This window comes from Bradyrhizobium sp. R2.2-H (assembly GCF_004346455.1).
Classification (GTDB): Bacteria; Pseudomonadota; Alphaproteobacteria; order Rhizobiales; family Xanthobacteraceae; genus Bradyrhizobium; species Bradyrhizobium diversitatis.
Genome location: NZ_SMBR01000009.1, coordinates 220156 through 330783, shown reverse-complemented (window position 1 = coordinate 330783; position 110628 = coordinate 220156). Strand labels below are relative to the sequence as shown.

At 63.0% G+C, this 110628-nt stretch carries 114 protein-coding genes and 3 tRNA genes (1 of these 117 only partly in view); 67 read left to right on the top strand and 50 right to left on the bottom strand.

The features are described 5' to 3' along the window. The 11 genes in view from EDE08_RS24430 to EDE08_RS39150 are tightly spaced (at most 14 nt apart) and all read left to right on the top strand, a layout consistent with a single transcriptional unit that may run on beyond the window. Positions 1-233 carry the 3' portion of a hypothetical protein gene (locus EDE08_RS24430; protein ID WP_131871086.1) on the top strand. Its footprint begins 184 nt before the window's first position, so the window shows 233 of its 417 coding nt (coding positions 185-417); its start codon lies off the left edge, out of view; its stop codon occupies positions 231-233. Continuing rightward, entirely contained in the window at positions 230-1630 is a 1401-nt protein-coding gene (locus EDE08_RS24425; protein ID WP_131871087.1) for a terminase large subunit domain-containing protein, read from the top strand. The genes EDE08_RS24430 and EDE08_RS24425 overlap by 4 nt, the downstream gene beginning before the upstream one ends. Positions 1631-1634: 4 nt before the next feature. Further along, a complete protein-coding gene (locus EDE08_RS24420; protein ID WP_131871088.1) occupies positions 1635-2192 on the top strand; it encodes a hypothetical protein in 558 nt (185 codons plus the stop codon). Beyond that, complete coding sequence (locus tag EDE08_RS24415; protein WP_131871089.1) at positions 2126-3553, top strand: DUF4055 domain-containing protein; 1428 nt, start codon at positions 2126-2128, stop codon at positions 3551-3553. The genes EDE08_RS24420 and EDE08_RS24415 overlap by 67 nt, the downstream gene beginning before the upstream one ends. A 14-nt stretch (positions 3554-3567) precedes the next feature. Continuing rightward, positions 3568-4245: a hypothetical protein gene (locus tag EDE08_RS24410; RefSeq protein ID WP_131871090.1), complete on the top strand. Its 678-nt coding sequence runs from the start codon at positions 3568-3570 to the stop codon at positions 4243-4245. Positions 4246-4250: 5 nt separating this feature from the next. After that, on the top strand, positions 4251-4766 hold the full coding sequence (locus EDE08_RS24405; protein ID WP_131874992.1) for a hypothetical protein: 516 nt from the start codon (positions 4251-4253) through the stop codon (positions 4764-4766). After that, positions 4766-4993, top strand: coding sequence for a hypothetical protein (locus EDE08_RS24400; RefSeq protein WP_131871092.1), 228 nt, complete (start codon positions 4766-4768; stop codon positions 4991-4993). The genes EDE08_RS24405 and EDE08_RS24400 overlap by 1 nt, the downstream gene beginning before the upstream one ends. Then, positions 4990-7326, top strand: a complete 2337-nt coding sequence (locus tag EDE08_RS24395; protein WP_131871093.1) for a phage tail length tape measure family protein — start codon at positions 4990-4992, stop codon at positions 7324-7326. Before EDE08_RS24400 ends, EDE08_RS24395 begins: the two co-directional genes overlap by 4 nt. 1 nt (position 7327) lies before the next feature. Next, positions 7328-7486, top strand: coding sequence for a hypothetical protein (locus tag EDE08_RS38595; RefSeq protein ID WP_165936144.1), 159 nt, complete (start codon positions 7328-7330; stop codon positions 7484-7486). Then, complete coding sequence (locus EDE08_RS38590; RefSeq protein ID WP_165936143.1) at positions 7476-7643, top strand: hypothetical protein; 168 nt, start codon at positions 7476-7478, stop codon at positions 7641-7643. Before EDE08_RS38595 ends, EDE08_RS38590 begins: the two co-directional genes overlap by 11 nt. After that, on the top strand, positions 7643-9445 hold the full coding sequence (locus EDE08_RS39150; RefSeq protein WP_245524875.1) for a hypothetical protein: 1803 nt from the start codon (positions 7643-7645) through the stop codon (positions 9443-9445). Before EDE08_RS38590 ends, EDE08_RS39150 begins: the two co-directional genes overlap by 1 nt. Before the next feature lie 59 nt (positions 9446-9504). Here EDE08_RS39150 and EDE08_RS24385 read toward each other — a convergent pair whose 3' ends face one another. The 3 genes from EDE08_RS24385 to EDE08_RS24375 all read right to left on the bottom strand — a co-directional run bounded on the left by EDE08_RS24385 (position 9505) and on the right by EDE08_RS24375 (position 11194). Continuing rightward, a complete protein-coding gene (locus EDE08_RS24385; protein ID WP_131871094.1) occupies positions 9505-10212 on the bottom strand; it encodes a hypothetical protein in 708 nt (235 codons plus the stop codon). Positions 10213-10371: 159 nt separating this feature from the next. Further along, positions 10372-10445: transfer RNA gene (locus EDE08_RS24380), tRNA-Gly, on the bottom strand. Positions 10446-11008: 563 nt separating this feature from the next. Further along, on the bottom strand, positions 11009-11194 hold the full coding sequence (locus EDE08_RS24375; protein WP_131871095.1) for a hypothetical protein: 186 nt from the start codon (positions 11192-11194) through the stop codon (positions 11009-11011). 193 nt (positions 11195-11387) lie between these two features. Here EDE08_RS24375 and EDE08_RS24370 point away from each other — a divergent pair, with 193 nt between their 5' ends. Next, entirely contained in the window at positions 11388-11768 is a 381-nt protein-coding gene (locus EDE08_RS24370; protein WP_061880604.1) for a YciI family protein, read from the top strand. Between the two features lie 3 nt (positions 11769-11771). Here EDE08_RS24370 and EDE08_RS24365 read toward each other — a convergent pair whose 3' ends face one another. Then, entirely contained in the window at positions 11772-12362 is a 591-nt protein-coding gene (locus EDE08_RS24365) for a TMEM175 family protein (protein WP_131871370.1), read from the bottom strand. A 123-nt stretch (positions 12363-12485) separates the two neighbouring features. Between EDE08_RS24365 and EDE08_RS24360 the strand changes: the two genes are divergently transcribed. From EDE08_RS24360 to EDE08_RS24350, 3 genes are all read left to right on the top strand, one after another. Beyond that, positions 12486-14543, top strand: a complete 2058-nt coding sequence (locus EDE08_RS24360; protein ID WP_131871096.1) for an ATP-dependent helicase — start codon at positions 12486-12488, stop codon at positions 14541-14543. A gap of 56 nt (positions 14544-14599) precedes the next feature. Beyond that, the gene (locus EDE08_RS24355; protein ID WP_131871097.1) at positions 14600-15580 is read left to right on the top strand and encodes an NADPH:quinone oxidoreductase family protein; all 981 of its coding nucleotides are present in this window, start codon (positions 14600-14602) and stop codon (positions 15578-15580) included. A 95-nt stretch (positions 15581-15675) separates the two neighbouring features. After that, positions 15676-16707: an LLM class flavin-dependent oxidoreductase gene (locus EDE08_RS24350; RefSeq protein WP_131871098.1), complete on the top strand. Its 1032-nt coding sequence runs from the start codon at positions 15676-15678 to the stop codon at positions 16705-16707. Between the two features lie 32 nt (positions 16708-16739). Here the strand turns inward: EDE08_RS24350 and EDE08_RS39675 are convergent, their stop codons facing one another. Then, positions 16740-17174: a GIY-YIG nuclease family protein gene (locus EDE08_RS39675; protein WP_502700633.1), complete on the bottom strand. Its 435-nt coding sequence runs from the start codon at positions 17172-17174 to the stop codon at positions 16740-16742. 124 nt (positions 17175-17298) lie between these two features. Here EDE08_RS39675 and EDE08_RS24340 point away from each other — a divergent pair, with 124 nt between their 5' ends. The 7 genes from EDE08_RS24340 to EDE08_RS24315 all read left to right on the top strand — a co-directional run bounded on the left by EDE08_RS24340 (position 17299) and on the right by EDE08_RS24315 (position 23568). Next, positions 17299-18567, top strand: coding sequence for a tyrosine-type recombinase/integrase (locus EDE08_RS24340; RefSeq protein ID WP_131871099.1), 1269 nt, complete (start codon positions 17299-17301; stop codon positions 18565-18567). 1 nt (position 18568) lies between these two features. Continuing rightward, positions 18569-19066, top strand: coding sequence for a hypothetical protein (locus EDE08_RS24335; protein WP_131871100.1), 498 nt, complete (start codon positions 18569-18571; stop codon positions 19064-19066). Positions 19067-19168: 102 nt separating this feature from the next. Then, a complete protein-coding gene (locus EDE08_RS24330) occupies positions 19169-19369 on the top strand; it encodes a helix-turn-helix transcriptional regulator (RefSeq protein ID WP_131871101.1) in 201 nt (66 codons plus the stop codon). Positions 19370-19382: 13 nt separating this feature from the next. Then, positions 19383-19544, top strand: a complete 162-nt coding sequence (locus EDE08_RS38585) for a hypothetical protein (protein WP_165936142.1) — start codon at positions 19383-19385, stop codon at positions 19542-19544. A 77-nt stretch (positions 19545-19621) separates the two neighbouring features. Further along, entirely contained in the window at positions 19622-19903 is a 282-nt protein-coding gene (locus EDE08_RS39670) for a helix-turn-helix transcriptional regulator (protein WP_502700632.1), read from the top strand. 59 nt (positions 19904-19962) lie between these two features. After that, the gene (locus EDE08_RS24320) at positions 19963-20283 is read left to right on the top strand and encodes a hypothetical protein (protein WP_131871103.1); all 321 of its coding nucleotides are present in this window, start codon (positions 19963-19965) and stop codon (positions 20281-20283) included. Positions 20284-20286: 3 nt separating this feature from the next. After that, positions 20287-23568 (top strand): bifunctional DNA primase/polymerase, encoded by a 3282-nt coding sequence (locus EDE08_RS24315; RefSeq protein WP_131871104.1) that lies wholly within the window; start codon positions 20287-20289, stop codon positions 23566-23568. Between the two features lie 11 nt (positions 23569-23579). On the opposite strand, the gene EDE08_RS24310 is transcribed toward EDE08_RS24315, so the two are convergent. Further along, positions 23580-24740: an MFS transporter gene (locus EDE08_RS24310; protein ID WP_131871105.1), complete on the bottom strand. Its 1161-nt coding sequence runs from the start codon at positions 24738-24740 to the stop codon at positions 23580-23582. Positions 24741-24802: 62 nt separating this feature from the next. Continuing rightward, the gene (locus tag EDE08_RS24305) at positions 24803-25324 is read right to left on the bottom strand and encodes a DUF2306 domain-containing protein (RefSeq protein ID WP_131871106.1); all 522 of its coding nucleotides are present in this window, start codon (positions 25322-25324) and stop codon (positions 24803-24805) included. Positions 25325-25382: 58 nt separating this feature from the next. Between EDE08_RS24305 and EDE08_RS24300 the strand changes: the two genes are divergently transcribed. Both EDE08_RS24300 and EDE08_RS39145 read left to right on the top strand, forming a co-directional pair. Continuing rightward, a complete protein-coding gene (locus EDE08_RS24300; protein ID WP_131871107.1) occupies positions 25383-25724 on the top strand; it encodes an ArsR/SmtB family transcription factor in 342 nt (113 codons plus the stop codon). Positions 25725-25939: 215 nt separating this feature from the next. After that, the gene (locus EDE08_RS39145) at positions 25940-26149 is read left to right on the top strand and encodes a GDCCVxC domain-containing (seleno)protein (RefSeq protein ID WP_131871108.1); all 210 of its coding nucleotides are present in this window, start codon (positions 25940-25942) and stop codon (positions 26147-26149) included. 226 nt (positions 26150-26375) lie between these two features. Here the strand turns inward: EDE08_RS39145 and EDE08_RS24290 are convergent, their stop codons facing one another. The 3 genes from EDE08_RS24290 to EDE08_RS24280 are packed head-to-tail and all read right to left on the bottom strand — an operon-like array spanning position 26376 to position 28059. Beyond that, positions 26376-27095: a cytochrome c biogenesis CcdA family protein gene (locus EDE08_RS24290; protein WP_131871109.1), complete on the bottom strand. Its 720-nt coding sequence runs from the start codon at positions 27093-27095 to the stop codon at positions 26376-26378. Between the two features lie 5 nt (positions 27096-27100). Beyond that, positions 27101-27487: a thioredoxin family protein gene (locus tag EDE08_RS24285; RefSeq protein WP_131871110.1), complete on the bottom strand. Its 387-nt coding sequence runs from the start codon at positions 27485-27487 to the stop codon at positions 27101-27103. A gap of 2 nt (positions 27488-27489) precedes the next feature. Next, entirely contained in the window at positions 27490-28059 is a 570-nt protein-coding gene (locus tag EDE08_RS24280; RefSeq protein ID WP_131871111.1) for a hypothetical protein, read from the bottom strand. Positions 28060-28134: 75 nt separating this feature from the next. On the opposite strand from EDE08_RS24280, the gene EDE08_RS24275 reads away from it, so the two are divergent. After that, positions 28135-28614, top strand: coding sequence for a MerR family transcriptional regulator (locus tag EDE08_RS24275; protein ID WP_245524874.1), 480 nt, complete (start codon positions 28135-28137; stop codon positions 28612-28614). Here the strand turns inward: EDE08_RS24275 and EDE08_RS24270 are convergent. Next, positions 28611-28931: a YnfA family protein gene (locus EDE08_RS24270; protein WP_131871112.1), complete on the bottom strand. Its 321-nt coding sequence runs from the start codon at positions 28929-28931 to the stop codon at positions 28611-28613. The two genes, EDE08_RS24275 and EDE08_RS24270, sit on opposite strands and share 4 nt — an antisense overlap. Before the next feature lie 442 nt (positions 28932-29373). Here EDE08_RS24270 and EDE08_RS24265 point away from each other — a divergent pair, with 442 nt between their 5' ends. Continuing rightward, the gene (locus tag EDE08_RS24265) at positions 29374-29898 is read left to right on the top strand and encodes a hypothetical protein (RefSeq protein WP_131871113.1); all 525 of its coding nucleotides are present in this window, start codon (positions 29374-29376) and stop codon (positions 29896-29898) included. Positions 29899-29951: 53 nt separating this feature from the next. On the opposite strand, the gene EDE08_RS24260 is transcribed toward EDE08_RS24265, so the two are convergent. After that, positions 29952-30191 carry a hypothetical protein gene (locus tag EDE08_RS24260; RefSeq protein WP_131871114.1) on the bottom strand — a complete coding sequence of 80 codons (240 nt, stop codon included), beginning with the start codon at positions 30189-30191 and terminating at the stop codon, positions 29952-29954. Between the two features lie 29 nt (positions 30192-30220). Here EDE08_RS24260 and EDE08_RS24255 point away from each other — a divergent pair, with 29 nt between their 5' ends. Together EDE08_RS24255 and EDE08_RS24250 are read left to right on the top strand one after the other, a co-directional pair. Further along, positions 30221-30421 (top strand): hypothetical protein, encoded by a 201-nt coding sequence (locus tag EDE08_RS24255; protein WP_131871115.1) that lies wholly within the window; start codon positions 30221-30223, stop codon positions 30419-30421. 4 nt (positions 30422-30425) lie between these two features. Further along, positions 30426-31268 carry a hypothetical protein gene (locus tag EDE08_RS24250; protein ID WP_131871116.1) on the top strand — a complete coding sequence of 281 codons (843 nt, stop codon included), beginning with the start codon at positions 30426-30428 and terminating at the stop codon, positions 31266-31268. A gap of 148 nt (positions 31269-31416) precedes the next feature. Here the strand turns inward: EDE08_RS24250 and EDE08_RS24245 are convergent, their stop codons facing one another. After that, positions 31417-35244, bottom strand: a complete 3828-nt coding sequence (locus EDE08_RS24245; RefSeq protein WP_131871117.1) for an SIR2 family protein — start codon at positions 35242-35244, stop codon at positions 31417-31419. A gap of 1237 nt (positions 35245-36481) precedes the next feature. Between EDE08_RS24245 and EDE08_RS24235 the strand changes: the two genes are divergently transcribed. The 5 genes from EDE08_RS24235 to EDE08_RS38580 all read left to right on the top strand — a co-directional run bounded on the left by EDE08_RS24235 (position 36482) and on the right by EDE08_RS38580 (position 41141). Continuing rightward, positions 36482-37342, top strand: coding sequence for a hypothetical protein (locus tag EDE08_RS24235; RefSeq protein ID WP_131871118.1), 861 nt, complete (start codon positions 36482-36484; stop codon positions 37340-37342). A gap of 59 nt (positions 37343-37401) precedes the next feature. Further along, entirely contained in the window at positions 37402-38550 is a 1149-nt protein-coding gene (locus EDE08_RS24230; RefSeq protein ID WP_131871119.1) for a hypothetical protein, read from the top strand. Positions 38551-38729: 179 nt separating this feature from the next. After that, positions 38730-40169, top strand: a complete 1440-nt coding sequence (locus EDE08_RS24225) for an IS1182 family transposase (protein WP_131871120.1) — start codon at positions 38730-38732, stop codon at positions 40167-40169. A 242-nt stretch (positions 40170-40411) separates the two neighbouring features. After that, positions 40412-40639: a hypothetical protein gene (locus tag EDE08_RS24220; protein WP_131871121.1), complete on the top strand. Its 228-nt coding sequence runs from the start codon at positions 40412-40414 to the stop codon at positions 40637-40639. A gap of 361 nt (positions 40640-41000) precedes the next feature. After that, positions 41001-41141 (top strand): hypothetical protein, encoded by a 141-nt coding sequence (locus tag EDE08_RS38580; protein ID WP_165936141.1) that lies wholly within the window; start codon positions 41001-41003, stop codon positions 41139-41141. A 205-nt stretch (positions 41142-41346) separates the two neighbouring features. On the opposite strand, the gene EDE08_RS38890 is transcribed toward EDE08_RS38580, so the two are convergent. After that, positions 41347-42552: a hypothetical protein gene (locus EDE08_RS38890; RefSeq protein ID WP_207913082.1), complete on the bottom strand. Its 1206-nt coding sequence runs from the start codon at positions 42550-42552 to the stop codon at positions 41347-41349. A gap of 212 nt (positions 42553-42764) precedes the next feature. Then, a tRNA-Tyr gene (locus EDE08_RS24205) sits at positions 42765-42850 on the bottom strand. Between the two features lie 206 nt (positions 42851-43056). On the opposite strand from EDE08_RS24205, the gene rlmB reads away from it, so the two are divergent. Then, positions 43057-43887, top strand: coding sequence for a 23S rRNA (guanosine(2251)-2'-O)-methyltransferase RlmB (gene rlmB, locus EDE08_RS24200; protein ID WP_165936140.1), 831 nt, complete (start codon positions 43057-43059; stop codon positions 43885-43887). A 266-nt stretch (positions 43888-44153) separates the two neighbouring features. Here rlmB and EDE08_RS24195 read toward each other — a convergent pair whose 3' ends face one another. Together EDE08_RS24195 and EDE08_RS24190 are read right to left on the bottom strand one after the other, a co-directional pair. Further along, positions 44154-44696, bottom strand: a complete 543-nt coding sequence (locus tag EDE08_RS24195; RefSeq protein ID WP_131871124.1) for a hypothetical protein — start codon at positions 44694-44696, stop codon at positions 44154-44156. A 44-nt stretch (positions 44697-44740) separates the two neighbouring features. Beyond that, positions 44741-45226: a hypothetical protein gene (locus EDE08_RS24190; protein WP_131871373.1), complete on the bottom strand. Its 486-nt coding sequence runs from the start codon at positions 45224-45226 to the stop codon at positions 44741-44743. Between the two features lie 284 nt (positions 45227-45510). Here EDE08_RS24190 and EDE08_RS24185 point away from each other — a divergent pair, with 284 nt between their 5' ends. From EDE08_RS24185 to EDE08_RS24170, 4 genes are all read left to right on the top strand, one after another. After that, the gene (locus tag EDE08_RS24185) at positions 45511-45984 is read left to right on the top strand and encodes a hypothetical protein (protein WP_131871125.1); all 474 of its coding nucleotides are present in this window, start codon (positions 45511-45513) and stop codon (positions 45982-45984) included. Between the two features lie 162 nt (positions 45985-46146). Beyond that, positions 46147-46221, top strand: a tRNA-Thr gene (locus tag EDE08_RS24180). Between the two features lie 283 nt (positions 46222-46504). Next, a complete protein-coding gene (locus tag EDE08_RS24175) occupies positions 46505-46888 on the top strand; it encodes a hypothetical protein (protein WP_131871126.1) in 384 nt (127 codons plus the stop codon). Between the two features lie 306 nt (positions 46889-47194). Further along, on the top strand, positions 47195-47335 hold the full coding sequence (locus EDE08_RS24170) for a hypothetical protein (protein ID WP_349627701.1): 141 nt from the start codon (positions 47195-47197) through the stop codon (positions 47333-47335). A gap of 3 nt (positions 47336-47338) precedes the next feature. On the opposite strand, the gene EDE08_RS38575 is transcribed toward EDE08_RS24170, so the two are convergent. Then, on the bottom strand, positions 47339-47506 hold the full coding sequence (locus EDE08_RS38575; protein WP_165936139.1) for a hypothetical protein: 168 nt from the start codon (positions 47504-47506) through the stop codon (positions 47339-47341). A 100-nt stretch (positions 47507-47606) separates the two neighbouring features. Between EDE08_RS38575 and EDE08_RS24165 the strand changes: the two genes are divergently transcribed. Together EDE08_RS24165 and EDE08_RS24160 are read left to right on the top strand one after the other, a co-directional pair. After that, a complete protein-coding gene (locus EDE08_RS24165) occupies positions 47607-47975 on the top strand; it encodes a hypothetical protein (protein ID WP_131871128.1) in 369 nt (122 codons plus the stop codon). A 299-nt stretch (positions 47976-48274) separates the two neighbouring features. Further along, positions 48275-48529, top strand: a complete 255-nt coding sequence (locus EDE08_RS24160; protein WP_131871129.1) for a hypothetical protein — start codon at positions 48275-48277, stop codon at positions 48527-48529. A 26-nt stretch (positions 48530-48555) separates the two neighbouring features. Here EDE08_RS24160 and EDE08_RS24155 read toward each other — a convergent pair whose 3' ends face one another. The 4 genes from EDE08_RS24155 to EDE08_RS24140 all read right to left on the bottom strand — a co-directional run bounded on the left by EDE08_RS24155 (position 48556) and on the right by EDE08_RS24140 (position 51072). Continuing rightward, positions 48556-48798: a DUF6719 family protein gene (locus tag EDE08_RS24155; protein WP_131871130.1), complete on the bottom strand. Its 243-nt coding sequence runs from the start codon at positions 48796-48798 to the stop codon at positions 48556-48558. 244 nt (positions 48799-49042) lie between these two features. Beyond that, positions 49043-49750: an outer membrane protein gene (locus EDE08_RS24150; protein WP_131871131.1), complete on the bottom strand. Its 708-nt coding sequence runs from the start codon at positions 49748-49750 to the stop codon at positions 49043-49045. Positions 49751-50035: 285 nt separating this feature from the next. Continuing rightward, positions 50036-50431, bottom strand: a complete 396-nt coding sequence (locus EDE08_RS24145) for a hypothetical protein (RefSeq protein WP_035676852.1) — start codon at positions 50429-50431, stop codon at positions 50036-50038. Positions 50432-50664: 233 nt separating this feature from the next. Beyond that, entirely contained in the window at positions 50665-51072 is a 408-nt protein-coding gene (locus EDE08_RS24140; RefSeq protein WP_131871132.1) for a His-rich protein BRANT, read from the bottom strand. A 251-nt stretch (positions 51073-51323) separates the two neighbouring features. Between EDE08_RS24140 and EDE08_RS24135 the strand changes: the two genes are divergently transcribed. Further along, positions 51324-51866, top strand: coding sequence for a tetratricopeptide repeat protein (locus EDE08_RS24135; protein WP_131871133.1), 543 nt, complete (start codon positions 51324-51326; stop codon positions 51864-51866). A 107-nt stretch (positions 51867-51973) separates the two neighbouring features. Next, on the top strand, positions 51974-53359 hold the full coding sequence (locus EDE08_RS24130) for a serine hydrolase domain-containing protein (protein ID WP_131871134.1): 1386 nt from the start codon (positions 51974-51976) through the stop codon (positions 53357-53359). Here the strand turns inward: EDE08_RS24130 and EDE08_RS24125 are convergent. Next, positions 53349-54917 carry a S10 family peptidase gene (locus tag EDE08_RS24125; RefSeq protein ID WP_131871135.1) on the bottom strand — a complete coding sequence of 523 codons (1569 nt, stop codon included), beginning with the start codon at positions 54915-54917 and terminating at the stop codon, positions 53349-53351. The genes EDE08_RS24130 and EDE08_RS24125 overlap by 11 nt on opposite strands. Before the next feature lie 237 nt (positions 54918-55154). Here EDE08_RS24125 and EDE08_RS24120 point away from each other — a divergent pair, with 237 nt between their 5' ends. The 3 genes from EDE08_RS24120 (at position 55155) to EDE08_RS24110 (ending at position 57180) form a co-directional block, all read left to right on the top strand. Further along, positions 55155-55934, top strand: a complete 780-nt coding sequence (locus EDE08_RS24120; RefSeq protein ID WP_131871136.1) for an NAD kinase — start codon at positions 55155-55157, stop codon at positions 55932-55934. 93 nt (positions 55935-56027) lie between these two features. Continuing rightward, complete coding sequence (locus EDE08_RS24115; RefSeq protein WP_008549760.1) at positions 56028-56573, top strand: response regulator; 546 nt, start codon at positions 56028-56030, stop codon at positions 56571-56573. A 28-nt stretch (positions 56574-56601) separates the two neighbouring features. Then, positions 56602-57180 carry an Hpt domain-containing protein gene (locus EDE08_RS24110; protein WP_131871137.1) on the top strand — a complete coding sequence of 193 codons (579 nt, stop codon included), beginning with the start codon at positions 56602-56604 and terminating at the stop codon, positions 57178-57180. Positions 57181-57318: 138 nt separating this feature from the next. Here the strand turns inward: EDE08_RS24110 and EDE08_RS24105 are convergent, their stop codons facing one another. From EDE08_RS24105 to folE, 4 genes are all read right to left on the bottom strand, one after another. Beyond that, entirely contained in the window at positions 57319-58494 is a 1176-nt protein-coding gene (locus tag EDE08_RS24105; protein WP_131871138.1) for a DUF2336 domain-containing protein, read from the bottom strand. Between the two features lie 289 nt (positions 58495-58783). Beyond that, a complete protein-coding gene (locus EDE08_RS24100) occupies positions 58784-59845 on the bottom strand; it encodes a lytic transglycosylase domain-containing protein (RefSeq protein WP_131871139.1) in 1062 nt (353 codons plus the stop codon). 183 nt (positions 59846-60028) lie between these two features. Then, a complete protein-coding gene (hisI, locus tag EDE08_RS24095; protein ID WP_131871140.1) occupies positions 60029-60451 on the bottom strand; it encodes a phosphoribosyl-AMP cyclohydrolase in 423 nt (140 codons plus the stop codon). Positions 60452-60478: 27 nt separating this feature from the next. Then, positions 60479-61171, bottom strand: a complete 693-nt coding sequence (folE, locus tag EDE08_RS24090; protein ID WP_124157528.1) for a GTP cyclohydrolase I FolE — start codon at positions 61169-61171, stop codon at positions 60479-60481. A gap of 253 nt (positions 61172-61424) precedes the next feature. Between folE and EDE08_RS24085 the strand changes: the two genes are divergently transcribed. Further along, positions 61425-61880: an iron-sulfur cluster assembly scaffold protein gene (locus EDE08_RS24085; protein WP_024340718.1), complete on the top strand. Its 456-nt coding sequence runs from the start codon at positions 61425-61427 to the stop codon at positions 61878-61880. A 117-nt stretch (positions 61881-61997) separates the two neighbouring features. On the opposite strand, the gene EDE08_RS24080 is transcribed toward EDE08_RS24085, so the two are convergent. Next, positions 61998-62897, bottom strand: a complete 900-nt coding sequence (locus EDE08_RS24080; RefSeq protein WP_165936152.1) for a COG3904 family protein — start codon at positions 62895-62897, stop codon at positions 61998-62000. A 231-nt stretch (positions 62898-63128) separates the two neighbouring features. On the opposite strand from EDE08_RS24080, the gene yidD reads away from it, so the two are divergent. Both yidD and EDE08_RS24070 read left to right on the top strand, forming a co-directional pair. Further along, positions 63129-63467 carry a membrane protein insertion efficiency factor YidD gene (gene yidD / locus EDE08_RS24075; protein WP_131871141.1) on the top strand — a complete coding sequence of 113 codons (339 nt, stop codon included), beginning with the start codon at positions 63129-63131 and terminating at the stop codon, positions 63465-63467. A 91-nt stretch (positions 63468-63558) separates the two neighbouring features. After that, complete coding sequence (locus EDE08_RS24070) at positions 63559-63765, top strand: hypothetical protein (RefSeq protein WP_131871142.1); 207 nt, start codon at positions 63559-63561, stop codon at positions 63763-63765. Between the two features lies 1 nt (position 63766). On the opposite strand, the gene EDE08_RS24065 is transcribed toward EDE08_RS24070, so the two are convergent. From EDE08_RS24065 to EDE08_RS24055, 3 genes are read right to left on the bottom strand one after another with little or no spacing between them, the layout of a single operon-like run. Further along, on the bottom strand, positions 63767-64723 hold the full coding sequence (locus EDE08_RS24065; protein ID WP_131871143.1) for a PDR/VanB family oxidoreductase: 957 nt from the start codon (positions 64721-64723) through the stop codon (positions 63767-63769). After that, positions 64720-65241: an MOSC domain-containing protein gene (locus EDE08_RS24060; RefSeq protein WP_131871144.1), complete on the bottom strand. Its 522-nt coding sequence runs from the start codon at positions 65239-65241 to the stop codon at positions 64720-64722. Before EDE08_RS24060 ends, EDE08_RS24065 begins: the two co-directional genes overlap by 4 nt. 50 nt (positions 65242-65291) lie before the next feature. Beyond that, a complete protein-coding gene (locus EDE08_RS24055) occupies positions 65292-66605 on the bottom strand; it encodes an MFS transporter (RefSeq protein ID WP_131871145.1) in 1314 nt (437 codons plus the stop codon). Between the two features lie 356 nt (positions 66606-66961). On the opposite strand from EDE08_RS24055, the gene EDE08_RS24050 reads away from it, so the two are divergent. Beyond that, positions 66962-67519, top strand: coding sequence for a helix-turn-helix domain-containing protein (locus EDE08_RS24050; protein WP_131871146.1), 558 nt, complete (start codon positions 66962-66964; stop codon positions 67517-67519). 121 nt (positions 67520-67640) lie between these two features. Here the strand turns inward: EDE08_RS24050 and EDE08_RS24045 are convergent, their stop codons facing one another. Both EDE08_RS24045 and EDE08_RS24040 read right to left on the bottom strand, forming a co-directional pair. Next, positions 67641-68855: a hypothetical protein gene (locus EDE08_RS24045; protein ID WP_131871147.1), complete on the bottom strand. Its 1215-nt coding sequence runs from the start codon at positions 68853-68855 to the stop codon at positions 67641-67643. 2 nt (positions 68856-68857) lie between these two features. Further along, positions 68858-70225: an APC family permease gene (locus tag EDE08_RS24040; RefSeq protein ID WP_131871148.1), complete on the bottom strand. Its 1368-nt coding sequence runs from the start codon at positions 70223-70225 to the stop codon at positions 68858-68860. A gap of 327 nt (positions 70226-70552) precedes the next feature. Between EDE08_RS24040 and EDE08_RS24035 the strand changes: the two genes are divergently transcribed. After that, the gene (locus EDE08_RS24035; protein WP_131871149.1) at positions 70553-71893 is read left to right on the top strand and encodes an alpha/beta hydrolase; all 1341 of its coding nucleotides are present in this window, start codon (positions 70553-70555) and stop codon (positions 71891-71893) included. Between the two features lie 60 nt (positions 71894-71953). On the opposite strand, the gene EDE08_RS24030 is transcribed toward EDE08_RS24035, so the two are convergent. Together EDE08_RS24030 and EDE08_RS24025 are read right to left on the bottom strand one after the other, a co-directional pair. Further along, the gene (locus tag EDE08_RS24030) at positions 71954-72328 is read right to left on the bottom strand and encodes a hypothetical protein (protein ID WP_131871150.1); all 375 of its coding nucleotides are present in this window, start codon (positions 72326-72328) and stop codon (positions 71954-71956) included. A 90-nt stretch (positions 72329-72418) separates the two neighbouring features. Continuing rightward, positions 72419-73594, bottom strand: a complete 1176-nt coding sequence (locus tag EDE08_RS24025) for an MFS transporter (RefSeq protein ID WP_131871151.1) — start codon at positions 73592-73594, stop codon at positions 72419-72421. Between the two features lie 185 nt (positions 73595-73779). On the opposite strand from EDE08_RS24025, the gene thrS reads away from it, so the two are divergent. The 3 genes from thrS to EDE08_RS24010 all read left to right on the top strand — a co-directional run bounded on the left by thrS (position 73780) and on the right by EDE08_RS24010 (position 77811). Then, positions 73780-75822: a threonine--tRNA ligase gene (gene thrS, locus EDE08_RS24020; RefSeq protein WP_131871152.1), complete on the top strand. Its 2043-nt coding sequence runs from the start codon at positions 73780-73782 to the stop codon at positions 75820-75822. A 93-nt stretch (positions 75823-75915) separates the two neighbouring features. Then, entirely contained in the window at positions 75916-76479 is a 564-nt protein-coding gene (locus EDE08_RS24015) for a nitroreductase family protein (RefSeq protein ID WP_165936138.1), read from the top strand. A gap of 63 nt (positions 76480-76542) precedes the next feature. Then, positions 76543-77811, top strand: coding sequence for a serine hydrolase domain-containing protein (locus EDE08_RS24010; RefSeq protein ID WP_131871154.1), 1269 nt, complete (start codon positions 76543-76545; stop codon positions 77809-77811). Here EDE08_RS24010 and EDE08_RS24005 read toward each other — a convergent pair. Next, positions 77797-80259: a putative bifunctional diguanylate cyclase/phosphodiesterase gene (locus EDE08_RS24005; RefSeq protein WP_131871155.1), complete on the bottom strand. Its 2463-nt coding sequence runs from the start codon at positions 80257-80259 to the stop codon at positions 77797-77799. The genes EDE08_RS24010 and EDE08_RS24005 overlap by 15 nt on opposite strands. Before the next feature lie 961 nt (positions 80260-81220). Further along, positions 81221-82081 carry a LysR family transcriptional regulator gene (locus EDE08_RS23995; protein ID WP_131871156.1) on the bottom strand — a complete coding sequence of 287 codons (861 nt, stop codon included), beginning with the start codon at positions 82079-82081 and terminating at the stop codon, positions 81221-81223. 102 nt (positions 82082-82183) lie between these two features. Here EDE08_RS23995 and EDE08_RS23990 point away from each other — a divergent pair, with 102 nt between their 5' ends. Then, the gene (locus EDE08_RS23990) at positions 82184-83176 is read left to right on the top strand and encodes a zinc-dependent alcohol dehydrogenase family protein (RefSeq protein ID WP_245524873.1); all 993 of its coding nucleotides are present in this window, start codon (positions 82184-82186) and stop codon (positions 83174-83176) included. A 126-nt stretch (positions 83177-83302) separates the two neighbouring features. Here EDE08_RS23990 and EDE08_RS38570 read toward each other — a convergent pair whose 3' ends face one another. Together EDE08_RS38570 and EDE08_RS23980 are read right to left on the bottom strand one after the other, a co-directional pair. Next, complete coding sequence (locus EDE08_RS38570; RefSeq protein WP_239624609.1) at positions 83303-83542, bottom strand: hypothetical protein; 240 nt, start codon at positions 83540-83542, stop codon at positions 83303-83305. Positions 83543-83920: 378 nt separating this feature from the next. After that, positions 83921-84994, bottom strand: coding sequence for an RgsD C-terminal domain-containing protein (locus EDE08_RS23980; protein WP_131871157.1), 1074 nt, complete (start codon positions 84992-84994; stop codon positions 83921-83923). Between the two features lie 251 nt (positions 84995-85245). Between EDE08_RS23980 and EDE08_RS23975 the strand changes: the two genes are divergently transcribed. Then, positions 85246-86277, top strand: coding sequence for a patatin-like phospholipase family protein (locus tag EDE08_RS23975; RefSeq protein WP_165936137.1), 1032 nt, complete (start codon positions 85246-85248; stop codon positions 86275-86277). A gap of 6 nt (positions 86278-86283) precedes the next feature. Here EDE08_RS23975 and EDE08_RS23970 read toward each other — a convergent pair whose 3' ends face one another. Together EDE08_RS23970 and EDE08_RS23965 are read right to left on the bottom strand one after the other, a co-directional pair. Further along, positions 86284-86712 (bottom strand): CBS domain-containing protein, encoded by a 429-nt coding sequence (locus tag EDE08_RS23970; protein WP_131871159.1) that lies wholly within the window; start codon positions 86710-86712, stop codon positions 86284-86286. 184 nt (positions 86713-86896) lie between these two features. After that, a complete protein-coding gene (locus tag EDE08_RS23965; RefSeq protein WP_131871160.1) occupies positions 86897-87718 on the bottom strand; it encodes a rhomboid family intramembrane serine protease in 822 nt (273 codons plus the stop codon). Between the two features lie 454 nt (positions 87719-88172). On the opposite strand from EDE08_RS23965, the gene EDE08_RS23960 reads away from it, so the two are divergent. Together EDE08_RS23960 and EDE08_RS23955 are read left to right on the top strand one after the other, a co-directional pair. Next, positions 88173-88727 (top strand): PAS domain-containing protein, encoded by a 555-nt coding sequence (locus EDE08_RS23960; protein ID WP_131871161.1) that lies wholly within the window; start codon positions 88173-88175, stop codon positions 88725-88727. Positions 88728-88858: 131 nt separating this feature from the next. Continuing rightward, positions 88859-89992: a DJ-1/PfpI family protein gene (locus EDE08_RS23955; protein ID WP_131871376.1), complete on the top strand. Its 1134-nt coding sequence runs from the start codon at positions 88859-88861 to the stop codon at positions 89990-89992. A 64-nt stretch (positions 89993-90056) separates the two neighbouring features. On the opposite strand, the gene EDE08_RS23950 is transcribed toward EDE08_RS23955, so the two are convergent. Continuing rightward, complete coding sequence (locus EDE08_RS23950) at positions 90057-90443, bottom strand: COG4315 family predicted lipoprotein (RefSeq protein ID WP_207913074.1); 387 nt, start codon at positions 90441-90443, stop codon at positions 90057-90059. 145 nt (positions 90444-90588) lie between these two features. On the opposite strand from EDE08_RS23950, the gene EDE08_RS23945 reads away from it, so the two are divergent. Next, positions 90589-91095: a GNAT family N-acetyltransferase gene (locus EDE08_RS23945; RefSeq protein WP_131871163.1), complete on the top strand. Its 507-nt coding sequence runs from the start codon at positions 90589-90591 to the stop codon at positions 91093-91095. 85 nt (positions 91096-91180) lie between these two features. Here EDE08_RS23945 and EDE08_RS23940 read toward each other — a convergent pair whose 3' ends face one another. Then, positions 91181-93118, bottom strand: a complete 1938-nt coding sequence (locus EDE08_RS23940; RefSeq protein WP_131871164.1) for a DEAD/DEAH box helicase — start codon at positions 93116-93118, stop codon at positions 91181-91183. A gap of 352 nt (positions 93119-93470) precedes the next feature. On the opposite strand from EDE08_RS23940, the gene EDE08_RS23935 reads away from it, so the two are divergent. After that, complete coding sequence (locus tag EDE08_RS23935; RefSeq protein ID WP_131871165.1) at positions 93471-93824, top strand: cupin domain-containing protein; 354 nt, start codon at positions 93471-93473, stop codon at positions 93822-93824. 33 nt (positions 93825-93857) lie between these two features. Here EDE08_RS23935 and EDE08_RS23930 read toward each other — a convergent pair whose 3' ends face one another. Then, positions 93858-94280, bottom strand: coding sequence for a VOC family protein (locus EDE08_RS23930; RefSeq protein WP_131871377.1), 423 nt, complete (start codon positions 94278-94280; stop codon positions 93858-93860). Positions 94281-94388: 108 nt separating this feature from the next. Further along, positions 94389-95540 carry a zinc-binding dehydrogenase gene (locus tag EDE08_RS23925; RefSeq protein WP_131871166.1) on the bottom strand — a complete coding sequence of 384 codons (1152 nt, stop codon included), beginning with the start codon at positions 95538-95540 and terminating at the stop codon, positions 94389-94391. Between the two features lie 85 nt (positions 95541-95625). Between EDE08_RS23925 and EDE08_RS23920 the strand changes: the two genes are divergently transcribed. The 5 genes from EDE08_RS23920 (at position 95626) to EDE08_RS23900 (ending at position 100448) form a co-directional block, all read left to right on the top strand. Continuing rightward, positions 95626-96141 (top strand): nuclear transport factor 2 family protein, encoded by a 516-nt coding sequence (locus EDE08_RS23920; RefSeq protein WP_245524872.1) that lies wholly within the window; start codon positions 95626-95628, stop codon positions 96139-96141. Between the two features lie 207 nt (positions 96142-96348). Further along, positions 96349-97566: an MFS transporter gene (locus EDE08_RS23915; protein WP_131871167.1), complete on the top strand. Its 1218-nt coding sequence runs from the start codon at positions 96349-96351 to the stop codon at positions 97564-97566. 77 nt (positions 97567-97643) lie between these two features. Beyond that, the gene (locus tag EDE08_RS23910; RefSeq protein WP_131871168.1) at positions 97644-98810 is read left to right on the top strand and encodes an MFS transporter; all 1167 of its coding nucleotides are present in this window, start codon (positions 97644-97646) and stop codon (positions 98808-98810) included. 69 nt (positions 98811-98879) lie between these two features. Continuing rightward, on the top strand, positions 98880-99491 hold the full coding sequence (locus tag EDE08_RS23905) for a PilZ domain-containing protein (protein ID WP_061882830.1): 612 nt from the start codon (positions 98880-98882) through the stop codon (positions 99489-99491). Positions 99492-99821: 330 nt separating this feature from the next. Further along, complete coding sequence (locus EDE08_RS23900; protein WP_165936136.1) at positions 99822-100448, top strand: transglutaminase-like cysteine peptidase; 627 nt, start codon at positions 99822-99824, stop codon at positions 100446-100448. A gap of 118 nt (positions 100449-100566) precedes the next feature. On the opposite strand, the gene EDE08_RS23895 is transcribed toward EDE08_RS23900, so the two are convergent. After that, the gene (locus EDE08_RS23895; protein WP_131871170.1) at positions 100567-102336 is read right to left on the bottom strand and encodes a CYTH and CHAD domain-containing protein; all 1770 of its coding nucleotides are present in this window, start codon (positions 102334-102336) and stop codon (positions 100567-100569) included. Between the two features lie 250 nt (positions 102337-102586). Here EDE08_RS23895 and EDE08_RS23890 point away from each other — a divergent pair, with 250 nt between their 5' ends. After that, on the top strand, positions 102587-102787 hold the full coding sequence (locus EDE08_RS23890) for a hypothetical protein (protein ID WP_131871171.1): 201 nt from the start codon (positions 102587-102589) through the stop codon (positions 102785-102787). 69 nt (positions 102788-102856) lie between these two features. Beyond that, positions 102857-103084 (top strand): hypothetical protein, encoded by a 228-nt coding sequence (locus tag EDE08_RS23885; RefSeq protein WP_131871172.1) that lies wholly within the window; start codon positions 102857-102859, stop codon positions 103082-103084. A 76-nt stretch (positions 103085-103160) separates the two neighbouring features. Here the strand turns inward: EDE08_RS23885 and EDE08_RS23880 are convergent, their stop codons facing one another. Genes EDE08_RS23880 through EDE08_RS23870 form a run of 3 tightly spaced genes read right to left on the bottom strand, consistent with a single transcriptional unit; the run spans position 103161 to position 108931 of the window. After that, the gene (locus EDE08_RS23880; protein ID WP_131871173.1) at positions 103161-106223 is read right to left on the bottom strand and encodes an efflux RND transporter permease subunit; all 3063 of its coding nucleotides are present in this window, start codon (positions 106221-106223) and stop codon (positions 103161-103163) included. A gap of 60 nt (positions 106224-106283) precedes the next feature. Continuing rightward, a complete protein-coding gene (locus tag EDE08_RS23875) occupies positions 106284-107399 on the bottom strand; it encodes an efflux RND transporter periplasmic adaptor subunit (protein ID WP_245524871.1) in 1116 nt (371 codons plus the stop codon). Beyond that, entirely contained in the window at positions 107396-108931 is a 1536-nt protein-coding gene (locus tag EDE08_RS23870) for an efflux transporter outer membrane subunit (RefSeq protein ID WP_131871380.1), read from the bottom strand. Before EDE08_RS23870 ends, EDE08_RS23875 begins: the two co-directional genes overlap by 4 nt. A 139-nt stretch (positions 108932-109070) precedes the next feature. Here EDE08_RS23870 and EDE08_RS23865 point away from each other — a divergent pair, with 139 nt between their 5' ends. Then, entirely contained in the window at positions 109071-109790 is a 720-nt protein-coding gene (locus tag EDE08_RS23865; protein ID WP_245524870.1) for a TetR/AcrR family transcriptional regulator, read from the top strand. A 12-nt stretch (positions 109791-109802) separates the two neighbouring features. On the opposite strand, the gene EDE08_RS23860 is transcribed toward EDE08_RS23865, so the two are convergent. Next, entirely contained in the window at positions 109803-110513 is a 711-nt protein-coding gene (locus EDE08_RS23860; protein WP_131871174.1) for a GntR family transcriptional regulator, read from the bottom strand. Between the last annotated feature and the right edge of the window lie 115 nt (positions 110514-110628).

Sequence of the window (110628 nt, the reverse complement as noted above, 5' to 3'; positions counted from 1 at the left end):
ACCGTGCAGCCCTTGCCGGCGCTATGGCGGACGACATGGAGGCAACATGGCTGTCCGGTCGCCCGATAGACGTCGCCGCCTACACCACGCTCGTGAACGCGCAGCGGCGCCTCCTAGCGACCGTCGGCCTGAAGCGCCAGCCTCATGACGTGACGCCGGACCTTGACGACTACGTGGCCCGGAAGACGTCCAGCGCGTTCCCGCCACCGCCGCCCCCGGGCAAAGCGCCATGAATATCCTACAGGCGATGAGCGATCCGGCGTTGTTCGGTCCCTGGTTCCGCAAGCCCGAGACCTGGCGAACTTGGCGCGTGTTCTTGGCGGTGCTGTTCGGACTCCTGCTCAGCCCGGATCAGGTCGAAGTGCATCGCCAATGCACCGGCCGCCCTTACCCGCCGCCACCTGGCCAGCCCGTAACTGAAGCGTGGCTGATCTGCGGCCGCCGCGCCGGCAAGTCGTTCGTGCTCGCGCTCATCGCCGTGTTCCTGGCGTGCTTCAGGGATTACCGCGAATATTTACAGCCGGGCGAGCGTGGAACGGTGGTCGTGATCGCGGCGGACAAGAAGCAGGCCCGCACCATCATGCGCTACATCCGCGGCATGCTCACCCGGATCCCGATGTTGAAACGCCGGATCGAGCGCGAGACTGCGGAATCGTTCGATCTGACCAAATCGGTGAGCATCGAAGTCGGCACAGCCTCATTCCGGGCCGCACGCGGACAAACCCTGATCGCCGCGCTCTGTGACGAACTCGCCTTTTGGCACACCGACGACAGCGCGAACCCGGATTACGAAATTCTGGACGCCATCCGGCCCGGCATGGCGACGATACCGAACGCCATGCTGCTCTGTGCCTCGTCGCCCTACGCGAAACGCGGCGCGCTGCACGACGCCCACCAGCGCTACTTTGGCAAATACGGCGACGTGCTGGTTTGGAAAGCCCCCACCCGCACGATGAACCCCAGCGTTAAGCAGAGCCTGGTCGATCGTGCCATCGAGCGCGACCCGGCCGCCGCGGCGTCGGAGTGGTTGGCCGAATTCCGGAACGACATCGCCGCGTTCGTGCCGTGTGAAGTGGTTCAGGCTTGTGTTATTGCCGGCGAGCGCGAACGGGCTTGGGATCCGAAATACCGCTATGTGGCGTTCGTCGACCCGTCCGGCGGTTCGTCGGACTCCATGACCCTCGGCATTGGTCATCGTGAGGGAAACATGACGGTCGTGGATGTCATTCGCGAAATCCCGGCGCCGTTCGATCCCGAGAGCGCAACTGAAGAATTCGTCGGTGTGCTCAAAAGCTACAATATCGCGAGCGTGACCGGCGACCGGTACGCCGGCCAATGGTGTCAGCAGGCATTTGCAAAGCGCGGCATTAATTACCTACCCTGCGAAACCCCGAAGTCCGGACTCTATGTCGACCTGTTGCCGAAGCTCAACAGCAAGACCATTCGAATTCCGGACAACCCGCGACTCGTGAATCAACTTGCCGCGCTCGAACGCCGGACGGCCCGAGGTGGTAAGGACTCGATTGACCATCCGCCCGGCGGTCACGACGACATTGCCAATTCTGTCGCCGGCGTAGCGCATTGCGCCGTCAACCGCCACACGGTCACGGTAAACCCGTTGGGGGTCTAAGGACATGGATTCAGATCTGGCCGAACTGATCGATTTGATTGATCGCTACTCGGCGAGCCGAGAGGAATGGGAAACGGAAGTCCTGCTCGCGAAGTTGCGCGAACAAGAGCAAGCAATTTGCCGCCGTGCGCCCCACCTGGCGCGCTTCGCTCATGCGGCGATTGAAGGCGCTCTTTACGTCCGCCGACAGGCTGACGCCTCCCGAATGGCTCGAAGCTCCGAAAAGGAGGAATGTCGAGAGCGCAATTATCTGATGGCCGCGGAATGCATCAGCCGACGCGCTGATTCGGCCTATGACGATCTGAGCGATATCCAATTGATGATTCGCGTTGGCGCTTTGCCTCGCTATGGCCTCGCAAAATCGCAGGCGCGAGCAGCGATCCTCGACGGACTGCGCGACCCACGCAATATAGAAAAAATTAAGCAGTTCGGCGACCACGGCGAACCGAACAGACGGCGTTCTATCTTCAATGGCACCAAGAACCTGAGTTGCCAATGTCCGAGAACAGCGTCGATACCCCATCCGTCGAAAACACCTACGCGACAAACGCATCAGCCCTGATCCGCACGCTGATGGGCGGCACCGACGCGATGCGCGCGGCTGGTGCGAAGTATTTGCCGCGCTTTATGGCGGAGACGGGCGCCAATCACATGGCGCGTATCAACCGCTCAGTCCTGTTCAACGCCACCAAAAAGACCGTCATCGACATGACCGGCAGAGTTTTCGCCAAGCCAATCGTGCTCGGCAAGGACGTTCCGGAACAACTCGTCAAGATCGCCGAGAACGTCGATAATGCCGGCCGACATCTCAACGTGTTCGCGCGCGATTGCTTCTTCGACGGTCTGCAAACCGGCATCGGCTTCATTTTCGTCGACATGTTGCCGGCCATCCCGGACGGTCAAGGCACGGGCCGCGACGGCGAAGTGACCAGGGCCGACGAGCAGGCAGCGAACCGCCGCCCATACCTGACCTATGTCAGGGTCGAAGATTTGATCGGCTGGAAAACCGCGGTCGTCGACGGTGCCTTGGTTCTCATTCAAGCGCGACTCCGTGAACGCGTCACAGTTCCCGATGGGCCGTTCGCCACCAAGGTCGTTCCGCAAATTCGCGTGCTCTCTCGCGGCGGTTGGGAGACCTGGCGCGAAGCCGCAGACGGTCGCGACAAGGGCAAATGGGTTCGCTTCGACGAAGGCACCACTTCGATCGACTACATTCCGTTGGTCCCTGTCTATCTCAACCGAACCGGCTTTTTCACCGGAGCGCCGCCGCTGAAGGACTTGGCCGATTTGAATGTCGCTCACTGGCAATCGGCCAGCGACCAGCGCAACATTCTCACCGTCGCGCGTGTGCCGATCCTGTTCGCGACCGGCGTTAGCGCCGAGGATCCGGCCCTCGAAATTGGCGCGTCCAGCATGGTTCGCGCGTCGAATCCCGACGCGACACTGCAATACGTCGAGCACACGGGCGCCGCGATCGGTGCCGGCGAGCGCGACTTGCATTCCCTGACCGTGCAGATGCAAGCCATGGGGCTGCAACTCATCATCGAAGATCAAGCCGGCCAAACCGCTACCGGCGAACTCCGCGACAATTCCAAGGAAAACAGTTCGCTCAGCGCCATGGTTTCCGGGCTGCAGGATGCACTCGAAGCCGCATTCGGCGTCATGGCGGACTATCTCTCGCTTGGTCGGGACGCCGGCGGGTCGTTGGAAGTGAACCACGACTTCGGACTCTCCGGGCGCTTGGGGGATATCCAATATCTCACGCAGGCCGTACTCGCCGAAAAAATCGACAACGAGACCTACATCGACGAACTGAAGCGTCGCGGAGCGCTGAGTGACGCCGTCGACACTGAGGTCGTCTTGCATCGCCTCGACACTGCTCCGCCCGCGCTCGGCGAGAGCGGTCGCATGAACTTCGACTAAGGAAAGATCAGAAGATGTCAGCCGAATTGAAGATGATTCAGAGCACGATCGACAAGCTCACGAAGTCGAACGCCGGGGCAGCCGCCGAGACGGCGCGCCGTGCCGCCGAAATTCATGACGGCCTGTTTGGCGTTCACGAGGCGATCGCCAAGCGCGCAGCGGATGAGCAGCGCAACGGTGCCTGGCTGACGGAAAACGTCAACAAGGCCTTCAGCGCCAAGTTTGCGGACATTGCGCGGCTCCGCCACCAGAACGAGCAGGCGCGCAAGAGGCACGAGAGCACCAAGCCGAAGATGCCGGACTTCGATCGAAGCGACGCTTTCGCTGCGTTGCAAGCAATGGAACTAGCCAAGCGAGTTGCCGCGACGACGGACCTACAGAAGCGGGCAAACCTTTCGGAAGCGGAAAAGCTTGCGGCGCTGCGAATGCCTGAACTTGCCGGCGTCTCGAAGTCTCAGGCCGAGGCGTGGACAAACGAAATTCTCCAGAAGATCGAGCCGGAGAAAATGAAGTCGTACACCGCCGGCGCGGAAGCGCTGGCCGAAGCGTCCGTTGCGATCGATCTGGTGAAGATCGCGTTTAAGCGAGAAGCCGGGTTCATTAATCGAGATACGGGATTTACGTCTCCGAAGTGGGACGATTTCGAGAAGGAGCAAATGAACGCTCTGCGTGCCGAGCTTGCGGCGGAGTGATCGCAATGTCGTCAGTCGCGCAAGGCAATTCCGTCACGATCATCGTTCCGGCCGATCGGACCCTAGAAGTCTCAACGGCCGGCGAAGCGTCGGTCACCGTCGAAGGGGGCCGCACTTGGTGGCTTCGATCTGGCGAGAAGCGGCGTTTGGCGCTGCCCGATCCTGCCAAGCGCGTGACCATCGTCGCGATCTCCGGAACTGCCAACTACACCGTCTATTACACCGATGTCGTGCCGTTCACCGGAGATCGCACGCTGAGCCTCGACGACAACGGCAAGGTGCTGCGCTGCGACGACACGTCGAACGTCACCATCACCGTCCCGGCCGATCTGCCCGAGTGTTTTTCGTGCGGATTCCTGATGTGGAGTACCGGCACCGTTACGCTCGCGGCCGGATCCGGCGCGACGAAGCGTTCCAGCACTTCCGCGATCGGCGCGCAATATTCGAGCGGAGCTATGCTCGTGGCAACGAATGCCGATGACGCGTCGGCCGAATTCGTCTTGAGTGGCGGATTTACCTGATGACTGATCAACTCAAACATATCGTCCGAGCGTTCGAGACCGAGGTGCTGCGTGCCGTCGCGAACGGTGGCAAGCGGCCGTACATCGAACGCGCCATGAGGCGCGCTGACGACAAACTGCGAGCCATGCAAGCCGGCGCCGATGCGGATTTGCTCGAAGCCATCTTCTCGGCCGCAATCGAGATTGAAACCAAATCGAAAATGGCAATGAAGGCGATTGCAGCATGAACACGCTCGCGACACTTGGCCTCAAAATCGATTCTTCGCAGGTCACAACTGCGAACGCCGCGCTCGACAAGTTTCAGGCGTCGGCGAACACGGCGGCGGCCGGCGCCGACAAGCTGCAGGCGGCAACCAAGACGACCGGGACCAATCTGGCCGTGATCAGCAAATCGGCGCAGCAAGCCGACAAGGCGATGCAGAATATCGCTAAATCGACCGGCCTCGCCCGGCATGAACTGATCAACCTGTCCCGGCAGATTCAGGACGTCGGCGTTTCGCTGGCGTCTGGTCAATCGCCGTTCATGGTTCTGGCGCAGCAAGGTACGCAGATCGCCGACATCTTCGGGTCCAGTAAAACCGGCACCGTCGGCGGCGCGCTGCGGCAGATCGGCGGCGGTATTGCAGGCGTACTGACACCGATACGCTTGGTCGCGGGTGGCGTGGCCGGTGTTGCCGCTGGCTTTGCGATCGCGGCGAACAGTGTCATCAAGAGTACGCTTTCGTTCGACGATCTGGCGCGCTCAACTGACCTCGTGTTGCCTAAGCTCCACGCCTTGCAGCAGTCGGCGTCGTTCAAGGGTATCGATAACGAAGGCTTTGCGAAGGGCATCACTGAATTCGCCGACAGCGTTTATCAGGCACAGCGCAATTTCGGATCGCTGAATTCGCTGATGAACGCCAATGGTAAGAGCGCCAAGGATCTGTCCGGCTATCTCGGGACCGTTGCTGATCTAGTCGCGCGTGCCACCAGCGACGTGCAGAAGCAGAAGATTTTGCGCGAGGCTGGTTTGCCGAGCGACGCCGCATGGGTGCGCTACATGGAGCAAGGCTCCAAGGGCATTCAGGCCGCAGTCGACGGTTCGGTCAAATTCAACGAGTCGGCCGAACTGAACCTGATCCGCAAGGCGCGTGAATTCGACGACGCTTGGAACACCGCATCGACTAAAATGGGCCAATACCTCAAGAGTGGTGTTCTTGAGGGCATCACCGCACTCGACACGCTGCAATCGAGGGTTCGCGACTTCGGTAATGCGTCGTTCTGGACGAAATTCACCGAAGCGACCGGGAAGCTTGGGCTCAATTCGGACCCGAAAAGCATGGGGATCGAATTCGGCACTCCGTTCGCCGACCGGTTCGGTTCGTTTCAGTCTCCGCTCAACTCCGGAGCGCTGCAACGCGGGCTTAACCAGCGTGGCGGGATTGCCGAGCCAAAGACCGGTCAATCATCCCTGATCGACATTGCTCGCGCTCAACAAAGCATTGGACTGCTCGGCAACCTGGCAACTGTCGAGGATCAGGTCAAGGCAAAGGCACTCGAACTCGACGCGGCGTTCATTCAGACCGGGGTCGGTGTCGGCAAAATGCGCGACGCGGTTCTGAACGCCGTTCGCGCGCAGGCGGAAATGGCGCGTGTGCAGGATCAGGCCAGCATTGGCATTTTCAATTTCAAGGACGCAAGCAAGGCTGCCGCTGACACGCTGCAGAGCTGGGTCGACCGGGGCCTGATCGATCCGACCAATCTCGAACAGTTTGCAAGCGCCTCAAACCTTGCCGCGAAATCCGTCGAAGCGCTCGCCGAACAGGCCAAAGTGGCCGGGTCGTTGCTGCCGCAATTTCAAGCAGCCATCAACGAAGTGGGCAATGCGCGGAAGCAGCTCGACGGGCTCATGGTTGAGGGGATGAACGTCAACCGCGGGTTCTTTGTCGAGTTTGGTCAGCAACTGCGCAGCGGCGCGGGCGCGTGGGAATCGTTCAAGTCCGCCGGCCTGAACGCCCTTGGCAAGATCAGCGACAAGCTGATGCAGATGGCGGCCGATAGCCTGTTTGCGAATGCGTTTGGCGGATCGTCGTCGGGCGGTATCGCTGGCGCGCTCGGGTCGCTGTTTGGGGTGGGTGGCGGAGGCGGTGGGGCTGCTCAAGCAGCGTCGGCCGCCACGCTCGCGAATAACACTGGCGGCGCTTTCTTTGGCCCCGGCTTCGCCGCGGCGAACGGCGGCACGTTCGGCCCGGGTTGGGGCGTCGTTGGCGAGCGCGGCCCCGAGCTGATCAATGTCCACAAGGGCGGCGTTACCGTCGTTCCTAACCACATCTCCAAGCCGTTCCTGCCCGGCTTCGCCGACGGTGGCACGATGTCACCGAACGGAATGGTGTCGCGCCTGGCTGCCGCTGGTGGCGGAGGTAGCACGGTCAATGCACCCGTGAGCATCAACATCGACGCGACCGGCGCGGACAAGGATGGACTCGCCAGGGTTGAGGGCCAGTTGCGACAGCTCAAGGCTGAATTGCCGGGCCGCGTAGTTTCTGCGGTCACCGACGCCAAGAAAAAGCGGATGCTCTGAGATGACGCCCAAACAGACGCGGCAGCGCGACCGGCGCCCTGATGAGCAATTGCCCGCCGGCGATGTGATCGACCCGGATTTCGATGATCTCACCGAAGCAGACGTCGAGTGGGCAAATTGGAAATGGCCCACACGTGAGAGGAACAGCAATGAAAGTTGAGGATCGCAATCGGCCTCACGACCTGCCGGAGAAACCACCTGTTTCCGTCCGTGAAGCCGTCGCGCGACTGAAAGCAATTGTCGCTGAATCGATGGCCGATGAGAACAAGCGGAAGCTCTATTTCGGATATTTTGAGACGTCAGACGGAGATCTTTGATGACCGCACTCGTAAGCTACTCCACCGGCACCGTCACGGTTTCAGCCGGCGGAACAACCGTCACCGGCACCGGAACGATCTGGTCCGGCGTCAATGTGCGCCCAGGCGACATCCTGCAGATCGGCAATTTTCAGACGATCATTTCCGACGTCGTCGACATCGACGAATTGACCATTCCGCCGTGGGGCGGCGGCGCGCAAACGGGCGCCGCGTACAAGATTTGGCAGTGGTTCCCCCAGCGTGTCGCCGGCGCAGAGGTAGCGCAAACTGTCAACAAGCTGGTCGCGGCGCTGAACAAAGAAGGGTTCTATTGGTTCGTTGACGCCGACGAGACCGAACCGGATCCGTCCCTTGGCAACGATGGGCAATATGCCTCGCAGCCGATCACCGGTAAGTTGTGGATCAAGGCGGCCGGTGTGTGGGATTTCCTCGGCGTCTACAAGGGTTTCAACTTCACCGGTGACTACAGCGGCGCGACTACGTATTCGCTTGGCGACGTGCAAACGACGTCGGGAACGTCCTATGTCTGGATCAATCCAACGCCGGGCTCGGGTCATACGGCGCCGAACGCGACATATTGGCAAGTACTCGCGAGCAAGGGCGATACCGGAAATACCGGGCCGACCGGCGCCGGCTATGGCGGCACCTCGACAACGTCGCTGACCATTGGCACGGGCTCGAAGGTGTTCACCACGCAATCCGGTCTCGCCTATCAGGACGGCGCGCGCGTGCGTGCCACGGCGACTGCGGGCGCAACGGGATGGCTAGAGGGTGTTGCGACCTATGGTGGGACGACGCTGACCATCACAGGCGACAAGACCAGCGGAAGCGGCACGGGTACGGCGTGGAATTTCAACGTAGTCGGCGAGCCTGGTGCGGGCGATCTGTCGAGCGCAAACAATCTGTCGGACCTGGCGAATGCGGCGACGGCCGCGGCAAATCTTGGCGTCGTGCGCTATGGCGGATCTCAATCGCTTACCGCGGCTCAAAAGGCTCAGGTCGCAGCCAATATTCAGCAAGCATCCTTGGCAAAATCGGCGAGCTATACGGTGGTCGCGAACGACTTCGGTGCGCTGATCAAGCTGACTTCCAGCGGGACATTGTCGCTGACGGCCGCGGCGGCATTGGGTGACGGTTTCGAATGCCATCTAACGAACACCGGAGCCGGTGTCTGGACGATCGACCCCAATTCATCCGAACTGGTCGACGGTGCAACAACGATTCGGCTGAGCCCGAAACAAAGCTGCACGCTGCGCTGTGATGGGACCGGTTTCTATACATGCGGCCTGGCGAAGCGCACGCTGCTGCAAAGCGTCGTCGCATCGAACAGCGCAACCGTCGATCTGACCTGCTATTCAGGTTACGATTACCACGAGATTGAGGCGTTTGGCGTCGCTCCAGCGACCGACAACGTCGATCTCCAGATGCGCATTTCGTCCGACAATGGCGCCAGTTACGATGCTGGCACCGATCAGTACGTTTCGGAAGTTATTGCTGCGAATGGGACTGGTCTCTCGGCTCTTACTCATAGCACAACAGGCTGGTACCTAGCAGCGTCGCAGGACGTCACCGGCGTGGTGGCTGGTCAATTCGATTGCATGTTGTTCCCCGGCGATGGAGTAAGGCGACCCTCCGCAAAAGGCGAATTCGGCTTTTTCACCAATACGCCGGGAAACCTGGGAATTCGAAAATTCTTCGGGTTCAGGCAAGACCTTGTCGTGACGACAAATGTCAGGTTCGTCTACAGCAGCGGAAATATTGCAGCCGGCACGTTTGTCATCTACGGCGTGCAGGTTTCATAGCGCCCTGGCTGGCACGGCGGATGAGTTAGGCGCCTGCAACGTCCAGTCTAATCGCTGTTCTATTTTGCCAAAACGTCTAACAGGCGCTCTGCGAGCGCCCTGCGCTCCAGCCACCTCATAGTGTTAGTATTGAGGTCAATCACTTCCCACATTGGTGATCGGCGATCTGACATTCCGATCCGCCCTATGTGAGCGCGTTGGGGATCCGTCTTGTCATATCGAAATCTGCGCGGAGACCCTGGCTGACCGGGTGCGGTCACCATCTCGATCGGTGCGTCCAGCTTCCTGTCAGAGGGAATCTCGTACTTCTCGGTCTGCACACGGACCAATCGCAAGTCTTCAGCCAATGCGTCGAACTCTTGGTCGCCGGGGAATATCTTTCGGCTCGCAAAGGCGTAGCAGACGGCATAGGCGGCGCCCACCCAAAGGTCTGCTAGGAAAGCAAGATAATGAAAACGGAAGTCCATCTCCCCATCTTTTGGTGGCAGCAGGTGCAACTCGTCTTCGATCGCGCAACAGACTGCGTCGAGTTCTCCGACTCTCTGAATAGATTCCGAAATCAATGACTCGGGAATCCTGCTTCCGGCGCGATGCGACGCCGTCACCCACTTCTGAGCGAGGCTCGGCTGCATCTCTCGCGATGCCCTAAAGATCTCCACGATGAGCGATCCGACACGAGGCATGTTGGTCGCCATGGCCAGCTTCCTTTCGTCCTTCAATCCCGAATGCAGATCAAGAACACCAATCGAACGTCCCGACGATTTCATGTGCCAATCGTGTCACACGGACTCATTGGCAATGCTTCGTAACCGCTGACGGAATGGATGGTAACCCTTGTAAACACTACGTTTTCGGCTGACCTCCTTTGTTGCCGCCAGCGGCACACGGAATCAGTCGAAAACTGCTACTAAGTTACTGATTTTATTTGGAGCGGGTGAAGGGAATCGAACCCTCGTATTCAGCTTGGAAGGCTGCTGCTCTACCATTGAGCTACACCCGCGTCGGCCGATCCCCTAACACGGCCGGGCGGCGGTCTCAACTGCCGAGGAGGTTGCTTTCTCGGCTCTCACAGGCTTCGCGGACCGCCCCGGCTTCTCCGGACCCGCCGCCCTTAACAGCGGCGGCAAGACTGCCTATATTGATGTTTCCCGAAACCAACGAAAGGAGGTGATCCAGTGTCTTATCTCAAGCGCTGTCACCTCGCTGGGATCGCCCGCTGAGCTTTGACTAAAGGCTTGGCATCGGGGCGCTCTCAGCCCTGGACCAGCGAGCAAGAAATCGGGCGCGACGGGGCCTCCCCGCCGCGCCTTTTCCTTGCGGTCTCTTTGAAACCGGAAGCCAGTCAGCCGGCGCGAAGCCGTGTGGCGCGACGCGGCGATCAGCATGCCGGGGCACCGGGCCGACGACTTGCGCGCGGTGCGGCTCGCAGCAGCACCGTGAAGAGGCTCGTCAGAAGGCACGGGACGGACCGCCTTGCCCGTCCGGCTCATGGTTGCGAGCAGGAACGGCATCGCCGCGATCGACGATTGCAGGACGTTCATATGAACGACCGGTTTAAAGGCTTCAGAAGCCGCAGATGTTGAGCGCGCGCGGCCGTTTGCCGCGCCGGCTTTCCACGATCCGCTCGCCGCCGTTCTCGACCGAGCTGCCGTAGTAGCGGTGATGACCGGCCTGGTCGTGCAGATCGGCCGGCTCCGACTGTCCCGCCCGCCGCGCGTCGCAGATGATCTTGATGGTATGACCCGACATTGCCGCCTCCAGCAAAAGCCTGTTGTTTATGGTCCATCAGTCGCGACCCACTCCGGCGGCGTTCACATGGCAGGGCCGCAATCGGGTTTCAGAACCGTTTCGCCGCTCGCCGCGTATGCAATATTCATCTCGGGATTGTCGGGACGGGCTGCCATGCTACGTCCTTGGGACCTGTGCAAAAAAAGAGGTGACGATGCTCTACGCGATCCTGGCCTACCACGTGGAAGACGAGATCTTGTCCTGGACGCCGGAGCAGGACGCCGCAGTCGTGGCCAAAGTCATCGAGGTTCAGGCGCCCCTCCGGGCAAGCGGACAGTTTGGACCAGCGGCCCGCCTGGATGAGACCCGAAAGGCCCGCACCTTGCGCGGCCCCGGCGCGGGAATGGTGCTGGACGGGCCGTTTGCCGAGACCAAGGAACAGCTTCTGGGCTTCCACCTGATGCAATGCGCCACCGAGGATGAGGCAATCGCGGCGGCGCGGAAGCTGCGTGCGGTCAATCCGACGGCGGTCTACGAAATCCGGCCGGTCAAGCTTTACGTGCCGGCCGATGGGTTCGGGGCGACAGAGGGGTGAGTCCTACGCGCCCGGCTCGGTTCGCTTGGGAAGGAAGCGCTGGATCACGATGCCGCCGAAAGCGATGAACCACAGGAAGGGCGCGACCCGCGGCGCGAACGCCGCAACGATCGTGCCCGGAATGAACATCAGCAGCGGAAACAGCGAGGCCACCATTTCGCTGCGCCAGCCGCCCAGGATCGTCCACCACAGCCAGGCGTTGAGGCCCGCGATCGCGGTCAGATGCAAGCCGTAGAGCACGGCGACGGCGCTACTCATGCCGTAATTGGTGTAGAGGCCGTTGGTGACCGGCAGCAGCACGATCGAGAGCAGAAAGAACAGGTTGAGGATCACGTCGCCGCGGCTGCCGACCGGCTGGCGCGCCAGCCGCCGGTGATGGCTGATCCAGAACACGCCGGCGATGATGAAGCTGAGCGCAAAGCCTATCAGCTTGCCTGAATAGACCCGGGCAAGATCGTTCCAGTCCGGCGCGCTGGTGAACACGGCGGCCTTGGGCAGATCATAGGCGAGAAGCGTCATGCCGACACCGAAAATGGTGTTGCTGAGCGATTCCAGCCGTCGCATCTCGAACTGGTCGGGCTTGAGCTCGGTCACGTCGGGCATGGGGCGCACTGGAACTGGGGGCCGTCTTCCCCTAAATCCTAAACTAGTCCCCGTCCAGCTGCATTGCGATTCGCGCCGGGATCGCCGACTCTCATCCTTTCACCGGGGCGATTCGTGGCGACATATCTGGACACGCTCAATGCGGAGCAGCGCCGCGCCGTCGAGCATGGCGTGGCCGATGGCGCGACCGTGGGAGCCCCCCTGCTCGTCATCGCCGGCGCCGGTTCCGGCAAGACCAACACGCTGGCCCATCGCGTCGCGCATCTGATCGTCGCCGGCAGCGATCCGCGCCGCATCCTGCTGATGACGTTCTCCCGCCGCGCGGCAGCCGAGATGGCCGGCCGCGTCGAGCGCATCTCCCGCAAGGTGCTCGGCGAGACCAATGCCGCGATCATGCGCGATGCGCTGACGTGGGCCGGCACCTTCCACGGCATCGGCGCACGGCTCCTGCGCGAATATGCCGAGCGGATCGGCGTCGATCCCGCTTTCACCATCCATGATCGCGAGGACTCTGCCGACCTGATGAACCTGGTGCGGCACGAGCGCGGATTGTCGAAGACCGCGAGCCGCTTCCCCGCCAAAGGCACCTGCCTGTCGATCTATTCCCGCTGCGTCAACGCCGAGATGGAGATCGAGAAGGTGCTGGGGGTGCACTATCCCTGGTGCAGCGGCTGGGCGGCCGAGCTGAAGGGCCTGTTCGCCGCTTACGTCGAGGCCAAGCAGGCCCAGCACGTGCTCGATTACGACGATCTCCTGCTGTACTGGTCGCAGATGATGAGCGATGCGCTCATCACTGAAGAGATCGGAGGCCGCTTCGACCACGTGCTGGTCGACGAATACCAGGACACCAACCGCCTGCAATCCTCGATCCTGCTGGCGCTCAAGCCGGACGGGCGCGGTCTTACCGTCGTCGGCGACGACGCGCAGTCGATTTATTCGTTCCGGGCCGCCACCGTGCGCAACATCCTGGACTTTCCGCAGAGCTTCTCGCCGCGCGCGGAGATGATCACGCTCGACCGCAATTACCGCTCGACGCAGGCGGTGCTGGCAGCGGCCAATGGCGTGATCGGCCTCGCCCGCGAGCGCTTCACGAAAAATCTCTGGACCGACCGCACCTCCGGGCAGAAACCGCAGCTCGTCACTGTGCACGACGAAGCCGACCAGGCGCGCTACATCGTCGAGGCGGTGCTGGCGAACCGCGAGCAAGGAGCGCTGCTTAAGCACCAGGCGGTGCTGTTCCGGACGTCCTCGCATTCGGGTCCGCTGGAGATCGAGCTCACGCGTCGCAACATTCCCTTCGTCAAGTTCGGCGGCCTGAAATTCCTCGACGCCGCGCATGTCAAGGACGTGCTGGCGCTGCTGCGCTTTGCCGAGAACCCGCGCGATCGCGTCGCCGGCTTCCGCATCCTGCATCTGTTGCCGGGCGTGGGGCCCGCGACCGCGCAGCGCGTGCTCGACCAGATGGCGGAAAGCACCGATCCGCTGGGCGCGCTCGGCCAGCTTCCGGTGCCGGCGCGGACCGGCTCGGACTGGACCGACTTCGTCCGCACGGTGGCGAACCTGCGCTATTCGGAATGGCCCGTCGACCTCGAGCGCGTGCGGCTCTGGTACGAGCCGCATCTCGATCGCATCCACGAGGATTCCGAGACGCGCCGCGCCGACCTGATTCAGCTCGAGCAGATCGCGAGCGGCTATGCCAGCCGCGAGAAATTCCTGACCGAGCTCACGCTCGATCCGCCGGATGCGACCAGCGACAAATCCGGACCGCCCCTGCGCGACGAAGACTACCTGATCCTCTCCACCATCCACTCCGCCAAGGGCCAGGAGTGGAAATCGGTGTTCGTGCTCAACGTCGTCGACGGCTGCATGCCGTCCGATCTCGGCGCCGGCACCAGCGCCGAGATCGAGGAAGAGCGCCGCCTGCTCTATGTCGCGATGACGCGCGCCAAGGACGACCTGCACCTCGTCGTTCCCCAGCGCTTCTTCACCCACGGCCAGGTCGCCAAGGGCGACCGCCACGTCTACGCCTCGCGCACCCGCTTCATCCCGGAGCAGCTGGTCCATCTGTTCGAGCGCACCGCCTGGCCGAAGTCCGCGGCGGGCACGGCGCGCACCGCGGCACAGGGGCCGAAGATCGACATCGGCGCGAAGATGCGCGGGATGTGGCGGTAGACGCAAGAGGTTCGTGCTGGGACCTGTCAGGATAGCTGGAACAGCAGAGGTCCGACATGAAAGCCGTCGTCGTCGAGCATTACGCCCCCATCGATCAGATCGAGCTGAAGGACGTCCCGGCCCCGTCCATCGAGCCGGGCCAGTTGCGCATCCGCGTGGAAGCTGCCGGGATCGGCTTCGTCGACGGCTTGAAGATCGAAGGGCGCTACCAGACCAAGGATCCCCTGCCCTTCATTCCAGGGACGGAGTTCGCAGGTGTGGTGATGGACGCGCCCGGCGCACCAGGCGGTTATCACCCCGGCATGCGCGTGATGGGGATGACGCGCTCGGGCGCGCTTGCCGAGGAGATCGTCGTCAACCCCGCAGCGCTCCATCCCCTGCCGGACGGCGTCGCGCCCGAAGTCGCCGCCTCGTTTCGCGCCAATTATCTGACCGCGCTCTATGCGCTCAGTGCACGCGCATCGCTCTACGCAGGCGAACAACTTCTCGTGCTTGGCGCGGCTGGCGGCACGGGAATCGCTGCTGTCCAGATCGGCAAGCTGCTCGGCGCCCGTGTGATCGCAGCCGCATCGACGCCGGACAAGCGCGAGTTCGCACTGGCGCACGGCGCCGACGCCGTGATCGACTACACGCAGGCCGGCTGGCGCGACACGCTGAAGGACTTGACCGGAGGACACGGCGCCGACGTGATCTTCGACCCCGTTGGCGGCGAGATCTCGGTGCAGGCCTTTCGCTCCATCGCCTGGCGCGGCCGTCATCTCGTGGTCGGGTTTGCCGCCGGCACCATCCCCGCGCTGCCGTTCAATCTGCCGCTGCTGAAAGGCGGCGCCCTGCTCGGCGTCGACCTCGCGCAGATTCCGACGCGCGAGCCCGACGTGCAGAAGCACCTGATGTCACAATTGACGGGCTGGCTTGCCGACGGCCAACTGAAGCCCGTGGTCGGCCAGGTCTTCGCCTTCGAGGATTTCCGCGAGGCATTCAAGACGATGCAGACGCGTGCTGCGCTCGGCAAGATGGTGGTGCGGATCGCGCGATAGAATTCACAAACGGAAACCGAGCATTTCCGAAAGCCGACTTGTCGCGCGCCTGCGGTCCATTAAGTCTGCCCGATCATCCCACAGAGACCTGATCGATAACCGCACCGCTCGAATTCGGACTGGATACCTTTGGCGACGTCACGAGAGATGCGGCCGGCGCCAAGATCACGCATGCGCAGGTGATCCGCAACGTCGTGGACGAAGCGGTGCTGGCCGACGAGCTCGGGCTCGACTTCATCGGGCTCGGCGAGCACCACCGCGCCGATTTCGCGATCTCCTCGCCGGAGACCGTGCTGGCCGCGGTCGCATCCCGCACCAGACGCATCCATCTCGGCTCCGCCGTGACGGTGCTGTCTTCGGACGATCCGATTCGCGTGTTCCAGCGCTTTGCCACGCTGGATGCGCTCTCGAACGGGCGCGCCGAGGTGATCCTCGGCCGCGGCTCGTTCACGGAGTCCTTTCCGCTGTTCGGCTTCGACCTGCGCAAGTATGAAGAGCTGTTCGAGGAGAAGCTCGATCTGTTCGCCGCGCTCCTGCCGCAGCAGCCGGTGACCTGGGACGGCAAGCTGCGTCCACCGCTGCGGGATCAGCTGGTCTATCCGCCGGTCGAGAACGGCACGCTCAAGACCTGGATCGGCGTCGGCGGCAGCCCACAATCGGTGGTCCGCGCCGCGCATTACGACCTGCCCTTGATGCTCGCGATCATCGGCGGCGATCCTGCGCGCTTTGCGCCTTATGTCGATCTCTATCACCGCGCCTTCAGGGAGTTCGGCCGCCCGGCCCAGCCGATCGGCGTGCATTCGCCCGGCTACGTCGCCGAGACGGATGCGCAAGCGCACGAGGAGTTGTGGCCCGACTACAAGGCCATGCGCGACCGCATCGGCAAGGAGCGCGGCTGGCCGCCGATGGGGCGCGACGAGTTCGTGAGCGAGGCCGAGCATGGTTCGCTCTATGTCGGCTCGCCGGAAACGGTGGCGCGGAAGATCGCGAAGACCGCGAAGGCGCTCGGGATCTCGCGGTTTCAGTTGAAGTATTCGGCAGGACCTTTGCCGCATGAGAAGCTGATGCGAAGCATCGAGCTCTATGGGCGGAAGGTGGTGCCGATGGTGCGGGAGATGATGGGGTAGCGGTTTGAGAGACAGTCTCAGTCGGCTTGCGATCACCAGAGTCTCTTCTTCGCGAAGGCGTGGCCAGAACCGGATTTCAAGTAACGCTCGAACACGCGTGCCTTCGCGATGTCCGAGAAGGCTACGTAAATTACCAGTCGCCAAGGAGCGAATTTCGACGTGTGGGGTGACTTACCTGCGTTGTGGTCTGCCAGGCGTTGCTTGAGATTCGCTGTCAGACCGATATATCGCTGACCTCCGAATGCTTCACTCTCCAGAAGATAGACGTAGTGCATCGATGCCGGCCCTTCTTCGCCAAGGCTTCGAAGGGCATCCTGCTTCGCGCAGCGAAAGGTTGCAATCCTGCGAAGCGCGTCAGCGCGAAGCAGGATGGTGGGGGAGGCAGGACTCGAACCTGCGAAGCCATGAGGCGGCTGATTTACAGTCAGGCATCTTGTGGTTTCAACGATTACCACGACGCCCCACATGAGACAAAAAATTCCCTTCCAATCAAGACTATAGCTCCCTATTGATAGCTGATGACATCTCCCGAAATACCACTACAGCTAGGTATTTTGTGGGGCTTAGAGTGGGGCTTGGAAGGGGGAGCTAATGAAAAGACCGCTTACTGCGTTGGCGATCGAGCACGCAAAACCGCGAGCGAAGCGCTACGCCCTACCCGATGTCGGTCATCCGGGCTTGCGGGTGCTGGTGTATCCGTCGGGGGTGCGGACGTTCGTCTACAGGTTCCGACGGGGTGACAAGCAAGACGTGACGGTAGTGCTTGGCCCTGCCAGCGGTCCCGGCGCGCTTACGCTTGTACAGGCCCGTGACGCGGCTGGTGATGCGCGCCGGCAACGCGCAATGGGCGCGGACCCGGCCGACCAGAAGCGTGCTACGCGCAAGGCGGAAGCCGCTAGGATTGCTGCGGAGGAGAAGGAAGCCCGGCGCCGGGAGGACACGGTCGCGAACGTGCTCGCGCGCTACTACGGCGACCATGCCGATGGATTGAAGTCCGGCCGGGAGGTGCGGCGGGTTCTCGACAAGGAATTAAAGGGTTGGGCCAAGAGGCGCGTGGACGACATCCAGCGCAGCGATGCAATCCGGGTTCTCGACACGGTCAAGGCGCGTGCGCCGATCCAGTCGAAGCGGCTCCGCGCGTATGGGCGGCACTTCTTTCAATGGTGCATCACCAAAGAACTGGTCGAAAAGAACCCGTTTGATGGAACCGCTGTCGTCAAGGAAGTTTCGCGTAAACGAATCCTCACCAACGGTGAATTGCGGCTCTTGCTGCGGGCAATCGAACGGCTCGAATGGCCCCGGCGTCAATTCGCCCATCTACTCTTGCTGACGGCGCAGCGGTTTAGCGAGGTCGCCAACATGGAATGGTTGAAACTCGACCTGACCAGCGACGCGCCGTTGTGGACCCTCCCTGACTCGAAGAACGGCAACCCTCATATCGTCCCTCTTGCGCCGGTCGCTGTCGAGATTCTGACGAGCATGGACCGGATCAAGGACTCGCCCCGTGTGTTCGCCTCGTTTTCTGCCACCCACGCCAAGGCGCGCATTGACGAAGTGATGTTGGAGATCGCGCGAGAAGACGCGGCGGCGGTCGGTGACGATCCAGACGAAGTTAGAATCGAGCCCTGGCGACTTCACGATTTGCGACGCACGGCCGCCACCACCATGCCCAATCTGGGGGTAGAGGTTGGGGTGGTTGAACGGGTGCTGAACCATCAAATGCGGGGCGTGATGGCTGTTTATCAGCTTCACACCTTTGCTGCCGAGAAGCGGCACGCGCTTAACTTATGGGCGGACTTCCTCGCCAATCTGATGGTGGCGCGCGAGTCGAACGTTGTGCAGTTCAAGGCGGGGGCGTGACATGGCAGACCTACCGTCTGTACTGGACACAGTACACAGCGAAATCGCTGTCATGGTGGAAGTTTTTGAACGGGATGGTGATGCTTCTGCCGCATGGCGCGCCTTTTCCCTCGGTCGCAAGTACGGCTGCGAGATTCCGGACTCAATCAATAAAGAAATCGATAGGTTTGCTGAGGCAGTCGGGGCGGTCGCTGACCTCGCATTTCAGGGGGACAATAAGGCGACAATCAGTAACGAAGAGGTCGGGTTGGTCTGGAAGAACTTCAAAGATCGCGACGCTGGGCCAGCCGTTTTTCGGGCGCGCCGCGATTATGATATTGCAGTTGACGCCGCGCGGCTGCGTCTCGCGGGATTCTCTGCCACTCACGTGACGGATGTCCTCACCAAACGGCACGGCATTAGCAAAACGACGCTCTACAACGCTCAAAAACGGTTCCCTGATATCCAGTACATGAGCCAAGCCGAACTCGACGGCCATCCCTATCATCGCGACGGATGAGCGACGGATGGTTTCCAACGAAGTGGGGCTAGTTAAATGAGACGACGAAGCCCCGCTCTCGCGATACCTCTTGGCATCTCATCAAACACCAAGAGGACCAACGTGAAGCAACTGATTAAGTCCGAAACCGTGCGCAGCAAGCTCGACATGCCGCAGTCAACTTTCGAGCGGCTGGTTAAGCTGCGAACGCACGGCTTCCCCGCGCCGATCTACATCAGCCGGTCTAGATTCTTCGATGCAGCGGAGATCGAGGCATGGCTCGCTACCCGTTCAGCGACCAATTCCAACGAATGCGCGGCGTAAGGGACGGCTGACCATGGACGACAACAACCCCAAAATCGGTTCGCCCGAATACCTGCGCCTGCTCGCAGACTGCCTCGGACGCGACGAAGAGGCCACGCTTGGCCCGACCGATCAGGCCTTGTGCAAGCAGGCGCTTCTCGACCGCGCCGACCTGATCGACGCCGGACTCGCCTGATACATCCCAGCAATAAGTATCAACGAAACGTTGCCACCGACGCGGCGTCTAGCGTCGCGTCGGTGTTTTTCTGCCTTATGCAAGAGGATTTTTGGCAGGGAGATCATAATGGCCTGTTCAACTATGTGACGGCGTGTTCGTTTGTTTTCACGAACGATTGGAGACCAAAAATGTCGAACTCAGCGCTGCTGCCTCAAGATGACCTCATGGCGGAACTTGGCGTGTCGCGGCCTACGTTGCAGCGGTATCGCCGTGAAGGCACTGGACCGGCTTGGTTCCGGCTTCCCGGCGGCGCGGTGCGTTACCGTCGATCGGATGTGGACCTATGGCTCGAAGCGCGGCGTGTTGCTGTCGCATAGCCCAAAAAAGCAAAACCCGCGCGCTGGCAGGCGGCGGGTGATGCGAAAAGGAAAGTCTGATGAAGCCCCATTTTTATAATCCCGACTCCAAGTGTGCGCAAGCGTGGCAGCGTTGGATCGAGTCTCCCGAGTACACGCCGATCAACGCTGACACGGTTCTCGGCGCAGCCCGCCAGTTTGACAAGCACATGCGCCGCCAGTCGCATCGCGACTACGAAATGCGCGTGTTTGCGGACGGCAGCGTGTTCTTCCGCAACACCGAGCGGCCGACGTTGAGGCGGCTTATCCCGCTCGCAGAAATCCAAAAGGCAGCGCGTGAGGTATTTTGGATGGACCCGCACCGCTCGCTTTGGCAGCACATCGCGGCGCTCTGGCTCTAAGCCATGCCTGATTCTTCTTCGTTCGAGTCCGCCGCGCTCGCGATGCACGGCAACGGCTACTCGCTGTTGCCGATCGGCGCTGGCACGAAATCCCCCGGCATCTATCGCGGCTTCGTCACCGATGAAGGCGATGGGCCGTGGTTCGGCTTGCCCGGCTGGCAGAGCTTCTGTACTGAGCGCGCATCCGCCGCCAAGCCCGCTGCTTGGGGAAGGATGGCCGAGCGCTACGGCGGGGGCATTGGCCTCGCTTGCGGCTTTGGTGGCTTGATCGCTGTCGATATTGACGACGACGCTTTGGTTGATCCGATCCTCGCGGTGCTGCCGCCGGTTATGGTGGCCAAGCGAGGCCGAAAGGGGCAGACGGCGCTATTTCGTGCCGTCGAGCCGTTGCCGTCTAAGAACTACCGCACCGCCGATAGGCGGGGGCTGCTCGATTTTCTGAGCGTCGGCAAACAGACGGTTTTACCGCCGACGATTCATCCCGACACCGACCGCCCGTATGAGTGGACGACTGAGCGGACGCTGCTCGATACCCAGCTAGAAGAGCTTCCGGCGTTCACTGGCGCCCATCTCGACGCGATGGAGGCAATCCTCCGTGCGCATGGGTGGGATGAACCCGCCCCTCGCCAGCCGCGTGGCGAGGCTGTAGAGCGGCCTGCGCAGGGCACGACGGCCGACTACATGCTGTGGCATGACGATGTGAATACGGTGGCGCTCTCGAATTTGGCCGCCTGGGCTCCTGCGCTTTTGCCGGGGGGCCGCTGGCGCGGGCCGACGTACCGGGTGGTCGCACCTTGGCGTTCGTCCGGCTCGGGCCGCGAGATGTCGAAGCGCAATCCGAACCTGTCGTTTCATCCGAGCGGCATTCAGGACTTCGGCACCATGGAGACCTTCACGCCGATCAAGGTAGTCGCCAAGGCGCGCGAGATCAGTTACGGCGAGGCGCGCGACTGGCTCCGCGACAAGCTCGGCCTCCCTGACGTGCCGCTAATCCATTTGCGCAATGGCGCGTCGGCATCGGCGGTGGTGCCGAGCTATCCAGACCAGCGTGTCCCCCTTGACGAGGCAACCGCGCGTCTTCAGACGCTAACCGGCCCCGAGCTTGCCAACGCCATTTTGAACGGCATCGCTGTTCGGAATCAGGCGGCACTCAAGCCGCCGCTGATCCTGCCGGTGCATCCGGTCACGGCGGTCCGGGTCGAGGCCGGTGTGGGCAAGACCCATACGGCGATTGAGGCCATTGCGAAGCTGACCCGGCTTGGCCGCCGATTTGTTTACATTGTCCCCCGCCACGACCTGGCGGACCAAGTTGCGGCTGGGCTCGCGGCGCATGGCGTCCGTGCTGAAGTCTATCGCGGTTATGAACGCCCCGACCCGCTCGCGCCCAACCATCCCATGTGCCGGAACTTTCCGGCCTATAAAGCCGCGCGTGACCTTGGCGTCAGCATCCGGGACTCCGTGTGCGAGCGCCGGATCGATAACAAGATCATCCGGTGCCCGCTTGCGAAGGCGTGCGGCATGGAACGCCAGCGCGAGGCGCGTCCGTCCGTATGGGTCACCCCGGCAGCGTTGCTGTACACGAAGCGACCTGACTTCATTTTCCCGCCCGACGCGGTCGTGATCGACGAATCGTTCATTGACGGCGCAATCGGCGATCCGGTGAAGGTCGATGTAGCAGCGCTGCTCGGATCAAAGATCGAAGGCTGTAGCGACGAAGACCACGACGCGGTCGAGCGATTCCGCCACCGCCTTGCCGCCGCGATCAAGGCGAACGGCGACGGCCCGTTGGCCCGCGCCGCGCTAATCGACCACGGGATTGATGCCGAAGTCGCCAACGCGGTCGGTTGGCTAGAGCAACGCCGCGTCACTTCCACGATCTTGCGCCCCGACATGCGGGAAAGCGAACTCACGACTGCCACCTATCGCCATGCTGCACGGAACAAGCTTGCGCGGGACGCCGGGACGCTTTGGCGGGAGATCGCGATCTTTCTTGAGGAATGGAAGATCGAGTCCACCATTGGCGACCGATCGCAATCGGGGCGCGTTACGGTCGAGGGCGGCAAGGTGTCTGTGACCCCGCTGCGGACGGTGCATCCGTCATGGCGTGATGCGCCGACGCTGGTTCTCGACGCCACCGCGCCGCCGGCTTCGCTGATCGCGATTGCGCTTGGTGAAATCCAAACCCCCGACCTTCCGCCGGTGGTGACTGAACAGCCGGTTGTTGCCGCCAAGTGGCCGGATCACGTTCGGGTGCGGCAGATCATCGGCGCCCCGGTCAGCATGTCGAAGCTAGGCTTATGGGAGGCGCCCAAGCCGCGCAACGTGCTGGACGTTGTCCGGTTCGTTCGGCTCCGGGCTGCCTTGGCCGCGCCCTCCCAGATCGGTGTCGTCACCTATAAGGGCGTGCTTGATCAGATCGCCGGGCAGCTTCCGGCCAACGTGATCGCTCGGCACTTTGGGGCGCTGGCCGGCATGAACGATATGCAAGACGTTGCCGGGCTGATCGTGATCGGGCGTCCTGCCCCCAGGCGGTCCGCCGTTGAAGCCTTGGCGTCGGTCTTCGCTGGGCGTCCGGTATCCGGTGGCGAAGGTCATTTTTTCGATAAACATCCGGGCGGTATCCAGCTTGCTGACGGCTCCGTTGTCGCGACTACGATTGATCGCCACCCTGAGCCGATTGCGGAGGCGCTGCGCTGGCGGATCACCGTGGGCGAACTGCTTCAGGCGGTTGGTCGATTGCGCCCCCACCGGCACTCCGAACCGTGCTGGCTGGACATTCTGTGCGACGTGCCGCTGCCGGTCACGGTTCATGAAGTGGCGCGGTGGGACGGGGTGGCCCCTGGGCCGACCGCTGACATGGCGGCGGAAGGCGGGGTTCTGACGAACAGCCGGGACGCCGGGTTGGCGTTCGGAACGACGGACTGGGGTGCGCGAGGAGTCGGTGGTTTCTCTATAGAGTCTCTTATTAGAGATTCCACCGACTCCTCGCCCGTCCGAAAGTTCACCTACCAGAAGGCCGGTCCCGGCCAGAAGCGATGCACCGGCTGGTATCTTCCCGGCATCCTGCCGGGCGGTGTCCCCGCCCTCCGGGTGTGGCTGGAAGAGCGGCTGGGACCGCTGGCCAGCCTGGAGGTTGAGCGGATGCCGTCGCGCGCCACCTTCGCTAGGATCGGTCGGGAGACGGTAGGTCGCTTGAAGTCGGCAACTGCATTTTCGCCCGCATTGGAAGCGATCGCGGCGTTCTTTGACGACATCGAACAGAATACCGTCAAAGCTGACCCCTGACGCGTAGCGCGCTATGCGGCATGTTTGGGTGCGGAGACATAGAAGCTCGCGGTGGCGCACGCTAGGGCCAATGCAAGACTTGCAACCAGCGCGGCGAAATAGCTGCCGGTCAGGTCCACGCTGAACGCGAATGGAAGCGGTCCGAAGGCCGCGCCGCTGATCCCGAAAACAAAGGAGGCGCCTCTGATCGCCCCCAAATGGTCCCTTCCGAAATAGTGTGCGAAGCCCGCAGCGCTGATCGCCTGCTGCGACCCGTAGGTCGCTCCAAGTGACATCGCATACACCCATCCGACAAGGGCGCCCTCTCCGGCGATCGGAAGAAGCGAGGTGAGGGCAAGCAGGATCATGGCAAACGGAACGAGCCTTCTCGGTTCGTACCGGTCGAGCATGGCACCCGTACTCAAGGTAAACGCTGCCTGAACGGCTGCATACGCGATCAGGACAGTCACCGCTTGGCTGCGATCGACACTCATTGCTTCCATTATCGAGAAGTGGTTGAGCAGGAGGGCCGTTCCGACCGCGTTCGTCAAAAATCCGATCGCGCACAACAACCAGAACGCCCCGGTCCGAAGTGCTTCGGCCCGCGTGAAGGACGCTTCTTTCTCAGTAACATTGGCGATGGGCGGAAGGCCGGCATCGACGGTCATCCCGTATTTTTCGGGACGGTCCCTAAACAATGAGATCGCGATAGGAAGCATCGTGGTAGCTATTAGCGCTGCGACTCCGAGATAGGCTCCGCGCCAGCCGAAAGTTGCGATCAGCGAGTTGAAGATGGGTGGGAATGTCATAGAGCCTGCCGCCAGGCCGATGCTCGCTGCGGCGGCTGCGATTCCGCGGCGATGGACAAACCACAGATTGACGACTTGTTGGCTCGCTAAGCTCAGCCCGCCAATTGCCGTGCCGCGCAACAGAGCGAAGCCCAGAAAAAGCATTATTGTCGATTGGACCGCCGCCATGTAGAGGCAGGCTGCCGTCAACCCAGCCACTATTATCGTCCCCGCAATGCGAGGGCCGCGGTGATCGATCCATTTTCCGATGATGGGTGCCGGCAAAATTCCGGCCAGCGTTCCCATCGTATAAGCGACCGAGACCGTCGTTCGAGAGATGTCAAGCTCGTCGATAATTGGATCGATGAAGACGGACACGCCGGCTGTTTGTCCGGGCAAGGTCATGAATGACCCAACAGTACCAGCCAGCAGGATTATCCACCCGAAATGAATTGGCGAGCCCCGCACTAGTGTCCCCACCGTTGCGCCAGCGGATGTCGGAACATCGCATGGAGGATGATTGGAAGCCCAATCGCCAATGGCAGAAGCCAGTACATGAAATGCGGAAGCTCCCGCCACACAGGCAACTGTTTGCCGTTATCGACGTAGAAGGCAACGAGCATCAGGACGTACGATGATCCCATTCCGGCGACGTGGAGCCTTACCGAATCCGGCCAATGGCGCTGAAGCATGGCTCGCCCGAACCAAGCAGCCGCGAATGAGAGAAGGCCGAGTGCGAAGAGGTGATAATTCTCGGCCCAGCGCATGATCGCCAAGATCGTCGCCGAACTGAACAGCGCCAGTTGCCCCCAGAAATAGATTGTCCCCGCGTCTGAATGCCGTCCACGTCCTTTCGGCAGCAGCATCGCCACCGCCCCCGAGATCACGCAGAGTAGGCCAAGCGGGATGTGGACTGCGAAAACGATCGCGAGAAATAGCGGATCAACAGAAGGAACTTCGATCCCAGCAATGATTGTGCTGCCGTTCATGCCCAGGCATCCGTCGCAGGCTTTGACATCACTATAAGACTAGAGATATAGATATATCATGGCAAGTCGAAGAGATGCGGAGGAGCAGAAGGCGGCGGATGCACTCGCGGCGCTTGGCAGCCGCACCCGGTTGCGGGTGTTCAAGGCGCTCGTTCGGGCAGGCCCGCAGGGCGTCAACATCGGCACTTTGCAGCGCCACCTCGGCGTCCCCGCCACAACGCTGTCCCACCATCTGACCACCCTGAGTCACGCCGGCCTGCTCTCGCAGCAGCGCGTTGGCCGCGAGGTAATCTGTACGGCCGACTACAAGGCGCTTCACTGGGTTCTGGAATATGTGGAAGCCGAATGCTGCGAGGGCATTGAAAACGGCGCAAGCGAAAGAGCTAAAGTGGAAGCCTGATTGCGGGCAAGCGTGAGACGAATTGAGATGTCTGCTTGTTGCTCGCAGGCGAAGATCGCGATGGCCTCCGGCACGTCAGTGGCGATGCTAGACTGGACGCGATGGCGAGACGGCCCAAATCGGCCGCGAATGACCCAGAGTGGCCCCCGCCGGAGTGTGCTTCATAGGTTAAATTTGCGGTGTCCAGACTGTCGCGCCGCGCTATAAGGATTTCTATGCTGCTGCAATCGACCCTAACCTGTCCGGTCTGCCACCATCAGGCCATAGAGATCATGCCGACCGACGCTTGCCAGTATTTCTACGACTGCGCGGCGTGCGGTACGAGGCTTAAGCCCAAGCCGGGCGACTGTTGTGTATTCTGCTCTTACGGCACGATGCCGTGTCCGCCTATCCAAGAGAACGGCAAGGGCGCTTGCTGCGGATAAGTCCGCTGTAGCCGCGTCACCTGGCGGCTGCATATCGCCTTCGCGGCCACGAGTAGATCGAAAGCGGTGATCGAAGCCTCCAGAGCGCAATTTGACCCGTAGGAGACGTGACATGTCCACGAACGCTGCCATTGCCGCCGCCGACCGATTCTGAAGTCCTTTGTGGGAATCGGTTGGAAAGGCAAAAACAAAACCGAAGCCGCGATCTGCCTTTCGCTTCGCTCAGTTAGAAGCCCGTCGCAAGCTTGGTAAGCCACTCGGGGATGAGCCACATCACCCCCGCCTCGACCGGTTTATCGGCACCCGTCAGGATAATTAGGCCGGTTGCCGCCAGCACCAGGCCCAGGATGAACTTGCCTTTGGCTCCACTTCGTAGGAGCTGGCCGCGCCAACGCATCATTGCTTCGCGTGAGACAAATCCCAGTACCAGCAATGGCAGGGCAGTGCCAATCGCAAATGTCAGCATGATGAGGCTGACCTGCCCAAGGTCTTTGCCTTGTGCTGCGAGCACCGATGCTGCGCCGAGAGTCGGCCCCACGCATGGCGTCCATATGGCGCCCAGCAAGAGCCCGACGCCGAACTGTCCACTAAATCCCTTCCGGCTGCCGCCAAACGATCGATCGACCCATGTGCTCATTGGGCCGGTCGCAAGTGCAAGCCGCGCCTGAAGTGGCGGAAGCGTGAGCACCACGCCAACGATGATTAGCAGGCTGGCGGCGAGCTTGCGGAAGAACTCACTGTCCAGGCCGATGGCAAAGCCAATCGTCGCGACGAAGAGGCCAAGCGCGAGGAACGACAACGCTAGGCCAGCGGCGAGAGCAAGCGGTCCAAGTCGGTGTTCACTAACCGCCGTGCCCAGCACCATTGGCACCAGTGGCAGAACGCACGGCGAAAAGATCGACAGGACGCCCGCAACGAACGCCAGACCGAGCGTTGCCAATTCCATGGTGACTACAGCGCCTTCTTCATGAGATTTTCAATTGCGTCGCGCTTCGTGATGCCAACCGCGCGAGTGATCTCTCCCTTGTCTTTGAAGACCACCAGAGTGCTTTGCTTTTGCACCTTGAGGGCACGCAAGGCGTCCTTTTGAGTATCGTAGTCGACGTCGAAGATTGTCAGCCCGGCATACTCCGACTGCCCGGCAAGAGCAGCGACGATCGGCTTCTGCGCACGACATTCCCCGCACCACGGCGCGGTGACATGCACCAATATGGGCTTCCCTGCTACAAGTGCAGCGTCGAAGGCCTTCGACTCAAATACCATGCGCTCAGCAGCGAGAGATTGGGTGACGGAGGCGAACAGGATTGCTGCTAGAAGAATGGCGGTTCGTTTGATCATTGCTATGCAAGCTCCTTTGCTTTGGTTTGGTGGAAGTTGACTGTATCCGGTGCGAAGTGCGCGAATAGTTCGTGCGCTGCCTCAACCGCATCTTCGGGCGCGGTGATGCTTAGGTGGACGCCGCTTGCGCTCTCTCTCAAGTCGAACTGCATAAACCCGCAGCAAGCCTGTTCCTTGCGGACCATTTCCCTGACGCGTCCAGCGGCGCTGGGTGCGTAGGTCAAATGCAGCGTGAGACCTTCCAGGCGGGCTTCTCGCAGCGTCTCGCGGGCGAGGTCGCGAATCCAGGTTGTCCGTTCCTTGAAATCGCCCGCACTCAGTGTGCAGGCAATCGGGGGCTTCTCAGCGCTGCCGCATCCGCATGACGATGTGTTGGCGGCTTTATCAGCGGGCGCAAGGCGGAAGAGCCAGTAACCGACCATGCCGACCATGGTTGCAAGTGCGATCCATTGCAGCGCGCCCGAGAGAGTGGCCGCCAGTGCTGAACCGGCCAGGAATGCGCCTGCCCCTGGCAGGGCGCAGCATGCGGCGCAGGCCGCGCCGATGCCGAGAATTTTAAGAGAGGCTTTCACGTTGTCGTGCCTTGTCTGATTGATGTTGCGGCAAGCCTACATCCTCAAGTAACTTGAGGTTCAAGGAGAAAATTTATGAGCAAGTCCAATGGCATGACTATCGGCGGGCTCGCGGCGCATACTGAGTGCAGCGTACCGACGATTCGCTATTACGAAGAGGTGGGTTTGCTCCCCAAAGCGTCCCGTCGCGAAAGCGGCCACCGAATCTATGGTGAGGCCGATCTGCGGCGCTTGACGTTCATTCGTCGTTGCCGAGACTTTGGCTTTCCAGTCGAACAAATCCGTTTGCTGGTCGAGTTGACCGCCTCGCCTGACCATGATTGCAGGGCTGCGCGTGATCTTGCCAGCACGCAACTTACCGAGGTTCGCAAGAAGCTGAAGGAGCTGCGCGAGTTAGAGCGTAGCCTGAATGGCTTCGTCAATGCGTGCGACGCGCGATGTGCGGGTGGGCCGGCAGGTGAGTGCGTAATCCTCGAAGATCTGGCGATGCCCAAGCAGGGCTCATGCTGTGGCAGTACGAGAGTTGCAAAGGCTAAGCAGTGCTGCGCTTCCTAGCGCGGCGCCGCGATGATTATTCCGGCTCCAACCAACGAAACGCTGGCGCCGATGACATCCCAGCGGTCGGGGCGCAAACCCTCGACCCCCCAAAGCCACGCGAGCGACCCAACAATATAAATTCCGCCATATGCCGCATAGGCGCGTCCAGCGGCGGCGCTATCAACCAGCGTCAGCAGATAGGCAAACAGGACAAGTGACGCGCACCCCGGCGCCAACCACCAACCTGACTTATCCATGCGCAGCCACGCCCAAAAGGCAAAGCATCCGGCGATTTCAGCGATTGCGGCTCCGATATAGGCAAGAGGTGTCGTCATTTGCGCTCCAGTTTGTCGCTCTCTTCTATCATTAAATCTGGCGCCCCAAAGATGCGATGTAAGGACTATTAACGACACAGCGGGTGTCCTGCTCGTCACTGCGCCTGATTGTGGCCCATCCGCGAACTCGCACAACATTCGCCAATGCGACGCTGTTTGCTGACAAGCGGACATCGGTCGCGAATTAACTCTCTGCCAACGGCAGTTGTCGAGACATCTTGCAAATCTGCAACACTTCGGGTCCTTCCGGGGCGGCTCCCCATGCGGGTGACGCGCGACCGCCCGATCTGGCTAGATATAAAATTTCAAGAGTGACTTTCTGTTCTCGAATGCACTTCTGTCTCCAAACTAGAGGCATGCGCAGTGGCTACCGGATTGGGCTGTAGCGGATTAGCCCATTATCCGACCCTGAAGGCAGTTCAATCGCCTTCAGGATGACCCGATGCCCGCGACCAATCCGCTGTATCCGCCCAATTTCCGCGCGGCGCCAATTTCCCCCTCCACCCGGAAGCGGCGCAGAAATCCGCGCACCGTCTCGATGCCCGAGCACGTCGGGCCGTTCGCGAGACTCGTCTTTGCCGAGATGGCCCGCCAGCGAGTGACCTACGACTCGCTTGAAGAGCGCAGCGGCGTGCGTAGGGCCACGCTGAAGGCTTGGAGAAAGAAGAATCGCCCCGGCTTAGAGAGCATTGAAGCGGCCCTGGCAACGCTGGGATTCGGGCTTGTACCCGTCGCCGCTCTTGAAGCACTGGACCATCCTGAACTCGCGGGCGAACTCACTGCGCTCGCGCTCAAGATGCGAATGAATATCCCGCAGACCTGGGCTGCTCTGATCGACATCGGCGTCGAGCAGAAGCTTCTCCGCATGCGAGCGGACGAGCGTGCCGCCATTCTGGCCGAGTACGAATCGCGCCTCGCTGGCATCCCCGCCAACGATAACCAGAAGCGCCGCCGTAAAGCGGCTTAAGGGATACCGAAACAGTCCCGACAGCGGTCCCTGATTTTCCCATACTGCTCCCGTTACTTGGTTCTCCTCCTCACCAAGTAATGGGTGAAACCGAGGCCGGTGCGTTTGATTGCCAGATGCACCGGCCACTTTTCAGATAGGAAGTCATGTCCGACGTTTTTCTCTCGCGCACCCAGGCCGCAAAGCGGATCGGTCGTTGCGCGAAGACCCTCCGCAGCCTCGCCAAGCGTGGCGAAGGTCCGCCGTTTCTGTTGATCGGTGACCGCCCCGCTTATCCGGCCGATCGGCTTCAAGTCTGGCTCGCAAGCGGCGGAGACGCCGCATGACCCGCCGTGATGAACTTATGCGCGCCGTGCAAACCGCCACGGCGAACTACGCCGCCGCAAAGGAGCGTCATACTTACGCGCGCAAGATGGCCGCGCTCGGCATGGGCGCCGATGTCTTTGGCACCTGCAATCTTGAGGCGCGCGCCTACTCGGAATGGCTCCGCGCGACCGACGCTCTCCAGAATTATCGAGGCTAAGCCAATGAATATGATCTCCAAGCTGTTCGCTCCTAAGACGTCCATTACCTCCGCAACGATCCGCGCCGAGATCGAACGGGCCGAAGTCGAAATCAATTCGCGCCGGGGCCAGCTTGACCGCGTGCTTGCCGGTATTGCTCTCATGACCGATAGCCAGCATGGGCAAGCCGAGGCCGACGCGGCAGCGATCAAACGTGCGATCCTGCGACTTGAAGCGCGCGCAAATCATCTGGCCGCCGAACTTCCGAACGTGGTCGCGGCTGAGGAAGCCGCCGCCAAGGTGGCCGCCGACGACGCATTGCGCCAGCGTGCAGAAGCCGCGCGGAAGGCGAACACCAAAGAAGCCGCTAAGCTGCTTGCGGACTATGCCGTCAATGCTACTCGGCTTTCGGAAGTAATCGCGAAACTGAATGCACTCGACGTCGAAACGGCGGCCGTGAACGCCGCGTTGCGGTCCAATCCCGTCGCCGAAAGCGTTCTGGGATATGACGCGATCCACCGGAGGAGTGCCGACCGTCCGGCCGGCGAGCGACGAACGGTGCGGAAGTGCTGGGTCTATCGTTATCCTGGCTCCCCTCGCGATACGGACAAGGTCAAGTTTCAGTATGAATCCCCGCACGAAGTAGTGCGGCAGGCGGATATCGGCCCTGACGGCGAAGCAATCCCGGTGCCGGCGGTCCAACACGACTATTACAATCGCGTGCTCACCATCATTCCCACCCTTGAGGATCGGGAGGTCGTTGTCGAGCGCGTTTCCTTCCGACCCGGCCAGACCGAAGCGCCCCTGTCATCGGTCCGGCTCCCGCCTGCATTTTCGGGTGAGCCCTCTATTTGGCCGCGTAGATAACTTGCGGCCCTAACTCGAAATTCGATTACACCATCCCGCCCAATCGACGGGACGGTCTAAATCAATTGGCGCCAGGCAACACGCCACCTCGTTAGGGAAGAATGAAGGTCAGCTATGGGCCACAAGAGCATCGGATGCTAGAGAACACTCAGAACGCCGCGCGAATACGGTTCAACTTGACTAGGCGGATATCAGTCAACAATTCCGGATTTGCCTTCGGAATACGATCAATCAGCTCCGAAACGCCATATGGCCATTGCCTCGCGTCGTCCGGCAGGACTGCACTCAACAAAGCGAGAGTTCGCTCTGGGTAGTGTTCAACTATCGCTTCATCCTCTCGCTCGATAGGGAGTCGGATGTAATCTTGATCAATGGGTACCACCAGGGGCAAGACACAATCAACAAACAATGGAAACTGATCATTTTGCGCGAACGCAAGCTCGACAAGTTTTGCGGAAACCCTAGGGGTCTTGGCAGCGATTTGCTTTGGCCACACCTGCGTTAAGAGAAGGGCTGCTTCTTCGCGCCAACCTGATTCAACCTGCTTACTCCAATTCTCTAAATGCCAAAGCAGCTGAACGCGAAAGTCGTCATCAGCATCAACTAGAACTGCGCGCATCTCGTAGTCGCTGACCAAACGCCTTTTGTCTTCATCCGTCCTGCGCCTCCAGCCCGCTAGTAATATTCCCGCTAGGATTTCCGTGTGCCTGCGTCGTGTATCTGAACTCCTCCGAGCGAGACGAAGCAGAGCAGGCTTCATGCGCACGTAGAGCGCATCTTGTGGGACCTTGGCACCCCAAAAGAACCCACCCCAAAAGGCAGCGCCATCGGATTCCTCTCCATCCATCGCAGGCAAAAACGCTTGCGCTACCCACGCCGGATCGATTGAGAACAGCCAAGAGAGGTTGTGGCAGAAAATCGCTAGGGCGTGGCGATGATGATTGCCCGATAGCGAAAGTAATTCGTCCGCACGCGCTTTCCACGGCTCGGGAAAGTGGCCCCCGTGCTTCAAGCCGACAATGGAAGGGTCTGCCATCAACACTTGCGTTAGATAACCGACGGGAGAATTTAGCGCGTCTGTGACCCAATCGGGCTGCTGGTTGGTTCGTATTGGAGGTGCCTCGGTCAATATATCGGGACGTTTTATAAGCGCGACGATGCGCGCCCACAGAACGTCCAGAACATCGCGGTGCTTCGGCAACAGCGTCTTGTGTGTGCGAAGCATCCAATCTGATACGGGCCGAATGAGTTTCGCCAACGGCTCATCCGGAATGCGCGACAAGCGTCCGGCTATTAGAGCTATGAACCTTACTCGATCTTGCTTGCTGCTTTCGCTATTTAGAAATGTTCGCCAAGGGCTCTCCGGATATTTCCCGGTCTTCGCTGCCACGCTAAGCGCGGAAAAGGCGCGAATGGGCTTCTCCTCGCAGAGCCCGGCATATGGATCGCGCTCGACAAACATTTCATCCGAAGACCTGCCGGACAGGTTTGCCGCCGCGTCGAGCACCTGATTCAGCGGCTTGTCCCGAAGGCCTTCAATGCTCTTATCTGTTGACACCCAACCTGTGCGCATTGCCATTGAGGGCGGTGCTTTAGATGCCCACTCAGGCTTCCAGTCAGGATAGTCAGATCTCACTTGTCTTGAAATGGCTTCAAAGTCGAAAGAAAACTCGCAGCCGTTAGAATGAAGGTAGTGAATGCGGGAGAGGATGGCGCTAGCCTTACTCTCTTTGTAATCCTTCAATGGCTCGCCCTTCCACCGCTTTCTACCTTGAAGAAGACGGCGTTCAACTCTTCTCCTAGTTGGCGATGGAATTTCCTTCCACCGCTTCCTAAGTGCTATAACAAGGTCGCGCTGGTGCGCGCTATCCCAGAACTCTTCGCGCGAAATAGATTTTAGAACCGCCCCCATTTCGGAGCCGCTTACCAAACCGCTGTCGCTGCACGTCCATATTGTGATGTGTGCTGCAACATGACCGCTGGAGTTACGCCACGCGAACGCTTCCTGCCGTGCAGCGCTAGCGTCGGCCGCCAAAAGGCGCCGGAAAGTTTTCATGTACGCGAACAGCGGAATGTTTATGCCGTGTTTGTACCCGCGGTCAGAGGAGTCAACGTCGTCCTCTTCACTTTCTATAGACTCGAGATTGTGAAGCCCATGTCCGCCTAACTCGCATTCCAAGGCTGCTCCCAACTCCAAGTTTAGTCGCAGTTCTTTCGCTAGACTTGCAAGGTGCGCTTCGGGAAACTGCGTGTCCTCGTTGTGATGCGGGTACTCTACATCTAGGTGCATCAAACTGCTCAGCCCCTCGTCGAAATTCGCCGGCGGACGCGGCGAACTACCGTACTCCCTGCTTACCTTTATATATGGCCGGTGTACTCGCCCGAATGCGCGAACCATTTCATCGGACCATCCGTCGACCTTTACTGCCGCCAGTAGCTGAAAGTATTCGGGAAACGAATCATCTCGCGCCGTGCGCCTAGCTCGAACCAAGTAGCGCCAAGCTCTTCTTGTCAGTTGGTTAGACACGCTATCAGGTCGCTCCATGCCGTATTCAATTTGGCGAAGCACGTCCGGATGGATTCCCTGTTGGAAAGCTGCCCACCATATCGCGGCAGGTTGATGTGCGACCCGTTGCAGCCAACGCCCCAGATGCGCAATTCGTGGTGAAAGGCGAGGAGTGCGTACCGCCCAATGGCCACGTAGTGCCGCGACTTGATCCTCCTGCAACTCTTGGCGATCAGTACGTGTAAGCAGAAAGGCATTCCAAACGTTTGAGGGTATCTCGTATTTCTGGAAAACGCTGTCCTCAGGATCTACACGCGCCGGTACCGGATCATTATCGAGACCGTATGCCGCGAACGGAACAAAGTGCGGGCCGGGCTCCATGAACCGACCCGTGCGGCCGGGCTTCGCAAATCTAACAGAGGAATCGAAAGTACATAGCCATTCCGCTGGGATTGGTTCGACCGCATTCGCGATACGCTTAGCGCCGTCCAACGTAGATGCGAGATGTGCAATTTGCCCCCGGATATGAGGTTCGCACGCTTCTGGCCCAGCCATCGCCTTTTTTAGGAGGGCTTCGTGCCAGTCGGTTGCTTGACGCGCCCTCTCAGCCCAAAGGCCTAACGACTCCCACAAGATGGAATGATTGCCCGTTTCGTAAACTATCGGCTTGACGCCCTTCTGGGTCCATCTCGCTTGGGCATCTTCGAAGGAACCTGATTGCAACGCATAGGCGCCGCTGTGTGAGTTAGCCGCTCGATTGAGCGCTTCTAGAAGATACTGCATCGGCGGATCGTCCGCCGAATAGCCAACGAAGACTACGAAGAATCTTTCAAGTACCTTTCTTATGAAATCAGCCGCCCATCGGTCCGACAAGTAAGCGCGTCCGAACTCTGCGCTGGATATTACCAATCCGTCCCCTGCGGCGTCTGTGTAATCCGTGGTAAGCTGTCCATGAAGATGAATGATTCCACGGAAGTCTTGGCTGCGTAACGGATCAGGTAGAAGCGGCGGCTGGGAGACTGGAATAGTCGAATCGCAAGCTTCGAACAGCAGGTCGAAGTTTGTGGTGATCAGCCGGACTACTCCGTCAGGACCTGTTGCTAAATCTAGCAAGACCCGATGGGCCGACAAATCCGGTGCGCCGCGCGGCTTCAATGAAGCCGCAATGGCACGATAAATATCTCGGCTTTGATAGTTTCGCTCGATAAGACCAAATACTCTATCCGCAGCAATTAGGCTCCCAACACCTGGAATGGGTGGAATCGTTTCTATCGCATCAATCAGTTGCCTAGCCGGATTGTCGGCCGGGATGAACAATCTGTCCGCAACATCTCGCGCCAAGTCTATGAAGTTGCTTAAGCCGGCTCTTGCTTGCGAAACACCTGCACCGCAGAAAAAAACAACGCGCCCCTCGTCGCGCGCTACAAGCAATTCATCCGGAAAGTTAGGGCCGTTTGGCGTAAACCGCATAAGTGCCTCTTAGCCAACTGATCATCAACCGCTAATAGAAAGTCACATATTCGGTTGAGTCGTCCGCCCTGCCAAGGCTCAAAGCTGAGTTAGCTATTGAAAGGCACGATTCGCCCGGTCACGCGGCGCAGTCCCGCGATTCTTCATTTGGCGCGCGGCGCAACGCCCGGTGCAGTCCTACGATGGTCAGTGACCTTACCTGCATTGCTCGCAGTCTTTTGTCCGTCTTTAGCCGGCATGGCTTGCAATCCGAAGCACAGAACCGATCTCCGCGGTCTGCGGACTCGAACGGCGATTCGTACGATGAATTATTAGCTCGAAACCGCGGGCGGGCTTGCACGATGTCCGTCGTAAGCGGCCCACCAGCGTCGGAGTGCGCTTCAGTATGCCCCATGCTGACCAAAACTCCCCGTGTTACGTGCTCAGCAAGAGCCGAATGATCCGGGATCGTCGCAGCATAGGCCTGCAATGTTCAGTTTAGCTCGGGGCAGATCATCTCGAAGTTGCTTCGCAATTGCAGAAGTCAGTACACCGACAGTCGTCGCAATGGTTTCGCTGGTTTGAGGGGCCGCCGAAATTAGCGTACCTCCCGACATATCCCCGCCTTGACTCTTCGTTCTTCTTTCGTTCTATTGGGTGAAATCGCAGGTTGGTCATGCCCAGGCTCAAATACGTCCGCTCCGAGATCGATCGTATGCGCGCGCAGATTGGCCGGCAGCGTAAAGAAATCCTCCAACTTCAACGGGCCGGGATAGGAACGGCGTCGGCTGAAGCTCTTCTGGCTCGCATGCAGGCAAAGGTGATCATCTCGTCGCTCAGCGCGACGAGATGAAGAAGGCTGCCCCATCTGAGACCAACAGGCGGGTGCTGGGCGGAAGGAAGTGGTGAGGCGCTTCCCGGCGCCATGGGTGATGGAAGAGCGGAAAGATGGGTTCGAGGTGAAGGATGCAAGCGGCTTTTTTATCTGCGGCGTCCCGCACCGCGAAGACCTGCACCGCACCGCCTACCAGTATGCCACCAATTTCTCTCCCGCGATGAGGCAAGGCGGATTGCAAAGGCGATCTCCCGACTGCCGGAGTTGTTGAAGCCACCCCGGTAACGAAACGCTCTATGTTTATTGGCCTAATTGGCCGTCCCGGCCAGCGTACTTCTGGCTCTCGACCCGGTGCTGCTAATAGCACGCGCGGGATAGCCGACATTTCGGTTGAGTACTGGGGATAGCGGGTTGTGAAGCTACTTGTCTCAACCGATTTTGATAGATTGGCAGCACGGTGATTTGCCGCAGCTTATGGACTGGCCGATGGTCGTCAAACCGAGAGAAGTAAACCTCCGTGACTTTCTAACGAACAGCAACCTGGCTGTTCCGAAGAGCCCTCCCTGGATTCACAGTACGGCTTCGAGCCACCTGATTCCGATCCTGGAAGAAGAGAAGCTTCTCGCTGTGAAGTGCAACGTCTTCAAAGGCGAGAAGCTGTGTTACCTGTTTGTCGGACGCGCCGCCTACAAGGGCAAGGACGCACTGAACCCGGAGTCGTGGCAACTGCCATCTGTGTTCGTGATGCGATTCAGCACCCCACCTCCGCTGAAGCGGATACATCCGTTCGATACGGGCGCCTTCGAACGAGGGAGGATGCCGGACTATCTCACCGCCTTCAAATTGGATGATTTCAACGTCGGCACCGATCAGGACCAAATCGGCCGGCTTATTTCCCTTTATTTCGAGACGCCGCGCCGATACGTGGACCGAGATGCGAATGACCAGAGGAAGCTCAAGGAAGAGCATTTGCTCAATATGAGCCATGCCAAGGTGTTGGCGGTTTCAAAACTGTACAAGGAAGGCTCGACTACCGATTGCGATGATCGAGGTGCGGTAATCGAACTTCAGGTCGAGCAGGATATCCCGCTGAAAAAGGAAAATCTGCTGGGTGTCGTCATTCCAGAAGAGTACGCGAGAACACCCCGCGTGATGGAGTCCTTGAAAGAACTGACCAATGTCGTTGAGACGTATCGACTCCTGCCGATAAACATCGGCCAGCACTACGGACTCATTTATGAGTGTGTGGAGCGAGTCTACAAGCGCGCAGGCATCAATCTGTGACACCTGACGCTCTAGCCGTATGTGCCGCTATTCGACTTTCATCAGTCGACTCAATCGGCGTGCCGGTCTTCCTGGCGGGCAACTCAATGTACCTGCCTGAGATGGATGCTGATTTCAATATTAGCTCTTTTCTGCATTTCGAGAATGCAGAAGGCTACGACCTGACCGGACTTGTGCCTGATACATACCGGCAGCGATTGTTCCGCATTGGAGATCCTGCACCCATCATCTTCTGGGTAGATCACGCTCCGTACATCGTTGAAGGCGATGCAGAGAAGGCAAAGTTGGAGGAAATGTTCGGCGTCAGGGCGCGGACCCACCCGGTCTTGAAGGACCTCGGTGGGATGTTGCACGACGCTCGCACCGGCGTGTTCAAGCGTCAGCAGGAGGAATGGCTCGCGCGAGAGCTGGAGGTGGCTTATGGCGACGTGTTCCTGGAGCCGCCAAGCCGCACGAAGTACTGGATACACCGCTACAGGGTAGCGCTCGAAAACGCCCGAAAGCTGACGCAGCCCCCGCATCCCATCGACGTGCGTCTGCGACGGGCCTCAACGGAATGGCTGGAAAAGTTCGCCACCAAGGCCGAACTGACTATGATCTCTGCGCTGTTAGGTGAGGCATCTCAAGGCGTTTATTCGGTTCGCCAGATCGCCGAGATCATGTTCGCTTATCTGAGCAACAAGCTAGCTGCGGCTCGTCCGATCGAAATCAATAAAATCGCGGCCGACAAAACTATCCGGTCGCTGTTTCCGCACGGCATGTATGGTTTTTACATCCAGAATGGCTGGCCTCACGCACCGTTTCTGTATGGCAAGGCGAGCTTCGTCGAATTGATGAAGGAGCGATTGGTGCAAGGGAGGGAAAGCGGGACGTGGGAATCTGCCCTTCAACTCGCCAAGCTTTTGTTTGGCGATAAAGATGTTCCTCCCGAAGTCGAGGATGTCGCGTTGATGTTCATGAGGCCGATTCTTGCGGACTACAAAAGGTTGTTGGATGAGGTCGAGCATATGTACACGTACAAAGGCGAACCCATATCCAGCGAGGGCATATTGGAGCGCTCAAGCGAAATCCTTGACTGCTTCGACCGGATTCAGGACTTGGGTCGTGTAATCGTGGGTGCTGACCGCGACAAGGCTGCAATGATGGACGGGCGCTATCAGGTCAGTGAAAGCCAGATCAAATGGCATCGGCAATATTTGGAAAGCTGATATTAGAACGCTTTCGGCAATATCAGCGCACACTCATAAACGACCGGATGGGAAGTCCGCTTTCGCGGCGCTTAGCCGACCATTTGTACTCAGCGAGAGCTTTTCCGACTTTGACCCTGGCTGTGTGAAAACGCTGCTGCTTTGCTATGATTCCTCTCGTGATTCTGCGGGGGAAGCTGATGAGGCGCTTCGTTGAGCAGGCCGATCGAGGGCAATGGACATTATTGCCCGAATGCCTCGATGATTTCGTTGACGAGAGCAACCCTGTTCGAGTGATCGACGTGTTTGTCGATGCGCTCGATTTGGCTGAGATGGGCTTTGAGGGAGCGGAGCCGGCCGCAACGGGTCGGCCGTCCTACCACCCGTCGGTTCTTCTGAAGCTTTACATTTATGGCTATCTGAACCGGGTGCAATCGAGCCGGCGGCTTGAACGAGAAGCCGGCCGCAATGTTGAGGTGATGTGGCTGCTGGGCCGGCTCGCTCCCGATCACAAAACTATTGCCGACTTCCGCAGGGACAGCGGCCTGGCACTCCGCAAGGTGTGTGCGCGCTTCGTTGACCTCTGCCGAGAGTTGGGTTTGCTGGCAACGGCGAGCGTTGCGATCGATGGCAGCAAGTTCAAAGCCGTGAACAACCGGGACAGGAACTTCACACGGGCGAAAGTGGAGCGGCGGCGCGCCCAGCTGGAGGAGAGTGTCGCGCGTTATCTGAGCCAACTTGACACGGCTGACCGGCAGGAGCCGGCGGAGGCGCTGGCAGCCAAGGTGACGAGGCTGACCGAGAAGCTGACGAAGCTGAAGGAAGAAATGGGCAAGCTTGCTGCCTACGAGAAGCAGATGTTTGCTTCGCCCGATCAGCAAATCTCCCTGACTGATCCGGACAGCCGATCGATGGCAACGAGCGGCCGCGGGTCTGGCGTCGTGGGCTACAACGTGCAGGTCGCCGTTGATACCGAGCATCATCTGATTGTCGCGCACGAGGTAACGAACAGCGGTTCAGATCGGGCGCAACTTGCCAAAATGGCTAACCAGGCAAAGACTGTACTGCAGACCGAAACTCTCGAGGTCGTTGCCGATCGCGGCTACTTCAGCAGCTCAGAGATCCTCGCTTGCCACGAGGCTGACATCACGGTGACGCTGCCCAAGCCGATGACTTCTAGCGCCAAGTCGGAAGGGCGCTTCGGCAAGCAAGACTTTGTCTATTTACCGGAGAAAGACGCCTATCGCTGTCCGGCTGGGAAGCAACTGTCATATCGCTTTACTGGCGAAGAAGATGGCAAGCGGATAAGGCGCTACTGGACCACAGACTGTCAAAATTGTTCGCTCAAATCCCAGTGCACAACAGGGCGGGAGCGGCGGATTCCTCGATGGGAGCACGAGCACCTGCTCGATGCTGTGCAGCAGCGCCTTGATGCGAACCCGATGGCTATGCGTCAACGTCGCGAGACCGTCGAGCATCCGTTTGGCACAATGAAGGCCCGCATGGGCGCAACACACTTCCTAACCAAAACGCTTCCGAAAGTAGCCGCCGAGATGGCTCTTTCGGTTCTGGCCTACAATCTAACAAGGGTCATGAACATCGTCGGGATCAAGCCGCTGATCGCTGCGATCGAGGTCTGAGAACTGCGTGTCTCCTGCCTTCCGTGCCAGATACCCTCAAGAACCGTTTTTACACGACCAAGACCCATTGCGGACATTGCATTGGTCCCCGATGACCGACCCGTTGCTGCGAGGCGGTCCTATCCCTAAACGTCCTTTTTGCACTGCGGGATACCTGTGTTTAGGCCGAGTGTCCCAAGCTGAATTTAGGTGTGTCCTAATTTGTTTTCGGGCGCCATAATGGGTCCGGAGCTAACACCCAAATGGCTATCTACCGCCTGTTACAGAACTCTCCGTTGGGCCCGGAGGAAATAACGATATTGACGGACGCCTACGAGCGCACTTTGCACGCGCTTTGCCTGGTTGACCGCAACGCCCCAATCACAGACCTGATCGCAAAGAAGATCATAGAACTGGGGCAGCGCGGCGTTCGCGAGGCGAAGCAGTTGTCGGCTTTGGCTATAAAAGAGCTTGGCGTAAGTCCGCCATAGTTAGCCGCCGTGGCTTATTTGAATCCAACTTTGGAACCGACAGCAGTGTATCTGCATATTCAAATCGGCAGTCCCGTTGACGGATTAGGAACCCGTATTCGGAGGTTGAGCGATGAGTGAGCGGCGTCGTTTCAAACAGACAAACACCCTAGAAGTCCGTCTTACCGAAGAAGCGACTCGACTACGTGATAAAGCCGCATTGCTACCACCTGGGGCCGCTCGCGAGGAGCTGCTACGAAAGGCCCGACAGGCCGAGACCGGCTCGCACATGAGCGAATGGCTGCGGTCGCCGGGCTTGCAGCCGCCGAAGTAGTTTGATTTACCTCAATGGTCGTCGTGGCACTGGATCGAACATCGATCCATGAGCAAGCCCGACGAACCGTCTCCGGGTCAGGAACCACCTCCCCAGCCGTCGCGCCTTGAGGAGGCACAGCGAGTGGTTGGGGAGTACGTTGAGAATTTGCGCGAGATCATCAAGAAGCTGCGCCGCAAAATGAATTGAGGTCGCCTCAGTTGGCGGCCTCTTCATTTTCGCCTGAGGAAAGCGATTGTCAGCTCCTGGCCCTTCTCGGACCTCTCGCAATGTCCGCTTCCGCGCCGCTACTGGGAGATCAGCCGACATGGCGGAGTTATAAGTACACGCCCTAGGCCAGCGCGTGGGTGTCCTAGTTGGGCTTAAATTGCGTGCTCAGTTTTGTGCATCGTGGCTACAGTTTCTTTCCCCGGCTGGGATTGACCGTAAAGTTGAAGACAGCATCTCGCACTTCTGTCGGCACCGTCCCCTGCGGTGCTCCTTCGCCCCGCTCGATAGCATCGATCATTGGCCTTAGATGATCCATGACCTTCTTGTTGATCTCAGGCGTGATCTTGATCGGATTTCTGGCGTGCTCTCGCCAGCCCGGCTCAAACTGATCGTACAGCCTGCTTGTGAGGAAGTCGCCTTCGAGCGGCGGGTATGCCGCATACTGCATCGCTCCGGTTGCTCGGACCTCTTCGGGGAGCGCGCGATAGTGCGCGTCGAGCTTGGCCAAATCGTCTTTTAGCTCTTGGCCTGAGACAAAGGCCTGATCCTCGCCCATGAACAACGGCGCGATTGCAGCATGTAAACGGTCGAACGAAGTGAACACTTTACAGAACGGCAAGTAGAAGAGGTAAGCCATGTCATTCCGGTTCGATGTGCGCACCGCGTCGATCTTCGCCGTCGCAATCGCGAGGTGAAAGAAGACCTCACAGCGGAACACATAGTCAGCATAGGGCGCAAAGTCTCGCAGCGCCGGGCCGCCTTGCTCCTTCCAGCGCCTCAAGATTGCTGGCCGATAGCTCTCCGGGATGTTCAACACATCCAGCGCGCCCTTGAAGACCGCGTACCGGCGGCCATTCGCCAGCGCTATACCATCGGCCGCAGCCTTCACCGCTGCGAGGTCCGGGAGCTTCAGCGTCCCACGCGCGTGTGATGCTGTCCGGATAGACGTCAGATTGAGTTTTTCAAGCGCCTCGCGCCACGCCTTGGCATAGTCTCGTTCCACACCGAAGAAGTCACCTTTCCGCCACCGCCTCATGGCGGCGCTTTCCGGCATCTCGCCGTAGTGGTTTACGACACGGTCTCCTGCTTGAACGCTTCGTCCTTGAGGGATCACCGGTACCCTGCCCATCTCGACCGGGTGTCCCAGCAGGTCGCCCAGCACCAACGTCTCGTGGTGGACATTCGGGAGCGCACCAAGCTGAGGCACCTTCGCCGATATCTTCGCAACCACGTCCTCAGCCGTTCTACCTTCCGGCGGAGGCTTGTGGAGGTCGGCCAGCACCTCGGTCAGAAAGATCGGAACGATGTTCGCTCGATAGTGGTGTCCAAGCCAGAACGCTTGATCCCTATTGAGGCTTTGGATCGCCGATTTGTCGCAGATGATGATCATGCTGCAAGGTGGGGATGGGAGGCTTCCCTATCAACGGAGTCCCAGTATCCGGCTCGCTGACTACAAATGCGGTAGCTGGGCTGGCATTCGCAGAAGATGTAGGCCAAGCCGTAGCGGGCAGATTGATGGGGCTTGAAGTGGGGCTCAAGAGCGCTCGAAAAATCTGCCACGCGGGGCGCCATCTGATTTTTCGACTAAGTCATTGAAAAGATTGGTGGGGGAGGCAGGACTCGAACCTGCGAAGCCATGAGGCGGCTGATTTACAGTCAGCTCCCTTTGCCACTCGGGACACTCCCCCGCTCGACGGCAGCACAATCGGGCCGGGCCTTGCCGGCGACCGAAGACGGCCATGGAACGTGAAGGCCGCGACAACCCGGATCGGGGCGCGACCGGGCGCGTTTATGGGCGATGCGGTGGGGCAAAGTCAACCGAGGCAAACAGCTAAAATCGCGCTCGCAGCCACCGAAATTGCCATATTCCGGAACCCATGACAGAAGCGAGCCCATGAAGGATCGAAAATTCGGCCCCAAGGGGGCGCGCAGCGGGGCTAAGCCTTTCAACAGGCCCGGAAAATCGGCCGGCCGGCCGGCTTGGCGCGACCGCGATTCGCAAGGCGACGGACCCGTCATCCTCTATGGCTGGCACACCGTCACCATGGCGCTGGCCAACCCCCAGCGCCGGATCCGCAAGCTGACGCTGACCGAGAACGCGGCAAGGCGCCTTGCGGAAGAAAACATCGAGACCCGCGTGGCGCCGGAGATCGTGCGGCCCCAGGAGATCGACCGGCTGCTGTCGCCCGACGCCGTGCACCAGGGCCTCCTGGCCGAGGCCGATCCCCTGCCCTCGCCGGATATCGAGACCCTGACGCAGGAAGGCATGGTGCTGGTGCTCGACCAGATCACCGACCCCCACAATGTCGGCGCCATCCTGCGCTCGGCCGCAGCGTTCGCGGTGAAGGCGATCGTGACCACCGCGCGGCACAGTCCGGAAGCGACCGGCGTGCTGGCCAAGGCCGCCTCCGGCGCGCTCGAGCTGGTCCCTGTTGTCACGGTGCAGAACCTCGCCCGCGCGCTGACGGCGCTGAACGAGCGCGGCTTCCAGACCGTCGGCCTCGACAGCGAGGGCAGCGAGGATATCAGCGATGTCGCGCTGCGCGAGCCGCTTGCACTCGTGCTCGGCGCCGAAGGCAAGGGCCTCAGGCAATTGACCCGCGAGACCTGCAGCGTCGTGGCGCGGCTCGACATGCCCGGCGAGATCAAGAGCCTCAACGTCTCGAACGCCGCCGTGCTCGCGCTCTACGTCGGCGCGAGCCGGCTGGGGCTGATGAAGCGCTAGCTAGCGCTTTAGCACCGCGCATATCCGGACGATGCCACACTACGCCTGTTTTGCCCGACGGGTCAATCGAAATCTCTGTTTTTCCGAAATTTGGGGATCGAACAACGAGCCAATGAGTGAGGATCGCTCATGTCGGGCTCATTGCGCTTCAAGTCCTTGATTTCACTGTTCCCGGCTACTGTGCATGGGGTTGTTTTGAAGATAAAGCAAAGCGCCCGTCCGCATCACGCGAACGGGCGCTTCGCAAATCTCGACCCGATCAGAGATCAGTAATGGCGGCGCAGCGCGCGGTGACCGCCGTAATAATGCGGCGCGGCACGGTGGGCGTAGCCGTGGCGATGAGCGTAGCCATAGCGCGGACCGTGGCCGTAGCGCACGCGCGGCAGATAGCCGTAGCGGGGGCCGTAGCCATAACGATACGGACGGTAGTACGGGCGGCGATAGGGGTAAGCGGCCGGCGGCGCGACGGCAGCAGCACGATAGCCGTAGCCGTAGCCGTAGCCGTAGCCGTAGCCGTAATTGGCGGGCGCAACGACCGCGTCCTCACGATAGGTCGGATACGGCGCGAACGCGCCCGGACCGGTATAGGTCGGGCCCTGGTTCACATAGTAATACTGTGTGGTCGGCTCGACGAGACGCTCATAGGCGCCATAACCGTAGCCATACCCATAGCCGCCGCAGCCGGTGTTGCAGCCGGAATAGACCGGAGCAACCGGCGCGCACGTGGTGAAGCCGCAGGCGGCGGCGGGCGCGGTGGCGGCGAACGTCACGGCTGCTGCCGCGACCAGTCCCGAAATCATCTGACGCATTACTCTCTCCTGTTGATTTCCGTTTTTTTGGATTGTCACGTTTCTCAACCCGGCCGCCTGCCGGGTAGCTCTGTACGCGGCCGCGGCCGAGGGGGCCGAGGACGATCGTTGATCTCGGGCGCGTAGATCACCGGCGGCGGATCGACCGGCGGGTCCATCTGCGCCGGCAGCGGCGCGGACGAGGCGCCCCAGCTCTCGTGGTAGCTCTCGGCGGGCTTGGGTAATTTACGGTTGGCAGGCGGCTCGACCTCGAGCCGGCCGTAGCCCGGCCGCAGGCCCAGCGTCGGATAATAGTGGCCGACATGGTCGGGTTGACGCTCGGCGATATAGCGTCCGCCATAGATCGTGGGCTGCACCTGCTGGTTCTTGCCGAGGCCCCAGGTGCCTTCGACCAGGGCATAGGAGGCGTCGATGTTGTTGATGATGATCGGCACCCCGGGGCGGCCGGGAACGACGATATCGAAGCCCTCGCCGGCAAGCGCCGTCGCGGGCAGTCCGATCAGAAAGGCGGCGAGCGCCACGGCGCGCATGAGGAGACCCCGATTATCCGGCGACAACCTAACCGATCGCCACGCAGAGAGGGTTAAGGCCTGCTCACCAATTTCCGGTAAGCCTAATGTGTAAGGGTTGCGCGCCGCTCAAATGCTGCAAGGCGTGCTAGCGAAGCGTTAACGGCGCAAGGGCTCCGCCGGCGGAACAACGTCGCCATGCTCACATCCGTTTGACTGTTCGCTCGCGAAAATCCCACGGTTGCATCGGAACGTCCTGCACCGTCGGCGTTTAGCCCCCGTCAACAAGATGGGAGCGAACAGCCATGAACATCAAGCTTCTCGGGGCGACGGCGATTGCAGCGACCATGCTGGCAGGCTCCGCCATGGCGCAGGCAGTCGTCACCAATCCTGGCCGCTGCGCGGCGCAATTCCCCAACGCCAACTGCCAGAACCTCGGCCCGGGAAACCCCTACACCGATAGCGGCTATCGTCATCGCCGCTCGTCCTATCGTCAGACCAATAGCGACTGGAATAACGACTGGAACAGGAGCCGCACCGGCTTCTGGCCGACCGACGTCGCAGCGGGCGTTGCCGGAGCCGCGATCGGCACCGCTGGCGCGATCGCCACCGCCCCATTCCGCGCCTGGGACAATTCCTACGCCTATGACAATTCGTGGGACCGCGACTGGAACAATCGTGGATGGGACACGCGCACCTACGCCCAGCGCAACGGCTTTGTCTGTACGCCCGGGACCTGGTTCAAGGGCGAAGACGACCGCCGGCACATCTGCCAGTAGGCCAACGAGCGCGAGCGCGTTGAATCAGGCGGCCTTCGGGCCGCCTGTTTCGTGCCTGCACCGATCGTCGCCGGTTCTGGCACTTTCCGACCAAGTCTGATATTGCGACGCCCGGGCGGACAACCGGCGCATATGCCGGGCCCCGCTCCGCTTTCAAGCGTCGCCGGCTTAGCTCAGCGGTAGAGCAGCGGTTTTGTAAACCGAAGGTCGGGGGTTCAATCCCCTCAGCCGGCACCAGAGATTTGCGATGATATGGCTGGATGTTCGTCGCCCCGGGCATTGCCCAAGAATTCGCTTCAGGCTGCACGCCGAGAGGCCGTGCGGGCGGTGAAATTCCGATAAACCTAACGCCGGACAATACCTCATCATCGCAGCCGTGTCACTGCATCGACGCGCGGAAGCCGCGCCTTCTTTCCTCACATCCGTTTGACTCTTCTGGTCCCGAAAGATTGGCAGGCGCCGGAACGACAGCCGCCCTCGTGCTTTGCCCCGCGCAGGCGAAGAGAAAAGGAGGCTCACAATGAAGCATTTGAACTTGGCAACCGCGGCAATGGCGGGCGCCGCAGCGATGGCAATGGCAGCGATGACGACACCGGCCTCGGCGGACCAGTCGGTGGTGCAATATCCTGGCGCGTGCAAGCAGTGGCATCCGAACGCGAACTGCTTGAACCACGGACCCGGAAACCCGCGCCGCTATTACGGATATGTTTCGCCGTCATTCTACAATTACGGCGGCGCCGGATACCCGCGGCAGAGCTACGCGTATTACCCGGCCTATCAGACCGGATTCGCGCCGCTGGACTTTGCAGGCGGTGTTGCCGGCGCCGCGATCGGCACCGCCGGCGCCATCGCAACCGCACCGTTCCGCAGTTACGCTTGGGATCATGGCCCGGGCTACTATTAAGGTTGCATTGGGAGAAGGCGTCGTGGACAACGGCGCCTTTCTGCCAAACACCGGCTGATCCGGGGTGAGGCCTGCGAAAGTCTCGCGGTCCGCCAGGAAACGTAGGCGAGCACGGGAGGACGATGCGCATCGCCATGCCAGCGATCCGATCAAGCTCGAAGGCAGCAAACCCGATCAGCCGGGGGACCGGAACCAAAGACGTGGGTCGCTCGTTCTCGAGACATGCTGATCCGGGAAGAAAACCGAAACATGGTTCTGCTGGCGACGGTGGTGCTGTGCTGTAGCGCCCTCGCTGGCGCCTTGGCGATGATCGAGTCGGTCCAGGGACAGGCGCCCGGCAAGCTGGTCGCCGAAGGGGCGGAGCTCGGCTTCGCTACGCCAACCCAGATACCGGTCCGGGTGGTCGGCGCGCCGTTCGAGCCCAACGTCAATCCCCGCGAGCGGTAGCGCTTACCTCGGGGAGGCGTTCGCGCCCTCGTCCCCGGACTGGCCGCAGGCACGTGCCAATTCCTCCACAAACGCGATCACCTCCGCCCGCTTGTCGGGCGGCAGCGCGAGGAACGCGCGGATGAGCCTCAGGCCCTCCGCCTCGTCCGGGCGTTCATTCGTTGTATCCATTCGTCTAATCTCGGGCGATCGGGAAAAATATGCAATCCCTTGCAAACAGCCTTGATTCAAAGCGGTCGCTTTGCTGGAATGAGCGCGGCTGAGGTGGATCATGAAATGGATCAGGGAGCGCGACGCACTGATCGCGCAGACGCTGGCCTTCGTCCAATCGGTGACCGGCAGGAAGGATGATGACCTGCAGCCGGATGCGCCGGCGGTTGGCTCGCCCGTCGCGGTCGAGATCGTCGCCATGGAGGCAGTCGCCGTCGAGGTCGAGCCGCCGCAAGTTCCGCTCCCGCCCCGGCCCACACCTCCCGCGGCGCGGGCAAGCGGCGATTTCCGCACCGAGATGCAGGCTCGCCTTGCCGATTTCCGGAAGCATCAGGAGCGCTTCGAGCGCGAACGTGAGGAATACTGTACGGCGACCCTGACCAGATTGCGTGCCGCCATCCGCGACGCCGGCCCCCCGGCCCAAAAATAGCGCCCGGTCAAAGGCTTATAGCCAGGACCAGACCAGCCAGAGATTGGCCGCGCAGGCGCCGAGCAGCGCCAGCGTGAGCGGCAGGAGCATGTGCCCGCAGGATGTCTTCAGGTCGCTCGTCATGGCGGAAAACATCCGCTGATTCCGGCCGACGAGTCCCAGGGATTCTTTTTTCCAGGATTCAGGACTCGTTAAGGACTCAAGGGCCGGTGGCGGCCGATCACGGCTCCGTGATCTGGCGGCGAGCCGGAACCCTTGACCGGGCAAGCTCGTTAACCGGGTTTCTTGGAGCGGGAAGAATGCCCTACGCCCTGTTCTGCAACGATGCCCAGATCAGCAAGGCCTATCCCAGCGAGTCCGACGTCTGGAAGCTCGCACAGCGAAGTGGTCTCGTCGTGGACGTGGTTGCGGACGACGAGCGGCCGGGACCGCACCGGGTGCTCGACAACGGCTACGAGATCGCCCCGTGCCAGGCAGCACACGGCGAGGACCCCGCCAAGAACAAGGCTGAGGCCGACCAGCAGGCGAGGATGGAGCTTGAGCTGAATTCCTGAGTTCCGGCACGAAACCGGAGTGGGGCTCAGGGCGTCGCGGCCGCCAGCGAGGCCTGCTCGCCCGGCATGGCCACGCAGGCCTTGCGGCGATGTAACCCACGGATGGCGCCAGTGACCTTCATCACCTTGCCCGACGGACAGGAAGCGTCCTTGACGAAGGCCACCTCATAAGGTGCCAGCATCAGAGGCTCGGATTTGAGGATTGTCTGTGCGGAGCACGGCAGGAAGGAGAAGCATGAGAGCACCACTGCCGACACCAAGATACGCATGTCCGTCGTCCCACCAGCCCGATAATTGTCATATAACGCGTTCCGGAGCGCGAGTTCCGTAGATCGCAAAAATTATTTTTGCTTTACCCCGGCCCCATGACGCGCGTGAGAAGGCGCGCCAGCCACCATTTGCAAGCAAATGACGCGCCAGATGGTTCACGCAAAGCAAACAACCGGCTGAAAAGCCGGCAAAACAAAGGCCGGCGGAGCCGGCCTTTGTCGGATCTTCAATCGCCGCTGGCAGTCAGTAGCGGGAGCCTGTCGGACCGCCCCAGCCGAAGCGGTAGTTCACGCCGACCTTGACGGTATGTTCGTCCTCCCGGCCACGAACACCGACGATGTCGGCCGGGCCGGAGGTAAAGGTGGTGCTGCCGAAATTGTAGTACTGATACTCGGCCTTGGCCGACCAGCTCGGCGCGAACATGTATTCGAGGCCGGCGCCGACGGTATAGCCGTCCTTGTTGTTGCCGGTGGTGGTGAAGGCCTGCGGCACCCCGGCGATGTTCACGCCAAGGCCGTTATTACGCCAGGCATAGCCACCCTTGGCGTATAGCAGCGTCGGTCCCCAAGTGTAGCCGATGCGACCGGTCACCGACCCGATCTGGTCGGTGTTGGAGGTCACCTGCGTGCCCAGCGGGAAGGTGGCACCGTTGTTGTTGGTCGGCAGCCAGGAATACTGAGCTTCGATACCCACCACCCAGTTGGGCGCGAACTGATAGTCGAAGCCGCCCTGCACGCCGCCCATGAAGCGAGCGTCGCTGGATTGGAAGCTGCTGTCGCCGGCAAACGCACCGCCGACATGGCCGCCGATGTAGAAACCGGTCCAGTTGTAAATGACCTGCGGCGGCGTATAGGCCGGAGCCTTCGTGTAGGTGCGCGGCTGTATGTCCGCGGCGGCGGCCGGCGCGGCCAGCGCAAGCACAGCGGCTGCACCCAGCAAAATCGATTTCATGATCGTCCCCGTTCTTTCATAACGACACTCAGGAAACAACGTGGCGTGAATTGGGTTGCTTCGCGGCGATGCCGGAACGTTGATCGTTCGTCACTGTGACGGGGTGGCAACAACGCGATTTTGTTCCGTCACATCGCCCTGAGCTAACCGTTTTTGTCGCGTGCACAAGGCCTGGCGCAACGATTTGTCTCAAGAGGAAATCACCCCGTTCAAAGCTCGCCGAAATGTGATCCAGCGGCTCCGGCTGGGTCGATCTAACATCGGGCGATGAAGGCGGGCTTTGCGCTACCGCGTCATCTTTTCCAGTTCCGGAAAGGGTGCGTAAACCGCACCGGCGCAGAGATCGCTGGTCCGGTCGACCACGCGGTCCGCCCGGCCGTTGACGAAGATCACGGCCCGTTCGCGCATGGCCTTGTAGCTGCCATCGGTCTCGCGCGGGGTGAAGTGCAGGCAGCTCACATAGAACTGCCGGCCGCCGACCTCGCGCTGCACCGGTTCGGCCATGCTGGCGTCGCGCACGCCGACCGGATTGTTCAGATAGGTCCGCATCAGAGCCAGCGTGTCGCTCCGGAAATTGTCGGGAAACGGCTGCGGCCCGCCGGCCTGGGTCCCGCCCATCAGCGTTGGACGGTCACCGTCGCTGCCGAAACAGGCCGCAAGCGCCAAGGGCAATGCCAATATCACCGCACATCTCGCCAACCGCCCCACAGGCCCCGCTCTCCGCTCGATCAGATCAGGGAGACGTTCTAGCCCCAAGCCTGCACGAAGGGAATTCGCTTGCCGCGGCGCAAGCAGCGCACCGGCCCGCCGCCGGCATCTCGGGCTTTCGCACGAGACAGGGCGAACGGACCGGGCCTGAAGTCCGCGCGCGGCGGCGGGGCAATGCCAGGGATGCCGCCGCGCGGGATCAGCCGTCAGTTGCGCTGGTCTGATGCCGCCGGCTTGGTCACGTCCGGCTGCGCCTTCTGCGACTCCTTGGCCGTGACCTGCTTGTGGTCATGGCGATCCTTGCGCACGGTCTTGTGCGCGCCGGTGGTGACCGCGGCGTTCGCATTCATCGCCTTCGACTTGGCATCCACCTTGGCATCCACCTTGGCGTCGGTGGCCTTGCCGTCCGTAGGCTTGAGATCAGCCTTGAGATCAGCCTTGGCGTCGGCCTTGACGCCGGCGTCCGGTTTCGCGGCGGTGGTCGCCGCCTTGGTCTGGCTCTGGTCCGCCTTGATCACCGGGGCAGTCGTGGCGGTCTTTCCGGCTTCGGCAGCGAAGGCCGGGGCTGCGATCACGGACGCTGCGAGCAAGGCTGCGGAGATGGTCTTCAACATGGTGGTCTCCTCTTGGAAGGATCTCGAGGCGGCGCCCTCTCGCCCACCCTTCGATCGTAGGTGGCAGCCTAGGCGGGGCACATTGAACCCAGTCTGAAGTCCCCAGCGGGCTTCCGTTCATCTGGATGACAAGTTTGTCATCAGCGACCGGGCGAATAGATCGTGCGAAGGGGGAATGTTTTTGCGCGATGGGGGTTCTGGTCTTCGGGCAATCGTGTAGGATCGCCACGTTTCCATACGGGAGAATTTCGATGCGCAAACTCTCAATGCTTGTTGTGCCGGGCCTCGTCGCCATGACGCTGGCGGCGGCGCCGGTACTGTCGAGCGCCTATGCCGCAGGCAGCGACGAGCCGTCCTCGCCGCCGAAGTCGGATAGTTCGTCCAAAAAGGGCAAGAAGAAGAGCTCTTCCGTCAGCGATCCCAAGTTCCTTGCGGCCTATCGCACCGCCTACGCCGCGATCTACGACAATCACGATTACACGAGCGCGATCGGCCAGTTGAAGTCGCTCAAGCGCGACGACGTCGCCGACGTCGCCAATCTGATCGGCTACTCCTATCGCAAGCTCGGCGACTACCAGTCATCGAAGGTCTATTACGAGCTGGCGCTGAAGGACGATCCGAACCACGTCCGCACTTGGCAGTATTACGGCCTCTGGCAGCTCGAACAGGGCAACCGCGAACAGGCGCAGTATCATCTGAACAAGATCGCCTCGCTTGCCGGTACCGACAGCTCGGAGTATCGCTCGCTTGCCGCAGCGCTCGACAAGCCGACCGGCGCGACGCTGGTCTACTGAGACATCGTATCCTTGAACGAAGTCGACGGGCACAACCTTTCGGGTTGTGCCCGTTCCGCTTTCTCGGCTAGCCTCCGCCACCAATCTTCCCTGCAGATTGGTGTGCAATGGACACGTGGCTGCGATCCGCGATCGACTACATCGGCTCCTGGATCGAATTCCAACTGACGACAATCCAGCAGCCCGGCGTCATCGTCGCATTCGCCCATCGCGGTGAGGTCGTCGCCGAGCATGCGTTCGGCCTCGCCAATCTCGATACCGGCGAGAAGCTCACCCCACGCCACCGCTTCCGCATCGCCTCGCACTCCAAGAGCTTCACCTCGGCCGGCATCATGAAGCTGCGGGAGCAGCGCAAGATCCGGCTCGACGATCCCGTGGGCGATTATGTCGGCGGCCTGCATCCGCGCGTCGCCGAGACGACAATCGCGCAAGTGCTGTCGCACAGCGCGGGATTGACGCGCGACGGCAGCGATTCCGGCCAGTTCATCGACAGCCGCCCCTATCTCGGCACGAAAGAGTTGCTCGCCGAATTGAAGCTGCCGACCGCAATCGAACCCGGCACCCGCTTCAAATATTCCAATCACGGCTTTGGGCTGATCGGCCTCGTGATCGAGGCCGTGACCAGGGAGTCCTACCCGGTCTGGATCAAGCGCGAGATCATCGAACCTGCGGGCTTGCGCGAAACCGAGCCGAATGCACCGCTTGCCAGGGGCACGCCGTTCGCCTGCGGTCATACGCGCATCGTCCCGCTGGGCGAACGCTGCGTGATCCCCGGCGACAATCCCGCACATGCGATGGCATCCGCCGCAGGCTTCGTCGCCACCGCCGCCGACACCGCCCGCTTCTTCGCGCAGCTCGCACCCAACGCGAAGAAGAGCGTGCTGTCGGTCGCGAGCCGCCGCGAGATGACGCGGCACCATTGGCGCATTCCGCAGAGCTTCGAGACCTACTATGGCTTGGGCGTCAATGCCGGCAAGACCGACGGCTGGGACTGGTTCGGCCATGGCGGCGGCTTCCAGGGCTACATCTCCCGAACCTGCTCCATTCCCGCTTGCGAGCTCGCGATCAGCATCCTCAGCAACTCCATCGACGGCGCGGCCCCGTTCTGGATGGATGGCGCGATGCAGATCCTGCGCACCTTCAAGACCCGCGGCGCACCCGACCGCCGCGTGCGCGACTGGACCGGCCGATGGTGGACGATCTGGGGCGCGACCGATCTGGTCCCCGCGGGCAACCGCGTGCTCGTCGCCAATCCGCAGTTCAACAACCCCTTCATGGATGCCGCCGAGATCGAAGTCACCGGCCGCGACACCGGCAGGCTCGCCTGGGCCGCCGGCTATTCCAGCCATGGCGAGCCGGTGCGCCGGATCCGCGACAAGCGCGGCAAGATCAGCGACATCTGGATCGCCGGCGCGAACGTGAAGCCGGAGCGCGTCGTGGCGAAGGAAATCGCCCGCCGATATCCGTCGCGCAAACGAAGACCTACTCCCTGATCAATCGCTCGACCTCGCTGCGGAAGGCCTGCCGCGATCCGTCGCGCGAGTAGAACATGTGGCCGCCGGGATAGACCACGAACTTCACGCGTTGCGTCACGAAGGCCGGCAGCTGGTCGAGCACCCGCTTCGTTCCGAAATAGGGCGTGGCGAGGTCGAACAGCCCGTGCCCGACCAGGACGTTCAGCTTCGCATCTGTGGCGAGGATCTGGCGCAGCTCGGAGACCGATTGCGGCGGGTTGATGCCACGGCCGAAGTCCCAGTTGCCTTCCACGGCGCCGTTCAGGACTTCGTAGGAGCCGCTGGGCCGCCAGTTGAGCTTGCGCGTCAGCACGTCGACCGCTGCGCTCGTCAGCGGCGCCTGCAGCGAATCGCCGGAGGGATCGCCGAAGCGTGAGCTGCTGGAATCCGGATAGGGATCGAAGCCACGCACGGAGGCGTCGTAGCGTCCCGTCACCTTGCCGTTCTTGCGGTCGAACTCGCGGCGGAATTCACCGACGTCGAAGCGGCCGGCGAGCCTGCGGCTCACCGCCTGGTCGATGCCGGTGAGTTCGGCGACCTTGTCGGCCAGGCGATTCGTGGCTTCCTTGTCCGCCTCGCCCTTGACGAGGTCGGCCAGGAATTCGCCGCGCGCGTAAGCCTCGACGTCGGCGAGATCGGCGCGCTTGACCGGTCCCTTGGCCTCGCGCGCCACCGCGACATAGCTCGGCAGCGTCGCGACATATTGCAGGAGGCTGGTGCCGGTGAACTCGCGAAAATCCAGCAACGGCGACACCATGATCAGTCCCCTGACGCCGACGCCGTGCTGAAGCTGCAACTGGCGCACGACCTTCGGGCCGCGAATGCCGCCATAGCTTTCGCCGGCGACGTATTTCGGCGAGGTGAGCCGATCATGTTTCTCCAGCCAGCGGCGGATCACGAGCGCGATCGAATTGGCGTCACCGTCGACGGAGTAGAAGGATTTTCGCGCGTCCTCGCTGCTGGCGACAAATCGGCTGTAGCCGGTGCTGACGGGATCGATGAAGACGAGATCGGTGAAGTCGAGCCAGGTCTCCGCGTTCGGCTTCACCTCGGGCGAGGCCGAGGGCGACAAGGCTTCGCCATCGAGCGGCAGCCGCCATGGCCCGGCCGCGCCGAACTGAAGCCACGCCGAGGACGCGCCGGGGCCGCCGTTGAACAGGAACGTCACCGGGCGCGTGGCGCGGTCGGCACCGTCGAGTTGATAGGACGTGTAGGCGATGTCGGCCAGCGGCTCGCCCTTGCCGTCGAATACGCGGATCGAGCCGGCGGTCGCGGCGAAATTGAGGGTTCGGCCGGGCAGCTCCAGCGTCTGCTTCGTGGTCGAATCCGGCGGGAGACGGTGCAGCTCGGCCGCCGATGACGACGCCTGCGACGCGTTCTGCGGACCACCGCCGCGACTGCCCTTCTGCCCGGACGGGGCAGCTGCCTCCGGGGGCGGCTTCGGCGGATCGTCCGCGTGCGCAACTCCGGCAAGCGCGAAAGCCGAGACCGCCAGCATCAGGACCGTTCGACGGAGCGCCGGCAAATTCGTGACCATGATCGTTCTCCCTGCCCGGCCGTGACAGCCGGTGCGGACAGAAAGGTTAGCCCGGAATTGCGACGCTTTGGGGAATCCCAGGTCTGGCGGGCCTGAACAGGCCGCAGAGGGTCAAATCACCCGGAGCGACAGCCTCCGTCAGCTTTGGAGGGCGGTCCTCCTCGACAATGCAGGCCCACCTCGTATAGACGAGCCCGGCGGAACTTACTCGAGCCAGCGGCACCTGCCCGGGAAGCCATGACAAAGCCCTCGCGATACGACCGGATCGCCTTCGTCGCCAGCCCGAGCAGCGAGGCGCAGGCCGCCTTCGGACAGCTCACCAGGGAGTATGGCAATTGCGACCCGAAGGATGCCGACGTCGTCGTCGCGCTCGGCGGCGACGGGTTGATGCTCCAGACGCTGCACCAGAACATGCACACGGGAAAGCCGATCTACGGCATGCACCGCGGCACGGTCGGCTTCCTGATGAACGAGTACTCGACGCACGATCTGCGGGCGCGGCTCGAGGCCGCGCATGAATCCGAGATCAACCCGCTCCTGATGCGCGCGACCGACATGCACGACCGGGTGCATCTGCACCACGCCATCAACGAGGTCGCCCTGTTCCGGCAGACCTATCAGGCCGCGCGCCTGAGGATCCTGATCGACGAGCGCGAGCGCATGTCCGAGCTGATCGCCGACGGCATCATGGTGGCGACGCCGGCGGGCTCCACCGCCTACAATCTCTCAGCCCAAGGACCGATCCTGCCGATCAACGCCGCGCTGCTGGCGCTGACGCCGATCAGCGCCTTCCGCCCGCGCCGCTGGCGCGGCGCGTTGCTGCCCAACACGGCCTATGTCGTGATCGAGGTGCTGGAGGGCGAGAAGCGTCCCGTCGCGGCGGTCGCCGACCACGACGAGGTCCGCGACGTCCGCCGCGTCGAGGTGCTCTCCGACAGAACCATCTCGATGCGGATGCTGTTCGATCCCGGCCACAGCCTCGAAGAGCGTATCCTGCGCGAGCAGTTCGGCTACTGAAGCGTCGGCCCGCAACGGGGCCCCGGTCGCAACGCTTCGTTAACTCCCGGCGCGATATGGTTAACGAAGGTTGACCGCTTTGGCCCGGGCGTCATGTTTCGCATCGACTTCAACAAGCTGCGCTTCCTCGTCTGCGACGACAATCCGCACATGCGCCGCATCCTGCGGACGCTGCTGCATTCGTTCGGCGCGCGCGAGGTCTATGAGGCCGAGGACGGCGCGACCGCGCTCGAAATGTACAGCCATTACGTGCCCGACATCGTCATCACCGACTGGGCCATGCCGATCTTCGACGGGCTCGAGCTTGCGCAGATGATCCGGCAGCCCGAATCGAAGGGCAACCCCTACGCACCGATCATCATGCTGACCGGCCATTCCGAGAAGCGCCGCGTCACGGTCGCGCGCGATGCCGGCGTCACCGAATTCCTGGCCAAGCCGATCTCGGCCAAGGGCCTCTATCAGCGCATCCTCAACGTGGTCGCCAATCCCCGCCCCTTCATCAAGACCAAGACCTATTTCGGGCCGGACCGGCGCCGCAACACCAACTCCGCCTATATGGGCCCCGAGCGCCGCGTCGGCGAAAAGCACGAGGTGCTGCAACAGCCCTCGCTGCTCGACAAGGCCCGCTCCTCCATCTAGCGCAAGGTCCTCAGGCGAGGCAGGCACCATGGCGAAGAACAGCGCAAAGGACATCGAGGTCAAGGCCTTCGCCACACACCACGTCATCACGCAGCCCAACCCGCTGCGCAAGGTCCTGCGCCGTGTCGAAGAAAGGGACATGGACGATCCGGTCGGCCGCGCCGAACAAGCGCTCGCGAGCCTTTCCGGCGAGTTCAAGGACTGGATGGCGATCGAGGTCCAGAGACTGTCCACCGCCTGGACCGCCGTGCAGAAGGATGGCTTCACGAAGAAGCTGCGCGACGAGCTGTTCCACGCCGCACACGACATCAAGGGCGATGCGGCAACGTTCGGCTTTCCTTCGGCAGCGGGAATTGCCGAGAGCCTGTGCCGCGTCATCGAGCACGCCCCTGATCTGGAAAAGGTGCCGGCCGAGCTGTTCACGCACCACATCAATGCCATTCTCGCCATCGTGCACGAGAACACCAGGCTCGACAGCCTCAGCGTCTCCGCCGAGCTCAGCCGCCGCCTGCGCAAGGTCGCCGACGACTATCTCGCCAACGTCAACCGCGACCGCCCCGAGCATCTCGAGGTCATCCTGGCCCCGAGCATCGCGCCGGTGGAGTAAAGACTCTCTCCTCTCGTCATTACGAGCGCAGACATCGCAGGGTGGGCAAAGCGAAGCGTGCCCACCAATCAACATGAATTGTGCGGATAGATGGTGGGCACGGCGCAAGAGCGCCTTTGACTACCCTACGGCGTCTCGTTACGCCGCAATCAGATCGTCATAGAGCGGATCGATCGCATCATCGGCGACGAGCTCGTCGCGGAACAACCGTGCCTCCTCGCGCGCGGATTCGGTGGCAAAGCGGCGTAGCAGGACCATCAGCGGCTCGGCGGCGCCCCGGTCGGTCTCGCAGTGGGTGAGCACGCGCTCGACCATGCGCCGGCGCAGCCGCGCCGCGCCGTCGTCGCTATCGACGAAGCCTTGCTCGTGGCAGGCATCGAGCGCGACCTGGAACGCCGCAAACGTCGCCTCCGGAAGCCCGGCGCGACGGAGCAGCGCGTACAGGCTGTTGCCGCCGCGATCGTGCAGCAGCGCGGAGACACGCGCCAGCGGCAAATCGGTAAGCTCGGAGAGGGCCGCGTCGAACAAATCGAGATTGCCCGAGAGCAGTGCCCGCAGGATCAGCCCCGCGGTCAGCTGGCCGGTGATGCGCAAATGCCTGACGAGGCCTTGCATGTCCTCGCCGCGCGAGCGCGCCGCGATGTTCATGGTGGAGCGGTCACGTGCCTCGATCGTGATGCGGTCCGCGCGGTCGGCGCTGAGCCAGTTCCGCGCCACGACGAATTGCGCCAGCGTCTGCGAGAGCTTTGCCACCAGCGCCGCGTGCGTTGAGGACGGCAGATCCTCCAGCACCAGCATCGCCTCGCGGATCGCAGCGAGATGGCCGTGGCGCTCGACGATGCGGTCCCAGGAGAACGGGGCGAGTTCGGCGTTCGGATTCTCGATCAGCTCAAGTGCGGCAGCTGCGCAGCCGACTTCGGCGATCGCGGCGCACACCGATACCGGCAACGCGATGCGGCGGGCCACCGCGCATTGCACCTCCTCATTTCCGGTCGCGACGATGTCGACGAGGTCGGCGTCGATCAGCAGCGGGGAATGTTCGAGCACCGGCAGCGCGACGGTCGGCTGATCCGTCGACAGCGCCCGCACGATCGCGGCCGGCGCCTCGGCGCTGCGGGCAAAGGCCTCGGCCATCGCCTGCCGCACCAGGGGCGAGGGATCGTCGAGCAGCATCAGAAGCGCGCCTTCGGCGGCGATGCGGTCGTCTGCAGAAAGGTCTGAGATCAGCCAGGCCCGCGCCAGCGCCCGTGTCGCCTCGGCCCGCTCGCCTGCGGGCGCCGTCCTGATCCAATTAATGAACTGCCGAACAATCATCCTGCTTCCGGCTTACACAAACAAACGAAAAGAGTGACGGCTCGTCACCTGCAACACAAAATAAACCATGACGCTTAACAAAGCGTTCACCATAACTGACTGGTTTTATTGACGTTTTGTTAATGGAACAAAAGCACTACTCCCACGTGCGCCGACAGCAACGCACGCCTTCGGCGAATGCGCTGCCGAGCCCGGGGGCCCAGAATTTCAAGAGAAGTTCGCAGCACTGGATCCCGGCTCAGCGCAGCAGCGTTTCACGCTGCAGCGCGTCCGGGACACGAGACGGCGACTAGCTCGAGAACGTGCCGCTACGATCGCTGAAGAGATCGAGCGGCTGCGGCGGCCGCACGTCCGGCGTTGCCGACGCCACCGAGGTGAGCGAGGCGTTGTTGCCCCATAGTTTCTGCACCGTGGTCGAGACCGGCTGCGTGGCATCGCCGGGCTGATAGATCGAACGAAACGCCGGCGTGCCCGGCGCATTGTCCGCGAGCGTCGCCGGCGAGGTCGCACCGACGGGCGTCGCGGCGCGTGTGTTCGGGAAGGTCTGGAGATAGACGGCATTGTCGATCATCGGCGCCGTCGGCTGCACGCCGATCGCACTCGCGACCTCGGCGGTCGACGGCGTGTCGCCGTACATCGCCATCGCGCTGCGCGTCACTTTCGAATTGGCGGCACTGGCGTAGCGTGCGTCGAGCACCGAATAGACTTCGGAGACGCTGCGGGCGCGGCCGTCCTTGGCGTAGAAGATCGAGCGATTGGCGGATGCCGCGTTGGGAAACAGCCGCGCACCGACCGCCTGCGGATTGTCCTCGGCATTGGCGATCAGCCTGGCCGCGCCGCCGACACCCATGAAATGCGCCATGTAGAGCTCGCTGTCGCTCGGCCTGCGGCCGAGCAGGCCGGTGAGCTTGAAGCTGTTCGACTGCGTCAGCGCCGCCGCCATGGTGGATGCGGCTTCGGGGTCGTCGCGCAGCTTCATGATCGACCGCTTTATCACGGGATCATCGACGGTGTAGGTGCCGGCCGAGGTTCTGGTGATGGCGTCGGCGTAGCTGCCATAGCCGAGCTGGGTGCCGGCTTCCTTCACCGTGCCAAGCCACGTCTGGTCGATGAACTGGTAGAGCCCGTGCGCGGACGAGGTGGTGGCCCCCGCCGTCGGATCGAAATCCGATTCCATCTTGGCGGTGGTCAGCATGTACTGGAAGCTGACGCCGGAGATATTCGAGGCCTGCTTGATCGCACCGGCGACACGCGCGCGCGACGGATCGAGTCCGACCGTCTGCGTGGCACTGGAATTGTCGATCGACATGATGAAGTGCCCGCCCCGCGCGGCATTGAGCGACGCCGGCAATTCGGCGCCCGTCGTCTCACCGTGGGACAGACATGGTTAATGCGAGGTTAATTCCGGGATCGGCCCCTCCCCCGAGTCATTCCGGAGCATCGCGCAGCGATGAGCCCGGAATCCATTGGGCTTCAAGTGATGCCGTACGGTGGATTCCGGGCTCGCGCTACGCGCGCTCCGGAATGACGGAGGCTATTTCTTGTAAACGTCGTCCGGATCAAACAACCGCTCGGCGTCGGTGAAGACCAGCTTCGCTCCCCCACCGTCCGCTTCGACCTTGCGATAGAAGCAGGACCGGCGCCCGGTATGGCAGGCCGCGCCGACCTGCTCGACGCGGATCCAGACCGCGTCCTGGTCGCAATCGGTGCGCATCTCGACCACGCGCTGGGTCTGACCTGAGGTCTCACCTTTTCGCCACAAGGCATTGCGCGAGCGGCTAAAGTACCAGGCATCGCCGGTCGCGATCGTCTTGCGCAGCGCCTCCTCGTTCATGTGCGCGACCATGAGCACGTCGCCGGTGGCGACGTCGGTCGCGACGCATGTCACGAGGCCGCTGGCATCGAACCTGGGCAGGAGGGCGAGACCTTCTTCGATCTCATGGGAGTGAGCGGACACAGGACCCTCGCGAGTTCACTTGCGAGGTCAGCGCGTCGTGCCTCGCACCAGGGACAAGAAACGGGCCTGCTCCGCCGGATTGTCGCGGAACATGCCGGTGAAGCGGCTGGTGAAGGTGGAGGCACCATGCTTGGCGACGCCACGCACCGACATGCAGGTATGCTCGGCCTCGATCAGCACCGCGACGCCGCGCGGCTTGAGGATCTCGTCGATGGCTGCTGCGATCTGCGCCGTCAGGTGCTCCTGGGTCTGGAGCCGGCGGGCAAAGATGTCGGTCAGGCGCGCAAGCTTCGACAGGCCGACGACACGTTCCACCGGCGTATAGGCGATGTGCGCCTTGCCGTAGAACGGCATCATGTGGTGCTCGCACTGCGAGGTGAATTCGATGTCGCGCACCAGGACGAAATCGTCATAGCCGGCGGTCTCGCCAAAGGTGCGGTCGAGCACCTCGGCCGGGCACTGGTGATAGCCCTGATAGAGTTCGTCGAAAGCTTCGACGACACGGCGCGGCGTGTCGAGCAGGCCCTCGCGCTCGGTGTTCTCGCCGATATAGGCGAGCAACGTCTTCACCGCGGCTTCCGCCTCGGCGCGTGCCGGGCGCGGCTGGTCGGCGCGAACGGCGGCAGCAAGGAATTCTGCAGGATCAAGCTCGGCCGGGCGGCTCTCGGGCTGCCGGTCGGAGGGCTTGTTGGGGCGGATGGATTTGATTGCAGCGTCCATATCGACTCCGTTCGACGGCCTTGCGGCCGGAGTGTCACCGGCAGACGGGGCGGCCAAGCCGCCGGACGCCTGAACAGAACAAGTTTCGGCGGAAAGTCCTAAAGTCGTAACGCCGGCAGCGCATATCTGGATCACTGCCACCGCACCGCTGGACTGTTTTTCCACCAGTTCCGTCTCTATATAGGACCGTGGGCGGCGCCCGCCAAGGCCGATCCGGCCCGGAAGTGGCTGTGGACGTGTTGGACCCCATCACATGCTGAACGACATCTACAACAAGCGGATCATCGAACTGGCCGGGAATATTCCGCGCCTCGGGCGGCTGTCGGACCCCGACGCCTCCGCCACTGCCCACTCCAAACTGTGCGGATCGACCGTGAAGGTCGACCTCAAGATGAATGGCGATACCGTCACCGACTTCGCGCATGACGTGAAGGCGTGTGCCTTGGGCCAAGCCTCTTCATCCATCATGGCAAGTCACGTGGTCGGCTCGACTGCGAGCGAACTCCGTGAGTTACGCGAAACCGTTCGCAAGATGCTGAAGGAGAACGGTGCGCCTCCCGAAGGCAAATGGGAAGAAATCAAGTTCCTCGAGCCGGTCCGCGACTACAAGGCGCGCCATGCCTCGACGCTTCTGACCTTCGATGCCGTGGTCGATGCCATCGGCCAGATCGAAGCCAAGGCCAAGCAGCCGGCCGCTGCGCAGGGCTGACACCCTGATGTCGTTCCGGGGCGTCGCAAAGCGACGAACCCGGAATCCCGAGATTGCAGCGCGAGTTTCTCAGGTGCGCAATTGCGCACCCCGGAATGACTGCCAGGATTTTTGAGCTTACTTCTGCGTCGCCGCAGCCGGCGCGGCCACGCCACCCGTCGGCACCAGGGCTTCCGCCGTCTTGGTCGATTTGGCAGGCTGCGCCTGCTCCGGTTCCGCGCCGAACCTGGCCTGCGTCTTCGGTGCCAGCTCCGCCATTGCCGGCGCTGAAATATCCACATGCGGAAGCACATCTGCCACGAGATCGGTCGTGACCAGATTGGTGAGCTTGAGCTCGCCAGCGTCGAGCTCGTGCAGGTCTTCCCAGGGCGGAACACTGAGCGCAAGCGACAGCAGGTCACCGGCGCCGCCCATGTCGAATGTGTATTTGGCGAGGCGGCCGATGTCGCGCTCCACGATCATCAGATCCTGCGCGCTGTAGCTCGCCGCCTTGGCATCGTCAGCCCGGTCGCCCATCCAGATCTGGTGAACCCGGACATGGGCGGCTTCCGGCACGTAGCGCTTCTTGCCGGCCAGCAGCAGGAACACGCACATGGATTCGCAATAGGCCTCCGGCGCGACCGCCGGGCGGGTCGACGGCCCGCCGCGGAGGCTGACGCCGACCGTGGTCAAAAGCCCGAGATTGCGGAAGCGCCGGCCGAGCGTGATCGCGTCATTGACGGACCCGCCGCTCGAATCGAGCACGACGGTCGCGCCGCCGAGCTGGCGCCCGCGCGAAAACTCTTCGAATTCCCTTGGCGTATCGGCAGTGATGATGCCAACCGCGCTGACCCAGCCGCGGCAATTCGGCTCGCAGGCGACCCAGCTGAACTTCATCGGCAGCTTGCGCTCTTCGAGGGTGTTGCCTGCCCGGGCCGACGACCCGAAAGTCGCGATGGCGCCAGCCAGCGCGACGCCACAGACGGCGGTTCCTACCAGCAACCAGCCGCGAAGATTGAGCGACGTCAGACGTTTCAAACTGGTCCCTTCCCCAAGCCCCAAGGCGAATTCAGGCAAACCCCGTTTTGCGCGTTCAATGAGTCTACACATGAACGTCATAAAAATGGTATCCGTGGGAATACAGTTCGTCCATAGATACTTGCTGCACTGCTCCCAAAAAGCATGCAAAATATGACGCGTAAACAACAGCTTACGGTTCCCTGCGCCGGAACCGGGCAACACCTCGCTTAACGTTGCAGCAAGGCGCACATGAAGCATTCAGCCTGCGAGCATTGTTCCAGCTCCGTCGACGGTGCGCTCCGGCTGCCCCGCAGATTCGGGCGTGCGCTGATCTGGCTCTATCGGCATACGCTGTCGCCCCTGGTCGGTTACAACTGCCGGCACTTGCCGACATGCTCCGTCTACGGCGACGAGGCCATCGAACGGTTCGGGCTCTGGGCCGGCGGCTGGATGACCCTCGCGCGCCTGCTCCGCTGCCATCCCTTCGGCACGTCCGGCATCGACAACGTACCCCTCACCGCACCCCAAGGCGCACGCTGGTATCTGCCCTGGCGGTACGGCCGCTGGCGCGGGGTCAATGCACCCTGACGCTTGCTGCGGTGCTTGACCATCGCCGCCCTGACCGGAACCGGCACTTTCGGCTCGCGTTGTTTCGATGCTCCCACGGGAGGAAACAACAATGCGCTGGAAAATCAGCCCTCATTTTCACTTCCGGCCTGGTCCGAATTTCGGTCACAGAGGACACGATCCCAGAACCATCGACCTGCTCGCCGTCATCGCGCTGCTCGCGCTCGTCCTGGGCTCAGGCTGGTATCTGGCGAGGAGCTTTGCGCCACAGCCAAGCACGACGACGTTCATCGTGCCGAGCCAGAGCGTGCATTGGTAGCTCAGAGATCCAGCACCAGCCGCTCGGCGTCCGAGCCCGCCACGCAAACCATGAGATAGCGTTCGCGTTCATACGGCGACAGGATGCGGTCGCGGTGAACCGGCTTGCCTTCGATCCATCCGACCTTGCAGGCGCCGCAGATGCCGCCGCAGCAGGAGGTCGCGATGTCGATGCCTCCCTCCTGCAATGCGGCCAGCATGGTCTGGCCGGCCCGCACCTCGATCTCGGCGCCCGAGCGCGCCAGCGACAGTGTGAACGGCTTGGCGTCGGGATCGATGACCGGTGGCGGTGCGACGAACCGCTCGATATGGATGCTCGCAGCGGGCCACGCTGCAGTCACCCGCTCGAAATCGTCGGTCATGCTTTCCGGGCCGCAGCAGGCGACCATCGTCTCGGATCCGCCCTCTCCGACGAGCGCTGCGAGATCGGGACGCCCGCTCCGGGACGTCCGATGCACGATGATGCGCCCCTCTTCGACCAGCGCGCCGAGATGCGTGGCGAGCGGCACCTCCTCACGCACGATCAGATGCAGCGTGAAGTCGGCCTGCTTCGTTCGTTCGAGATGCCGCGCCATGGACAGGAACGGCGTCACGCCGATGCCGCCGGCCAGGAACACGTAGCGCGCGATGCGCGCTTCGGGCTCAAGTCCGCCGCGTGGCAGCGACACGCCGATGACATCGCCGATGCCGATTTCGTCGTGCAGCGCCCGCGAACCGCCGCGTCCATCCGCTTCGCGCTTCACCGCAATGACATAGCGCATGTTGTCCGCGGGCTCGTTGCACAGCGAATAGGTGCGAACCAGCCCGTTCGGCAGATGCAGATCGATGTGCGCGCCGGGTTTGAACGGCGGCAGTTCCCACCGGTCGGGATCTGCCAGCGTGAACAGTTTGATGCCTGCCCCCGCCTCCTCGATGCCGGTGACGACCGTCTTGACCGTCGTGATCGGTCGCGCGCTCATGCCGCATTCCGCACGGTATCGCCGACCCTGACGACGCCGCCTTGCAGGATCTTGCAGTTGAGGCCGGAGCGATTGATCAGGGGGTCGAAGATCGCCTTGCCGGTGATCTCCTCGATATGCCGGCACGGCACCGACAGCCGCGTCGCTTCCAGCAGGGTCTCGCCCAGCCAGAAACGGCGGCCGACGAGATGATTCAGCGGCACGCCCTCCACCGTGACGTTACGCCGATGCTCTTCCGGGCCCAGTTCGATCCCGGCGTCGCGCTTCAGCGCAACCAGCGTCTCGAGTTCGAACAGAGTGACCTGCCGGCCCTCTTCCGGCTTGTGCGAGTAAAACCCCTCTTCCTTGCCGATCATGTAGCGGTCGCCCTCGATTCCTTGCCCGGCGACGAGAGTGATGGTCTCGGCTGCGCGCATCGGCAGGAACGCGCGCGGGGTGAGATGGAGGAAGCGCACCACTCCGGTCCACCCGAGCTGTGCTGCGCCCTGCGCCGCACCGGCGCTGATCGTATCAAGCATGACAAATCCTTTTGAGAAGCCGTGGCGCCGCCGGCAGCGGCGCCGCGGGATCAGGTCAGTTCCTTGTTCGCCATCTCCGGCGCGAACGTGGTCGCGATCGCGGTGATGGCGGCGCAGGCGACGAGCAGCAGCGAGACCGGCCAGGTTGCGCCGCCGCTCCAGGCCATCAGAGAGGCCGCAATCAGCGGCGTCAACCCGCCGCTCAGGGCCGCACCGACCTGGAACCCGAGCGAAGCACCGCTGTAACGCAGCCGCGCGGTAAACAGTTCGGAGTACCATGGCGCGCCGATACCGAACATGACCATCTGACCGAAGGTGATCGCGACCACGATGGTGCAGACAACGATGGTCGGATCGCGGGTGTCGAGCAGCCAGAACAGCGGGAAGGCGAACAGCGCCGAGAACAGGCAGCTCGCATAGAACATCGTCTTGCGGCCGACCAGGTCGGACAGCCAGCCGAACAGCGGGATGGCGAGCAGCGCGACCAGCGATGCGGCGAACGCCCCGTTCAGCACCACCGCGCGCGGCAGGCCGAGATTGGCGGTGGCATAGGACATCACGAACACGCCGCCGATGCTGGCATAGGCGATCTCGGAGATCTTCAGACCGACCGCGGTGAAGAACGGCCGGCGGTGGTGCCTGAAGATCTCGAGCAGTGGCAGGCTTGCGACTTCCTTTTTGGCCTGGACCTGACGGAAGGCGGCGGTCTCCTCCATGTTGAGGCGGATGTAGAGACCGACGCCGACCAGGAGGATCGAGATCAAGAAGGGGATACGCCAGCCGTAAGTCATGAAGTCGCTCTCCGGCAGGCTCGCCACCAGCGCGAACATGCCGATCGCGGCGAGATTGCCGATGGGGTTGCCGACCTGCACCATGCTGCCGAGCAGGCCGCGGCGATGCGTCGGGCAATTCTCGACCACCATCAGCACGGCGCCTCCCCATTCGCCGCCGAGGCCGATACCCTGGAGAAAGCGCAATCCGATCAGCAGCACCGGCGCGGCAATGCCGATCTGCTGGTAGGTCGGAAGCAGGCCGATCAGGAAGGTGCCGATGCCCATCACCATGATCGTGATCGCGAGCATCGCCTTGCGTCCGACCCGGTCGCCGTAATGGCCAAAGATCGCGGCACCGAGCGGGCGCGCCAGAAATCCGACGGCGTAGGTGCCGAAGGCCGCGATGGTGGCGAGCGCGGGATTGCCTGCGGCGAAGAAGACCTTGTTGAACACCAGCGCGGTCGCCGTGCCATAGATGAGGAAGTCGTACCATTCGACCGCGGTGCCGATCACGCTCGACCACACGATCCGTCGCAAGCTCGCCGCCTCGTCCGGCGCTACGTTCAGGGTTACGTCGTCTGCTACGGTCATCGATCTCTCCAAAAGGTACCGGCGCCTGGGAAAAGCAGTTGGTTCGGTCACGGTGCCCATCGGCAGCCGCGACGGTAAAAATCGATCATGTTTACTACAGGAAATCAACGCCGCGGAACGCGGCAAATGCCGACGATCGCGGCAATGCGGACGATTTGCACCAATATTCAGCGGATTTTCGCGTTATACCAATTCATCTGCTCATAATATCCGCGCCCTTGCTCGAAATTTCTGCTCAGGAGTTTTCCAGTGGAATACGCTTGCCGGCGACCGGCGCAGGGCCTTCCCGGCCGCCGGGCTGGCAGTCCGGCGCCTTCTGTTGCAAAACAGGCTTCAGCAGTTCGGGAGACTCATGCGTGCTTGACGTCAGCAAAGCGACAGCGGTCGGGGCCAACATCCGCCAGGCGCGGATCGCCAAGGGCCTGACGCTGGACCAGCTTGCGAGGCAAAGCGACCTCACCCGCGGCTACATCTCGCTGGTCGAGCGCAACCTCAAGATCCCCTCCCTCGCAGCGCTGCTGCGGATGGCCGCAGCGCTCGAGGTCAATGTCGCGAACTTCTTCGACCCGAACGCCGAGCCGGCGCCGCGCTACACGCTGTTCCGCCGCCAGGACGGCAATGTGCCGCTGTTCCAGGACACGTTTGGCGTGGTCCCGCTGGCGACCGGTCGCACCCGCAAGATGATGGAGCCTTTTCTGCTGAGCCCGCCGCACAAGGCGGCCACGCGCGCCTCGCATGCGGGCGAGGAGCTGCTGTTCGTCATCAACGGCAGGATCGCAATCAAGCTCGATGGCGAAGAACTCGTCCTCGGCAGGGGAGATTGCCTGTATTTTTCAGGCGAGACGCCGCACGAGGTCAGGAGCCTCGGCCGGCAGAAGGCCGAAGTGCTGGTCGTCGTGGCCCAGACGTCTTGACGCCCAGCCTCGGCAATAGCCTAAAGCGCGATGAAATTAGGATGAATCGTCATCGCGTTTTAGGTTTTTGTTTGAGCATGATCTTTTCGGAAAACCGATACACACTTTTCCGGATCATGCTCTAGCGGAACCAGAAGAAACGGCCCTGTGACGGTGGGACGGACTCCGGCGGCCGCAGCCGCTTCGGGCGCGGCGGCCTTGGCGGCGGCTCGGTAGCCGAAGTGGTCTCCGCAGTCGGCGCAGTCTCGCTGCCCGGCACCTTCACCGACAGCAGCAAATTCGATTCGCGCATCCGCCAGCGATAGCCGACGCCGAAATCGATCGGCTGGGCGCGCGTGAACAGTTCGGCATAGCGCTCCTGGTAACGGCCGGGGAATTCGTCGATGGGACCGAAATAGCGGCCGAAAGGGAAGAACCGCCATTGCCGTGCGTTGTAGTTCGCAAGCGGAATGCCGGAATCGTCCTGGATGATGGTGGCACTGTTGGCAAGCAGCCAGTCGCGCACGACGGAGAAATTGCCGGAGTGCAACAGATAGGAGGCACTCTTGAGCAGGCTGTTGCCGGGCCCGAGCGTCTCGCAGAACTTCAGGAAGCCTGCGGCGCGCGCGCCGGAATTGGATAGATCGGTCGAGAAATAATACAGCGCGCGCGCTTCCCCATCGCTGCCGGCGAAGGTGATGCGGACACCGCGCGTCGCGTTTCGTCCCGGATTGTCGTCGCCGACATGCACCCCGCCCTTGTCGTCGAGCGCGATCATCTCGACATTGCGGATGGTCTTGCCGGAGCGCGCGAGGAAGACATAGAGGATTGGCAAGGTGCCGTTGACCTGGTTGGCGCGCAGGTCGACCTTCATCTGCTTGGTGATGAAGAAGGAGAAGCTCAGGATCGAGCCGAGCGAACGCTCGACATTGTAGAGCGCGGCGGCGACCGAACCACGCGGCAGCCGCGTCAGGTCGGGCACGGCGCCGACCGGCTCCAGCGCGCCGAGCACATACGTGCTGGCCTTGGAATAGAAAGCATCGGCGTAGAGGAAATCCGGGCCGCTGAACATGTAGAACATGGTCGGCCGGGGCGCGGCGAGATTGGCGTCGGCCCAGCTGCGGATATTGGAGAGCTGCCGCTGTTCGAGCTGGGCGAAGGCGCCGTCGAAGAATTTTGCATGGCGCTGCCAGCCCGGATCCTTGGTGAGCGGCACCAGCGGCGAGTCCGCCGAAGGCTGCATGCCCGCAAGGAAGCGCGCGGTGTCGTCGAAGCTGGCGTCGGCAGCATGCGCGGACGAGACGACCGCAGCCAGCAGGACAAGAGCGAGCGCCGCAATTCTCATGGGTCGAAACATCTCTATTCGCGGTGTGATGAGTTGCCGGCGGCAGCCGGCCGCCTGCGGAACACAGCATAGATCAACAGGCCCGCGAGCATGACAAGCATCCCCGAGAGCGACTGCACCGGCCGCTCGGTCAAGAGGTAGTACATCATGAACGCGGTCACGAGCAGGAAAACGAGCGGCGTGAACGGGTATCCCCAGGCGCGATAGGGCCGCGGCAGGTCGGGATCGGTGATGCGCAGCTTGATGACGCCGGCGACCGTGAAGAACGAGCAGAACAACAGCGCGAACTGGATGAAGTCGAGCACCGCCTCGAAGCTGCGCGTGAACAACAGCAGGTTGGCGATGGCGAGCTGGAACAGGACGGCATAGGCCGGCGCGCCGCTCGCCGATCGCTTCGAAAACACGCGCAGGGCCGGAATGTCCTCGCCCATCGTCATCATCACGCGCGGCCCGATCCACATCATCGCGCTGATCGAGGAAATCAGGCCGACGCAAATCATGGCGCCGACGATCCGGCCGCCGAGGCTGCCGAAGATGGCGCTGCCGGCGACGCTGGCGACGTCGAGCTGGCCGGCGAGCGCACTCACCGGCGTGGTGTAGAGAAAGACCGCGTTCAGCGCGACATACAGCACGAGCACGATCAGCGTGCCCGCAAGCAGCGCGCGCGGCAGGCTCTGCTGCGGCGTGTTCATCTCGCCGATGATGTAGGTCGCGGCATTCCAGCCCGAGAAGGAATACATCACGAAGACGAGGCCGATTGCGAACGGCGCGCTGACGATGTGGGCGAGATCGCCCGGCTGCGGCGTGAAGGCGATCGGCTGCTGCGCGCCGACGACGAAGCCGGCGACCAGGAAGGCGACGATCAGGACGACCTTGAGGATGGTCGAGATCAGCTGGAAGGTCGAGGAGTGCCGGACTCCGGTCAGTTGCACGAGCGAGACCAGCCACACCACGCCGATGGCAAGCGGAATCGGCGGCAGATCCGGGACAACCGATTTGGCGTATTCGCCGAACGCCATCGCCGCGAGCGCAACCGGCGCCGCGAAGCCGACCGTGGCCGACACCCAGCCGGCGAGAAAGCCGAAGGCCGGATGATAGGCGCGGCCGAGGAAATTGTACTCACCGCTCGAGCGCGGAAACATCGCGCCCAACTCGCTGTACGCAAACACCCCGCACAAGGCGACGATGCCGCCGACGGTCCAGAGCAGCAGGATCGAGAAGCCGGACGGGATGTCCTTGACCTGAAAGCCGAGGCTGGTGAAGACGCCGACCCCGATCATGTCGGCCACGACGATGGCGGTTGCGACCGGAACGGAGACCCCGGCCCCGCTCCCGGTCAGCCGGCCCATCCAGGCTGCGGTTCCCGCATGTGATGCCGTCATCGCGGTCCTTAACCTCAGGCGTCTCGCCTCGCAGGTCATCGTGCAGTTCGCCCCAGTCAATTCAAGCAGGGTTAACAAGGGTTAAATGAGGCAACGGCAGCGGGTACCAAGACACCGACTAACCACGCTTTTGGACAATGACGCCTGGATTGCCCCGAAATTTCCCGTTCGCGCTCCCCACAATCAGGACACGATTGCATGGTCCTTTTGAGCGTTCCGGATGTGGGGAAGTTGCTCCGGACACTTAACGTCGCCTAAACGCCAGTCGGCTCAATTGTCTTAAAGCATGCCGACGGACTTGATGTCGTGACTTGGGGTCATGGGTGGATGTTCGGGGCCGTTCCGAGACTGAGAGCTGACGGTCGCGCCGATCGGACAACGTCCGGTGCGCGCGATCGTGCGCTCCGGATCGGCCTGGTCTCGGTCTTGATGCCGCTGTCGCTGACGCTGGTTCAATGCGGCAAGGCGCCCGATGCGGCGGCGCTGGCAACGAACTCGCAGGCGAATGTCCAGGTCGTCGCCAAAACCAGTTCGCAAGCCTCCAACCCACGCGTGGCAAGCAGCGACACGTTCGAGGACCGCTTCCCCGCCCCGCAGTTTAGGGAGCGCTTTCCCTCGGCGAGCGAAAGCTTCCTGCAGCGGCAGATGTCGGACTTCTCGCCCAGGCGCGCCGTGCAGCAGCCGCCCCAGCCGGAGCAAGCGCCTTACAAGGTGGCGTCGCTCGAGCCGCAGGCCCCCTACAAGCGCCCGCCGCGCGACGACCTGACGACACTCGTCAGCATGAAGTCGTCGGCCTTCCCTTACTTCGGCAACAACCCCGCCTCCGACGCGCCCTTCCTCAACATTTCCAAGGGCGACCGCCGCGGCCACCGCAGCTATTCCGGTCGCGTGTTCTGGCAGGACGAGACCTACAGCGACAGCCGGGTGCTGGTGCACGTGCCCGAGCATTTCGACGTGCACAAGCCCGGTGTGATCGTGGTGTTCTTCCACGGCAATGGCGCGACGCTCGAGCGCGACGTACGCGACCGCCAACTGGTGCCCAAGCAGATCAGTGATTCCGGCGCCAATGCCGTGCTCCTTGCACCGCAAATGGCCGTCGATGCTGCCGATTCCAGCGCCGGCAAGTTCTGGCAACCGGGCGGGTTCAAGCGCTTCATGGCGGAATCGGCCGACCATCTCGCCCGCCTCAGCGGCGATCCCAACAGTGCGCGCGCCTTCGCCAACATGCCGATTGTGATCGTCGGCTATAGCGGCGGCTTCCTGCCGACGGCCTGGAGCCTGGAGGTCGGCGGCATCAGCGACCGCGTCCGCGGCGTGGTGCTGCTCGACGCCATCTACGGCGAACTCGACAAGTTCGCCTCCTGGATCGAGCGCCACCGTTCCGGCTTCTTCGTCAGCGCCTACACCCGCCACACGGCGCGCCGCGACCGTGAGCTGATGAGCATGCTGCGGCAGAAGGGCATCAGCGTCGCGGAGGACATGGAGGGTCCGCTCCGTCCCGGCAGCGTGGTGTTCGTGGAGACCGGCGACGGCATCACCCATCGCGATTACGTGACCCGCGCCTGGACGCGGGATCCGCTCAAGGACGTGCTGGTGAAGATGTCGGCAACGCCGTCGCTCGCGCTCACGCGCGTCGCCTCAACCAATCCATCCGCATCGAGCCGCTAGGCCCAATTGCTCAGCTCGATCAGCGACTGAGCCCTGACCTGGCGAATATCAGTGCGAATATCAGTTCTTGGGCAGCTTCGGAATGCTCTCGGCAAAGCCGTTGAAGCAGGTCAGCCGCTCGTCCTCTTCCTTGAAGAAACGGCAGTCGGCGTAGCCCTTGGCCTTCGCCGGCTTCGGCTTCGGCGCCGGCGGGATCACGGCGTCGTAGCAGTTGAGGCGATCCTTGGTGCCGTCGTCGATCTCGAGGCAGGCCTGGAGCCGAACGGCGATCGACTGCGGCTTGCCCTTCGCCGCGGCGGGATTGGCCGCTGCCTCTTTGGTTCCCTTCGGCTTGACCTGCACCAGCGGCTTGTCTCCCACCATCGGGGGCTTGTCGGCTTGCGCAAATGCGGAGGTTGAATAGAGCACCGCGGCAACCGCCAGAATCATCCTCATCTCAGTCAACTCTCTTTGGTCCCCATGACCGGCCTTCTAGCGCCCTCACGCGAGGTTTGCCAAGCACCTTGCGCACAGGAAAGACGGCCTTCAGGCGGTCGTGGCAGCCCCCGGCCGTGGCCGGGTCAGCACCAACAGGATCAGCGCCAGCACGACGAACCCGACCGCGACGAAGCCGAGCGTGTGCAGGAGCCCGCGGGCAAACAGCAGCCCACCGACAGCGGAGCCGATCGCCTGGCCGATATAGAGGACCGAGGTATTGAGCGCGACGGTCGCCGATGCCAGCGGCGGCGCGGCCGCGACCAGCCGCACCTGCTGCATCGAATTGGTCGACGCGAATCCAAGGCCCCAGGTCGCGACCGCGCCCGCCATCAGGACGAGCGAGCCGGCGCCGAGCGCCCAGCCGCTCATCCCGGCAAGCACCAGGCATGTGAACAGCAACGAGGTGCGATAGGGCCCCGAGGTGTCGACGATGCGGGTCGCGATGACAACGCCAAGGAAGCCGCAGACGCCGTAAAGCGCGAACACCATGCCGATCGCATCGGCGCCCGCGCCGGTGAGCTTGTTGAGCAGCGGGCCCATATAGGTGAACACCACGAACTGCCCAGACATCTGCAACATCGTGATCGCAAGCAGCAGCAGGATCGTCCTGCTCCGGCCGACTGCGGCCCATGTCTTTAGATCCACCGGAGCGCCCTTCAGGCCCGCCGGCAGACGCAGCAGCAACAGCAGCAAGCTGATGCAGCCGAGCGCGCCGATGCCGCCATAGGACGCGCGCCAGCCATAGCGGCTGGCGATGAAGGTGATCAGCGGCAGGCCGACGGCGGCCGCCAACGACCAGCCTAGGAAAATGTATGCAATGGTGCTGCCGCGCCGTTCGGCCGGCACGATCAGCGCTGCCGTGCCGGCGGCCTGCGGCGTGTAGAGCGCGCCGACCGCGAGCATCACGAGGCGAATGACGAGGAGGCTGGCGTAGTCGGGCGCAAAGGCCGAAGCGAGATTGCCGAAGGCGAGCACCGCAAGCGTCGTTGCGAGCAGCGTCCGCCGCTCCATGCGGCTGGTGAACCAGGCCGTCAGCGGCGAGCCGATGCACAGCGTGACCGCGCCGAACGTGATCAGGAGCCCCGCCGCATGGATGCTGACCTGAAGTCCCGTCGCCAATTCCGGCAGCATGCCTGCCGGCGCCAGCACCGAGCAGCCGGTGACGAGATTGCCGAGCATCAGGGCGGTTGGCGCGAAACGGCGTGCGGCGGGAGCTTTTTCCATGCAAGTGCATGTAGAGCAGGCCTGCGGCCAGTTGAAGGGCGCTGCTCGAGATAGTTGGTGCAAAGTCCCGGGTTTTGCGCGTCACTTTCTTGGAAATGCCGGATTGCACGGGCCGAATCGCCTGATATATCGCTCGTTCCCGCTTACCTGCGCTCGTTCGCAGGAGTGAGCCTCAGGAGAAAAGCATGACCGACCAGCCCAAATCCGAGTCCGGCTTCCAGTATAGCCTGTCCAATCTGAAGCCGGTGACCCCCGCCGCCAAAGTCACCCTCACCTTCCCCGACGGCGCCCAGCGCCAGTTCGACAAGGGCATCACCGGCCTCGATATCGCCAAGGGCATCTCGCCGTCGCTGGCCAAGCGCACGGTTGCGATGGCGCTCGATGGCGTGGTCGCCGATCTCAACGACCCGATCGAGGATGACGCCAAGATCGAGTTCGTCAATCGCGACGATCCGCGCGCGCTCGAATTGATCCGCCACGACTGCGCACACGTGCTGGCCGAAGCCGTGCAGACCCTGTGGCCGGGCACCCAGGTCACCATCGGTCCCGTGATCGAGAACGGCTTCTACTACGACTTCTTCCGCAACGAGCCGTTCACCCCGGAAGACTTTGCCGCGATCGAGAAGAAGATGCGCGAGATCATCGCGCGCGACAAACCGTTCACGAAAGAGGTCTGGGACCGCGAAAAGACCAAGCAGGTGTTCCGCGACAAGGGCGAGGCCTTCAAGGTCGAGCTGGTCGACGCCATTCCCGGCACCGAACCGATCAAGATCTACTACCAGGGTGACTGGTTCGATCTCTGCCGCGGCCCGCACATGACCTCGACCGGCAAGGTCGGCAATGCCTTCAAATTGATGAAGGTGGCCGGCGCCTATTGGCGCGGCGACAGCAACAACCCGATGCTGACCCGCATCTACGGCACGGCGTTCGCCAAGCAGGAGGACCTCGACGCCTACCTCAAGCAGATCGAGGAAGCCGAAAAGCGCGACCATCGCAAGCTCGGGCGCGAGCTCGACCTCTTCCATTTCCAGGAGGAAGGTCCGGGCGTCGTGTTCTGGCACCCGAAGGGCTGGACCATCTTCCAGCAGCTGATCGCCTATATGCGCCGGCGCCTCTCCGGCGACTACAACGAGGTCAACGCGCCGCAGATCCTCGACAAGGTGCTGTGGGAGACCTCGGGTCATTGGGGCTGGTATCGCGAGAACATGTTCGCGGCGCAGTCGGCCGGCGACGAGGCCGAGGACAAGCGCTGGTTCGCGCTGAAGCCGATGAACTGCCCGGGTCACGTGCAGATCTTCAAGCACGGCCTGAAGAGCTACCGCGACCTGCCTTTGCGTCTTGCCGAGTTCGGCGTGGTGCATCGCTATGAACCGTCGGGCGCCATGCACGGCCTGATGCGCGTGCGCGGCTTCACCCAGGACGACGCGCACATCTTCTGCACCGAGGACCAGCTCGCCGAAGAGTGCCTGAAGATCAACGATCTCATCCTGTCGACCTATGCGGACTTCGGCTTCACCGGCGATCTCACGGTGAAGCTCTCGACCCGGCCGGAGAAACGCGTCGGCACCGATGCGATGTGGGATCACGCCGAGCGCGTGATGGCCACCGTGCTGCGCGAGATCCAGTCGCAGAACAATCACATCAAGACCGAGATCAATCCCGGCGAAGGAGCCTTCTACGGGCCGAAGTTCGAGTACGTGCTGCGCGACGCCATCGGGCGCGACTGGCAGTGCGGCACCACGCAGGTGGACTTCAACCTGCCGGAGCGCTTTGGCGCGTTCTACATCGACCATGACGGCGGCAAGAAGCCGCCGGTGATGGTGCACCGCGCGATCTGCGGCTCGATGGAGCGCTATATCGGCATCCTGATCGAGCACTATGCCGGCAACTTCCCGCTCTGGCTCTCGCCGGTGCAAGCGGTGGTCACGACCATCACTTCGGAAGGCGACGAATACGCCAAGGTGGTGCTGGAGCAGGCGCGACGCGCCGGGCTTCGGGCCGAGATCGACCTTCGCAATGAAAAGATCAACTACAAGGTCCGCGAGCACTCGCTGGCCAAGATCCCGGCTCTGCTCGTGGTCGGCAAAAAAGAGGCCGAGACGCATTCGGTCTCGGTCCGCCGGCTCGGCAGCGACGGCCAGAAGGTGATGACGACGGCCGAGGCGATCGCCGCCCTCGTCGACGAGGCGACCCCGCCGGACGTCCGGCGGGCGCGCGGCGCCGCTTGATCTCTGAAATCGATCTAAATTCGCTTCCGGTTGCGGGCGTGCATGCTTATCTCGGCATGGCACGCCCGCCGACCATTTGAAGAGGATATCGCAGTGCCCGACGCCATCGAACTCCTGAAGACACGCCGCTCGGTCAAGCCGCGCGAGATGACCGACCCCGGCCCCTCGCCGGCCGAGCTCGAGACGATCCTGACCATCGGCGCGCGCGTGCCCGATCATGGCAAGCTCGCGCCCTGGCGCTTCATCATCTTCGAAGGCGATGCCCGCCAGCGTGCCGGCGAGGTGATCGCCAAGGTCTTCGCCCGGAAGAATCCGGGCGCGCCGGCGGCCGACGTCGAGATCGAGCGCAAGCGCCTCACCGACGCGCCATTGGTGATCGGCATCGTCAGCTTCACCAAGCCGCATCCGAAGGTGCCGGCGTTCGAGCAGGAATTGTCGGCGGGCGCCAGCGCCATGAACATCGTCACGGCCGCCACCGCGCTCGGCTACGGCGCCTGCTGGCTGACCGGTTGGTTCTCGTTCGACCGCGACGTGCTGGACGGGCTCGGCCTCAAGCCGGACGAAAAGCTCGCCGGCTTCATCCATATCGGCACGCCGACCAAGCCGAGCGAGGACCGTCCGCGACCGTTCCTTTCGGAAATCGTGACGCGCTTTTAATCGATGTCTTGTTGACGACTCGAACGTCGCGCGGCTTAGATTCCGGCGGGGGAGGAAGCCCGGATGCGACGGCGTGAATTTCTTGTCGGGGCAGCAATGCTCGCCGGTGCGATGGCGCGAAGCCGTGCTGCCGATATTCCCGCCCCCTCGTCCGAGGGGCTCGACCGCATCACGGCGTATTTCGACAACGAGGTGACGAGCGGCCGGCTGCCTGGCGCGGTGATCCTGGTCCAGCAGCACGGCAAGCCGGTCTATCTGAAGACCTTCGGCGTGCGCGACACCAGGACCGGCCTCGCCATGACGCCGGACACGATCTTCTCCATCCACTCCATGACCAAGCCGATCACCTGCCTTGGCGCGATGATGCTGATCGACGAGGGCAAGCTTGCGCTCACCGATCCTGTATCCAAATACGTTCCCCTCTTTGCCAAGACCAAGGTGGGCGTCCAGACCACCGATCCGCACGGCGAGCTCGAACTTGACTTCGTGGCGCCGGTCCGTCCCGTCAACATCGAGGATCTGCTGCGGCACACCTCGGGTATCAGCTACGACTATATCGGAGCCGAATGGGTCGAGCATGCCTACAAGGCGGCCGACATCTTCGAAGGTCCTTTCAACAACAGGGAGTTCGCCGACCGGATCGCCAGGCTGCCGCTGGCGCGTCAGCCTGGAACGCTGTGGCGCTACGGCCATTCCACCGACGTGCTCGGCAGCGTCATCGAGATCGTCTCGGGCCAGACGCTGTATCAATTCCTGAAACAGCGCATCTTCGACCCGCTCGGCATGAACAGCACCAAATTCGTGCTCGCGACCGAGGACGAGCTTGCGCGGATGGCGCGGCCGCTGCCGAACGACTTCATCCTGCTTGCCGGCGAACGCGAGCGCCTCGCCCATCCCGAATGGCAATCCGGCGGCGGCGGCCTGCTCTCGACCATCACCGACTATCAACGCTTCTCGCAGATGCTGCTCAACGGCGGCGAGTTCGCGGGCAGGCGCTACCTCAGCCCGGCCGCGTTCAAGGCCATGACGACCGATCACATCGGACCGGGCTCCGGCGTCGCACGCGACTATTTCTATTTCCCGGGCGACGGCTTCGGCTATGGCTACGGCCTTGCGGTGCGGACCGATCCCGGCAATGCGAAACCGCCGCCGCCGGGCTCGCTCGGCGAACTGAAATGGGACAGCGGCAGCGGCACCTATTTCGGCGTCGATCCCAAGCTCGACATGGTCTACCTCATGATGCAACAGACCCAGAACGAGCGCGGCCGCATCACACCCGCGTTCAAGGCGCTTGTCTACGACTGCTACCCACCCGCACTACGCCGCCCGTGAGGTGCGCTCACCGAAATCGGCAAGGAGCTTTCCGATCTCGGCCGCGGGCCGCGCGGCACTGAACAGGAATCCCTGCACCTCGTTGCAGCCCTCGGCGCGCAGCCAGTCGAGCTGATCTTCGGTCTCCACGCCCTCCGCGGTCGTGGTGATGTTGAGGCTGCGGCCGAGCCCCGAGATCGCGCGCACGATCGCGCCGCAGTCGGGCCGCTGCGCCAGATCCTTGACGAAGGAGCGGTCGATCTTGATCTTGTCGAAGGGAAAGCTGCGGAGATAGCTCAGGCTGGAATAGCCGGTGCCGAAATCATCCATGGAAATACCGACGCCGAGCTCGCGCAACTGATGCAGGGTCGCGAGATTGGCCTCGGTCTCCGCCAGAAAGATCGATTCGGTGATTTCGAGCTCGAGCCGCTTCGGCGACAGGCCGGACTGCGCCAAGGCCGAAATCACCACCTGAACCAGGTTGCGGCTGCGGAATTGGGCCGGCGACAGATTGACCGCGACCTTGACGTCGGCAGGCCATTTGACGGCCTCGGCGCAGGCTTCGCGCAACACCCACTCGCCGAGCTGGATGATGAGGCCGATGTCCTCGGCAACTGGGATGAACTCCGCCGGCGAGATCATGCCCTTGTCGGGGTGATGCCAGCGCAGCAGCGACTCGAAGCCCGAGATGCGGTCGGAGGCGATCGACACCAGCGGCTGATAGTGCAGCTCGAACTCGCCATTGGCGAACGCACGACGCAAGTCGAGCTCCATGTCACGGCGCCTCTGCGCCTGGAGGTCCATCTCGCGCTCGAAGAAGCGGTGCACGCCACCGCCATCGGACTTCGCCCGGTACAACGCCATGTCGGCATTGCGCATCAACTCTTCCGGCGTCGTGCCGTCGCCCGGCGACAGCGCGATGCCGATGCTGGCGCCGATCACCATCTCCTGCCCGTCGAGATCATAAGGTGCCTTCACCATGTCGATCAGCAAGGACGCGCAGGCGCTGGCCTCGTTCGGCGAGACGTCGGCGGCCAAAATGACGGCGAACTCGTCACCGCCGAGCCGCGCCGCGAGATTGGCGCCTCGGACCGCGGTGGTCAGGCGCTCGGCGACCTGCTTCAGCAGGCGATCGCCCACCGGATGACCGAAGGAATCGTTGATGTTCTTGAACAGGTCGAGATCCATGTAGAGCACGCCGACCCGTTTTCCATCGGCCTGGCCCAGCGCCTGCTTCAGGCGCTCCTGGAAGAACTCGCGGTTCGGCAGGTCGGTGAGCCCGTCATGGTGCGCCATATGTGCGATGCGGGCCTCGGCCTTGCGCCGTTCTGTGATGTCGACCACCGACACCAGATAGCCGTCGCGATCGTCGAAGGCGACGCGGCGGCCGAAGGTGAGCACCTCGATTTCGCTGCCGTCGGCGCGTAGATGCCGCCAGTTGCGCGAGGAGTGATAGGCGTCGCCGAGACGCTCCAGCGCCTCGGCGTGGCTGTCCCACTCGTCCTCCGGCCAGATCTCGTGCAGCTTCATGCGCAGGAAGGTGGCGCGGCCGTAGCCGTAATGCTGGACCGCGGCGTCGTTGACGCTGAGGAACGCCTTGGTCTGCGCGTCGAACACCCACATCGGCATCGGGTTGTTGTCGAACAGCAGGCGGAACGAGGCGTCGCGTCGCTTCAGCGCGGTGACATCGGAGATCGTCAGCGAAACCACGTCGGCGAAGGCGATCGCGCTGAGCCTGAGGTAGCGTCCCTCGCTCTCGATCTCGAGCTGCTCGCCTCGGCCGCTCAGAACGGCCTTGAACAGGAATTCCATCACCTCGGGCAATGCCAGCAGCGTGCCGCCCTCGCCGATCCGTCGCCACAACAGGCTTCCACTCGCAACCTTCAGCAGTGCGCCCGCGCTCTTGTTGTGATGCACGACCTGAAGATCGAACGGTTTGCCGCCCGCATCGCGCAGCATCACGAGGGAGACCACCGCATCTTCGGTCGAGGAAAAGATCGCGTCGAGGAGATTGTATTGCGCGCCGCGCTCGTTGACATAGGCGCCGACCAGTGTCGCACCCCAGCGCGAGGACGTCGGCAGCGCCAGCACGTCGTAGGTCCTGACCATGCCGTCGCGCACGCAATGCGCTCTTCCCCGGTGCGGCCGTCCGGTCGCAAGCGCGCTCGCCGCGGCTTCCGACAGCGCCGTGGCACAATCGGGCGACAGCGCGGCGACGGGAATGTCCCAGGCTTCCTCGCCGAGCCATTTCTGCACGTAGCGTCCGCTGCGCGACAATTCGAGCGCGCCGTCGTTCTTCAGCAGCGCGATGTGGTCGGAGAGCCGTCCGAGGCTGCCGAGCATCACGTCCTCATAGCGCGGCAGCCGCTCGCCCGGCTTCAATGCCGCATGCCATTTGCGCTGAAGCACCGGGATGTCGTCAAACATTTCGGTGGCCGGCTTTCCCGACACCCTCTTCGCGGCATTCATGGCAGTCCCCAACGCACTTTGCCGGCGCATCCAATGCAGACGCGCTTAACGACGTGTAAAGAGCGCGCGGGCGCGGGTTCCGTTCGGCGATTATGACAGTTTTAAGTCAGGCGTTGGTTAGTGGGCGTTAGAGACTATGACAGTTGTGCAAAGGCGATGCGCTCGTGTCCCGCACGCGGTGCAACGCCGCAACGCGCTCTTACATGGGCCCCGGCTCTGCAGCGCACCGCTTCGCGCTGCGTTCGGGGCACGAGGGTTGGAGCTTGGCACGCAGTTGCCTCCACGTCGTCATTGCGAGCGCCGCCCTCCAATTCGCAATTGAATTGCAGACACAGCTGCGCATCCTCGCGGCTCATCTCGCCCGAGTTTTGCTTGGTTGTCTCACCCTCGAATGAAAGGGCGCAGGGAAGGCCGGGAGCCGGTTGGCTCCCGTGGACCGCCATGCCGGACGCAAACTGCGTGCGCTTCGATGCATAGCGGGTAACAGGGCAACCGGAGACATCCCGGCCTTCCCTGCGCGGTGGTTGGAACGGCTTATGTCGTGATCTCCCCGGGGAGCGATGCACTATTGCCCCCGTCGCCTTGCGGATGGCTGATGCGCAAACCCGGTCGGGCCGCCACATCACCGCAACACTTGACGCACAGACCCCGGGCGCCAGGACCACACGATTTTGCCGTACGCTGATGGCACCGGTCGTATGCGCGACGACCCTGCTCACGGTTGCCCGCCCTGCAAGCCCGTTTGCGCCAACGCCATCTGCGTCCACCGCCGCCCGGCCCGCGTTCGTGACGATCGCGATACGCCCTCTTCCATGGGCCGGGTTGCGGCGACACATACGCCGTTTCCGAATTTCGATAAAGCGGAATATTTTCGGCGGGGTGTCTTGACCGATGGTTTGGGTGTTTTGCCCGACGGGCAACGCAAGGTCTGGTAGCCCTGAAGTTGGCTCCATCCGGGCTGCTACGGGTGCGTGCCTGCCAACCGCTCGATCACCAGATCCAGCAGCGCGCGCAGGCGAGCCAGGCGCTTGAGGTCGCGGTGATAGCCGACGAAGGTATCGCGGCCTGGCGGCGACGTACCGATGTCAAGCGCGACGAGGCGGCGATCGCGGTCGCCGAGCGGGCGCGGCAGCACCGCCAATCCGCCGCCGCTCGCGCAGAGCTCGGCCTGCGCCTGCCTGTTGTTGCTACGCGAAGCGACTTCCGCATTGGGCAGCGCGCGTTTCAGCCAGGCCGCATCGGGCATGTCGGCGAATTCGACGTTCATGGTCACGACGCGGACGCCACGCCCGTCGCCGGCGCGCGGCGGATTGCTGCCCTTCTTGCCATACAGCGCGTAGGGAATGTGCAGCAGCTTCCTGGAAATAATCTCCGGCTCGCTGAACGGCTTGATGCGAAAGACGAGATCGGCTTCGCGGCGCGGCAGGCTGTAGAGGCGCGCATCGGTCAGGAGCTCGACGGTCACCCTCGGATGACGCTTGCCGAAGGCGGCGATCACCGGCGCGAGCATCACCGTCCCGAACCAGTCCGACGACGACAGGCGCAAAAGGCCATCGAGCTGCGTCTCCGCGCCGGAGGCGTGACGCTGAAGGGCGAGCGCTTCCTCCTCGATCCGCTCGGCATGGCGCAGCACGACGGTGCCTTCGTCGGTGAGGACGAAGCCGTCGGCGGTGCGCTGAAACAGCGCCTGCCCCAACGCCTGTTCGAGCGCGCGAAGCCGCCGGCCCATGGTCGGCTGGGTCTGGCCGATCTTTCGCGCGGCAGCCCCAAGCGTGCCTTCGCGTGCGATCGCCAGGAAGATGCGCAGATCGCTCCAGTCCATCGGGAACCCCCATGCAATAATGCACGGTGATCGTACATCATCGTTTCTTTCCATGCAAAAATTCATGGGCATATTGGAGGGCGACAACGGAGCAGAATGATCATGACCAAACGATCGACAATGCGTGCAGCCGTGCTGGAGGCGCACAACGCGCCGCTGCGACTCTCGATCATCTCCACGCCCGAAATCGGCCCGCGCGAGGTGCTGGTCCGGGTGCGCGCGAGCGGGGTCAATCCGCTCGACACCAAGATCCACGCCGGCGCGGCGCCGCATGCGCGGCATCCGCTGCCTGCGATCCCCGGGATCGATCTCGCCGGCGTGGTCGAGCAGGCCGGGCGCGAGGTGACGCGGTTCAAGCCGGGCGATGAAGTCTATGGCATGACCGGTGGCGTCGGCGGCGTGCAGGGATCGCTGGCCGAATTCGCCGCAGTCGATGCCGACCTGCTGGCACCGAAGCCCGCCAATCTCAGCATGCGGGAAGCGGCAGCCCTGCCCCTGATCTTCATCACGGCCTGGGAAGGCCTGATCGACCGCGCCTCGCTAAAGGCCGGCCAAAAGGTGTTGATCCATGGCGGCGCCGGCGGCGTCGGCCATGTCGCGATCCAGATCGCGTGCGCCTTCGGAGCGAACGTGTTCGCGACCGGCTCGGCGGCGCAGCGCGCCACGATCGAAGGTTTTGGCGCGATGTTCATCGACCGCAACACGCCCGTCGAAACCTATGTTGCGCAGCATACCGACGGCCGCGGATTCGACGTCGTCTACGACACCGTCGGCGGCAAGGTGCTCGACGCCTCCTTTGAAGCGGTACGCCGCTTCGGCCATGTGGTGAGTGCGCTCGGCTGGGGGACACACGCGCTTGCGCCGCTGTCGTTCCGCGCCGCAACCTATTCCGGCGTGTTCACGCTGCTGCCGCTGCTGTCGGGCGAAGGGCGCGCCCATCATGGGGAGATCATGATGGAGGCGACGCGCCTGGTGGAGGCGAGCAAGTTGGTGCCGCTGCTCGATCCCAGGCATTTTACGCTGGAGAATGTCGGCGACGCCTATGCGCTGATCCGCGATCACGCAGCGAAGGGCAAGCTGGTCGTCGACGTCTGAAGCGCGATGCGATCAGGATGGGTCGTCATCGCGCTTCAGGTTGTCATTCAAGCATGACCTTTTCGGAAAACCGCTGCGCACTTTTCCGGATCATGCTTCAGGCAAGCCTGTTGCCCGTTGGCGCCGCTAGTCCTCGCTGGACGCGGCGGAGCGGTTGCGCAGATAGGCCTGCGACAACAGAAAGAACAACGCGCGCTCGCCTTGATATTTGGCAGACGGCCGGGTGCGCTCGAAGCCATCGGCAAATATCTTGCCGGACTGGTCGCACACCTGCCATCGCCAGCCAAACCGCTTGCGCCTCGTAAGGATCACTTCGAACATGCCGACGGGCTTGGTCCCTGCTCCTTGCCGGTCTCGCAGACGCACAGGCCTGCTCCGGCTACCCCCATTAGATGGATTCCCGACATATAACCCAGCGCGGTGGAAAGAGAATAAAATAGATGATCGGAAATTCGTACCGTGCACCAGAGTGTGACGAAGCTGCGAGGTGAGGGAATAAGCCCTGGTCAGCGGTGTTACCTCCGTCCCCAAGCGGCCATTTGGTCAAAACACGGGGTGCGGCGGCGAAGAGCGGTTGCTTCCCGCACCGGGGACCGATCTGGCGGTAACGAGAGATGCACGTCCGTGCGCTGGATGAGAACCGATCGTGCGGTGCGTCAAGTCAGGCTGTGCGCAGTGTCGCCTGGCTTCTAAAGCGCGATGCGATCAGTCGGAAAACCGCTATGCACTTTTCCGGATCATGCTTCAGCGCGCGACGACTTCGACTTCGCCGTCGACGCCGTTGACGACGTTGAAACCGCGCTCGTAGACCTTGCCCTCGTTCTTGGCGATAGCACGGTATTCTCCTTCGGAGAGCACGACGCGCGGGAAGGCGCCGATCGATTCCTTGATGACGTCGCCGCCGGGGGTCAGCACCGACCAGGCGGTGTTGGCGAGCGCCTCGCCGCCCCTGTCGCTGACCAGCTTGAGGGTGATGACCGCGGCGCGGTGGGTGATGGTGACGTCGGTGAGCTTGCCGGCCTGGACGCGGATGTCCGAGCGCACCACCGAATTGGCGTCGCCGTAGTTGGAGACGATGTAATAGGTGCCCTCCGGAATCAGCACGACGTCACCGGCGGCGACGTTCGGCACCAGCGATGCGCGCTCGCCGGATTCGAACTGGCTGCCCTTGTAGATCGCGAACGAGATCTGGTTCTGCGGAATGCGGCTGGTGCCGACGCGGCCCTCGATGCGCAGGCCGCCCGCCGGCAGCACGAAGGATTCGCGGTCCGTCTCCGCCTTCAGGGCGACGGTGCGCACCGCGCTGACGAGGCCGAAGGCAACATGCACGACGTAATTGCCGGGCGGCAGCACGATGTTTGGCGTGGCGTTGCGGTCCTCGCGGATCAGCTTGAAGGTGCCGTTCTCGTCGGGACGGTCGGCGAACACGCGCCAGACCAGGCCGCTGGTGATGGGCGGAGAGTCCTTGCCGTACTTCGCCGTCAGCGACAGCACGCCCTGCCCCGGCACGGCCGCGTTCAGCGGGGCGGCCGGTGGCACGGTCGTGACCGCGGGCGGCGGCATGCTGGGCGTCGCGGGCTGCATCAGCGTCGGCGGCAGGCTTGGGGGTCCCGCGCCAGGGCCGGAGGGCGGCGCCAGGCTGACGGCGCCGCCGGGGTCGGGCACCGATGCCGGCGGTACCGGCGGCGGACGATCGGAGAAAAGCTGCGCCTGCGCAACAGTTTGGCCTGAGGTAACCAGGCACGCGGCAAGGATCAGCGCTGGCAGCAGCCTGCCGCTGCGCCGCCATCCGATGATGCCGTCACCCCCGCGTGTCATGCCCCCTGCTTTTCACCGAAAACGCGGCAAATTCAAGCCTCTGAAACCGCAGGAAATACGGCCGCGCGCACGATCGCTGGAACCCGATTGACGCTTGCGTGATTACCCCGGAGCCAGCCATCTCTCGCCATACTCCTGCCCCGTGCCCTTCGCAAAGCGGCATAAACCATGCTTCACCCCTGATGTGGCGGAGCGCAGCAGCGGTGCCTAGTCTGGTGATAAGGGCTGGCCTCGGCGTTAGGAGGGTTTCGGTGCTGGACAGATTGAAGGGTCGGGGCTCCAATGGCGAGAAGGTGGGACTCGGCAGCATCCGCCGGCCGGTCATCGGCCTTGCCCTCGGCGGCGGCGCGGCGCGCGGCTTTGCCCATATCGGCATCCTGAGGACCCTTATTGCCAATGGGATCGTGCCCGATGTCGTGGTCGGCACGTCCATCGGCGCCGTGGTCGGCGGCCTCCACTCGGCCGGACGGCTCGATACGTTCGAGGAATGGGGGCGCAGCCTGCAAGGGATGCGCAACATCCTCGGCTATCTCGATATCCGTCTCAACGGCTCCGGCCTGCTCGGCGGCGAGAAGCTCGCGAGCCGGCTCGAGGAGGCGATCGGGCACATCCTGATCGAGGACCTGCCCATCAAGTTCGCGAGCGTCGCAACCGAGGTTCGCACCGGCCACGAGATCTGGCTGACGCGCGGCCGCGTGGTCGATGCCATGCGCGCGTCCTACGCCCTGCCCGGCATCTTCGCGCCCGTGCTGATCGGCGACCGCTGGCTGGTCGACGGCGCGCTGGTGAACCCGGTGCCGGTCTCGGCCGCCCGCGCGCTCGGCGCCGAAATCGTCATCGCCGCAAATCTTTCCAGCGACATCTTCACCCATTCCACGACGATCTATTCGCACGGCGCAGTGCCGGCTCCGGTGGTGCCGGAGGCCGAGGAACCGGTGGCCAAGCGGCGCTTCCCGCGCCTGTTCTCGCCCGAGAAGACGATGAAGCGACAGTTCTTCGGCGGCAACGGCCGGCCCGGCATCTCCTCGGTGATGGTGGATGCCTTCAACATCATGCAGGACCGCATCACCCGCGCCCGCCTCGCCGGCGATCCTCCCGACATGCTGATCACCCCGCGAGTCGGCCAGTTCGGCTGGTTCGACTTCCACCGCGCCGAGGACCTCATCGCCTTCGGCACCCGCGCCGCCGAGCGCGCGCTGGATTCGATCCAGGAGGCCATCCATGTGCTGGCGCCGGCGCCCGAGGGCACCGCGCCGAAAGCACGGGAATCAGGTCAATTGTGAGGTCGGTCAGGCCGTCTTGATGTAGTCGCGCAGGGCCTCCTGCTCCGACTCGTATTCCTGGACCCGGCGCTTGACGATGTCGCCGATCGAGATCAGGCCGACCACCTTGCCGTTGTCGATCACGGGCAAATGGCGGAACTTGCCCGACGTCATCATCTCCATCAGCTCGGCCACGGTGTCGGTCTCCTTGCAGGTCACGACCTTGCTGGTCATGACGTCCGAGACCGGCGCCTCCAGCACGCCGGCGCCGCGCTCGCCCAGCACGCGCACAATGTCGCGCTCCGACAGGATGCCCTCGAGCCGGCTCTGGTTCATCACCAGCACCGCGCCGATCCTCTTCTCAGCGAGCAGCGTGATCGCGGCGGCCAGCTTGGCGTCGGGCTCGACGCTCACGATCTGGTGCCCCTTGGTGTTCAGAATGGAACGTACCGTCATTGCAGCCTCCCTGAATCGGAGCCGTCCGCCCTTGAGGCGATCCGAACTTGTTCTTCGAGTCTTCAACTAACAGTTTTGGCGCCGGTTTCACGCTCAGGCGCGTTGCGAAGCATCGCCGCTAGCGGCTTCGATACATTGTTCTCGGGGATGATGGATGAATTCGGGCCGCGCCGCAAGCGCCGCTTCAAATACGGTTTGAAATGTCCTGTGATGACGCATCCGCAGCATCGCCTCGAACGCGCGGCACGGGATCGAACAGGGCGAACAGCAGCAGGCCGGCAAAGAAGCCGCCGATATGCGCCTGCCAGGCGACGCTCGTGGTCTCGGAATCGATCCCGATCGCGCCGACGCCGAAGATGATGTTGACGCCAAACCAAACGCTGAGGAAGCCGATCACCCGTCCGTCGCGCAGCGCGCGCGACAGCGGCAGCGCTGGAACTTTTGCGGCGGTATCGGCGTCCGAACGGCTGAACGACAGGAAGCTGCCGCGGACGAAGGCGAAGCGGATTGCGGCTGCCATCGCGCCCGACACCGAGGCTGAGGCGCCGATCATCGGGGCCACCGCATGCTCGTGGGTGATGAGATGGGCCAGCGCGCCGGCCGCCGCCGTCACCGCCAGGAAGACGAAGAACCTGACCGCGCCGAAGCGCCGCGCCAGCGCGCTGCCGAACGGCAGCAGCCACAGCACGTTGAAGCCGAGATGGGTCAGATTGGCGTGCAGCAGCGAATAGGTGACGAAAGTCCAGACCTTCGCACCCGCCCCGCCCGGGATCTGCAGATTGAGCAGCGAGGAATCGTAGCGCTTCGGGATGAAGCCGAACACGTCGATGGTCCAGTTCTCGAGCTCCGGCGGCAGCAACACCCGCAGATGGATCACCGCCAAAAGCAGGATATAGGCGGTCAGCGCCGCGGGCAGCGTCAGGATCGGCTCGCGCGGAGCCTCCTCGACGACGGCAGGCACATCCGGCTGAGGACCTTGCGGCGACGAATCTTGCGGGGAATCCAAGGCAGCTTCGCTTTCAGGCGCGATCGGAGCGGTAGGCTTGGAGATAGTCGCCTTTACCGTCCCTGCGCAAGTGCACAAACGGAAAAGGCAGGGCCCTGGGAAGCCCTGCCTGTCCGTGTCGGTCTTCCGGTGGCCGGAGAGATAAGGAGTATCCCCACCCCTCCCCGCGGCCCGTGACCAAACTGTTTGACGCTCCTAAGTACAGGCCTTGCCGAGAACCTGGAGAAAGCGGCGAGGCTTGCGACCGCGGTCACCATAACAGGCACGCGGCCGGCACAAAGCGCATAGTTAATTTAACGTTAACGACGCAAAGGCAGGCACAAGAGGGCCGAAAACGCCGCTGCGGCATGGACGCTGCAAATCCCCTCCTGCACAACAAGAGAAGGGATCGCGGGTGCACTGAAGCGGGACAGGTTTGTCCCGTGAGGTCGCGCCCGGGGGTTAGCGTTCAGACATGAAACATCCGTCGAGCCGCGCGTTCTTCGCGTATTGGAACAAGAAGCGCGGCACTGCGCGAGCCCCTGACCGGGCCGACATCGATCCGGCTGCGGTCCGCGGCCTGCTCGGCGATATCTTCGTGCTGTCCTGCGAGCCGAACCTCGGCTTCCCGTTTCGCGTCGCCGGCACGCGCGTCTGCGCGCTCGCAGGAACGGACCTCAAGGACCAGAGCTTTGCGGCGCTGTTCACTGACGCGAGCCGCAGCGAGATCGAGGAGATCACGACAATCGTCGCCGACGAGACGCTCGGCGCGAACGCCGGCGTCACCGCGGTGCGCGAGGACGGCAGCAAGGCGCATCTCGAACTGCTGCTGCTCCCCTTCAACGCCCGCCCGCACACGCCCGTGAGCGTGACGGGCGTGCTCGCGCCGTTCGACGACGAATGCGGCACGCTCTCCGCCTTCACCCTCACCTCCTGGCGCTACCTGCACCAGCCGGAGAAACTCCTGCCGCGCGCCATCCGCAAATTGCAGATCGCACGCGGGCTGATGGTTTATGAGGGGCTGAGATAGTCTCCGCCGCCCGTCGCGCGACAAGCCAACGCGCGGATGGCCGCTTTTGCCGGATTTGCGTCATTCCCGATGTCGTCGCCAGCGGTTAGCTTCCGCCTCGCGTGAAGCAGCGAGGATCGGGCGACACCATGATGATATGGCGCATTCTGGCGTGGTCCGGCGTCGGCTGCGTGGCACTGCTGGCGGCGATCGGTGGAACCTGGCTGTTCCTGCTGCCTAGCTCGCCGGCTCAGGGGACCGCGCCTGCGATATCCAGAGACGAGACCGAGGCGACGCTTGCGGCGTTGAAGCCGCCGAAGCGCAAACGTCCCCTGATCGCCATCGTCGGCATCAACGAGATGAGCGAGACCACCGACTATCTGATGCCGTATGGCATCCTCGCGCGCGCCGATGTCGCCGACGTCCTCACATTGGGGACGCAGCCCGGACCTGTCGCGCTCTATCCCGCGTTGAAAGTGCAGCCGCACGCGACGATCGCCGAGTTCGATGCTGCGCATCCCGACGGCGCGGATTACGTCATCGTGCCGGCGATGAGCCGCGAAGACGATGCCGTGGCCCTGCAGTGGATCAAGAGCCAGGTCGGCAAGGGCGCGATCGTCATCGGCGTCTGCGTCGGCGCCATGGTCGTTGCCAATACCGGGCTGCTCGACGGGCGCCGGGCCACCACGCACTGGTATTCCGTGCGCGATCTGCAAAAGCATCCTGCGATCCGCTATGTCGCGGACCGCAGGCTGGTGGTCGACCGCGGCGTCGCGACGACGACCGGCATCACCGCATCCATGCCGATGGCCCTGACCCTGGTCGAGGCCATTGCCGGCCGCGCCAAGGCGCTAGCCGTCGCCCGCGACATCGGACTTGCCGAATGGGATGCGCGCCACCGCAGCGAAGCCTTCCGGTTCACACGCCCCTTTGCACTGACGGCGATCGCCAACACGCTCGCATTCTGGAACCGCGAGCAGCTCGGCATCGCGCTGACGCCTGATATCGACGAGGTGTCGCTTGCGCTGATCGCCGATGCGTGGTCGCGCACCTATCGCTCGCACGCCCTCACCTTCGCCGCCACGGCGGAGGCGCGGACGAGCCGCAGCGGCCTCCGCATCCTGCCGGACAGGATCGCGGCCGACTGGCCGGCAAAGCAGACGCCGCCGGCCGCCGTCGACCTGCCGCCGGCGCGAGCGCTGGACCAGACGCTGCAATCCATCGATGCGCGCTACGGGCCACGCACGGCCGACTTCGTCGCGATGCAGCTCGAATATCCGAGATGACGGCGCGGCAACGCGCCGGCTGTCGCGTGCAACCGCCGACGCACCGTGTTTGCGCAGAGCGCCGTTACGGCATCGCCAGATGCCAGGCGCCGTTCAAGAAGCCGTCGCCGGTGATGTCGCCGGGCTTCTGGTCCTTGGCGAAAGTGTAGAGCGGCTTGCCCTTGTAGGCCCACTGCTTCGAACCATCGTCGCGAGTGATGATGGTGTAGCCGTCGCCGGCGGCGTCGCTCGCTTCGGCCTTCAGCACCGGCCAGTTCGTCGCGCACGGACCGTTGCAGGCCGACTTGCCGTCCGCATCCTTGTCGAAAGTGTAGAGCGTCATGCCCTTGGCATCGGTCAGCACGTTGCCCTTGTCGGTCTTGCCCGTCTTGGTCGGCGGGGCGGCAAAGGCGGCGGGAACGATCGCGAACGATATTGCCAGCGCGAGCGCGAGGCGGATCGAGGACGTCATGATATCTCCTGTCATGCAATTGACCTGCATGGGTAGGACGCCGCACGCGGCCTCGTATTCCTCGGATCGCAGAAAGATATTTTTCGCTGCGCGCGCCAACGCGGCGGAATAAACTGGACCAACCGAGACGTAACGACGGATCGACATGAGCAAGCCGCACTGGCGTCCCGCGCACACCTCCGATCTGCCCGCGATCAGCGCCATCGCGGCGCGGATCCATCCTGATCTTCCTGAAAGCCCCGAGGTGTTCGCGGAGAAGATGCGGCTCTATCCCGACGGATGCCGCGTGCTTGTCGCCGACGACGAGATCGCCGGCTACGGGCTCGCACATCCCTGGAAGCAGCATCAGATCCCGCCGCTCGATCGATTCCTGGAACGACTCCCCGGGGATGCAGACTGTCTCTACGTGCACGATATCGCCGTGCTGCCGGATCGGCGCGGCGGCGTTGCGCGCGCCTATGTGACCGGGATCATGGAGCTGGCGCGCGCATCCGGCATCGCGGCGCTCGCACTTGTCTCGGTCTACGCCACGCGGCCGCTATGGGAGCATCTCGGCTTTCGTCCGGTGACGGCAGACGCGGCACTGCGCGCGCAGCTCGCCTCCTACGGGGAAGGCGCGACCTATATGCGGCATGACCTCACCGCGGCGTAGCGTTCCTGCCCGACCGCCCCGCTGCAGATGACGTCGCCGGTCCAATCCGGCGGCCTCATCGTCGTCTGTCCTGAATGGCGGCGGCTCAGCCGCGATGCTTCTTCTTCGTCTTCTTTCCCGGCGCGCCCTTCACCGGCCAGGGCGTCACCGACGGCTCCGCGCGGGCCTGCTTGTCGCGATGCTTCTTCTTTCCAAGAGGCGGCGTATCGCCGAATCGCGGTCCGCGCTCGCCGGACGGTTTGCCGCGCGGCTTGAATTCACGTGCCTCGCGCGGGCGCTCGTCGCGGCGTTCGCCATCGGCTCTCTCGCGAGCCGGCGCGTGTGACCGTTCCTCCGACGGTGCCTGTCGTTGAGGCGCCTCCGCCATCGGCTCGATGCGGATGCTGTCTTCCTTGTCCGGACGCTTGATCTTGGCGGCGAACGACTCCGCCGCCCGCTCGGAAATCTCGAACTCGGTCGTGGTGTCCATGATCTTGATGGCGCCGATGTCGCGCTTGTCGATGCCACCGCGGCGGCAGATCATCGGCAGCAGCCAGCGCGCCTCCGCGTTCTTGCGCCGTCCGATGGCGGCGCGGAACCAGACGCTGCCTTCCGCCATGCCGTGTTTCGACGATGCTTTACCAGCCTTCGGTCGGAGCCGCGCTGGGCGATCCTCGCCATCCGCGCCTTGAGATCTGTCGCGACCGCGATCGTCGCGCGTCCGGCCGCTTCGCTCGCCGGGATCGATGATGTCCTCGGGAGATGGCAGCCGCGCACGGTAAAGCCGCGCGAGTGCGGCGGCGATGTCCTCCGCCGAGCGTTCGGCCAGCAGCGCCTGCGCGAGCACCAGATCGTCGGCCGTCGTCTCCTCGGTGAACAGCACGTCCTTCATGCGCGCGTGATCGAGCTTGCGGATTTCGTCGGCTTGCGGTGCCGTACCCCAGACGGCATCGATGCCGGAGACGCTGAGCAGCATCTCGGCACGCCGCCGACGTGCGGGCGGCACCAGGAGGACGCTCGTGCCCTTGCGGCCCGCGCGCCCGGTGCGGCCCGAGCGATGCTGCATCACTTCGGCGTCGTTGGGCAGATCGGCATGAATGACGAGGTCGAGGCTCGGCAGATCGATGCCGCGGGCGGCGACGTCGGTCGCGACGCAAACGCGGGCGCGCCCGTCCCGCAGCGACTGGAGCGCCAGGGTGCGCTCATTCTGCGTCAATTCGCCGGAGAGAGCGACGACCGAAAAGCCGCGCTCCAGCAGCGCCGCCTGCAAATGCCTGACGGCATCGCGCGTGCTGCAGAACACCAGAGCGCTCGGCGCCTCGTAGAAGCGCAGCACGTTGACGACGGCGTGCTCGACGTCGGCGGGCGCGATGCGGATCGCGCGATACTCGATGTCGGCGTGACCGCCTTCGTCACCGGCGACCTCGATCCGGAAGGCGTCGCGCTGATATTGCCTCGCCAGCGCGACGATGCCGCGCGGAAACGTCGCCGAGAACAGCAGCGTGCGGCGCGTCTCCGGCGTGGTCTCGAGAATGAATTCCATGTCCTCGCGAAAGCCGAGATTGAGCATCTCGTCGGCCTCGTCGAGCACGACGGCGGCGAGTTCGGAGATGTCGAGACGGCCACGGCGCAAGTGATCGCAGAGCCGGCCGGGCGTGCCGACGACGATGTGAGCGCCCGCCGCCAGCTCGCGCTGCTCGCGCCGCGGATCCATGCCGCCGACACAGGAGACGACGCGCCCGCCGGCATGCCCGTAGAGCCAGGCCAGCTCGCGCTGAACCTGAAGCGCGAGCTCGCGGGTCGGCGCCACGATCAGGGCGAGCGGCGCTGCCGCGGGCCCGAACTGCTCGGCGTCATCAAGAAGATTCTTCGCGATGGCCAATCCGTAGGCGACGGTCTTTCCGGAGCCGGTCTGGGCCGACACCAGAAGGTCACGGCCGCTGGCGTCGTGGGCAAGCACGGCGAGCTGGACGGGGGTCAGTGAATCATAGTTCCGCTCGGCCAAAGCGCGGGCGAGCGGCGGGGTCAGGGCCGGAAGGGACACGAGATGGAGAACCTTGGTTGATTCAGGCGCGGAACGGTGATCCGGCGAACCTGAGCTGCATGCGCGGCGAACGGCTTGGCCGCACGCTGGCGATTTGATCTGGGCGCTCTTTACGCCAAGCGCTCGGAAATCACCATGCCTATGTTGCATGGCTCGGCGCAGAGAGCCGCGTCTCAAGGTTGCAGCAGCCTCTTGCGGCCACCTCCATTAACCTGAGACCGGCCGGATTCTCATGGGAATGACCGCGTGACGCCCTCCGTCAAACGCAGCTGCGGCACTGGATGCGAGCCCTTGCCGCATCGGCAATTCGATCCCAGATCGAGCCTGACGGAAGAACAAGACCGAGGGACACATGAACGACGGAGTATCGCTTGCCGGCAAGCTCGCGACCTTTGACGATTTCTGGTCGCCGCGCACGGTCACGACCTTCAACGATTGCGACGTGATGGTAGTGAAGGTGAAGGGCGAGTTCACTTGGCACAGGCACGACGACACTGACGATTTCTTTCTCGTCCTCAAAGGCAATCTGGACATCGAACTGCGGGATCGGACGGTAACCCTCGGTCCAGGCGAACTCTACGTCGTGCCCAAGGGGGTCGAACATCGCCCGGTAGCCCGCGAGGAGGTTCATCTTCTGCTGATCGAGCCGACCGGGACGCCGAACACCGGCGACAAGGCAACCGCAGCGGCCCGCAAGCTCGCATAGCGGACCACTTGCTCGGCGTCATCGGTCGTGCGCTCAGATATCCGCGTACACCTCGAGCAGATTGCCGTCGGGATCGCGGAAGAACAGCGTGCGATGGCCGAAGGACTGGTCCGTCGGCGGCGACAGCAGCGCCACGCCTTGACGCAGCAGTTCATCGGCGCATTGATCGACTTCGGCGGCGGAGACCTTGAAGGCCAGTTGCAGCGAGGCGCTGCCCGCCGGGATCGGCGCATCGGAGGCAGTCCGGCTCGGCCTCGCCAAGGCCAGCGTGTTGCTGCCCAAGCCGTATTCGATCCAGTTCGGCGACAGTTCGCGCAGCAGCGGAAAGGCGAGGACGTCTTCGTAGAAGCGGCGCATCGCTGCCATGTCGCGCACGAAGATGACGGTGTAGTCAATGGCGCGGATGGCGCTGAAGGGGGAGCGTCGGTTTGGGTCGTCAGTCTCTTCGTTTGTCATTTCATCGTGCAATCCAAACTCCGACACGTAGCCCGCATGAGCGAAGCGAGATGCGGGAATCATCAGCAAGGCCCCGGATATCGCTTCGCTCATCCGGGCTACGCATCCTCATCCCACCAGCTCCGGCCACGGCACGATGGTCGATTTCACCGTCTTCATCGCCATCGCATCCCTCACCGCCTGCGCGACGCCCTCTTCCGTGAACGGATAGATCGTCTGCATCTTCAGCCACGGGTATTTGTCGCGCGTCCGGTAGAGCATGTCCACGCCGAGCGGCAGATCGTTGCCGGTAAAACCCCAGGATCCGAGCACGTTGATATCCTTGGTGCAGATGCGGTGCCAGGAGGTGTCGATCGAGCCGGCGTCGGTGAACTGGCCCATCTCGACATAGGTGCCGCCGTCGCGCAGCATCTCGATGCCTTCGGGTCCGGCGGTCGGGTGGCCCGAGCAGTCCATCACGAGATCGGCGCCGAAGCCGCCGACGATTTCCCGTACGCGTGCGATGCGCTCCTGCGGCGACTTGAGGTCCTCGATGTTCACCGTCGCCTCCGCGCCGAACTCGCGCGCCAGCTTGAGCCGCGGCTCCTCCGGCGCGCCGACGCAGACGACGCGCCCTGCTCCCATTTCCTTTGCGGCTGCGACCGCCAGAATGCCGATCGGGCCGGAGCCCTGGATCACCACGGTGTCGCCCCAGCTGAAGCCGCCGGCGCGCGTCGCGCGATTGAAGGCGCGGATGCAGGAAGTCAGCGGCTCGGACAGTGCGCCGAGCCGAAACGACATGTCGTCGGGCAGCTTGTAGATCTTGGTGCCCGGCAGCATGTCGAGATCGACATAGACGTATTCGGCCCAGCCGCCCCACAGGTGCGGCGCCTTGTCGAAGCCGAGATAGCGGCCGTAATAGACCGGGGTCAGGCACTTGTTCGCGGTCTGCGGATAGTGGATGCAGTAATAGCAGCGGCCGCAGGGCATCAGCGGCGGGATCATCACCTTCGAGCCGACCTCGAGCGGCTTGCTCATGAAGTCCTCGGTGAACTCATCGCCGCATTCGACGATGACACCACCGAGTTCGTGGCCCAGCGTGAACGGCCATGGCAGCGGCTTCGGCCAATGGCCTTTCAGAATATGCAAATCGGTGCCGCAGACCCCGCAGGCGCCGACCTTGATCAGCGCGCCCTTGCGGCCGACCTTCGGCCACGGCACGGTGCGGATGACGGGCTCTGAGCCCGGCCCTGCATGGGTGCAGACGCGGATGGATTCCATGGCTGTTTCCTCGATCCCCCGCTTGTTGTGATTTGTGGTGCGGACGTATCGCGAAGCTATCATAGCTCAGCCAGCGAAGGCGGAAGTGGCCTATGTGACCGGCGCACCCTCATTGCGCTGCAAGCGCCCGCATTTCGGCAAGATATTTGCAACGACGCAAGCAGTGCCGCAGCAAATCCATTTCGGGGAGCCCATGACAGACAACACACGCGCGCTCTTCGATCGCTGGGAGCGGGTTTGGCATGAGGGGCGATTTGACCTCATCCCGGACTGTGTCGGATCGCATTACATCCGTCATGACGAAGGAGGCGACCGGACCGTCACCCGGGACGCGTATGCTGCGGAATTGCAGACTGTGCACCGAGACCGGCCGGGAATCCGCGTCGTGGTGTATGATCATTCTTTCTCGACCGACCGTGCGTGGTTCCGATTTGCATTCGTTTGGCCAGATCCCACGACCGGCGAGAAGCGTAGTCGCGCCGGCATGCAAAGCTATCGTATTGAGGGCGGCAAGCTGGCCGAGACCTGGATCACGATGCTTGGTCTTGGAACCACATGGGCCGACGAGCCCCAGGAAAGCTGGACCCGCCGCAAGGAATGAGGAGAGCTCAGGTTCGGGACGTCGCTCGTCCGCCCGTCGCGATTTGCGGCGCCGGAGCACGGTCGATAGCGCAACGAAGTCACGGCTACCAAGCAAGGCATGGCTGGTCTTCGTCCACGTGCAAAGTCTTGAGCCGTCGCCAGCGAACGTGTAAGGCGCCAAGAGTCCCACTCAGGTCATCCCGTGAATCCCCTCCCCCAAAATCCCATGGCCGCATCCGGATCGTTTGCGGCGATGAAGTCCGTGCCCTACCGTCTCCAGTTCGCCTCTTACGTGCTGGCGATGATGGCGGACAATATCGAGCATGTGATCAGCTATTGGGTGGTGTTCCAGAAATTCCATTCGCCGACGCTGGGCGGGTTTGCCGTGCTGTCGCACTGGCTGCCGTTCCTGCTGTTCTCCGTCGCGGTCGGTAGCCTCGCCGACCGGTTCGATCCGCGCCGCATCATCCAGTGCGGCATGCTGCTGTTCATCGTCGCCTCCGCCGGATGGGGCCTCTTCTTCCTGACCGATACGATCCAGATGTGGCACGCGATGCTGCTCCTGGTGATCCACGGCTGTGCCGGCGTGCTCTGGCAGACACCGAACCAGCTGTTGCTCTACGACCTCGTCGGCCCGGCCGATCTGCCGAGCGCGGTGCGGCTGAACGCTATGGCGCGCTATCTCGGCATCCTGGTCGGACCTGCGGTCGGCGGCATCATCATGCTGACGCTCGGTCCCTCGCACGGCATCATCTTCAACACGCTGTTCTATCTGCCGATGCTGCTTTGGCTGTTCTGGGCCCCGGTCAGGGACAAGAGCGTGGCGGCGCGCCGCTTCGCCGTGCGCGGCCTTGCCGACATCGTGCTCACCATCCGCGCGATCGGCACCCAGCCCGTGCTGTCGGCGATGACGTGGCTTGCCGGCCTCACCTCCTTCATGATCGGCAACGCCTATCACGCCCAGATGCCGGGCTATGCCGGCGATCTCGGCCATGGCGATCCCGGCGTCTCCTACAGCGTGCTGCTCGCGGCGGATGCGGCCGGCGCGCTGCTGGCCGGCATCGCACTGGAATCCTGGGGACGGCTGAAGGGCACTCCGCGCACCGCAATCACGCTGGCGATGCTGTGGAGCGTGGCGCTGCTCGGCTTCGCACTGGTGCCGGTCTATCCGGTCGCGATTGCGCTGCTGTTCCTTGCAGGCTTCTTCGAGCTCTCCTTCAACACCATGGCGCAGGCGCTGGTGCAACTGAACGCGCCGCACGACATCCGCGGCCGCGTCGTCGGCCTTTACAACATGGCCGGGCTCGGCATGCGGGCCTTCAGCGGCATCACGGTCGGGGTAGCAGGCGCGGCGATCGGCATCCACTGGTCGCTCGGGCTCTCGGCCGCCGTGCTGCTGGCGCTGCTGCTCTTGCTGTATCAGCGCGCGGCGAAGGCGGCGTGAGGGCGCAGCGTTACGACACAGCCGATTGACTCCGGCGTCCCCTCACCGCACGCTCAAGTCTTTTGGGAGATGGGGCATTGCGCAATCGCTGGGGCATTCTTGCGATCCTGTTCGTCGTGCGCCTCACCATCGCGTTCCAGTTCCAGAGTGTTGCGGCGGTCGCCCCGCTGCTGCAACAGACCTTCGGCGTCGGCCTTGCCGATATCGGCATCCTGATCGGGCTCTATTTCACGCCGGGCGTGGTGCTTGCGCTGCCGGGCGGCGCGATCGGCCGCACGCTCGGCGACAAGCCGACCACCATCGCCGCGCTGCTGCTGATGACTGCGGGCAGCCTCGTCATGGCCGTCACCGACGTCTGGAGCTGGCAGATGGCGGGCCGGCTCGCCTCCGGCGCCGGCGGCGTGCTGCTGACGGTGCAGCTTACCAAGATGGCCGCCGACTGGTTCGCCGGAAAGGAGATCGCGACCGCGATGGCGATCTTCGTCAATTCCTGGCCGGCCGGTGTCGCGATCTCGCTGCTGGTGCTGCCGGCGATCGGCACCGCCCATGGTGCGGGCGCCGTATTCCTGTCCGCGGGCGCACTGACCGCGATCGGCATTCTGCTGGTCGCGTTCTACCAGCCGCCACCCGGAGCTGCCGTCAGCGCGGCCGGCTCGAGCCGGCTCGATCCGCTCGCCCTGCTGGCGGTGGTCGTCGCCGGAGTGATCTGGGGCCTCTATAATGTCGGCTTCGCCATGATCTTCTCGTTCGGCCCGACGCTATTGGCCGAGCGCGGCTGGAGCATCGCCGCGGCGGGCTCGGCGATCAGCGTCGTGATGTGGTTGTCGGTGATCTCTGTGCCAGCAGGCGGCTATCTCGCCGACCGCTTCAAGCGACCCTTTATATTGGCGATCGGGGCCAGCCTCATCGTGGCAGGACTGCTGGCCTGGCTGCCGCGATCGGACGCGGTGATCACCATCCTGATCCTGATCGGCCTGATCGGAGGCCATCCGGCCGGCCCGATCATGAGCCTCGCCGCCCGCGTGCTCGCCCCGGACACCAGGGCGATCGGGATGGGCGTGTTCTACACCCTCTTCTATGCGACCATGATGCTGGGCCCGGCGGTGGCTGGGCGGCTCGCCAAATCGGCCGGGACTGCCGCGGTCGCGCTCGACCTCGGCGCGCTGACGGTGCTGGCGTGCCCGCCCCTGATGTGGCTTTTCGAGCGCATCGTGTCTGTCCGTTGCCGCCGCGCCCAATCCTAACGCGGCATTAACCCTATGCACCTTAGGGTCGTCCCGGACTCCGCCCGGGCGGGGGGTCGGGTGTTGAAAATGGCGTTGGCGAACAAAAAATTTCTTCCGGCCGCCGAGGAGCGCAGGCGCTTCCAGCGGGTGAAGGTGCACCTGCTCGGCCGCTACATGCTGCCGGACCGCCGGGAATTCCCCTGCCAGGTGATCAACATGTCGCCGGGCGGCCTCGCTTTGCTCGCGCCCGGCATCGGCAATGTCGGCGACCGCGTCGTCGCCTATCTCGACCATATCGGCCGCGTCGAGGGCAAGATCACCCGCATCATCGACAACGGCTTCGCCATGACGATCGGCGCGACGCCGAGGAAGCGCGACAAGCTTGCGGCCCAGCTGACCTGGCTCGCCAATCGCGACATCCTCAACCTGCCGGAGGACCGCCGCCACGACCGTATCGTGCCGCGCAACCCCATCGCGGTGCTGACGCTCGAGGACGGCACCAAGATGACGTGCCGCATCATCGACCTTTCCTTGTCCGGTGCTGCCATTGCCGCGGAGAACCGCCCGCCGCTGAAATCGACGGTTCTGCTCGGCCGGGTCCAGGGCCGCGTGGTCCGAAACATCGAAGACGGCTTCGCGCTGGAGTTCCTGCACGAGCAGCCGATCGAGACACTCGAAGAGAGCGTTACCGCGCGGTAAAGCGCGCGGACGCGAAAACCTCATTACTTCCAATCTGGAAGGCGGCCTCCGGGATGCGGACGCCGCCTTTTTCACGTCCCGCGGCGGCCGCCTTGCGGTTAACGCGTCGGTCGCGGTTGGGCGCGAATGCCGCTTCCGCCAGCGTTTTCGCGTTAATCGGTAAAATTTGAATCGATTGCAGTCATATCGAATTTTATTCGAATTCGATTCAAGTATAGATCGAATTCGCTGCGCCTTTTACTTGCATTCGTCTCGACTTGACTTGGTTGACTTAGCGGCAACTCAAAAGCTCCATGCGAAATGTGGTCCCAACAAGAAACGGGGACCGCAATGTTTGACTTCAGGGGACAGGGGAAGAGGCTGGCGCTGGTCGCCATGCTCTTCGGGATCAGCGCGGCGGCGCAGGCTGGCGAAAGCCGTCTGCTCTACGCGAGCCTCGGCGACACCACGCGTGCGCCGATCGGCTGGGTCGAGTTCTGCGCGGACAACGCCGCCCAGTGCCAGGGCGCACCGATGCAGCCGCGCGACATCGTGCTGTCGCAGGCCGCATGGCGCGACCTCGTCAAGGTCAATCGCTGGGTCAACGAGACCGTCAAGCCTTTGACCGACCAGGAGCACTGGGGCGTGATCGAGAAGTGGTCGCTGCCATCAGACGGCTACGGCGACTGTGAAGACTACGTGCTGTTGAAGCGCAAGATGCTGATCGACGCCGGATGGCCGCGCCAGGCCCTGCTGATCACCGTCGTGCGCGACAAGAAGGGCGAAGGCCACGCGGCGCTGACGGTGAAGACCGACAAGGGCGAGTTCGTTCTCGACAATCAGAACGAGAACGTCGTCGCCTGGACGGAGACCGGCTACCGCTTCGTCAAGCGCCAGTCGCAGAGCGATCCCAACGTCTGGGTCTCGCTCGGCGATACCAAGCCGGCGGTCTCCACCGCCAGCGCCAAGGATCAGTAGGAACGAGACAACGAGTTACGCGGCCCGGTCACATCCCCACCCCTCCCCGTCCCAGACCGGTTCGCGCGCGCCCAGCCATCCCCCAATGGCTGGGCGCAACTTTTTTGGGGATGCACGATCAGCTCTGCTGGCCCTGGCGAGTCCAGGGAACGCGTGCGGCGGTGAAATCCCGCCAGCTATCCTGCAGCGCCTGCTGCACGCCGATCGATGCCCGCGCCTGCCAGCCGGCGATCGCGGCCGCCGCAATGGTGCTGTCGCGATCTTCAGCGCCGAGCCCGTCGAGCAATGAGGCCGTCACGGCCATGTCGTTGAAGACGCCGAGCTCCTCCTGCAAGCCGGCGAGCCGGCGCGCGAATTTTCGCGCGGACTTGCGATCCTCGTACAGCGGCAGCAGGAACTCGCCGAGATAGCGCAACCGCTTGGTGGCGAGCCGCACCCGGTGGAGCTCGTCGACCGTGAGCGACTTGAAGCGGCGGCCGCGCTTGAGCACCTTCGCATACTGCTCGGACAGGACGCATTCCGCGAAATTGACGGCGGGCTCGGCGAGCCGGCCGAGATCTTCGGGCGCGACGCCGTTGCGCCAGCCGCGCGTCTCGATCCAGCCGCCGAGACCGATCAGGAAAAGGGCGCAGCGGCGATCATCGAGCGCATTGCGGACCCCGCGATAGGCTTCCGCCTGACGCTGAGCCGCGACCCGCGCGAGCGCATCGAACCCGGTGACCGACGGACATGCCTTTGCGATCGTCGGCAAGGTGTCGAGCTGGAACACGTCCCAGTCGCGCGCGGCGGACAGGCCTTGCGCCAGCCATTTGGCTTCCGAGCGCAGCGCATCGAGGTTGCCGAGCGCGCCGACCGATCGCATCAGGTCGAGCGCAGATCGCAGCCGGCGCAGCGAGACGCGCAGCTGATGCACGCCTTCCGAATTGCGACCGTCCTCGGCGGCGGGCAACGATTGCAGCAGGTGAAGGAAGCAGGAGCGCAGGATGGCCGCGAAGGCTTCGTCGAGCGCAACGGAGGGATCGAGGCCAAGCTTGCGCGGCCGGCGTGCCGACGGCGGCTGGTCCGCGGCAAGGTCGAAGCCGCGTGCGGATTTGCTGCGGATGGACGGCCTCACCGTTCCGTGCTCCGCAAGGCGCAGCGCGATCTCGTAGATTGCGCTCGCGCCGCCGCTCTTCAGCTCCAGCTCGATCTCGCTCACCGGCATCGACCTGCCGCCTGCGGTCAGGTCGCCCCGATCGAAGGCGACCTCGACCGTGCCGGACGGCAGGTCGACGATGCGCGTGTGCCGATGGATATCGGCCGTGAACACCGCTTCGAGCGGCTGCGTGTCGAGTTGGCCGCGCAGCTTCTCCGGAATGAACGGCATCGCCAAAGCGAGATCGGGCGCAAGCGACGGCACACTCGCTTCCCATTCGCCGCGACGCAGCGGATCGTCCACAACGTCGCTCTTCACGGTCTGCACGAAGCGCGTGCCGCTCTGGCGGACGCGCAAGCTCAGACCGGCGCGACGAAGCGCCCGCTCGGGCGTGTCGTAATAGATGGACTTGAGACGTTTGTGCGAGCCCTTGTTTCGTGCATTCGCCGCGATGACCGGCGCAGCGCCGAAATGCGCCATGCGATCGGCATCGACGAGAAGCTTGAGCTCGATTTCGCCGGCGGGATGAGCGGTGCTGCCCGACTCGGTTGGCTGCAGATCAGGCGTCGCCTCTTGCGCCGGCGTCCGTTCGCTCACAGCGTCCTCGATCGCCGGCTCCGCGTCTGGTCCTGCGGGTTCAATCTGCCTCAGGAAGCCGGCGACGATGGGCGCTCCTTTGTTCTCCTTCGGAGACGGATTCCCATCCGGCGCGCCCGGAGTCTTGCGAGCCGTCGTTGAATCTGACTTGAGCATGGAGAGTTGCGTGACAGTTTGATGACAGAGCGCAAGCATATAGCGGATGAGCCGCGCGAGGAATAGTCAGGTGTCGTCGCAACGCATCATCGTCCACATGCGACATCTCGAACGTGGGATTCGACGAGGACTGTCACAATCGGCGCGGCTTCTCGATTTCACTTGGCGTCGCATACAGTTAGTGATCCTATCAAGAAAGGAAATCTCACAGTTCTCGAAATCGAGATCAACGCAGCAACGAGCTTGCTTCATGCTGGCCGAGAAATTCTTTCTGGTTCTGGAGACACTTAGGAGTCACCTGCCCGATGGCAGGCCCGAGATTGTGACAAGCCCTCCGCCGGAGGCGTCGACTCCCACAGATTCGCACCCCAAGAAACCGGTTCCCGACAGTCAGGAGCAGAAATATCGTTCGAGCGGCGGCACCACGGCGCCGGGTGTTTCTGATCTCTGAGCCACGGGCATGCCAAATGAAGGCCACCGCTTCATTAGGAACCTTCATCGCCCTCGCGCTTGAAACGGCATGAAGACTCCATCACCGGGGATGCGCAGGGCGCTGCGCCAGGCTCAATTGTACGGGCACCTGCTCGTCCGAAATGACAGGCTGTATCACCCAGGAGGCAATCATCCGATCTGCTCGATCCAGCTCGCACGAGAGATGGTCAGGTCAGGATGGATGACCAAGCAGAACGGCGAATACGAGATCACGCCTGACGGGCAGCTTGCCGCCGAAAGCGAACTCAATCGCTGACGTGGACCGCCTCCCTGTCCCAGACCGGTTCGAGCGCAGCCAAGCCTCTTCCAAAGGCCGGCCGCAACTTCTTGGGCTATGCCGGCGCTGGCTCGGCGGGAGCCGGAGACGCAGCTGGCCGCGCGATCAGAGCATAGGCGACCGGCACGACGAACAGCGTGAACAGCGTGCCGATCGACAGCCCGGTCGCGATCACGAGGCCCATGTTGTAGCGCGACACCGCGCCCGCGCCGCTCGCGGTGATCAGCGGAACGACGCCGAGCACCATCGCCGCGGTGGTCATCAGGATCGGCCGCAGCCGGATCGTCGCCGCCTCGATGATCGCCTCGGTCACCCCCTTCCCGGCCGCGCGCAACTCGTTGGCGACCTCGACCATCAGAATGCCATGCTTGCTGACGAGGCCCATCAGTGTGAGCAACCCAACCTGGGTATAGATGTTGAGGCTCGCGCCGCCGATGCCGAGGCTGATGAAGATCAGCGCGCCGGCGAGCGACATCGGCACCGATACCAGGATGATGACGGGATCGAGGAAGCTGTTGAACAGCGCCGCCAGCGCCAGGAAGATGATGATCACGGCGAAAGCGAACGTCGTGACGAAGCCGCCCGACTCCTGTTCGAGCTGCCGCGAGGCGCCGCCGAAATCGACCGTGTACCCGGCCGGCAAGGATTTCGCGAGATCCTTGAGCGTGGCGAGCGCGCTGCCCATCGACACCGTCGGCATCGCAACGCCCGAGATCGTCGCCGCATTGATCTGCTGGAAATGATTGCGCGATTGCGGAACGGTCCTGTTCTCCAGCTGGGCGACGGTCGAGAGCGGCACCATCGAATTGTCGCTCGCCTTGATGTAGTAGCCGAGCAACTGGTCTGCCGTCAGCCGATCGTTCTGCTTGGCCTGAGGAATCACCTTGTAGGAGCGGCCGTCCAGGCTGAAATAATCGAGGTAATTGCCGCCGAGCATGGTCGCGAGCGCACCGCCGAGATCACTCATCTTCAGGCCGAGATCACCGGCCTTGTCGCGGTCGAAGGAGACCAGCGTCTGGGGCCTGTCGATTTTCAGGTCGGTATCGAGGAAGATGAATTGGCCGCTCTTCAGCGCCTGCACCATGAAGTTGCGCGAGACCTGGTCGAGTTCGTTGTAGGAACCGGTCGTACCGATCACGAACTGGATCGGAAGGCCGTTGCTGCCGGGCAGCGGCGACGGCTGGAAGGCGACCGAGCGCGTGCCGGCGATAGTGTTGAGCAGGTTCTGGAAATCCGGCTGGAGAGTCTTCGTGGTCAGGCTGCGCTGGTCCCAGGGCTTGAGCACCCAGCCTCCGATCGCCTGGGTGGGCGTGTCGATCTGGAAGAGCGTTTTCGTTTCCGGGCGCTTGGCCACGAGATCGTAGATCTGCTGGCTGTAGAATTGCCGCTGCTGAAGCGTCGCTGAGGGCGCCGAGGTGGTCAGCGAGAGCACGACCCCCTGGTCCTCGTCGGGCGCGAGCTCGCTGGTCGAGGTCGCGTAGAGCCAGGGAATGCCGGCCAGCAACAGCAGTGCGAACACGGCCACGACCGGCTTCATCGCAAAGACGGCCTCCAGCCGGCGACGATAGGCGCCAGAAAGCCACTCCAGCACGTGGTCGATCGTCCGGACCAGGCGCGCCTCCCAGTTCGTGGCGTCGCGCTCGGTCTTGCGCAATAGCCAGGCGCAGTTCATCGGCGACAGCGTCAGCGCGATCACCGCAGATACCGTGACCGCGCCTGCGAGCGTGAAGGCGAACTCGGTGAACAGCGCGCCGGTGAGGCCGCCCTGGAATCCCACGGGCACGTAGACCGCTATCAGAACCACGGTCATGGCGATGATCGGGCTTGCCAGCGCGCGTGCGGACTGGATCGCCGCCTCGACCGGCGCGACGCCTTCGTCGATCAGCCGATGCACGCTCTCCACGACGATGATGGCATCATCCACCACGAGCCCGATGGCGAGCACGAGTGCAAGCAGGGTCAACAGATTGATGGAGAAGCCCATCAGCAGCATCAGCCCGAACGTTCCGATCAGCGACAGCGGGATCGCGATGACCGGAATCAGGACCGATCGCCACGATCCCAGGAACAGGAACACCACCACGATCACGATCAGCACCGCTTCCACCAGCGAGTGGACCACTTCGTCGATCGAGGAATTGACGAAGTCGGTGGAGTCGTAGAGCACCTCGCCGACCAGACCGTTCGGAAGCTGCGCCTTGATGTCGGGCAGGACCGCCTTCACACCGTTGATGACGTCGAGCAGATTGGCCGTGGGCGCCGTCTGGATGCCGATATAGACCGCCGTCTTGCCGTTGAACTTCGTTTCGCTGTCGTAGTCGTCGTTGCCGAGCGTGACGTTGGCAACGTCGCGCAGGCGGATGATGGCGCCGTTGACGGTCTTGACCACGAGGTTGCGGTACTGCTCCAGCGAATGGAGGTTGGTCGAGGCCGCAAGGTCAACCTGCACCAGCCGGCCCTTGGTCGTGCCGAGGCCGGAGATGTAATCGTTTCCCGAGAGCGCCGTCGAGACGTCGCTTGCGGTGAGGCCGTAGGCCGCCAGCTTGTCCGGATCGAGCCAGGCGCGGAGTGCGAACTTCTTGGCGCCGAGCAGTTCTGCGGTCTGCACGCCGGCGACGGCCTGCAGCCGCGGCTGAACCACGCGCGTCAGATAGTCGGTGATCTGGTTCGGCGCCAGCACCTCGCTGGCGAAACCGATATACATCGCGTCGATGGTCTGGCCGACCTTGAGCGTGAGCGTCGGCTGCTGCGTTCCGGTCGGAAACTGGTTGAGCACCGAATTGACCTTGGCGTTGATCTCCGTCATCGCCTTGCCGGAATCGTAGTTCAGCCGCAGATTGACCGTGATGGTGCTGGAGCCGGTGACGCTGCTCGAGGTCATGTAGTCGATGCCGTTCGCCTGGGCGATGGCGTTTTCGAGCGGCGTCGTGATGAAGCCGGCGATGATGTCGGAATCCGCGCCGGCATAGGCGGTGCTCACCGTGACGATGGCGTTCTGCGTGCGCGGGTATTGCAGGATCGACAGCGTCGCCATCGAGCGCAGGCCGAGCACGAGGATCAGGGCGCTGACCACGAGCGCCAGCACCGGCCGGCGGATGAAGATATCGGTGAAACGCATCTTGTCCTGAACTCGTTTGTCGCCACTCGTTGCTGCGGTATTCTCGCGCCGTCGCGAAGCCTACTGATCGACGATGTTCGGCGCGGCCTCGGCCTGCGGCACGTGTGAATTGTCGATCTTGACCGGGCTGCCGTTGCGCAGCTTCAGCTGGCCGGCGATGACCACGGTCTCGCCCGGCTTGATGCCATCGTTGACCGCGACGCGGTCACCTTTCGGGGGCCTCGTCTTGACGAACATCTGCCGTGCGGTGCCCTGCCCGTCATGAAGATCGTCGACGAGGTAGACCAGATCGCCGTAGGAATTGTTCACGATCGCGGTGAGCGGGACGGTGACGACCTCCTCCGGCTTGCCGACGGCGATCTCGACCTTTGCGAACATGCCAGGCAGCAGCCGGGCCCCGCCATTGCGCAAGGTGGCGCGAACCTGGACGTTGCGGCTGCTCGAATCCACCTTGGCGTTGACTGCCGTGATCTGCCCGGTGAACCGCTCGGCCGGAAAGGCATCGACCGCGACCGATACGTCCTGCCCGATGCGGATCGAGGCCAGCGCCTGCTGCGGCAGGTAGAAGTCGACATAGATCGGATCGAGACTCTGCAGCGTGACGATGCTGGTTCCGGCGGAAAGGTACTGGCCGAGATCGACGGCGCGGATACCGAGGCGCCCGGAGAACGGCGCCTTCAGCGTCTTCTGCTCGAGCAGCGCCTTCTGCTGCTCCACCAGGGCCTGGGCGTTCTTCAGGTTGGCCCTGTCGCTGTCGACCGTCGCCTGGCTGACCGCGTTGAACTTGATCTGCTCCTCGTCGCGCTTGAGCACGATCGCGTAGTTCTCCGCCGTCGCCTGCAGCGAGCGCAGCTTGGCGAGGTCGTCGGTCGCCACCAGCGACAGCAGGGTCTGTCCCGCCGTGACGCTGTCACCCGAGGAGAACTCGATGCTCTGCACGATGCCGGCGACCTGGAGCGCGAGATCGGCGCCGTTGACGGCGCGCAGCGAGCCGACCGCGCTCAGGCTGGACTGCCATGGTGCATTCGCGGCCACGACGGTGGAGACGGTCTGCGGCGGATTGGCCAACGCGCCGATGGCCCGCCTGATCATGATCTCCTTGAAGGCTTGGAATCCATAAAGGCCGCCGAACAGGACCGCCATCCCGCACAGCATGATTGTCATCCGCTTGATCATCGCAACGCGTCCTCGGTCTTCTTGTCGACGCCGGCGAAGTAACCGGCATTGGCGCGCGGCAGCGCGTCCGGCGTTTCATCCACGCGATTCCACCAGCCGCCGCCGAGCGCCTGAAACAGCGCGGCGGTGTCGGTGAAGCGGGTCGCCTGCGCCTTGACGCGCGACACCCGTGCGTTGAGGTAGGATTGCTGCGCATTGATGATGTTGGCGTACGGCACGGCGCCGGTCTTGAACTGCTCGACCGCCATCGCGAGGCTGTCGGCCGTCGCCTTCTCGGCCGCGGCCTGCGCCTTCAACGTCGCGGCGTCGTACTGGATGGCGCGCAGGGAATCCGCGACGTTCTGGAACGCGGTCACCACGGTGCTCTTGTAGAGCGCGAGATCCTGCTCGAACGCCGCCACGTCGGCTTCCTTGGTGTGGTACAGCGTTCCGCCGTCGAAGATCTTCTGGCTGACGCTGGAAGCGGCGCTCCAGACGATCGTCTCTGGCGAGAACAGCCGCTCGGGACTGGTGGCGCCGTAGCTGCCCGAGAGCGTGAGCTGCGGCAGCAGGTCGGCGATGCCGACACCGACGGTCGCGGTCGCCTGATGCAAGGTCGCCTCGGCCTGACGGATGTCCGGCCGCTGCCGCACCAGCTTCGAGGGCAGCGACACTGGCACCCGCCCGGGCAGGCGCAGATCGGCCAGCCGCACATGCTCGCCGCGGTCCTGGCTCGGCAGCCGGCCGAGATAGGCCATCAACTGGTTGCGCTGTTGCGCCAGCTGCTTCTGCAGAGGAGCCAGCGTCGCCTTGGCTTGCGCCAGCGTCGCCTCTTGCGACAGCAGGTCGGATTTCGAGATCGCACCGATGTCGAACTGGCGCTGGATGCGCGCCAGCTGATCCGACTCCGCCTTGATGATCTCCTCCGTCGCAAGGATTTGATCGCGGAGCGAGGCATCCGTGATCGCGGCCGTCACCACGTTGGCGGTGAGTGCGAGGTAGGTCGCTTCGAGCTTGAAGCCCTGATAGTCGGCCTGGGCCTGCAGCGCCTCGACCTGCCGCCGCGTGCCGCCCCAGATGTCGAGCGCGTAGGATACGCTGACCGAAGCGTTGTAGAGCGTGTAGGTCGAACCTTGCGCCGGCCACACCCCCGACTGCGACGTGCTCGTCCGGTCACGCTCCGCCGAGGCGCTGCCGGACACTTGCGGAAACAGGCTGCCCTGTTGCGCCAGCGTATTCTCCCGCGCATAGCGAAGGGCGAACTGCGCCGCCTGCACGTCGGGATGATTGCGGATGGCTTCCTCGACGAAGGCGTTGAGCTGCCGCGACCGGAACAGCGCCCACCAGGCGCCGGGAATGTCCCTGCCCGCTTCGAAGCCCTGCGAATTGCCCCCGGTCACCGGCGCACTCGTGGTGGCGGCCGGGCGCTGCTCGCGTGTGTAGCCGTTTACGGCCGGTCCGGCCGGCGACACGAAGTCCGGTCCGACGGCACAGGACGCCAGCACAACACCGCAGAGCGAGACGCCGGCCCAGGCCGAGGCCCGCGCCGGCAGCCGCTCTCCTGCGAGGAAGGGGACGCGTCCGGGCCTGCCTGAAGAAGAAGGTGTCAAAGAACTAAACCGTTTAGTTTTTTCCCGAGTGGCTGTATGTTGCAGGTTGGAACCAAAAGTCAAGCCGTGGGGTTACGGGTCAATGACGACGACAGTGCATAAGGCGCAGATGCGAGAGACCAAAGAACTGGCCGATAGGAGTCAGAAGCCGCGCGCCAGGGCCAAGCACGGCCAGATTCTCGACAGCGCTCGCGTTCTTTTTCTCGATCAGGGTTTCGATGCCACCAGCATGGACGCGATCGCGCGCGAGGCCGGGGTCTCGAAGGCTACGCTCTACGTTCATTTCGACGACAAGGACGATCTGCTGCTCGCGCTCGTCAATGAGGAGTGCAAGCGCTTCGGACCGAAGACGCTATGGCGTGACCACGGCGGCAAGATCGATCTCAGGGCAGAACTCCACGCCATTGGCACGACGTTCCTCGAAGCCTTTCTCGACCAGCGCGGGCTTGCCGTGCACAGACTCGTGATGTCCTGCGCCTCGCGCTATCCGCGCGTGGCGGAGGTTTTCATGAAGTCCGGACCGGAGCGCTGCGACGCCGAAATGGCTGCCTTCCTGCGTGCAGCGCAGGCGCAGGGCCTTGTCGACGTTCCCGACGTCGCCATGGCGGCGACGCAGTTTCTCAGTCTGATCCAGGGCAAGGAGATCCTGAAATGGACTCTCTCGATGAAGACGCCGAGCCCGGCCCGCCATCGCGCACTGATCGAGAATGGCATCAACGTGTTTCTCGCGGCCTATGAGCGACGTCCCGCGGCGGTGAAGCAGACGCGGCGAAACCCGGCGAAGGCATCTGCACGCCGCTAGTATCAGGCCCCCTCAGGCGCCCAGCAGCACGTCGGCGAGCCGCCAATCCACTGCGCCGAGCTCCTTCAGGAACAGTTCGGCCTCGATCTCCTGCAGATGCGACAACATCAGCGCGCGCGCGGCCTCGCCGTCGCGCCGGCCGATCGCCTCGACGATTCTCGCGTGATGATCGGTGCCGCAGGCCGGCGTGTCGTGGCGGCGATAGAGCAGGATGATGAGCGAGGAGCGCGCGATCAGCTCCTTCAGGAATCCGAGATAGATGCTGTGGCCGCTCATTTCGGCGACGAGACGATGAAACTCGCCGGAGAGCCGCACCGAGGCGCGCGCATCGCCGCGCAGCTCCGCCTCGCGCTCCTCGGCGAGATGGCGCTGCAGGCGATCGAGCCAGGCCGGCGACGCCGCATCGATCGCGTGATCGACGATGGCAGGCTCGATCAGGCGCCGCGCCTCGAACACTTCGCGGGCATCGACAGGCGTCGGGCGCGCGACGAAGGCGCCGCGGTTCTTCTCGATGTTGACGATGCCCTCATGCGCGAGCTGCTGCAGCGCGGTGCGCACCAGCGTGCGGCTTGCGCCGTAGATATCGCCGATTTCGTCCTCGCCGAGCTTCGTGCCCGGCAGCAGGCGATGTTCGAGGATCGCGGCGGTCACGCCCTCCCGGATACGGCTGACCCGATCGCTCGCATCTGGGGCATCGGATTTCGGGCGGGTCTTGGCGGCCATTGGTGTGAGGGCTCGATCGGCGACGTTCGGCCGAATGGTAGTCGACGAGCTGTATCCAATCACAGGCGAAACTTTATACAATCTGCGCCCGTTTTGTGTGCAGAGGGATGCGCCG

Bases quoted from the DNA above. Each gene is read 5' to 3' on its own strand.
- EDE08_RS24300 (WP_131871107.1), top strand. From the start codon at position 25,383: ATGGCAAGTCGAAGAGATGCGGAGGAGCAGAAGGCGGCGGATGCACTC.
- EDE08_RS23945 (WP_131871163.1), top strand. From the start codon at position 90,589: ATGAGCAAGCCGCACTGGCGTCCCGCGCACACCTCCGATCTGCCCGCG.
- EDE08_RS24285 (WP_131871110.1), bottom strand. From the start codon at position 27,487: ATGATCAAACGAACCGCCATTCTTCTAGCAGCAATCCTGTTCGCCTCC.
- EDE08_RS24175 (WP_131871126.1), top strand. From the start codon at position 46,505: ATGAAGCATTTGAACTTGGCAACCGCGGCAATGGCGGGCGCCGCAGCG.
- EDE08_RS24250 (WP_131871116.1), top strand. From the start codon at position 30,426: ATGAATATGATCTCCAAGCTGTTCGCTCCTAAGACGTCCATTACCTCC.
- EDE08_RS39670 (WP_502700632.1), top strand. From the start codon at position 19,622: ATGCAAGAGGATTTTTGGCAGGGAGATCATAATGGCCTGTTCAACTAT.
- thrS (WP_131871152.1), top strand. From the start codon at position 73,780: ATGACCGACCAGCCCAAATCCGAGTCCGGCTTCCAGTATAGCCTGTCC.
- EDE08_RS23925 (WP_131871166.1), bottom strand. From the start codon at position 95,540: ATGGAATCCATCCGCGTCTGCACCCATGCAGGGCCGGGCTCAGAGCCC.
- EDE08_RS24115 (WP_008549760.1), top strand. From the start codon at position 56,028: ATGTTTCGCATCGACTTCAACAAGCTGCGCTTCCTCGTCTGCGACGAC.
- EDE08_RS24370 (WP_061880604.1), top strand. From the start codon at position 11,388: ATGCTCTACGCGATCCTGGCCTACCACGTGGAAGACGAGATCTTGTCC.
- EDE08_RS24400 (WP_131871092.1), top strand. From the start codon at position 4,766: ATGACTGATCAACTCAAACATATCGTCCGAGCGTTCGAGACCGAGGTG.
- EDE08_RS24415 (WP_131871089.1), top strand. From the start codon at position 2,126: ATGTCCGAGAACAGCGTCGATACCCCATCCGTCGAAAACACCTACGCG.
- folE (WP_124157528.1), bottom strand. From the start codon at position 61,171: ATGGACGCTGCAATCAAATCCATCCGCCCCAACAAGCCCTCCGACCGG.
- yidD (WP_131871141.1), top strand. From the start codon at position 63,129: ATGAAGCATTCAGCCTGCGAGCATTGTTCCAGCTCCGTCGACGGTGCG.
- EDE08_RS38595 (WP_165936144.1), top strand. From the start codon at position 7,328: ATGACGCCCAAACAGACGCGGCAGCGCGACCGGCGCCCTGATGAGCAA.
- EDE08_RS24410 (WP_131871090.1), top strand. From the start codon at position 3,568: ATGTCAGCCGAATTGAAGATGATTCAGAGCACGATCGACAAGCTCACG.
- EDE08_RS24425 (WP_131871087.1), top strand. From the start codon at position 230: ATGAATATCCTACAGGCGATGAGCGATCCGGCGTTGTTCGGTCCCTGG.
- EDE08_RS24130 (WP_131871134.1), top strand. From the start codon at position 51,974: ATGGACACGTGGCTGCGATCCGCGATCGACTACATCGGCTCCTGGATC.
- EDE08_RS23995 (WP_131871156.1), bottom strand. From the start codon at position 82,081: ATGGACTGGAGCGATCTGCGCATCTTCCTGGCGATCGCACGCGAAGGC.
- EDE08_RS23885 (WP_131871172.1), top strand. From the start codon at position 102,857: ATGAAGACTCCATCACCGGGGATGCGCAGGGCGCTGCGCCAGGCTCAA.
- EDE08_RS38575 (WP_165936139.1), bottom strand. From the start codon at position 47,506: ATGGATACAACGAATGAACGCCCGGACGAGGCGGAGGGCCTGAGGCTC.
- EDE08_RS24315 (WP_131871104.1), top strand. From the start codon at position 20,287: ATGCCTGATTCTTCTTCGTTCGAGTCCGCCGCGCTCGCGATGCACGGC.
- EDE08_RS24320 (WP_131871103.1), top strand. From the start codon at position 19,963: ATGAAGCCCCATTTTTATAATCCCGACTCCAAGTGTGCGCAAGCGTGG.
- EDE08_RS23905 (WP_061882830.1), top strand. From the start codon at position 98,880: ATGGCGTTGGCGAACAAAAAATTTCTTCCGGCCGCCGAGGAGCGCAGG.
- EDE08_RS24220 (WP_131871121.1), top strand. From the start codon at position 40,412: ATGGCTATCTACCGCCTGTTACAGAACTCTCCGTTGGGCCCGGAGGAA.
- EDE08_RS24040 (WP_131871148.1), bottom strand. From the start codon at position 70,225: ATGACGGCATCACATGCGGGAACCGCAGCCTGGATGGGCCGGCTGACC.
- EDE08_RS24405 (WP_131874992.1), top strand. From the start codon at position 4,251: ATGTCGTCAGTCGCGCAAGGCAATTCCGTCACGATCATCGTTCCGGCC.
- EDE08_RS24125 (WP_131871135.1), bottom strand. From the start codon at position 54,917: ATGGTCACGAATTTGCCGGCGCTCCGTCGAACGGTCCTGATGCTGGCG.
- EDE08_RS23970 (WP_131871159.1), bottom strand. From the start codon at position 86,712: ATGACGGTACGTTCCATTCTGAACACCAAGGGGCACCAGATCGTGAGC.
- EDE08_RS24190 (WP_131871373.1), bottom strand. From the start codon at position 45,226: ATGCGCGCCGTGGCGCTCGCCGCCTTTCTGATCGGACTGCCCGCGACG.
- EDE08_RS24165 (WP_131871128.1), top strand. From the start codon at position 47,607: ATGAAATGGATCAGGGAGCGCGACGCACTGATCGCGCAGACGCTGGCC.
- EDE08_RS24035 (WP_131871149.1), top strand. From the start codon at position 70,553: ATGTTCGGGGCCGTTCCGAGACTGAGAGCTGACGGTCGCGCCGATCGG.
- EDE08_RS39150 (WP_245524875.1), top strand. From the start codon at position 7,643: ATGACCGCACTCGTAAGCTACTCCACCGGCACCGTCACGGTTTCAGCC.
- EDE08_RS24085 (WP_024340718.1), top strand. From the start codon at position 61,425: ATGCTGAACGACATCTACAACAAGCGGATCATCGAACTGGCCGGGAAT.
- EDE08_RS24225 (WP_131871120.1), top strand. From the start codon at position 38,730: ATGAGGCGCTTCGTTGAGCAGGCCGATCGAGGGCAATGGACATTATTG.
- EDE08_RS23900 (WP_165936136.1), top strand. From the start codon at position 99,822: ATGTTTGACTTCAGGGGACAGGGGAAGAGGCTGGCGCTGGTCGCCATG.
- EDE08_RS39675 (WP_502700633.1), bottom strand. From the start codon at position 17,174: ATGTGGGGCGTCGTGGTAATCGTTGAAACCACAAGATGCCTGACTGTA.
- EDE08_RS24045 (WP_131871147.1), bottom strand. From the start codon at position 68,855: ATGTTTCGACCCATGAGAATTGCGGCGCTCGCTCTTGTCCTGCTGGCT.
- EDE08_RS24055 (WP_131871145.1), bottom strand. From the start codon at position 66,605: ATGACCGTAGCAGACGACGTAACCCTGAACGTAGCGCCGGACGAGGCG.
- EDE08_RS24375 (WP_131871095.1), bottom strand. From the start codon at position 11,194: ATGTCGGGTCATACCATCAAGATCATCTGCGACGCGCGGCGGGCGGGA.
- EDE08_RS24170 (WP_349627701.1), top strand. From the start codon at position 47,195: ATGATCGAGTCGGTCCAGGGACAGGCGCCCGGCAAGCTGGTCGCCGAA.
- EDE08_RS24030 (WP_131871150.1), bottom strand. From the start codon at position 72,328: ATGAGGATGATTCTGGCGGTTGCCGCGGTGCTCTATTCAACCTCCGCA.
- EDE08_RS38890 (WP_207913082.1), bottom strand. From the start codon at position 42,552: ATGATCATCATCTGCGACAAATCGGCGATCCAAAGCCTCAATAGGGAT.
- EDE08_RS24070 (WP_131871142.1), top strand. From the start codon at position 63,559: ATGCGCTGGAAAATCAGCCCTCATTTTCACTTCCGGCCTGGTCCGAAT.
- EDE08_RS24005 (WP_131871155.1), bottom strand. From the start codon at position 80,259: ATGAATGCCGCGAAGAGGGTGTCGGGAAAGCCGGCCACCGAAATGTTT.
- EDE08_RS24265 (WP_131871113.1), top strand. From the start codon at position 29,374: ATGCCCGCGACCAATCCGCTGTATCCGCCCAATTTCCGCGCGGCGCCA.
- EDE08_RS23990 (WP_245524873.1), top strand. From the start codon at position 82,184: ATGACCAAACGATCGACAATGCGTGCAGCCGTGCTGGAGGCGCACAAC.
- rlmB (WP_165936140.1), top strand. From the start codon at position 43,057: ATGAAGGATCGAAAATTCGGCCCCAAGGGGGCGCGCAGCGGGGCTAAG.
- EDE08_RS24150 (WP_131871131.1), bottom strand. From the start codon at position 49,750: ATGAAATCGATTTTGCTGGGTGCAGCCGCTGTGCTTGCGCTGGCCGCG.
- EDE08_RS24105 (WP_131871138.1), bottom strand. From the start codon at position 58,494: ATGATTGTTCGGCAGTTCATTAATTGGATCAGGACGGCGCCCGCAGGC.
- EDE08_RS39145 (WP_131871108.1), top strand. From the start codon at position 25,940: ATGCTGCTGCAATCGACCCTAACCTGTCCGGTCTGCCACCATCAGGCC.
- EDE08_RS24135 (WP_131871133.1), top strand. From the start codon at position 51,324: ATGCGCAAACTCTCAATGCTTGTTGTGCCGGGCCTCGTCGCCATGACG.
- EDE08_RS23950 (WP_207913074.1), bottom strand. From the start codon at position 90,443: ATGACGTCCTCGATCCGCCTCGCGCTCGCGCTGGCAATATCGTTCGCG.
- EDE08_RS23865 (WP_245524870.1), top strand. From the start codon at position 109,071: ATGACGACGACAGTGCATAAGGCGCAGATGCGAGAGACCAAAGAACTG.
- EDE08_RS24270 (WP_131871112.1), bottom strand. From the start codon at position 28,931: ATGACGACACCTCTTGCCTATATCGGAGCCGCAATCGCTGAAATCGCC.
- EDE08_RS24025 (WP_131871151.1), bottom strand. From the start codon at position 73,594: ATGGAAAAAGCTCCCGCCGCACGCCGTTTCGCGCCAACCGCCCTGATG.
- EDE08_RS24245 (WP_131871117.1), bottom strand. From the start codon at position 35,244: ATGCGGTTTACGCCAAACGGCCCTAACTTTCCGGATGAATTGCTTGTA.
- EDE08_RS24385 (WP_131871094.1), bottom strand. From the start codon at position 10,212: ATGAAATCGTCGGGACGTTCGATTGGTGTTCTTGATCTGCATTCGGGA.
- EDE08_RS24275 (WP_245524874.1), top strand. From the start codon at position 28,135: ATGAGCAAGTCCAATGGCATGACTATCGGCGGGCTCGCGGCGCATACT.
- EDE08_RS24290 (WP_131871109.1), bottom strand. From the start codon at position 27,095: ATGGAATTGGCAACGCTCGGTCTGGCGTTCGTTGCGGGCGTCCTGTCG.
- EDE08_RS24160 (WP_131871129.1), top strand. From the start codon at position 48,275: ATGCCCTACGCCCTGTTCTGCAACGATGCCCAGATCAGCAAGGCCTAT.
- EDE08_RS24140 (WP_131871132.1), bottom strand. From the start codon at position 51,072: ATGTTGAAGACCATCTCCGCAGCCTTGCTCGCAGCGTCCGTGATCGCA.
- EDE08_RS24355 (WP_131871097.1), top strand. From the start codon at position 14,600: ATGAAAGCCGTCGTCGTCGAGCATTACGCCCCCATCGATCAGATCGAG.
- EDE08_RS24120 (WP_131871136.1), top strand. From the start codon at position 55,155: ATGACAAAGCCCTCGCGATACGACCGGATCGCCTTCGTCGCCAGCCCG.
- EDE08_RS24065 (WP_131871143.1), bottom strand. From the start codon at position 64,723: ATGAGCGCGCGACCGATCACGACGGTCAAGACGGTCGTCACCGGCATC.
- EDE08_RS23890 (WP_131871171.1), top strand. From the start codon at position 102,587: ATGCTGGCCGAGAAATTCTTTCTGGTTCTGGAGACACTTAGGAGTCAC.
- EDE08_RS24335 (WP_131871100.1), top strand. From the start codon at position 18,569: ATGGCAGACCTACCGTCTGTACTGGACACAGTACACAGCGAAATCGCT.
- EDE08_RS23980 (WP_131871157.1), bottom strand. From the start codon at position 84,994: ATGACACGCGGGGGTGACGGCATCATCGGATGGCGGCGCAGCGGCAGG.
- EDE08_RS38585 (WP_165936142.1), top strand. From the start codon at position 19,383: ATGGACGACAACAACCCCAAAATCGGTTCGCCCGAATACCTGCGCCTG.
- EDE08_RS23915 (WP_131871167.1), top strand. From the start codon at position 96,349: ATGGCCGCATCCGGATCGTTTGCGGCGATGAAGTCCGTGCCCTACCGT.
- EDE08_RS24195 (WP_131871124.1), bottom strand. From the start codon at position 44,696: ATGCGTCAGATGATTTCGGGACTGGTCGCGGCAGCAGCCGTGACGTTC.
- EDE08_RS24060 (WP_131871144.1), bottom strand. From the start codon at position 65,241: ATGCTTGATACGATCAGCGCCGGTGCGGCGCAGGGCGCAGCACAGCTC.
- EDE08_RS24155 (WP_131871130.1), bottom strand. From the start codon at position 48,798: ATGCGTATCTTGGTGTCGGCAGTGGTGCTCTCATGCTTCTCCTTCCTG.
- EDE08_RS38580 (WP_165936141.1), top strand. From the start codon at position 41,001: ATGAGCAAGCCCGACGAACCGTCTCCGGGTCAGGAACCACCTCCCCAG.
- EDE08_RS23955 (WP_131871376.1), top strand. From the start codon at position 88,859: ATGATATGGCGCATTCTGGCGTGGTCCGGCGTCGGCTGCGTGGCACTG.
- EDE08_RS24310 (WP_131871105.1), bottom strand. From the start codon at position 24,740: ATGACCTTGCCCGGACAAACAGCCGGCGTGTCCGTCTTCATCGATCCA.
- EDE08_RS24420 (WP_131871088.1), top strand. From the start codon at position 1,635: ATGGATTCAGATCTGGCCGAACTGATCGATTTGATTGATCGCTACTCG.
- EDE08_RS24110 (WP_131871137.1), top strand. From the start codon at position 56,602: ATGGCGAAGAACAGCGCAAAGGACATCGAGGTCAAGGCCTTCGCCACA.
- EDE08_RS23895 (WP_131871170.1), bottom strand. From the start codon at position 102,336: ATGCTCAAGTCAGATTCAACGACGGCTCGCAAGACTCCGGGCGCGCCG.
- EDE08_RS24010 (WP_131871154.1), top strand. From the start codon at position 76,543: ATGCGACGGCGTGAATTTCTTGTCGGGGCAGCAATGCTCGCCGGTGCG.
- EDE08_RS23930 (WP_131871377.1), bottom strand. From the start codon at position 94,280: ATGACAAACGAAGAGACTGACGACCCAAACCGACGCTCCCCCTTCAGC.
- EDE08_RS24185 (WP_131871125.1), top strand. From the start codon at position 45,511: ATGAACATCAAGCTTCTCGGGGCGACGGCGATTGCAGCGACCATGCTG.
- EDE08_RS23935 (WP_131871165.1), top strand. From the start codon at position 93,471: ATGAACGACGGAGTATCGCTTGCCGGCAAGCTCGCGACCTTTGACGAT.
- EDE08_RS23960 (WP_131871161.1), top strand. From the start codon at position 88,173: ATGAAACATCCGTCGAGCCGCGCGTTCTTCGCGTATTGGAACAAGAAG.
- EDE08_RS23860 (WP_131871174.1), bottom strand. From the start codon at position 110,513: ATGGCCGCCAAGACCCGCCCGAAATCCGATGCCCCAGATGCGAGCGAT.
- EDE08_RS38590 (WP_165936143.1), top strand. From the start codon at position 7,476: ATGAAAGTTGAGGATCGCAATCGGCCTCACGACCTGCCGGAGAAACCA.
- EDE08_RS24305 (WP_131871106.1), bottom strand. From the start codon at position 25,324: ATGAACGGCAGCACAATCATTGCTGGGATCGAAGTTCCTTCTGTTGAT.
- EDE08_RS24255 (WP_131871115.1), top strand. From the start codon at position 30,221: ATGACCCGCCGTGATGAACTTATGCGCGCCGTGCAAACCGCCACGGCG.
- EDE08_RS24340 (WP_131871099.1), top strand. From the start codon at position 17,299: ATGAAAAGACCGCTTACTGCGTTGGCGATCGAGCACGCAAAACCGCGA.
- EDE08_RS23875 (WP_245524871.1), bottom strand. From the start codon at position 107,399: ATGATCAAGCGGATGACAATCATGCTGTGCGGGATGGCGGTCCTGTTC.
- EDE08_RS24395 (WP_131871093.1), top strand. From the start codon at position 4,990: ATGAACACGCTCGCGACACTTGGCCTCAAAATCGATTCTTCGCAGGTC.
- EDE08_RS23880 (WP_131871173.1), bottom strand. From the start codon at position 106,223: ATGCGTTTCACCGATATCTTCATCCGCCGGCCGGTGCTGGCGCTCGTG.